The organism is Pseudomonas sp. GL_093, from assembly GCF_057837605.1.
Genome location: NZ_CM174448.1, coordinates 4286474 through 4401030, shown reverse-complemented (window position 1 = coordinate 4401030; position 114557 = coordinate 4286474). Strand labels below are relative to the sequence as shown.

General features: G+C 57.9%; 101 protein-coding genes and 4 pseudogenes (2 of these 105 running past the window's edge). 49 read left to right on the top strand and 56 right to left on the bottom strand.

Going from position 1 to position 114557, the window contains the following annotated elements; all coding sequences use genetic code 11:
• Positions 1-165, bottom strand: partial view of a cupin domain-containing protein gene (locus AC3IUE_RS20190; protein ID WP_489263483.1) — the start only. Its footprint begins 288 nt before the window's first position; only the first 165 of its 453 coding nucleotides appear in the window; it begins with the start codon at positions 163-165; its stop codon lies beyond the left edge, outside the window.
• A gap of 250 nt (positions 166-415) precedes the next feature.
• Between AC3IUE_RS20190 and AC3IUE_RS20185 the strand changes: the two genes are divergently transcribed.
• The 4 genes and pseudogenes from AC3IUE_RS20185 to AC3IUE_RS20170 all read left to right on the top strand — a co-directional run bounded on the left by AC3IUE_RS20185 (position 416) and on the right by AC3IUE_RS20170 (position 6091).
• On the top strand, positions 416-1408 hold the full coding sequence (locus AC3IUE_RS20185; protein ID WP_489263482.1) for a methyltransferase: 993 nt from the start codon (positions 416-418) through the stop codon (positions 1406-1408).
• Positions 1405-3996, top strand: a complete 2592-nt coding sequence (ligD, locus tag AC3IUE_RS20180; RefSeq protein ID WP_489263481.1) for a DNA ligase D — start codon at positions 1405-1407, stop codon at positions 3994-3996. The genes AC3IUE_RS20185 and ligD overlap by 4 nt, the downstream gene beginning before the upstream one ends.
• Positions 3997-4162: 166 nt before the next feature.
• Positions 4163-4549: pseudogene (locus AC3IUE_RS20175) on the top strand (helicase).
• Positions 4550-4702: 153 nt separating this feature from the next.
• Positions 4703-6091 carry a hypothetical protein gene (locus AC3IUE_RS20170; protein WP_489263480.1) on the top strand — a complete coding sequence of 463 codons (1389 nt, stop codon included), beginning with the start codon at positions 4703-4705 and terminating at the stop codon, positions 6089-6091.
• 94 nt (positions 6092-6185) lie between these two features.
• On the opposite strand, the pseudogene AC3IUE_RS20165 reads toward AC3IUE_RS20170, so the two are convergent.
• Positions 6186-6669 (bottom strand): annotated as a pseudogene (locus AC3IUE_RS20165) (HDOD domain-containing protein); the annotation flags it as partial.
• A 2-nt stretch (positions 6670-6671) separates the two neighbouring features.
• Here AC3IUE_RS20165 and AC3IUE_RS20160 point away from each other — a divergent pair.
• Positions 6672-6854 (top strand): hypothetical protein, encoded by a 183-nt coding sequence (locus tag AC3IUE_RS20160; protein ID WP_489263479.1) that lies wholly within the window; start codon positions 6672-6674, stop codon positions 6852-6854.
• A 25-nt stretch (positions 6855-6879) separates the two neighbouring features.
• On the opposite strand, the gene AC3IUE_RS20155 is transcribed toward AC3IUE_RS20160, so the two are convergent.
• The 5 genes from AC3IUE_RS20155 to AC3IUE_RS20135 form a co-directional block, all read right to left on the bottom strand.
• Entirely contained in the window at positions 6880-7554 is a 675-nt protein-coding gene (locus tag AC3IUE_RS20155; protein WP_489263478.1) for a DUF3313 domain-containing protein, read from the bottom strand.
• Positions 7555-7603: 49 nt separating this feature from the next.
• The gene (locus AC3IUE_RS20150; protein ID WP_489263477.1) at positions 7604-8872 is read right to left on the bottom strand and encodes an OmpP1/FadL family transporter; all 1269 of its coding nucleotides are present in this window, start codon (positions 8870-8872) and stop codon (positions 7604-7606) included.
• A 69-nt stretch (positions 8873-8941) separates the two neighbouring features.
• Positions 8942-10558, bottom strand: a complete 1617-nt coding sequence (locus AC3IUE_RS20145) for an arylsulfatase (protein WP_489263476.1) — start codon at positions 10556-10558, stop codon at positions 8942-8944.
• Between the two features lie 288 nt (positions 10559-10846).
• Entirely contained in the window at positions 10847-11128 is a 282-nt protein-coding gene (locus AC3IUE_RS20140; RefSeq protein WP_489263475.1) for a DUF3303 domain-containing protein, read from the bottom strand.
• A gap of 229 nt (positions 11129-11357) precedes the next feature.
• Positions 11358-11759, bottom strand: coding sequence for a hypothetical protein (locus tag AC3IUE_RS20135; protein ID WP_129436701.1), 402 nt, complete (start codon positions 11757-11759; stop codon positions 11358-11360).
• Between the two features lie 118 nt (positions 11760-11877).
• On the opposite strand from AC3IUE_RS20135, the gene AC3IUE_RS20130 reads away from it, so the two are divergent.
• From AC3IUE_RS20130 to AC3IUE_RS20110, 5 genes are all read left to right on the top strand, one after another.
• On the top strand, positions 11878-12648 hold the full coding sequence (locus AC3IUE_RS20130) for a DUF2092 domain-containing protein (RefSeq protein WP_489263474.1): 771 nt from the start codon (positions 11878-11880) through the stop codon (positions 12646-12648).
• 1 nt (position 12649) lies between these two features.
• Positions 12650-13315: a hypothetical protein gene (locus tag AC3IUE_RS20125; RefSeq protein ID WP_489263473.1), complete on the top strand. Its 666-nt coding sequence runs from the start codon at positions 12650-12652 to the stop codon at positions 13313-13315.
• Positions 13316-13362: 47 nt separating this feature from the next.
• Positions 13363-13755: a GFA family protein gene (locus AC3IUE_RS20120; protein WP_489263472.1), complete on the top strand. Its 393-nt coding sequence runs from the start codon at positions 13363-13365 to the stop codon at positions 13753-13755.
• 33 nt (positions 13756-13788) lie between these two features.
• On the top strand, positions 13789-14247 hold the full coding sequence (locus AC3IUE_RS20115) for a metallophosphoesterase family protein (RefSeq protein WP_489263471.1): 459 nt from the start codon (positions 13789-13791) through the stop codon (positions 14245-14247).
• Between the two features lie 84 nt (positions 14248-14331).
• Entirely contained in the window at positions 14332-14712 is a 381-nt protein-coding gene (locus AC3IUE_RS20110) for a RidA family protein (RefSeq protein WP_074877808.1), read from the top strand.
• Positions 14713-14827: 115 nt separating this feature from the next.
• Here AC3IUE_RS20110 and lipA read toward each other — a convergent pair whose 3' ends face one another.
• The 6 genes from lipA to AC3IUE_RS20080 all read right to left on the bottom strand — a co-directional run bounded on the left by lipA (position 14828) and on the right by AC3IUE_RS20080 (position 23605).
• Positions 14828-15844 (bottom strand): lipoyl synthase, encoded by a 1017-nt coding sequence (gene lipA / locus AC3IUE_RS20105; protein WP_489263470.1) that lies wholly within the window; start codon positions 15842-15844, stop codon positions 14828-14830.
• Between the two features lie 195 nt (positions 15845-16039).
• The gene (gene glyA / locus AC3IUE_RS20100; protein WP_489263469.1) at positions 16040-17296 is read right to left on the bottom strand and encodes a serine hydroxymethyltransferase; all 1257 of its coding nucleotides are present in this window, start codon (positions 17294-17296) and stop codon (positions 16040-16042) included.
• A 150-nt stretch (positions 17297-17446) separates the two neighbouring features.
• The gene (gcvP, locus tag AC3IUE_RS20095; protein WP_489263468.1) at positions 17447-20302 is read right to left on the bottom strand and encodes an aminomethyl-transferring glycine dehydrogenase; all 2856 of its coding nucleotides are present in this window, start codon (positions 20300-20302) and stop codon (positions 17447-17449) included.
• Between the two features lie 10 nt (positions 20303-20312).
• Positions 20313-20690 carry a glycine cleavage system protein GcvH gene (gene gcvH / locus AC3IUE_RS20090; RefSeq protein ID WP_489263467.1) on the bottom strand — a complete coding sequence of 126 codons (378 nt, stop codon included), beginning with the start codon at positions 20688-20690 and terminating at the stop codon, positions 20313-20315.
• 434 nt (positions 20691-21124) lie between these two features.
• Entirely contained in the window at positions 21125-22633 is a 1509-nt protein-coding gene (locus AC3IUE_RS20085) for a sigma-54-dependent transcriptional regulator (RefSeq protein ID WP_489263466.1), read from the bottom strand.
• A gap of 57 nt (positions 22634-22690) precedes the next feature.
• A complete protein-coding gene (locus AC3IUE_RS20080; protein WP_046049330.1) occupies positions 22691-23605 on the bottom strand; it encodes a LysR family transcriptional regulator in 915 nt (304 codons plus the stop codon).
• 151 nt (positions 23606-23756) lie between these two features.
• On the opposite strand from AC3IUE_RS20080, the gene speB reads away from it, so the two are divergent.
• From speB to betA, 4 genes are all read left to right on the top strand, one after another.
• Positions 23757-24761: an agmatinase gene (speB, locus tag AC3IUE_RS20075; RefSeq protein ID WP_150657588.1), complete on the top strand. Its 1005-nt coding sequence runs from the start codon at positions 23757-23759 to the stop codon at positions 24759-24761.
• Between the two features lie 27 nt (positions 24762-24788).
• A complete protein-coding gene (locus tag AC3IUE_RS20070) occupies positions 24789-26297 on the top strand; it encodes an aldehyde dehydrogenase family protein (RefSeq protein WP_489263465.1) in 1509 nt (502 codons plus the stop codon).
• Positions 26298-26398: 101 nt separating this feature from the next.
• A complete protein-coding gene (locus AC3IUE_RS20065; RefSeq protein WP_489263464.1) occupies positions 26399-27967 on the top strand; it encodes a purine-cytosine permease family protein in 1569 nt (522 codons plus the stop codon).
• A gap of 2 nt (positions 27968-27969) precedes the next feature.
• Positions 27970-29658 carry a choline dehydrogenase gene (gene betA / locus AC3IUE_RS20060; RefSeq protein WP_489263463.1) on the top strand — a complete coding sequence of 563 codons (1689 nt, stop codon included), beginning with the start codon at positions 27970-27972 and terminating at the stop codon, positions 29656-29658.
• Positions 29659-29747: 89 nt separating this feature from the next.
• Here the strand turns inward: betA and AC3IUE_RS20055 are convergent, their stop codons facing one another.
• Both AC3IUE_RS20055 and potE read right to left on the bottom strand, forming a co-directional pair.
• Entirely contained in the window at positions 29748-32033 is a 2286-nt protein-coding gene (locus tag AC3IUE_RS20055) for an Orn/Lys/Arg family decarboxylase (RefSeq protein ID WP_489263462.1), read from the bottom strand.
• 2 nt (positions 32034-32035) lie between these two features.
• Positions 32036-33439, bottom strand: coding sequence for a putrescine-ornithine antiporter (potE, locus tag AC3IUE_RS20050; protein WP_056743519.1), 1404 nt, complete (start codon positions 33437-33439; stop codon positions 32036-32038).
• Between the two features lie 184 nt (positions 33440-33623).
• Here potE and AC3IUE_RS20045 point away from each other — a divergent pair, with 184 nt between their 5' ends.
• Positions 33624-33953, top strand: a complete 330-nt coding sequence (locus AC3IUE_RS20045) for a hypothetical protein (protein ID WP_008146735.1) — start codon at positions 33624-33626, stop codon at positions 33951-33953.
• 101 nt (positions 33954-34054) lie between these two features.
• Here the strand turns inward: AC3IUE_RS20045 and AC3IUE_RS20040 are convergent, their stop codons facing one another.
• Positions 34055-34771, bottom strand: a complete 717-nt coding sequence (locus AC3IUE_RS20040) for a glycosyltransferase family 25 protein (protein ID WP_489263461.1) — start codon at positions 34769-34771, stop codon at positions 34055-34057.
• Between the two features lie 276 nt (positions 34772-35047).
• On the opposite strand from AC3IUE_RS20040, the gene AC3IUE_RS20035 reads away from it, so the two are divergent.
• Positions 35048-35701 (top strand): peroxiredoxin, encoded by a 654-nt coding sequence (locus tag AC3IUE_RS20035; RefSeq protein WP_489263460.1) that lies wholly within the window; start codon positions 35048-35050, stop codon positions 35699-35701.
• 3 nt (positions 35702-35704) lie between these two features.
• Here AC3IUE_RS20035 and AC3IUE_RS20030 read toward each other — a convergent pair.
• A pseudogene (locus AC3IUE_RS20030) lies at positions 35705-35994 on the bottom strand (cytochrome C); the annotation flags it as partial.
• 258 nt (positions 35995-36252) lie between these two features.
• Here AC3IUE_RS20030 and AC3IUE_RS20025 point away from each other — a divergent pair.
• The 5 genes from AC3IUE_RS20025 to AC3IUE_RS20005 all read left to right on the top strand — a co-directional run bounded on the left by AC3IUE_RS20025 (position 36253) and on the right by AC3IUE_RS20005 (position 41296).
• Positions 36253-36750 carry a hypothetical protein gene (locus AC3IUE_RS20025; protein ID WP_489263459.1) on the top strand — a complete coding sequence of 166 codons (498 nt, stop codon included), beginning with the start codon at positions 36253-36255 and terminating at the stop codon, positions 36748-36750.
• A 460-nt stretch (positions 36751-37210) separates the two neighbouring features.
• The gene (locus AC3IUE_RS20020) at positions 37211-37768 is read left to right on the top strand and encodes a polysaccharide biosynthesis/export family protein (RefSeq protein ID WP_461998904.1); all 558 of its coding nucleotides are present in this window, start codon (positions 37211-37213) and stop codon (positions 37766-37768) included.
• A gap of 86 nt (positions 37769-37854) precedes the next feature.
• A complete protein-coding gene (locus AC3IUE_RS20015; RefSeq protein ID WP_442965797.1) occupies positions 37855-38913 on the top strand; it encodes a hypothetical protein in 1059 nt (352 codons plus the stop codon).
• A 20-nt stretch (positions 38914-38933) separates the two neighbouring features.
• Positions 38934-40496, top strand: coding sequence for a GumC family protein (locus AC3IUE_RS20010; RefSeq protein ID WP_056743512.1), 1563 nt, complete (start codon positions 38934-38936; stop codon positions 40494-40496).
• A 68-nt stretch (positions 40497-40564) separates the two neighbouring features.
• Positions 40565-41296, top strand: coding sequence for a CpsD/CapB family tyrosine-protein kinase (locus tag AC3IUE_RS20005; RefSeq protein WP_489268894.1), 732 nt, complete (start codon positions 40565-40567; stop codon positions 41294-41296).
• 44 nt (positions 41297-41340) lie between these two features.
• Here AC3IUE_RS20005 and galE read toward each other — a convergent pair whose 3' ends face one another.
• On the bottom strand, positions 41341-42318 hold the full coding sequence (gene galE, locus AC3IUE_RS20000) for a UDP-glucose 4-epimerase GalE (protein ID WP_056743509.1): 978 nt from the start codon (positions 42316-42318) through the stop codon (positions 41341-41343).
• A gap of 244 nt (positions 42319-42562) precedes the next feature.
• On the opposite strand from galE, the gene AC3IUE_RS19995 reads away from it, so the two are divergent.
• Complete coding sequence (locus AC3IUE_RS19995; protein ID WP_489263458.1) at positions 42563-44209, top strand: phosphoethanolamine transferase; 1647 nt, start codon at positions 42563-42565, stop codon at positions 44207-44209.
• A gap of 64 nt (positions 44210-44273) precedes the next feature.
• Here AC3IUE_RS19995 and AC3IUE_RS19990 read toward each other — a convergent pair whose 3' ends face one another.
• Both AC3IUE_RS19990 and AC3IUE_RS19985 read right to left on the bottom strand, forming a co-directional pair.
• A complete protein-coding gene (locus tag AC3IUE_RS19990) occupies positions 44274-46895 on the bottom strand; it encodes a glycoside hydrolase 5 family protein (RefSeq protein ID WP_489263457.1) in 2622 nt (873 codons plus the stop codon).
• Between the two features lie 5 nt (positions 46896-46900).
• A complete protein-coding gene (locus tag AC3IUE_RS19985; protein ID WP_461998899.1) occupies positions 46901-48424 on the bottom strand; it encodes an O-antigen ligase family protein in 1524 nt (507 codons plus the stop codon).
• Positions 48425-48519: 95 nt separating this feature from the next.
• Here AC3IUE_RS19985 and AC3IUE_RS19980 point away from each other — a divergent pair, with 95 nt between their 5' ends.
• From AC3IUE_RS19980 to AC3IUE_RS19920, 13 genes are all read left to right on the top strand, one after another.
• Complete coding sequence (locus tag AC3IUE_RS19980) at positions 48520-49896, top strand: oligosaccharide flippase family protein (RefSeq protein ID WP_489263455.1); 1377 nt, start codon at positions 48520-48522, stop codon at positions 49894-49896.
• Positions 49897-50031: 135 nt separating this feature from the next.
• On the top strand, positions 50032-50226 hold the full coding sequence (locus tag AC3IUE_RS19975) for a hypothetical protein (protein WP_489263453.1): 195 nt from the start codon (positions 50032-50034) through the stop codon (positions 50224-50226).
• Positions 50223-51692 carry an FAD-dependent oxidoreductase gene (locus AC3IUE_RS19970; protein ID WP_056743497.1) on the top strand — a complete coding sequence of 490 codons (1470 nt, stop codon included), beginning with the start codon at positions 50223-50225 and terminating at the stop codon, positions 51690-51692. The genes AC3IUE_RS19975 and AC3IUE_RS19970 overlap by 4 nt, the downstream gene beginning before the upstream one ends.
• 133 nt (positions 51693-51825) lie before the next feature.
• On the top strand, positions 51826-52443 hold the full coding sequence (locus AC3IUE_RS19965) for an acyltransferase (RefSeq protein WP_056743495.1): 618 nt from the start codon (positions 51826-51828) through the stop codon (positions 52441-52443).
• Positions 52436-53392 carry a glycosyltransferase family 2 protein gene (locus AC3IUE_RS19960; protein ID WP_489263452.1) on the top strand — a complete coding sequence of 319 codons (957 nt, stop codon included), beginning with the start codon at positions 52436-52438 and terminating at the stop codon, positions 53390-53392. Before AC3IUE_RS19965 ends, AC3IUE_RS19960 begins: the two co-directional genes overlap by 8 nt.
• Before the next feature lie 8 nt (positions 53393-53400).
• A complete protein-coding gene (locus tag AC3IUE_RS19955) occupies positions 53401-53925 on the top strand; it encodes a serine O-acetyltransferase (protein ID WP_056743490.1) in 525 nt (174 codons plus the stop codon).
• A 43-nt stretch (positions 53926-53968) separates the two neighbouring features.
• Positions 53969-54946 (top strand): glycosyltransferase family 2 protein, encoded by a 978-nt coding sequence (locus AC3IUE_RS19950; RefSeq protein ID WP_489263451.1) that lies wholly within the window; start codon positions 53969-53971, stop codon positions 54944-54946.
• 7 nt (positions 54947-54953) lie between these two features.
• Positions 54954-55889, top strand: coding sequence for a DUF535 family protein (locus AC3IUE_RS19945; RefSeq protein ID WP_489263450.1), 936 nt, complete (start codon positions 54954-54956; stop codon positions 55887-55889).
• Between the two features lie 75 nt (positions 55890-55964).
• Positions 55965-57167 (top strand): glycosyltransferase, encoded by a 1203-nt coding sequence (locus tag AC3IUE_RS19940; RefSeq protein WP_056743483.1) that lies wholly within the window; start codon positions 55965-55967, stop codon positions 57165-57167.
• Entirely contained in the window at positions 57164-58351 is a 1188-nt protein-coding gene (locus tag AC3IUE_RS19935) for a glycosyltransferase family 2 protein (protein WP_489263449.1), read from the top strand. The genes AC3IUE_RS19940 and AC3IUE_RS19935 overlap by 4 nt, the downstream gene beginning before the upstream one ends.
• Entirely contained in the window at positions 58351-59085 is a 735-nt protein-coding gene (locus tag AC3IUE_RS19930; RefSeq protein ID WP_056743480.1) for a WecB/TagA/CpsF family glycosyltransferase, read from the top strand. Before AC3IUE_RS19935 ends, AC3IUE_RS19930 begins: the two co-directional genes overlap by 1 nt.
• A gap of 272 nt (positions 59086-59357) precedes the next feature.
• Positions 59358-60500, top strand: coding sequence for a hypothetical protein (locus AC3IUE_RS19925; RefSeq protein WP_489263448.1), 1143 nt, complete (start codon positions 59358-59360; stop codon positions 60498-60500).
• Between the two features lie 70 nt (positions 60501-60570).
• Positions 60571-61704: a glycosyltransferase 61 family protein gene (locus AC3IUE_RS19920; protein ID WP_489263447.1), complete on the top strand. Its 1134-nt coding sequence runs from the start codon at positions 60571-60573 to the stop codon at positions 61702-61704.
• A 76-nt stretch (positions 61705-61780) separates the two neighbouring features.
• Here the strand turns inward: AC3IUE_RS19920 and AC3IUE_RS19915 are convergent, their stop codons facing one another.
• The 7 genes from AC3IUE_RS19915 to AC3IUE_RS19885 form a co-directional block, all read right to left on the bottom strand.
• A complete protein-coding gene (locus tag AC3IUE_RS19915; RefSeq protein WP_056743474.1) occupies positions 61781-63205 on the bottom strand; it encodes an undecaprenyl-phosphate glucose phosphotransferase in 1425 nt (474 codons plus the stop codon).
• A gap of 405 nt (positions 63206-63610) precedes the next feature.
• Positions 63611-64795, bottom strand: a complete 1185-nt coding sequence (locus AC3IUE_RS19910; protein WP_489263446.1) for an acetyl-CoA C-acyltransferase family protein — start codon at positions 64793-64795, stop codon at positions 63611-63613.
• A gap of 853 nt (positions 64796-65648) precedes the next feature.
• Positions 65649-66089 (bottom strand): helix-turn-helix domain-containing protein, encoded by a 441-nt coding sequence (locus tag AC3IUE_RS19905; RefSeq protein ID WP_046049359.1) that lies wholly within the window; start codon positions 66087-66089, stop codon positions 65649-65651.
• Between the two features lie 206 nt (positions 66090-66295).
• A complete protein-coding gene (locus AC3IUE_RS19900) occupies positions 66296-67702 on the bottom strand; it encodes a heavy metal sensor histidine kinase (RefSeq protein ID WP_489263445.1) in 1407 nt (468 codons plus the stop codon).
• On the bottom strand, positions 67699-68370 hold the full coding sequence (locus AC3IUE_RS19895) for a heavy metal response regulator transcription factor (protein ID WP_056743466.1): 672 nt from the start codon (positions 68368-68370) through the stop codon (positions 67699-67701). Before AC3IUE_RS19895 ends, AC3IUE_RS19900 begins: the two co-directional genes overlap by 4 nt.
• A gap of 108 nt (positions 68371-68478) precedes the next feature.
• Positions 68479-68736, bottom strand: coding sequence for a DUF2790 domain-containing protein (locus tag AC3IUE_RS19890; RefSeq protein WP_056743465.1), 258 nt, complete (start codon positions 68734-68736; stop codon positions 68479-68481).
• Between the two features lie 129 nt (positions 68737-68865).
• On the bottom strand, positions 68866-69636 hold the full coding sequence (locus tag AC3IUE_RS19885) for an alpha/beta hydrolase (RefSeq protein WP_489263444.1): 771 nt from the start codon (positions 69634-69636) through the stop codon (positions 68866-68868).
• A 217-nt stretch (positions 69637-69853) separates the two neighbouring features.
• On the opposite strand from AC3IUE_RS19885, the gene AC3IUE_RS19880 reads away from it, so the two are divergent.
• Positions 69854-70075, top strand: coding sequence for a hypothetical protein (locus tag AC3IUE_RS19880; RefSeq protein ID WP_056743460.1), 222 nt, complete (start codon positions 69854-69856; stop codon positions 70073-70075).
• A 17-nt stretch (positions 70076-70092) separates the two neighbouring features.
• Here the strand turns inward: AC3IUE_RS19880 and AC3IUE_RS19875 are convergent, their stop codons facing one another.
• A complete protein-coding gene (locus AC3IUE_RS19875) occupies positions 70093-70995 on the bottom strand; it encodes a LysR substrate-binding domain-containing protein (protein WP_489263442.1) in 903 nt (300 codons plus the stop codon).
• Positions 70996-71144: 149 nt separating this feature from the next.
• Here AC3IUE_RS19875 and AC3IUE_RS19870 point away from each other — a divergent pair, with 149 nt between their 5' ends.
• Together AC3IUE_RS19870 and AC3IUE_RS19865 are read left to right on the top strand one after the other, a co-directional pair.
• The gene (locus tag AC3IUE_RS19870) at positions 71145-72446 is read left to right on the top strand and encodes an NAD(P)/FAD-dependent oxidoreductase (RefSeq protein WP_489263441.1); all 1302 of its coding nucleotides are present in this window, start codon (positions 71145-71147) and stop codon (positions 72444-72446) included.
• 54 nt (positions 72447-72500) lie between these two features.
• The gene (locus AC3IUE_RS19865; protein ID WP_489263440.1) at positions 72501-73589 is read left to right on the top strand and encodes a polyamine ABC transporter substrate-binding protein; all 1089 of its coding nucleotides are present in this window, start codon (positions 72501-72503) and stop codon (positions 73587-73589) included.
• 105 nt (positions 73590-73694) lie between these two features.
• On the opposite strand, the gene AC3IUE_RS19860 is transcribed toward AC3IUE_RS19865, so the two are convergent.
• Positions 73695-74240: a hypothetical protein gene (locus tag AC3IUE_RS19860; RefSeq protein WP_489263439.1), complete on the bottom strand. Its 546-nt coding sequence runs from the start codon at positions 74238-74240 to the stop codon at positions 73695-73697.
• Positions 74241-74737: 497 nt separating this feature from the next.
• On the opposite strand from AC3IUE_RS19860, the gene AC3IUE_RS19855 reads away from it, so the two are divergent.
• From AC3IUE_RS19855 to AC3IUE_RS19845, 3 genes are read left to right on the top strand one after another with little or no spacing between them, the layout of a single operon-like run.
• The gene (locus tag AC3IUE_RS19855; protein ID WP_489263438.1) at positions 74738-75709 is read left to right on the top strand and encodes a tripartite tricarboxylate transporter substrate binding protein; all 972 of its coding nucleotides are present in this window, start codon (positions 74738-74740) and stop codon (positions 75707-75709) included.
• Complete coding sequence (locus AC3IUE_RS19850) at positions 75706-76200, top strand: tripartite tricarboxylate transporter TctB family protein (RefSeq protein WP_056743450.1); 495 nt, start codon at positions 75706-75708, stop codon at positions 76198-76200. The genes AC3IUE_RS19855 and AC3IUE_RS19850 overlap by 4 nt, the downstream gene beginning before the upstream one ends.
• Before the next feature lie 24 nt (positions 76201-76224).
• Positions 76225-77733 carry a tripartite tricarboxylate transporter permease gene (locus AC3IUE_RS19845; protein ID WP_056743448.1) on the top strand — a complete coding sequence of 503 codons (1509 nt, stop codon included), beginning with the start codon at positions 76225-76227 and terminating at the stop codon, positions 77731-77733.
• An 851-nt stretch (positions 77734-78584) separates the two neighbouring features.
• Here AC3IUE_RS19845 and AC3IUE_RS19840 read toward each other — a convergent pair.
• From AC3IUE_RS19840 to AC3IUE_RS19815, 6 genes are all read right to left on the bottom strand, one after another.
• Positions 78585-79004 carry an organic hydroperoxide resistance protein gene (locus AC3IUE_RS19840; protein ID WP_489263437.1) on the bottom strand — a complete coding sequence of 140 codons (420 nt, stop codon included), beginning with the start codon at positions 79002-79004 and terminating at the stop codon, positions 78585-78587.
• A 299-nt stretch (positions 79005-79303) separates the two neighbouring features.
• Positions 79304-79810, bottom strand: coding sequence for a peptide-methionine (S)-S-oxide reductase MsrA (msrA, locus tag AC3IUE_RS19835; RefSeq protein WP_489263436.1), 507 nt, complete (start codon positions 79808-79810; stop codon positions 79304-79306).
• A 77-nt stretch (positions 79811-79887) separates the two neighbouring features.
• The gene (locus AC3IUE_RS19830) at positions 79888-80289 is read right to left on the bottom strand and encodes a GFA family protein (protein WP_489263435.1); all 402 of its coding nucleotides are present in this window, start codon (positions 80287-80289) and stop codon (positions 79888-79890) included.
• Between the two features lie 12 nt (positions 80290-80301).
• Positions 80302-80994 carry a helix-turn-helix transcriptional regulator gene (locus AC3IUE_RS19825; protein ID WP_489263433.1) on the bottom strand — a complete coding sequence of 231 codons (693 nt, stop codon included), beginning with the start codon at positions 80992-80994 and terminating at the stop codon, positions 80302-80304.
• A gap of 19 nt (positions 80995-81013) precedes the next feature.
• Positions 81014-81643, bottom strand: coding sequence for a hypothetical protein (locus AC3IUE_RS19820; RefSeq protein WP_033056644.1), 630 nt, complete (start codon positions 81641-81643; stop codon positions 81014-81016).
• A gap of 162 nt (positions 81644-81805) precedes the next feature.
• On the bottom strand, positions 81806-82237 hold the full coding sequence (locus AC3IUE_RS19815; RefSeq protein WP_134418515.1) for a nuclear transport factor 2 family protein: 432 nt from the start codon (positions 82235-82237) through the stop codon (positions 81806-81808).
• Positions 82238-82514: 277 nt separating this feature from the next.
• Here AC3IUE_RS19815 and AC3IUE_RS19810 point away from each other — a divergent pair, with 277 nt between their 5' ends.
• From AC3IUE_RS19810 to AC3IUE_RS19790, 5 genes and pseudogenes are all read left to right on the top strand, one after another.
• Entirely contained in the window at positions 82515-83147 is a 633-nt protein-coding gene (locus tag AC3IUE_RS19810) for a CDP-alcohol phosphatidyltransferase family protein (RefSeq protein ID WP_489263432.1), read from the top strand.
• A complete protein-coding gene (locus AC3IUE_RS19805) occupies positions 83134-83733 on the top strand; it encodes a lysophospholipid acyltransferase family protein (protein WP_150657299.1) in 600 nt (199 codons plus the stop codon). The genes AC3IUE_RS19810 and AC3IUE_RS19805 overlap by 14 nt, the downstream gene beginning before the upstream one ends.
• Complete coding sequence (locus tag AC3IUE_RS19800) at positions 83730-84677, top strand: phosphatidate cytidylyltransferase (RefSeq protein ID WP_489263431.1); 948 nt, start codon at positions 83730-83732, stop codon at positions 84675-84677. The genes AC3IUE_RS19805 and AC3IUE_RS19800 overlap by 4 nt, the downstream gene beginning before the upstream one ends.
• A gap of 164 nt (positions 84678-84841) precedes the next feature.
• Positions 84842-85597: pseudogene (locus tag AC3IUE_RS19795) on the top strand (MCP four helix bundle domain-containing protein); the annotation flags it as partial.
• A complete protein-coding gene (locus tag AC3IUE_RS19790; protein WP_489268892.1) occupies positions 85592-86455 on the top strand; it encodes a methyl-accepting chemotaxis protein in 864 nt (287 codons plus the stop codon). The pseudogene AC3IUE_RS19795 and the gene AC3IUE_RS19790, both read left to right, overlap by 6 nt.
• 225 nt (positions 86456-86680) lie before the next feature.
• Here the strand turns inward: AC3IUE_RS19790 and ilvD are convergent, their stop codons facing one another.
• The gene (gene ilvD / locus AC3IUE_RS19785; protein ID WP_489263430.1) at positions 86681-88363 is read right to left on the bottom strand and encodes a dihydroxy-acid dehydratase; all 1683 of its coding nucleotides are present in this window, start codon (positions 88361-88363) and stop codon (positions 86681-86683) included.
• A 377-nt stretch (positions 88364-88740) separates the two neighbouring features.
• Here ilvD and mqo point away from each other — a divergent pair, with 377 nt between their 5' ends.
• Positions 88741-90384 carry a malate dehydrogenase (quinone) gene (mqo, locus tag AC3IUE_RS19780; RefSeq protein ID WP_489263429.1) on the top strand — a complete coding sequence of 548 codons (1644 nt, stop codon included), beginning with the start codon at positions 88741-88743 and terminating at the stop codon, positions 90382-90384.
• 113 nt (positions 90385-90497) lie between these two features.
• On the opposite strand, the gene AC3IUE_RS19775 is transcribed toward mqo, so the two are convergent.
• Positions 90498-90728, bottom strand: coding sequence for a hypothetical protein (locus AC3IUE_RS19775; RefSeq protein WP_489268890.1), 231 nt, complete (start codon positions 90726-90728; stop codon positions 90498-90500).
• 67 nt (positions 90729-90795) lie between these two features.
• On the opposite strand from AC3IUE_RS19775, the gene AC3IUE_RS19770 reads away from it, so the two are divergent.
• Positions 90796-92324 (top strand): IS3 family transposase gene (locus AC3IUE_RS19770; RefSeq protein WP_185752810.1). Its coding sequence is split into 2 segments (ribosomal slippage): positions 90796-91237 and positions 91237-92324, totalling 1530 coding nucleotides; the frame shifts between segments, so codons are not numbered across the junction.
• A gap of 472 nt (positions 92325-92796) precedes the next feature.
• On the opposite strand, the gene AC3IUE_RS19765 is transcribed toward AC3IUE_RS19770, so the two are convergent.
• The 4 genes from AC3IUE_RS19765 to katG form a co-directional block, all read right to left on the bottom strand.
• Complete coding sequence (locus AC3IUE_RS19765) at positions 92797-95340, bottom strand: immunoglobulin-like domain-containing protein (protein WP_489263428.1); 2544 nt, start codon at positions 95338-95340, stop codon at positions 92797-92799.
• 143 nt (positions 95341-95483) lie between these two features.
• Positions 95484-96284 (bottom strand): diaminopimelate epimerase, encoded by an 801-nt coding sequence (gene dapF, locus AC3IUE_RS19760; RefSeq protein WP_489263427.1) that lies wholly within the window; start codon positions 96282-96284, stop codon positions 95484-95486.
• A 272-nt stretch (positions 96285-96556) separates the two neighbouring features.
• On the bottom strand, positions 96557-97576 hold the full coding sequence (locus AC3IUE_RS19755; RefSeq protein ID WP_489263426.1) for an AbrB family transcriptional regulator: 1020 nt from the start codon (positions 97574-97576) through the stop codon (positions 96557-96559).
• A gap of 152 nt (positions 97577-97728) precedes the next feature.
• Positions 97729-99984, bottom strand: a complete 2256-nt coding sequence (gene katG, locus AC3IUE_RS19750; RefSeq protein ID WP_489263425.1) for a catalase/peroxidase HPI — start codon at positions 99982-99984, stop codon at positions 97729-97731.
• 440 nt (positions 99985-100424) lie between these two features.
• Here katG and AC3IUE_RS19745 point away from each other — a divergent pair, with 440 nt between their 5' ends.
• A complete protein-coding gene (locus AC3IUE_RS19745; protein ID WP_489263423.1) occupies positions 100425-100931 on the top strand; it encodes a GNAT family N-acetyltransferase in 507 nt (168 codons plus the stop codon).
• Between the two features lie 159 nt (positions 100932-101090).
• Here AC3IUE_RS19745 and AC3IUE_RS19740 read toward each other — a convergent pair whose 3' ends face one another.
• The 15 genes from AC3IUE_RS19740 to AC3IUE_RS19670 all read right to left on the bottom strand — a co-directional run.
• Positions 101091-102320, bottom strand: a complete 1230-nt coding sequence (locus AC3IUE_RS19740) for a hypothetical protein (protein WP_489263422.1) — start codon at positions 102318-102320, stop codon at positions 101091-101093.
• 388 nt (positions 102321-102708) lie between these two features.
• On the bottom strand, positions 102709-103668 hold the full coding sequence (locus AC3IUE_RS19735; protein WP_489263421.1) for a PDR/VanB family oxidoreductase: 960 nt from the start codon (positions 103666-103668) through the stop codon (positions 102709-102711).
• 3 nt (positions 103669-103671) lie between these two features.
• Positions 103672-104109, bottom strand: coding sequence for a Rid family hydrolase (locus AC3IUE_RS19730; RefSeq protein WP_489263419.1), 438 nt, complete (start codon positions 104107-104109; stop codon positions 103672-103674).
• Positions 104106-105140 (bottom strand): Rieske 2Fe-2S domain-containing protein, encoded by a 1035-nt coding sequence (locus tag AC3IUE_RS19725; RefSeq protein WP_489263418.1) that lies wholly within the window; start codon positions 105138-105140, stop codon positions 104106-104108. The genes AC3IUE_RS19730 and AC3IUE_RS19725 overlap by 4 nt, the downstream gene beginning before the upstream one ends.
• Before the next feature lie 21 nt (positions 105141-105161).
• Complete coding sequence (locus AC3IUE_RS19720) at positions 105162-105389, bottom strand: recombinase-like helix-turn-helix domain-containing protein (RefSeq protein ID WP_027923567.1); 228 nt, start codon at positions 105387-105389, stop codon at positions 105162-105164.
• Between the two features lies 1 nt (position 105390).
• Positions 105391-105708 (bottom strand): hypothetical protein, encoded by a 318-nt coding sequence (locus tag AC3IUE_RS19715; RefSeq protein WP_461998852.1) that lies wholly within the window; start codon positions 105706-105708, stop codon positions 105391-105393.
• A 14-nt stretch (positions 105709-105722) separates the two neighbouring features.
• The gene (locus tag AC3IUE_RS19710; RefSeq protein WP_489263417.1) at positions 105723-106865 is read right to left on the bottom strand and encodes an FAD-dependent monooxygenase; all 1143 of its coding nucleotides are present in this window, start codon (positions 106863-106865) and stop codon (positions 105723-105725) included.
• A gap of 13 nt (positions 106866-106878) precedes the next feature.
• Complete coding sequence (locus AC3IUE_RS19705) at positions 106879-107844, bottom strand: VOC family protein (RefSeq protein ID WP_046049004.1); 966 nt, start codon at positions 107842-107844, stop codon at positions 106879-106881.
• A complete protein-coding gene (locus AC3IUE_RS19700; RefSeq protein WP_489263416.1) occupies positions 107841-109337 on the bottom strand; it encodes an aldehyde dehydrogenase in 1497 nt (498 codons plus the stop codon). Before AC3IUE_RS19700 ends, AC3IUE_RS19705 begins: the two co-directional genes overlap by 4 nt.
• Before the next feature lie 10 nt (positions 109338-109347).
• Complete coding sequence (locus AC3IUE_RS19695) at positions 109348-110151, bottom strand: aspartate dehydrogenase (RefSeq protein WP_489263415.1); 804 nt, start codon at positions 110149-110151, stop codon at positions 109348-109350.
• Positions 110152-110161: 10 nt separating this feature from the next.
• The gene (locus AC3IUE_RS19690) at positions 110162-111844 is read right to left on the bottom strand and encodes a thiamine pyrophosphate-binding protein (RefSeq protein WP_489263414.1); all 1683 of its coding nucleotides are present in this window, start codon (positions 111842-111844) and stop codon (positions 110162-110164) included.
• The gene (locus AC3IUE_RS19685) at positions 111837-112634 is read right to left on the bottom strand and encodes an SDR family oxidoreductase (RefSeq protein WP_046049000.1); all 798 of its coding nucleotides are present in this window, start codon (positions 112632-112634) and stop codon (positions 111837-111839) included. The genes AC3IUE_RS19690 and AC3IUE_RS19685 overlap by 8 nt, the downstream gene beginning before the upstream one ends.
• 1 nt (position 112635) lies before the next feature.
• Positions 112636-113472: an IclR family transcriptional regulator gene (locus AC3IUE_RS19680; protein WP_080932644.1), complete on the bottom strand. Its 837-nt coding sequence runs from the start codon at positions 113470-113472 to the stop codon at positions 112636-112638.
• The gene (locus AC3IUE_RS19675; protein WP_056745357.1) at positions 113469-114353 is read right to left on the bottom strand and encodes an alpha/beta fold hydrolase; all 885 of its coding nucleotides are present in this window, start codon (positions 114351-114353) and stop codon (positions 113469-113471) included. Before AC3IUE_RS19675 ends, AC3IUE_RS19680 begins: the two co-directional genes overlap by 4 nt.
• 4 nt (positions 114354-114357) lie before the next feature.
• Positions 114358-114557: the 3' portion of a cupin domain-containing protein gene (locus AC3IUE_RS19670; RefSeq protein ID WP_149418820.1), read on the bottom strand. 352 nt of this gene lie beyond the right edge of the window; 200 of the gene's 552 nt are visible here — the last part of the coding sequence; the start codon falls outside the window, past its right edge; its stop codon occupies positions 114358-114360.

The following is a 114557-nucleotide window of genomic DNA, read 5'->3' as shown; positions in this document are numbered from 1 at the left end:
CCAAGGGTGAAAGTGCGGAGGCGGCCCGCCGCCTTGCACGCCTTCCTGGATATGCATTTCAAACGGCTTGCTCAGATCCCCGCCCGCAAGAATGGTGATGGTCTCACCCACAACACTGACCGGGCCGGGGGTTTTTTCGGGCTCGATGACATGAACCGTTCGCATGATTGCTCTCCGAAGGATGAGTCCACACCCGCTGAGTATATTCACTTGTCTGGCGCCGGGTGCCGAGCCACAAGCCCGTCTGTCCGGGCGATCTCAACGCCGATGGAATTTTCTTCCGGGGGGGTCGCTCTGCTGATGTAGAGACGTGCTGATTGAGCCCCGCCAATGACCCGGATGTCCAATGCCTGCACGCTACACTTAAAGGGCTTGCCGCCGACGAGCAAATCCGGTTTTCGATAGGGAGCCCGTCATGAATCAGGAATCACAGCTTAGCGCCGCCGATCTGGCCTTGTTGCAACTGGGGCGCCGCTTGCAGGCTGACGGTTACCGTTTCATCACGCCAACGCCGCTGACCCATCAGCGGGTCAATGATCGCGTCTTCGGGCAAAGCGCCCGGACCCTGCGCGAAGTATTTGGCTGGTCGCGGTGGTTTGAGCCCGGTCTGTTGTCGGTGGATGAGCAGCGGCAGTTGCAACAGGCAGGCGTCCTCGAGGAATGCAATGGTCGACTGAAAAGTCATGTGCGCTGGTCAAGCCTCGATGACCTGTTGTTCGTGCATTCGGGTTACCCCACTGATGCCGCTGACGCGGTGTTCTTCGGTCCTGACACCTACCGTTTTGCTCAGCTGATTCACACCCATCTGCAACAGAGCTTCGCGCCGATCAGGCGCGCCGTGGACATCGGCTGCGGCGCTGGCGTCGGCGCGATTGTGATTGCCCGCGCCCGCCATGAGGCCGAAGTGCTGGCCGTCGACATCAACCCGTTGGCGTTGCGCATGACGGCGGTCAACGTCGCGCTCGCCGAGGTGGCTAACGTCAGCATCGAGGCCAGCGATGTGCTGCAAGACGTCGACGGCCACTTCGACCTGATCGTCGCCAATCCGCCCTACATGGCCGACCCGGCCGAGCGTGCTTACCGGCATGGCGGCGGCGCGCTGGGCGCGCAGTTGTCGTTGCGCATAGTCGAACAAACCCTGTATCGGTTGGCCCCCGGTGGCTCCCTGGTGTTGTACACGGGCGTGGCGATGATCGATGGTCTCGACCCGTTTCTGGATGCGGTGACTCCGTATCTGGAATCGCCGATGTTCGGCTGGACTTACCACGAACTCGACCCCGATGTGTTCGGTGAAGAACTGTTGACCCCCGGCTATCAGCGGGTGGAACGAATTGCCGTCGTCGCCCTGATTGTCACGCGTATCGGCCCGGGCATCGGGGGCACCGTTACGTCAGCCGGCGCGCCATGAGCAGGAGCCTGGACGATTACAATCGCATGCGCGATTTCTCGGCGACCTCTGAACCGGCCGCCGGTAAACGTTCGGGCAAAAAAACCGCGAAAGACCATGCCTTGCAGTTCTGCATCCAGAAGCACGATGCCTCGCGCCTGCATTACGACTTTCGCCTGGAGCTCGATGGCGCACTGAAAAGCTGGGCAGTGCCCAAAGGCCCGTCACTGGACCCCAAGGTCAAGCGCCTGGCGGTGCACGTCGAGGACCATCCGATGGATTACGCCACCTTCGAGGGCAGCATTCCCGAAGGGCATTACGGCGCCGGCGAGGTGATTGTCTGGGACCGTGGGGTATGGATTCCTCAGGACGATCCGGCCGAGGCGTACGCCAAGGGCAAGCTCAAATTCGAGCTGAAAGGCGAAAAGCTCGGCGGCCTGTGGAACCTGGTGCGCACGCACATGCCGGGCAAGCAGGAGCAATGGTTTCTGATCAAGCATCAGGACGGCGCGGCCAAACCCGAAAGCGATTACGACGTGGTCGCCGCCGAGCCCGACAGCGTGCTCAGTGACCGGACCATCGTGGCCAACAAGGCGAAGACCGCTGCCAAACCCAAACCCGTCAAAAAACCCGCCACCCCGGCGCGCAAGGAAAAGTCGGCGCCATTGACGGGCGCCCGCAAAGCCAAATTGCCTGACCTGCTCAAACCGGAACTGGCGACGCTGGTCGAAAAGGCCCCGGGCGGCGAGTGGAGCTATGAGATCAAGTTCGACGGCTATCGGATCATGGCGCGCATCGCCCACGACGAAGTCAAACTGTTCACCCGCAACGGCCACGACTGGACCCACAAACTGCCCGGACAAGCCGAGGCGTTGGCGGCGCTAGGCCTCGAATCCGCCTGGCTCGACGGGGAAATGGTGGTCGCCGACGAGCAGGGCGTGCCGGACTTCCAGGCCTTGCAAAACGCCTTCGACTCGGGCCGCAGCGGCAACATCGTCTACTACCTGTTCGACATGCCTTACCTCAATGGCGTGGACCTGCGCGAGGTGCCGGTCGAGGAGCGAAGGGTGGCGCTGTCGACCGTGCTTAACCCCAACAAAGACCCGCTGCTGCGCTTCTCCGATGCCTTTAGCGAAGAACCGGAAGCCTTGCTCAACAGCGCCTGCCAAATGCAGATGGAAGGGTTGATCGGCAAGCGTCTGGGCTCGCCTTACGTTTCTCGACGGAGCAGCGACTGGATCAAGCTCAAGTGCAAACATCGGCAGGAATTTGTGGTCGTCGGCTTCACCGACCCGAAAGGCTCGCGCAATGCCTTTGGTGCGCTGCTGCTCGGATTGCATGACCGCGACAGCGGTGAGTTGCGTTACGCGGGCAAGGTCGGCACCGGGTTCAATGAGACGACGCTCAAGCGTATCTACGAGCAACTGAAACCGCTGCAAAGCAAGAAGATTCCGGTGGTCAATCCGCCGAGCGGTTTTGACGCCAAGGGTGTGCACTGGCTCAAGCCCACGCTGCTGGCTGAGGTCGCTTATGCCGAAATGACCAAAGAAGGTTCCGTCCGTCATGCGGTGTTCCATGGCCTGCGTGACGACAAACCTGCCGAAGACATTACCGAGGAGCGTCCGAAAGCCGTGAAGACTTCAGCCGCGAAAAAAACCACTGCCGAAAAACCTTCCACCGCTGCCAAAAAGAAAGCCGCACCCGCGCCCTCACAAATCGGCCTGGGCGAGGGCAAGGTCCGCATCACTCACCCGGACCGGGTGATCGACGCCAGCAGCGGCACCACCAAAGTGCAACTGGCGGAGTATTACGCCAGCGTCGCCGAATGGATTTTGCCCGAGCTCAAGGACCGGCCCGTGGCGCTGGTACGCGCCCCGGACGGCATCGCCGGCGAACTGTTTTTCCAGAAGAACGCCGAGCGCCTGGCCATTCCGGGGATCACCACCCTGGACAAGGCACTCACCGGCCAACCCGTGATGATCATCAACAACGCCGAAGCCCTGATCGGCGCCGTGCAGATGAGCACCGTCGAGTTGCACACCTGGAACGCCACCTCGGACAACCTCGACAAACCCGACCGCTTCGTCCTCGACCTCGACCCGGACCCGGCGTTGCCCTGGAAAAGCATGGTCGAAGCCACCCAACTGACCCTGTCGGTGCTCGATGAACTGGGGCTCAAGGCGTTCCTCAAGACCAGCGGCGGCAAGGGTATTCACCTCGTGGTGCCACTGACCCGCAAGCTGGGTTGGGAGGAGGTGAAAGACTTCAGCCACGCGATCGTCAGCCACATGGCCAAGTTGCTGCCGGAGCGCTTTTCCGCGGTGTCGGGCCCGAAGAACCGGGTAGGGCGGATCTTCATCGACTACCTGCGCAATGGTCTCGGTGCCACGACCATTTGCGCCTACGCCGTGCGCACCCGCGAAGGGCTGCCGGTGTCGGTGCCGATCTTTCGCGAAGAGGTGGGCGAACTCAAGGGCGGCAATCAGTGGAACATCCACACTGTGCATGAGCGCTTGGCCGAGGTCAGTGATGAACCTTGGGCGGACCTGAAGAAAACCCGTCAGTCGATTACCGCAGAGATGCGGCGGCGGGTCGGGATGAAAAAATAGCGGTTGGGGTGAACACGGTCGGTGTAGGAGCTGGCGAAGGCTCGGGCCGCGTTTGGACGATCTTGGCGACGGTTGTTACACCGACAAAATCAAGATCAAAAGATCGCAGCCGGGAACGATCAGTAGGCGTGCGCCGGCCGTTCATTTTCCTTTTGAGGCTGTGCGTATGAAATTTCGTTTTCTTCTGTGGATGCTGGGTTTGTTGATGGGTAAGGCCAGTCGGACTAATCCTGCGTTTCAGCAACAGTTGGGTGACAAGGAATGGGTGTTTTAGCGATAGGCCCTAGACGGGAAAATGGCTCGGCATTTCCTTGTGAAGGATCAGCGCATTACCAGCAAGTCTGGCATGTATGCCGAGCCGGCGTTTGCGATTGCCTTTAAAGACGCGGCGTATGGCTTTGCCACGATGCAGGCGAAGAACAAGCAGTTGGCGTTTATGACGGGGATTCAGGACAAGTCGATTCAGATCAAGGGTAACCCGGCGCTGGTGATCTGGTTCCAGGGGTTGACCAAGTATTTGAAGCCGAAGAAAAGACCTGCTACTGGCAAGTAGTTACACCGACATACATGGCTCGGTACGCCAATCATGTGTCTCTTAAAGACAATAAGACTGGTACTTATGACAGGCGCTTTATGGTGCTCTTAAGTGCTCCACTGAAGGTCGAAGTCCATAACGGATTTTCAACCACTATGATGGAGCAAGCTCATGAGCCAAACACAAGGTGCAACCAAAGCGGGCACGCTTGATCCGACGTTTAATGGGAATGGCATTCGGAAGTTTCCGATTCCGGAGATTTCAGCACTCCAAACAAATGCCGTTCTTGCGTTACCCGAAGGCAAATTACTCGTCGGTATGCTAATGCAGGGACGTAGAGCCGGTTTTGCGCTGGCACGGCTCAACATGGCGGGTGAGTTGGATGCCGGAACCGGGTTTGGTGACAAACAACATGGATTTGTTGTGATTTCTTTCCCGGATACTCACATCGACCACCTGTTTGGACTCAGTCGGTTAAACGATGGTGGTTCGCTGGTCGTTGGTCAATATGACTCTTTAGAGGGGCTATCCTGGGGTGTGGTTATCGTCCGTCTGCGCGAAGACGGCCAGCTGAATAGCGGGTTCGGTACGGGCGGCGCAATCTTTCTGGATTCCTTTGATATTGGCAATCCTGAGCAGAAGATAAAGTTAACGCCGGGTGTTGTTTTTCGCGAGGATGAGAAAAACCCTGAGCAAGGCCCCCTTACTACTGGCAACTCGGGAATGTCTGCCATTGAACAGCCAGATGGCAAGATCGTTTTGGTCAGCACTGGTTTTGAAGATCTCGCGAAAACGAGAGGGGTCGTTATGCGCCTCAATTCAGATGGCTCATTCGACAAGGGCTTCAATGGTACCGGGGCAGCGTTTGTCCATCTGGAAGAAGATTATGAAATTGAATGCTCTGGAGAGGGCGTTGCAATCCAGCCGGATGGGAAGCTATTGGTGCATGGACATTTCTATAAGAGCGATGGCTCATCGGGCCCATTTGTCGTGCGTTTTGACCAGCAGGGAAGCCCTGATAAGGGCTTTAATCCGCCAACGTTTGTGGAATCACCCGGCAGAGAGGGTATTTCTATCAACGCTGTTGCTACGAGGAAACAAGATGGCTTGATCGTAGCGGTGGGGCAAGCTCGCCGGTTCAGCGGCATCACCGGCGGCTTGGGGTTGATTGTCGTATTAAATCGTGATGGATCTCCCAATCTGGTTTTCAATAATGGGGAGCCTTTGTATTCCTTGTTATTGGATTCGGGCGAGCTCTGGCAGCAGTGTGCCTTCGGGGGACCAGAAGACAGCAAGCTCATCGTCGCAGGAACGGGGGGGGATGGTTTTGTCACTAAGCATGCCGTTTCTATTACCGCTCGTTTTCTTCTTACTGGTGTGCCAGATCCAACGTTCAACGATCAAGGCTGGGCGGTCTTCGATGAAAGTGAGGAAATGGAAACGGTTCGGGATATGACAATCATGACGGGCGGGCGGATCGTTGTTAGCGGTGTTGCTTGGAAAGGCGAAGGTCTTGGCACACACATAAGCGGTGGATGGGTTTTGCGTTATTTGGTTTGAGTGGTCAGGTAGACCGAGGTGGATTTATCGCGGGCAAGCCCGCTCCCACAGGGATCACCTAAATCCTGTGGGAGCCGGGATTGCCCGCGATTTTTTATACCTGGGTGAACTGCGAAGCCAGTTCACGCAGCAGCGCTTCAGCCTCAAGCACTTTGCTTGCGACGTCGTTAGCCTTGTCGCGAGTCAGGCCGACGCCTTCCAGCAAGGCGTCCGGGATGTCTTCATCCGGCCCAGACCCAATCCCGCGGCTACGCAGCAAGCGCACCGCCAGACGCACCAGGTTTGGGTACTCGGCGTAATCGCCGTCGTAGCCCGGGTCGTGCTGGAAGCGCAGCGCGGTGGCCAGTTCTTTGGGCATGTCCCAGTAGCGCATCAGCCCACGAGCCGATCTGTTCACAACTGATGCCCGGCAAGTGTTGCTCGACGTAGCTGTGGCACAGGTGCGGGTTGACCTCCAGGTGGCGGCAAATCAGAGAGAAGTGCGGCGGGAATACGTGCGTGAGCAGCAAGTAGCCGAAGTTGTGCAGCAGGCCGGCTTCCGGGCGCTGGGCGCGCGGCATCGCGCGGGTCAGGCCTTTACATGCCTGGCTTGGTGGCGCTGCAGCATAACAAGGCGATCATGGCCATGAAGGATCGCTTGAAGGCCAACGGCAAGGCCCTCAAGCAGATCATCTGTGCAGCGATGCGCAAGCTGCTGCATTTCGTTTACGGTGTGCTCAAGTCGGGTCAACCCTATGACCCGAAACTTGTGCTTGCCCGGTGAGGTTCAAGACGGTATCTACGAGGGACTATTTGATAAACGCCTGTAGATCACTGGTCAGCTTGTCGATCGCCACTTTGAAATCCTTGGTGGTGATCTTCTGGCTGGCGTTTTCCAGTGTGGTGCCGAAGACTTTGCGCACGACTTTGGCCACGGTCTGGTTGTTGCTGGCGTCGATAAACTCGGCCTCGATGAACAGTGTGGTGTCCTGATCGCGGTGGCCACTGGCAGCGGAAACACCCCCCACGACGGCGGCCACCGGAACCACTTCATACCACTTCATGCCTTCGTTTTCGGCACTCACCCCGGTGATCGCCGCGCGCATGATCAAGGTTTTTGAACCGGCCGGCGCTGATTTTGCGCTCGACACCACCCGATACTTCTGGCCCAGCACGCCTTTGGCCTTGCTGGTCATGTAACTCTGCAACTCGTCCAGGGTTTGCTGGTTAACCCGCTCAGTGGGCTTGGGCGCCGGGTAGAGCTCCAGCTTGTTGAAGGCCACGGTGTTATAGGCATTTGAATTCCAGGACGGGCTCACCCAGCGCATGGCTGTTTCGCCGCTGGTGGTGGTGACCTGCTGCAAGTTGTTGTAGTTGGACAGGAAGCCGGAATACTGCTCACGCTCGGTGACTTTCGAGGTGCAACCGCCGAGCAGCAGGCTGGCCAGCGCAGCGCCAATAAACAGTTTTCGGGACACGTTCATAGTGGTGTTTGCTCCATGGATTAAATCGTTTTTTTTCAGTAGCAGGGCATCAGAAGCGCCAGGTCATGTTGCCGGTCAAGGCCTGAATCCAGGCATTGTCGAACTCGCCGGAAGTTCTAATGCCAGACGTGGATTTGGTCTGGTCCACCGGCATATCGCCCAACCAGACCATGGCCCAGCTGACATTAACGTCGGTGACCTTGTTCAGAGCATAGGTGGCTCCGGCCGCAATGCGCCAGGATTCGCCCATGGGCACAGTAAAAGTTCGGTTTCCGTCCGAAACGGCGCTGCTGTCGTACGCCACACCGACGTTCCACAGCAGTTGCGGCGTGGCCTGATACTGCGCGCCGAGCGCCAGTTGCCAGGTGTCTTTGAAATGGGCGTCGACCGTCGTCGATTGAGCGCCAAACGCGGTGGTGTCGACTTGCACCGCGATATCCCCAAACTCTGACCAGTCCTGCCAGTTGACCGAGGCCAGCAGGGCCCATTGCGGGTCGAGTTGCTGGAACAGACTCAGCGTTGCAGTTTGCGGCACGGTCATGTCGAGTTGGGTGTTCAGGCCATCCAGGCGATCCAGAGCGGGCCCGTCGCCTTTGACGTCCAGCCCGTCCTCGAACTCCAGATCGACCTTGCTGGTGTAGGCAAGGCCGATGCGGGTGCCGGGTTGCGGGGCATAGATGACACCTACATTCGCGCCGAAACCCCAATCCTGGTCCTTGTATTTGAATTGGCCGTCGCTACGGTTGGTGAAACCGAAAGGCGAGCGGTCGATCGCGGTTTGGGCTTGCAGCATGCCGTACATGGCTTTCACGCCGACGCCCACCGACCATTGCTCGTTAAAGCGATAAGCCACGCTGGGCACGAAAGACAAACCGGCGAGGCTGGCGTTTTGCGCGAAGTAGCGTCCGGACCATTCGTTGTCGTAATTGGCCGCCAGGCCAAAGTCAGCGTACTGGCCGAAGCCAACGCTCCAGTGGTCGTCGAATTGATGGCTGACGAAGAAGCTGCCGCCGGGAATCGGGTCGAGGGCGTTACCACTGCCAGTGCCGGTGCCATTGGTGTTTGAGTCGCGATCGAAGCTCAGGTCGCCGTAGAGAACCTGCAAACCACCGGTGATCTGTGTGCCGGGCAGATAACTCATGCCCGCCGGGTTACTGGCGATGGTCGAAGGGCCTTGAGCACGGGCCGCGGCACCGGCGTTGGCCAGGCCGGCGTTATCGGTGCCGATTTCATAGAGCATGATGCCGCCGGCGTAAGCGTGCTGACTGCACAGGGCACACAGGGTAATGGCGGGCAGGGCGGATGTTTTTATCTGCATGGGGTCACCTCAGCAAATGTCCGTCATGAACGCGGGTGGCGAGCGCTGACCACCCGCGAATTCAACTGCTTACTTGCCCATGGCCGCCCGGGCTGCTTCGATCTTGGCTTTGACGGCCTCGAGGTTGAAGCTCGCGCCTTTTTGCATGGGCGGGAACTCAACCGCTGATTCAGCCAGTTTGACCACCTGCTGCTGCACAAACACAAACCGCCAGAACTGGAATTTGAACCACTCGAAATACTCCAGCGAGCCATTGGCCGCCATGTTTTCCGGCCATCCGGCGCGTTCGAACGGGTCGAGGCGCAGGTTGGTCAGGATCGGCACGTCTAGCGTGGTTTTTGCCCCTAGCCAGCCACCAGGCTGGTCAATGAAGCGGTACTTGAAGTCATCGATACGGATCGCGCCTAGCGTGCTTTCGCCAAAATAGAAAATTTCATGGCGATTGGACGGACCTTTGCCGGTAATCATCGGTGTCTGGTCGTAGCCGTCGAGGTGCACTTTGTAAGTGGTATCGCCCAGTTGTTTACCCTTGAGCAGTTCGGCACTGATGTTCGGGTTGCCCGCCGCCGCGACCAGGGTCGGGAACCAGTCCATGCCTGACATGATGCCGTTGGCCACCTGGTTAGCAGGTACCTTGCCCGGCCAGCGAATGATCGCCGGAGCCCGGAAACCACCTTCCATCACCGTGCCTTTACCCATGGCAAACGGCGTGGTGCCGCCATCCGGCCAGGTAAAGGTTTCAGCGCCGTTGTCCGTAGTGAAAATCACGATGGTGTTGTCATCCATGCCGTCTTTTTTCAGCTTGGCCATTACGTCGCCGACGATGTCGTCGATCTGCGCCATGCCGGCTTCCTGTTCCGACCAGCCGTTTTGCGCATTGCGCATGGCTTGGTACTTGTCGGAGAGGTGAGTGACGATGTGCATACGGGTCGGGTTGAGCCAGAGAAAGAACGGTTTGTTGTCCTGCTTGGCCTTGTCGAGGAAGGTGAAGGCTTTGTCACGAATCTCGTCATCGACGGTTTTCATCCGCTCCGGATAGAGGGTGCCGGCGTCTTCGATTTTCTGTTTGCCGACCTTGCCCCAGCGCGGCATCACGGTCGTGTCGTCAGTCGTCGTGGCCCAGCTGTGAACCATGTTCCGTGGGCCTACGGTGGGCAGAAGATCTTGCGGATAGTTGGGGTGCGCCGGATCTTCCATGGCGTCGAGGTGGTAGAGATAACCGAAGAATTCGTCGAAACCATGCACGGTCGGCAGGAATTCGTTCAAGTCGCCCAAGTGGTTCTTGCCGAACTGGCCGGTGGCGTACCCCATGGACTTGAGTGTGGTGGCGATGGTGACGGCTTCGGCGGGAATACCAACGGGAGAACCGGCCTGCCCGACAGTCGTCATCCCGGTACGGATCGGCAGTTCGCCGGTAATGAAGTTGGCGCGCCCGGCGGTACAACTGGCCTCGGCGTAGTAGTCGGTGAAACGCATGCCTTCAGCCGCGAGCTGGTCGAGGTTGGGTGTTCGACCGGCCATCATGCCCTGGTTGTAGACACCGATATTGGACCAGCCAATATCGTCGCCCATGATCACCACAATGTTGGGGACTGTTTTGTCGGCAGCTTGAGTGATGCCGGGGAGAACCATTGCAGACAGAAATAAGGGGACGGCGAATACTGAGGATAGCTTTGTCCGGTTCATATCGAGCTCCTTCGCACTAGCGTTGGTACTCTGAGACGAGCCCCCGACCGCCCAGGAAATTTTGGATCCCCCGCGATGAGCGTAGGTAAGAATTGTGAAATTTCCAGTCATTTGTTTTTCGGCCGAAGGCCTTGTTTCATGGGCTTTACAGCTTGTCGTGGACTCGGATGATTACTGACATCTCAACCAGACGAAGTCCTCAATCCGTGCCTGGATCGACAAAATGGGATGTGTTATTCGACGTGCGGGAGGGCATGAGGCGGCGAGCCCGGCTCGCCGCCCCAACGACTATTGCTTGCCGACAGCGGCCGCCAGCAGCGGCGCTATCTGTTCATCGGTCAGTGCCGCCTGGACCTCCATGGTCATGAGGTCGCTCCATTCCAGCACCCACTTCTGAATCGCTGCCGGATCACTGGCCTCTGCCACGCCAAAACCGGATGCACCACCGACGGCGTGCCAGCGTCCCAGCATCTTGACGCCAGCGGGTGGAGCACCCCCGGTGTTGAGGAAACGCCCGATCGCGCTGTTACGATTTGCCGAGCTGATAGACCAACTGACTATGAATAACATTTGCCACCTCCTGCTACGGATTGGCACCTGTTGCTCTTCGCGCACCTGGCGGGTGCCGGGACCACGGTCACGCTTGAGTGTCCAGCTTCATCCCTGACTGGCTTGAAACCACTGCTCCCATGAGAAGGCATAGCAGCGGGCCAGACTCTGCGTATGACCGCTGATCCTGTTTCGTTGCATGGCAACGAATTTTGCAGGTGCTTCGAGGACGATGTTCATGGGGCTGATTTCACGCATCGCGTAACAGGTCGTTGGCGTTGAGCAGCTCGTAGGCAATCTCCGGGCGTTTCTCCAGTGCGCGACGAATCGCGGCCGGGATCGACTGACGGGTTTTGCGGCATAGCCCCGGTTGTTCGCCGAGGTTGATACCGATACCGCGCATGGTGCGTACTTCGTTGAAGCTGGGGACGATGTCCACGCGGATGCCCAACTGCTCATACATTCGCTGTTGCAGACGCTCGAGGTCACTCAGGCTCTGGAGGTTTTCCAGGCGTTCGACCAGGCGCTTTTCCTCTGAACGGGTCAGAAACAGGATGCGCACGTCCGCCCCCGGTGTTTCCAGCAACGGGTCACGCCCGCAGTCGCAGGCGCCGGGCGGGCAGGGTTGGCGGATCGGAGGCGTGGTGGTCATGGGGTTCAATCATAGAGTGCTGCAATCGGGTTTGCCCATAGGGTTTCTTGCCCTTCTGGCGAACGGATCACGCCGGGTCTAGGCTTAAGAGTCGTGCACAGGCCAAGGAGCGGGATCAATGAAAGTCAACGCGAGTGTTTTCTGCCTGTTGTTCACCCTTGCGCTGGCCCCGGGCGCTCGTGCCGACGACCCGCCAACACCGGACGCCACTACGACGATCAACCCGCAAGTGGTCGATAAACTCATCGATATGGGCACTTATCTACGCAGTCTGCCGACGTTTCAGGTCGACGCCGAAGTGTCCCGGGATACCGTTCTGGAGTCCGGCCAGAAGATCAAGACCGAGGCCTCTACGGTCTTGAAAGTGGTGGGTCGCGATCGGATGTATGCCAAGACGGAAGGCGATGTTCGAACGCGAGAGTTCTTCTACAACGGCAAGAAACTGACCCAGTATTCACCGTTTCTCAAGTACTACACCACCGTGGATGCGCCGCCTGAAGTCTCCGATACGCTGCACTTGATAGAAAACCATTACGGGATTCAGGTGCCCATGGAGGACCTGTTTCTGTTTGGCAGCGATCAGGCACAGATCGATGCGCTGAAAGAGGCGCTGTATGTCGGCCCGTCGACGATCAAGGGGCAACTGTGTGATCACCTGGCCTTTCGGCAGGAGGGCGTTGACTGGCAGTTGTGGATCACCCGATCCGAAAAGCCATTGCCGTGCAAACTGGTGATCACGACCACCGATGAGCCGGGTTTTCCGGAATACAGCGCGGTGTATCGCTGGAACCTGAAGCCGGGCATCAAGGACTCGATCTTCACCTTCGCACCGCGTAAGGGCGATGTGGCGATTCCTTTGAAGAAAGCCAGTGATCAGGGAGGGGAATGACATGAACAGGACGATGTCGTGGAGCCTGTTGTTATCGCTCGTAACCACCTCGGTACTGACGCTGAGCCTGGTCAGTTATGTGGATGCCCGACCCCAGCGCGCCCAAGGGCACGCCAGGGCATCGGTCAATCGTGCGCCACCGCCCTCGGCCCAAAGGGCTCAGCGCGTCAACACCGGCAATACCGCGCAACGCGCTAGCAACGTCAACGCGGGCAATCGGGCCAATACCGGCAACAGAGTCAATACCGGAGATCGGGCCAATACCGGCAACAGAGTCAATTCTGGAAATCGGGTCAATGCTGGCAACACAGTCAACTCTGGCAATCGGGCCAATACCGGAAACACGGTCGGCAACCGAACCAACGTCAACAACAGCAACCGTAACGTCAACATCGACAACAGCCGCGACGTGGACATCGACGTAGACGGGAATGGTCGCTATGGCTACGACGATCACTACCATCCGATCGCCGCGGCGGCGGTCGTCACCGCAACGGTCGCGGTGACAGCGGCGGTGGTCGGGTCGATCTTCACGCCAGCGCAATTGCCCCCCAGTTGCGTGCAAGTCATCCAGTACAACACGGCTTACATGCAGTGCGGTTCCACCTGGTATCAACCGCAGTATCAGGGCAGCGATGTGACCTATGTCGTGGTTAATGCGCCTTGAGTCGGGGGGATCACATTCCGACCGCTTGATTTTAGAGGAGACGCAGCATGGAGCGATTCACGGGTGGTTGCCTGTGCGGCAACGTCCGAATTGAGGCGTCGGGACTGCCATACCGGGTCGGCCTTTGTCACTGCCTCGACTGCCGCAAGCATCATGGGGCGCTGTTTCATGCTTCCGCGATATTCCCTCAGAGTGCGGTGACGATCGAAGGCGAAACACGCGACTACGCCGGGCGGTTTTTCTGTCCCCACTGCGGCTCGTCCGTTTTTGCGCGCACCGACGACGAAATCGAAGTGAACCTGGGGTCCCTGGATGCCCCTGACCAACTGATGCCAACCTACGAAAGCTGGATCGTGCGTCGCGAGTCCTGGTTGCCGCCGTTTCCACTCACCAGACGATACGAGCGCGACCGTGACGCCACGAGTCGCTTTGAGGAGTAGGTGCCGATACTTGAACCGGGTCTGGAGCGTTGTATGAAAGTGGGCGTGATTTCCGATACCCATGGCTTGCTCCGCGCCGAAGCCCTTGCTGCACTGCAGGGTTGTGAACGGATTATTCACGCGGGCGACATCGGCAAACCCGAAATCCTCGATCAACTGGCATCAATAGCCCCGCTGCACGTGATCCGCGGGAACAATGATCTGGACGCCCCTTGGGCAGAAAATCTCGCCGACTGCTTATGTTTCGACCTGAACGGATGGCAGACCTTGCTGGTACATGACAGTGCCGATGTCCCAGCCGTGCTTGATGCAGGCATAAAGCTGGTAATCACCGGCCACTCGCACAAGCCCCGCATAGAATGGCGCGGCGAACAGCTCTACCTCAATCCCGGCAGCGCGGGACACCGGCGCTTCAAGCTGCCGGTGACGCTGGCTCTGCTTGAGGTGCTTGAGACCTCAATTGAGCCGCGTCTGATCTCGCTAGTGGAATGAGCTACCAAACTGGGCGTTCCACACTGAGTTTTCCAGCCGCTATATACTCGACGGCCCCTTTACCCCCTCAAGCAAGAGACACCCATGGCAAACCACGACCTCACCTTTCTCCCCGATCCTGATCCGCAATCCATCTCCTCGGATGTCGCCGGTTTCGGCGGCCTGCTGGTCTCCACTCAGATCCCCACCCGCGCCGACGGCAGCCTGGAACTGGGCGACATCACCCTGCAAAGCGAATGCACCCTGCAGGCGCTCAAGGTTGCGCTGGAGCACGCCGGGAGTTCCATGGACCGGGTTCTGCATCTGACCATCTACCTTACCGACATGGCCGATCGCGCCGCCTTCAACGAGGTCTACCAGCGCTTCTTCGCCAAACCCTGGCCGGTTCGGGCCGCCGTTGGCGTGGCTTCCCTGGCGGTTGAAGGCATGCGCGTGGAAGTCACCGCGATGGCGGCCAAGGGCTGAGACCACGGACTTGTCCGGCGGCCCCGCTCAACGAGCGGGCGCCATCGGGCGGGTTGGCAAAGACTGGTTCAAGGATGGCTTTTATTGGCCGTCTACGACGCACGGCGTGAGGCTTTCAAGGGGAGTCGAATCCAGCAGTAAGGAGGGAATCCACAGTGCTCGTTGCCCGCTGAACTTGTTGGTCCGCATGGTAGGACGAGCGCACCAGAGGACCGGATGCAACGTTCTTGAAGCCCATCCGCGTACCTTCCTCGGCGAACCAGGCGAACACGTCCGGGTGCACGAAACGCTGGACCGGCAAGTGGCTGCGAGACGGTTGCAGGTACTGGCCGAGGGTGAGCATGTCGACATCGTGCTCACGCAGGCGCTGCATGACTTCGATGACTTCCTCGTCGGTCTCGCCAAGGCCCAGCATCAGGCCGGATTTGGTGGGTACACGCGGGACCATTAGCTTGAACTTCTGCAGCAGATCCAGTGACCACTCGAAATCCGAACCCGGCCGCGCGGCTTTGTACAGGCGCGGGACGGTCTCCAGATTATGGTTGAACACATCGGGTGGCTCAGTGGCGGTGATTGCCAGGGCGACGTCCATCCGGCCACGGTAATCCGGCACCAGGGTCTCCAGTTGCACGCCCGGCGACAGCTTGCGGATTTCGCGCAGGCAATCGACGAAATGCTGGGCGCCGCCGTCGCGCAAGTCGTCGCGGTCCACCGAGGTGATGACCACGTACTTCAGGCGCAGGTCGGCGATGGCCACGGCGAGGTTCATCGGCTCTTCGGCGTCCAGCGGTTTTGGCCGGCCGTGGCCGACGTCGCAGAACGGGCAACGGCGGGTACAGATGTCACCCATGATCATGAAGGTCGCCGTGCCACCGGAAAAACATTCGCCGAGGTTCGGGCAGGAGGCTTCTTCACAGACGCTGTGCAACTTGTGTTTGCGCAGCAACTGTTTGATCCGGTCGACCTCGGGGGAGATCGGAATGCGCACGCGAATCCAGTCGGGTTTGCGTGGGAACTCATCGGTCGGGATGATCTTCACCGGAATTCGCGCGACCTTTTCTGCACCGCGCAGTTTGACCCCGACTTGCATTTTTACCGGTGCTTTGCCGGTCGATTCCACAAGAGTGCTCATGTACTTTTTCCTTTTGCGCGAGCGGGAGGGCAGGCCCACAACGCGACCTGTAGCAGCTGGCGAAGCTTGCGTTCGGCTGCGCAGCAGTCGTAAAACCTGAGTGCGAGGTTTTTCTGAAACACCGCATTGCCTGATTTCACGACTGCTGCGCAGCCGAACGCAGGCTGCGCCAGCTGCTACGGATCGCGCTGCAGATCAGTCGCGGTAGACAGGGAAATCGCTGCACATCGCAGCAGCCAAGCTGGCGACTTGAGCCTCGACATCGGCATCGCCGAGGTGGTCGAGAATGTCGCAGATCCAGCCCGCCAGTTCGATGCTCTGGGCTTCCTTGAAACCTCGGCTGGTGATCGCCGGCGTGCCGATGCGCAGGCCCGAGGTCACGAACGGCGATTGCGGATCGTTCGGTACGGCGTTCTTGTTCACAGTGATACCGGCACGGCCAAGGGCGGCGTCGGCGTCTTTGCCGGTGAGGCCCTGACGAATCAGGCTGACCAGGAACAGGTGGTTGTCGGTACCGCCCGACACCACGTCGTAGCCACGGTCGATAAAGACTTTAGCCATCGCCTGGGCGTTGCGGATCACTTGCGCCTGATAGGTCTTGAACGCTGGTTCCAGCGCTTCTTTGAAGCACACAGCCTTGGCCGCGATGACATGCATCAGCGGGCCGCCCTGGCCGCCGGGGAACACCGCGGAGTTGAGTTTTTTCTCCAGTTCCGGATTGGCCTTGGCCAGGATCAGGCCGCCACGCGGACCGCGCAGGGTCTTGTGGGTCGTGGTGGTGACGACATCGGCAAAGGGAATCGGGTTCGGGTACAGACCGGTCGCCACCAGCCCGGCAACGTGGGCCATATCGACAAACAGATAAGCGCCGACCTTGTCGGCAATCGCCCGGAAGCGTGGGAAGTCCAGGGTCTTCGAATAGGCGGAGAAGCCGGCGATGATCATTTTCGGCTGGTGCTCGACGGCCAGGCGTTCGACTTCGTCGTAATCGATCAGCCCGGTCGCGGTGTCGATGCCGTACTGAACGGCGTTATACAACTTGCCGGAAAAGCTGACTTTGGCGCCGTGGGTCAGGTGACCGCCGTGGGCCAGGCTCATGCCCAGCACGGTGTCGCCGGCTTGCAGCAACGCCAGATAGACCGCTGCGTTCGCTTGGCTGCCGGAGTGCGGCTGGACGTTGGCGTAATCGGCGCCGAACAGTTGTTTGGCGCGGTCGATGGCCAATTGTTCGACCACATCGACGTGTTCGCAGCCGCCGTAATAGCGCTTGCCCGGATAGCCTTCGGCGTACTTGTTGGTCAGGCCGCTGCCTTGCGCTTCCATCACCCGTTGGCTGGTGTAGTTTTCCGAAGCGATCAGCTCGATGTGGTGCTCTTGCCGTGCGTCTTCGGCGTTCATCGCCGCCAGCAGTTCGTCGTCGTAGCCTTTGATCTGGTCGTGCTTGCTGAACATGGTGGAGTCCTCTTTTTGTTCTCTGAATTGGCTGATGTACCCCTGTGGGAGCGAGCTTGCTCGCGATAGCGGTCTTTCAGTCGACATTGATGGTGAATGTCAGTCAGCTATCGCGAGCAAGCTCGCTCCCACAGGGGTTATGTGTTGTTTTTAGGCGTCCTGATAGTCGGCAATCGACGGGCAGGCGCAGATCAGGTTGCGATCGCCAAACACGTTGTCAACGCGACCTACGGGCGGCCAGTATTTGGCATCGATCAAGGTTTCGAGTGGATACACCGCTTGCTCACGGCTGTACGGATGCGTCCACTCGCCGACGATTTCCGCCGCGGTGTGCGGGGCGTTTTTCAGCGGGTTGTCGTCCTTGTCCAGGGTGCCGTTTTCCACTGCGCGAATTTCTTCGCGGATGCGGATCATGGCGTCGCAGAAACGGTCCAGTTCTTCCTTGGATTCGCTTTCGGTCGGTTCGATCATCAGCGTGCCGGCGACCGGGAACGACATGGTCGGGGCGTGGAAACCGAAGTCGATCAGGCGCTTGGCAACGTCATCGACGCTGATGCCGCTGCTGTCTTTCAGCGGACGCAGATCGAGGATGCATTCGTGCGCCACCAGGCCGTTGCTGCCGGTGTACAGCACTGGGTAATGCTCTTCGAGGCGACGGGAAATGTAGTTGGCATTGAGGATCGCCAGTTGCGAAGCACGCTTGAGACCCGCGCCACCCATCATCCGAATGTACATCCAGGTGATCGGCAAAATGCTCGCGCTGCCGAACGGTGCCGCGCAGACCGCGCCTTCTTTACGCTCCATGGTCCCGTGACCCGGCAGGAACGGGGTCAGGTGCGACTTCACGCCAATCGGGCCGACGCCCGGGCCGCCACCGCCGTGGGGGATGCAGAAGGTTTTGTGCAGGTTCAAGTGGGACACGTCGCCGCCGAACTTGCCCGGGGCGCAGAGGCCGACCATCGCGTTCATGTTGGCGCCGTCGATGTACACCTGGCCGCCGTGGTCGTGAATGATGCCGCAGATTTCGCGGATGCCTTCTTCGAACACGCCGTGGGTCGACGGGTAGGTGATCATCAGCGCGGCGAGGTGTTCGCGGTGCTCGATGGCCTTGGCGCGCAGGTCTTCGATGTCGACGTTGCCGCGGGCATCGCAGGCGGTGACGACCACGCGCATGCCGGCCATGTTGGCGGTGGCCGGGTTGGTGCCGTGGGCGGACGAGGGGATCAGGCAGATGTCGCGACGGTCTTCGCCACGGCTCTGGTGATAGGCGCGGATGGCCAGCAGGCCGGCGTATTCCCCTTGCGAACCGGCGTTCGGTTGCAGCGAGATCGCGTCGTAACCGGTGGCGGCGCAGAGCATCGCTTCCAGTTCGTCGGTCAGCTGCTGGTAACCGGCGCTTTGTTCGGCTGGAGCGAACGGGTGCAGGGCGCCGAATTCGGCCCAGGTCACGGGGATCATTTCGCTGGCGGCGTTGAGTTTCATGGTGCAGGAACCGAGCGGGATCATGGTGCGATCCAGCGCCAGGTCCTTGTCGGCGAGCTTGCGCAGGTAGCGCATCAGCTCGGTTTCCGAGTGATAACGGTTGAACACCGGGTGGCTGAGGATCGGCGATTGACGCAGCAGGGCGGCCGGGATCGTGCTGACCACCGAAGCGGCGAGGGCGGCGAAGTCCGGCAGCGCTTTGCCGTCGGCCAGCAGGGCCCACAGGGTTTCCACGTCGGTTTGCGAGGTGGTTTCGTCGAGGGACAGGCCCAGACGCTCGGCATCGACGACACGCAGGTTAATCTGTTGCGCACGGGCCTTCTCGTGCAACGCGGCGGTTTGCGCGCCGGTCTTGAGGGTCAGCGAGTCGAAGAAGTTTTCTTGTTCGACGTTCAAGCCCAATGCGTTCAAGCCTTGAGCCAGAATCGCGGTCAGGTGATGCACGCGCTGGGCGATCTGCGTCAGGCCTTTCGGGCCGTGGTACACGGCGTACATGCTGGCGATGTTGGCCAACAAGACTTGCGCGGTGCAGATGTTGCTGGTGGCCTTCTCGCGGCGGATGTGTTGCTCGCGGGTCTGCATCGCCAGGCGCAGGGCCGGCTTGCCGAAACGGTCCACGGAGACGCCGACCAGACGGCCCGGCATGTCACGCTTGAACGCATCCTTGGTGGAGAAATACGCCGCGTGCGGGCCACCGAAGCCCAGCGGCACGCCGAAGCGTTGCGCGCTGCCGATGGCCACGTCGGCGCCGAACTCGCCCGGCGGGGTGAGCACGGTCAGGGCCAGCAGATCAGCCGCGACCGCCACCAAAGCGTTGGCGGCGTGGAAGCGTTCGGTCAAAGCGCGGTAGTCGAACACATCACCGTTGCTCGCCGGGTATTGCAGCAGGGCGCCGAAGAACGGCGTCACGTCGCTCAGTTCACGTTCGTCGCCCACCACCACGTCGATGCCCAACGGCTCGGCCCGGGTGCGCAGCACGTCGAGGGTTTGCGGGTGGCAATGCATGGAGGCGAAGAAGGCGTGGCTGCCTTTGTTCTTGCTCAGGCGTTTGCAGAAGGTCATCGCTTCGGCGGCGGCGGTGGCTTCATCCAGCAGCGAGGCGTTGGCGATCGGCAGGCCGGTGAGGTCGCTGATCAGGGTCTGGAAGTTCAGCAGCGCTTCGAGACGGCCCTGGGAAATTTCCGGTTGGTACGGGGTGTAGGCGGTGTACCAAGCCGGGTTTTCCAGCAGGTTGCGCAGGATCGGCGACGGCGTGTGGGTGCCGTAGTAGCCCTGGCCGATGTAGGTCTTGAACAGCTGGTTTTTGCCGGCGATGGACTTGATCAAGGCCAGGGCGTCGGCTTCGCTCAGGCCGTCTTCGAGGCCGAGGACGCTGGTGCCCTTGATGCTGTCAGGGATGACGCTGGCGCTCAGGGCTTCCAGCGAGTCGAAACCCAGGCTATTGAGCATGGCTTGCTCGTCGCCGGCACGCGGGCCGATGTGGCGGGCGATGAATTCATTGCGGGTGTCGAGGAAGTTAGTCATGCGGAAGTCCTCAAGCGTCGTCGTGGGTCAGGCGCTCGTAAGCGGCTTGGTCGAGCAGGGCGTCCATTGCACTCGTGTCGCTGGGGCGCATACGGAAGAACCAGCCCTCACCCAGTGCGTCTTCGTTGATCAATTCGGGAGAGTTTTCGAGTGTCGAATTCACCTCGACCACTTCGCCGTCCAATGGCATGTACACGCTGCTGGCGGCTTTCACCGACTCCAGCACCGCCACCTCATCGCCCGCGTCGAAGGTGCGCAATTCAGGCACCTGAACGAAGACCACGTCGCCCAGCGCTTGCTGGGCATACGCGGTGATACCCACGGTGATCAGGCCATCGCTCTCAAGACGCAGCCATTCGTGATCGACGGTAAAACGCAATTCGCTCATATCAACTCCTCATTGTTCAGACTCATCCACTGCTGGTGGTGGATGGCGATGGGCAGGCTCGTGCCGGGCAACGAGCGTGGCTTGAGGGTTGATAGCAAGGGCGATGCCAATGTTGTTTATTTGTTTTAAATCAATGGTTTGAGATATTTATAACAGGGTTGGTGTGCAGCTGCCGTATTGAAATCAATACAGGCATGTGCAGAGGAGGGAGCAAAGTCTGGGCCAGACGCGTCGAGAGGGATTTGTCTTGAAATCGATACGCTGTATCGATTTGCAGACATTTTTTGCCTGATGCATATCCCCTGTGGGAGCGAGCCTGCTCGCGATTGCGGTGTGACAGGCAACATAGGTGTCGCCTGAAACTACGCCATCGCGAGCAAGCTCGCTCCCACAGGGTTAAGTGTTGGTGATGGAATTGTGCTCCGGCAATGGCTTCATTGCTTGTTCGGAATGCCGTACTTACGCAAACGAATGGCTATCGCGCTGTGCGAGGTTTGCAGGCGTGCAGCCAGTAAACGGCTGGAGGGATAGCTGCTGTAGAGCTGTTCCAGCAGGTTCTTTTCAAAGCCTTCGACGGCATCCTCCAGGCTGCCAACCTCACCGTCGTTTTGTCGCTCCACGGCGGTTCTGGCGATGTCGAGATCGTCGATGTCCACCAGCGGATTTTCGCAAATGGCCGCGGCGCGAAAAATCACGTTCTGCAGCTGGCGCACGTTGCCCGGCCAGCGGTTACCGAGCAGCGCCGGATAGGTGCCGGGTGCCAGTCGACAGACCGGACGCTGGATCTGCGCGCAGGCCTGCTGCATGAATTGGTTGGCCATCAACAGGATGTCGTGGCCGCGCTCGCGCAACGGTGGTACTTGCAGATTAAGCACATTCAGGCGGTAAAACAGATCCTCGCGAAAACTGCCCTCGCTGACCATTTTTTCCAAGTCACGGTGGGTCGCGCTAAGGACCCTGACGTTGACCTTTACCTCCCGATCACCACCCACTCGACGGAAGCAGCCATCGCTTAAAAAGCGCAGCAATTTGGCTTGCAAGTACGGCGACATTTCACCGACTTCGTCGAGGAACACCGTGCCCTGGTCGGCCAGTTCCAGCAGGCCGAGTTTGCCACCCCGTTGTGCGCCGGTGAAGGCACCCGCGGCATAACCGAACAGCTCGCTTTCGGCGAGGCTCTCCGGCAGTGCCGCGCAGTTCAGGGCCAGGAAGGGCGAGTCATGCCGTGCGCTGATCGCGTGGCAGGCACGCGCCACCAACTCTTTGCCGGTGCCGGTTTCGCCCTGAATCAGCAGCGGTGCATCGAGCGTTGCAACACGCTGGGCGCGGGCCTTGAGCGTACGAATCGCCGGAGACTCGCCGAGCAGCGCATCGAATCCTTCGGCATGGTCATGATGCAGCGCCGAGAGCCGTTCACCGATGCGGTTCGGGTGATACAGGGTCAGCAGGGCGCCGGCATCGGTGATCGGCATGGCGTCCAGCAGCAGTGTCTGGCCTCCGAGGCTGACCTCGTGCATGGGCAGGCGATAACCGTGTTCGATCAACGTCTGTTGCAAGGAGGGATCATCGAAGAGTGCCGTCAGCGGTTCACCGGCAGGCTCCCGGCCGCACAGCGAAATCAGCGCCGGATTGGCCAGCAGCACATGACCGCGCTCATCCACCGCCAACACCGGGTCGGTGCTGGCCGCCAGCAAGGCATCGAGTTGCAAGCGTCGGCGCTGCCCCGGGAGGATGTCGACCATCGTCACCGCTTGCACGCCCTGGACGCCAAGAAAGGCCTCGCGCAACTCTTCCAGTACATCGGCGCCGAGGGTGGGCGCATCGATGTAAACGTTGGGCGGCACCATCTCGACGGCATCCAGATTGAAACGGCGCCCACCGAGCAGGGCCAGCACTTCCTGGGTGATGCCGACGCGGTCGATGAAGGTGACGTGGATGCGCATAGGTGGCCTGCAAGGGTTGCGAAACAGAATGAGTATGACCGGCACGCGCCGTGTCTGTCAGGTGTTGCCGGTGGTGCGCGAACAGGCGGCCAGATCCTCAAGGAACGCCTGAAGGATCGGCGGCGGGGCCGTGCCGCGTCGGGTGATCACGTCGAACGGCGACATCAGTTGCAGGCTCGTCGGTGCCAGTTGGTGCATCTCGCCGGTCTTGATCCACTGGGCTGCGAAGTGCATCGGCAGAAAGCCCAGATAGGCGCCGGAGATCAGCAGAATCGCCAGCGCTTCGATGTTGTCCACGGTCGCGGCGGCTTTGCTGACGCCCAGGTGTTCCAGGTCGTACTGCTGCATGTAGCCCCTGACGACAATCCGGCTCGCGGCAATCTCTTCGAGCAGTTCGTCGCCCTCGGCCTTGCTGCCATACAGCGGATGCCGCCGCCCGCAATACAACCCCAATGCTTCCTGATACAGCGGTGTGTGCAACAGGCCCGGAACGTGAATCGGGAAATGCCCGATGGCCAGGTGCAGTCGACCGTCGAGTACGCGTTCCTCCAGTTCAGCCGGGGTGCCGACGTACACGTTCAGATGGACGTCGTGCCCCCTCGACACGAAGCGCTGGGTGGTGCGCGGCAGCGGTGAATCGGGATCGGTAATGGTGGTGTCGATGATCCCCAGGTTGAGCTTGCCGCTGATGTGCTGCTTGAGCACGTCGGCGTCCATGCAGAAATTTTCGACCGCCGAGAGCAGGCGCTGGGTGGCTTCGTGGATCGCCACGCCTTGCTCGGTCAGGCGAAAGCCGCTGCGCCCGCGTTGACAGAGTTTGACCCCCAGCCGGGTTTCCAGATGAGTCATCTGTTCGCTGATGGTTGATTGGCCGGCATTCAACGCCGCCTGCGCGGCAGAGAACCCGCCGCACCTGACAATCGTGGCAAACACCCTGAGCAGTTTCAGATCGACATCGTGTAGCTGGATCACCTTGAACCTCCCGCGTGTGGATGCATCGGTAATGCCGATATGAGTATCTGATGTTTAGCATTTTTTCCACGAAAACCTGCGCTCATAGTCATTTCAACGGCGGTCGCCTTCCAAGTCCGCTAGCTGATAACAAGAATTGGAGATGCCTGAAATGTCGAACAACGGTTATGAATCCGGTCGCTTGAACCTGCCATTCGTGGGTCACTGCACCTTTGGCAAATCCCCGGTGTGCACCGATTGGGATGCACTGGATGCGGACGTGGCGGTCCTCGGCGTGCCCAACGACATGGGCACCCAGTGGCGTTCCGGCGCACGTTTCGGACCACGTGGCATTCGTGAGGCATCGACCCTGTTTTCCTTCGGCCATGCCGGCGCCTATGACCACGAAGATGACGTCATGTACCTGACCGCCGCCGACGTGCGCATGGTCGATGTGGGTGACGCCGATATTGTGCACACCGACATGGTCACCAGTAACGAGAACACCGAATACGCCGTGCGCAAGATTCTGGATGCCGGTGTCATGCCGGTTGTACTCGGTGGCGATCATTCGGTTCACGCTCCGGTGATCAAGGCATTCGAGGGCCGTGGCCCGATCCACATCATCCACTTCGATGCGCACCTGGACTTCGTCGACGAGCGTCATGGCGTTCGCTACGGCCATGGCAACCCGCTGCGCCGCGCGTCCGAAATGAACCACATCGTCGGCATGACCCAGATGGGCATCCGCAATGTGTCGTCGTCCAATCGCGATGACTATGAAGCCGCCCACGCGGCCGGCTCGAAGATCCTTTCGGTCCGTGATGTGCGCCGCCTCGGCGTCGAAGGTGTGCTGGCGTTGATCCCGCAGAACATCAACTACTACATCACCATCGACATCGACGGTTTCGACCCGTCCATCGCCCCCGGCACCGGCACCCCAAGTCACGGCGGCTTCCTTTATTACGAAGTGCTGGAAATCATCCAGGCCCTGGCCAAACGCAGCCAAGGCAACATCGTTGGCATGGATCTGGTCGAGGTTGCACCGGTCTATGACCCTTCCGGCATGACCTCGATTCTGGCGGCGCAACTGCTGCTCAACAGCATTGGTTTCATCTTCCATGAGCGGGCTCAAGCACGGCACGCCATGAGCGAAACCACCACGGCCACGGCGTGATCTGACCGCCGCACAGAGGGAATGAAAATGGACACGATCGTTAAGCAGTATCTCCAGAAATTTGGTGTATCCGAAGCCACCCAGACCTTCCTCAGCAAGGTTCAGAAAATGTTCATCGGTGGCGCCTTTGTCGAGGCCAGCGACGGGCAGACGTCCGATGTTATCGAGCCGTCGACCGAGGGCCTGATCACGCGTATTCCGATGGGCACCACCCAGGATCTGGACCGCGCCGTGCAAGCCGCCCGCGCACAGTTTGACGGTGGCGCCTGGAGTCAAGCCAAACCGGCGGAACGCGAGCGGCTGATGCAACGCCTGGCGGACCTGATTGAAAGCAACGCCGCCGAACTGGCGGAAATCGAATCGATCGACATGGGCAAGTCAGTCGCCTTCGCGCGGGATGTCGATATCCAGGGCACGGTCGATACGCTGCGTTACTTCGCCGGTTGGGCGACCAAGCTGCATGGTCGAACCGTTGAGCCGTCGCTGCCGGGCAACTACCTGGCCTATACCCGCAAGGAAGCGGTAGGAGTGGTCGGCGCCATCGTGCCCTGGAACTTCCCGCTGCAAACCATGGCCTGGAAGCTCGGCGCCGCGCTGGCAACCGGTTGCACCGTGGTGGTCAAACCCGCCGAACTAACCTCGCTGTCGGCCTTGCGCTTTGCCGAACTGGTTCAGGAAGCCGGCATACCGGACGGGGTGATCAACATCGTGACCGGACGCGGCAGCGTGGTCGGTGCGGCGATGGCCACGCACCCCGGTATCGACAAGCTCACCTTCACCGGCTCGACCCCGGTCGGCCGTACCGTCGGCCGCGCCGCGCTGGACGAAATGAAGCGACTAACCCTCGAACTCGGAGGAAAATCACCGGTAATCGTATTGGCCGATGCCGACGTGCCGGCCGCCGCCCAGGCCATTGCCAACGGCGTGTTTTTCAACTCCGGTCAGGTGTGTGACGCCGGTACTCGCGCCTATGTTCATCGCAGCGTCTACGACGAATTCCTGCGCGAACTGATCGCCTACACCCGCACGCTGAAAATCGCACCGGGTCTGGATCCAGACTGCTTCATCAGCCCGTTGGTCTCGGCGTTGCAGAAGGAGCGAGTGACCGACTACATCGAAACCGGCAAGCAAGAGGGCGCTGAACTGGTCTACGGCGGCCAGCCTGTCGAGGGCCCCGGTTTCTTCGTCGAACCGACCATTTTTGCCCATTGCCGCAACGACATGCGCATCGTCCAGGAAGAGATCTTTGGTCCGGTGCTGGTCACCGCACCGTTCGACGATGAAGAAGAGGCCTTGGCCCTGGCCAATGACTCGCCTTACGGCCTGGCCGCCGCACTGTATTCCAATGACCTTGGAAAGGTGCACAGCCTGATCCCACGGTTGAAAGCGGGTTCGGTCTACGTCAACGCCCACGGCACCCTCGACCCGTCGATGCCGTTCGGTGGCTACAAGCAGTCCGGGTTCGGCAAGGACCTGGGCGCAGAGCAGCTCGATTATCTGCTGGAGACCAAGGCGGTCTGGATCACGCTCCCCTGAGTCATGGCTGACTCAAACCCTGTGGGAGCTCGTTCCCACAGGGGTGTACACCAAAAGAATGCAGTTATCTCGTCATGATCTTCCAACAATAAGAGACCATCATGAACACTAACGCCAAGTCAGCCCTGAGCGTGTCGGTCCTGGACGACAAACCCGTCGTCGAAAGCCATTCAATCGATTTCATCCCGGAGAGCGAGCGCACCGATAAACTGTCGAGCCAGGGCCCGTTCTGGTTCCTCGGCAATTTCACCTTCTTCACCATGACCATCGGCTTCGTCGGCCCGAGCGTCGGCCTGACCGCGCTCTGGACCACACTCGCCGGCACGCTGGGCATCATGTTCGGCACATTGTTCATGGCGTTTCACGGCTCGCAAGGCCCGCACCTTGGCCTGCCACAGATGATCCAGTCGCGTGCGCAGTTTGGCTATCGCGGTGTGATCCTGGTGCTGCTGGCGACGCTGTTTGTGTTCGCCGGTTTCAACATCGTCAACCTGGTGTTGATGATGCAGGGGCTGCACACACTCTTCGGCTTCAACCCCGCGGTGATCGCGGTGGCGGTGACGATACCGGCGGCCGTATTGGCGATTCTCGGGCATGACTGGATGCACCGCAGTTTCAAATGGGCGTTGTACCTGTCGCTTCCTCTTTACGGCCTGGTGACGTTGGCGGTGCTGATGGGCTGGGTTCCCGATGCCGCGGTGCCGGTACTCGCGGCCGGTGAAGTGGCCCCGGCGCCGCTGGGCTTCAACTGGACCGGTTTCATTGCCCAGTTCGCGGCAGCGGCGAGTTACAACATCGCTTACGCCCCGTATGTGTCCGACTATTCGCGTTACCTGCCGAAGAACACCTCCAGCGGCAAACTGATCGCCGTGGTGTTCGTGGGTGCCTCGTTGTCCGGTGCATGGATGATCTCTGTCGGTGGCTGGCTGGCCGATCACTTGCACTCAACAGACGTGCTGGTGGCCCTTGGGCAAGTCGGCAACACCGTGTCGCCACTGATGGGGACGGTGGTGGTGGTCGTCACGATCCTGGCGTTCCTGCCGGTCATCGCCATGAACATCTACAGCGCGAAGTTGACCACGCTGACCTGCGTCGACTCGATCAAGCACATCGAACCGACCCGCAAGGCACGCATTCTGGCGATTGGTTTTGTGATCCTGCTGCAACTGGGCGTGGCCCTGAGCATCCAGAGTTCGGGCAAAGGCCTGTCGGTGTTGGGCATCTACCTGGTGGTGATGCTGTACTTCCTGGTGCCCTGGACCTCGGTCAACCTGACCGACTACTTCTTCGTCCGCAAGGGGCGCTACGCCATCCCGCACTTCTTCATGCCCCACGGCAACATCTACGGCAGCTGGGGCCTGCGCGGCATTGCGGCGTATGCCATCGGCTTCATCTCGATGATCCCGTTTTTCTACATCTACGACGGCGTCGAGCAGCGTGAGGTCTATGTCGGCCCGCTCGCCAAGGCACTCGGCAGCATCGATATCGCCTGGCTCGTCGGGCTGATCGTGTCGGGGCTGGTGTACTACTGGTTCAGCCGCTCGATCGACCTCAAGCGCGAAGAAATCGTCATCCAGCACATCGAAAAAACATCCCCGCAATACACCACCGGCGACACGTTGACCAAGCCGTCGTTGCACGTTTTCAACGAATCGGCGGTCCGGAGATAATCATGGCTACGCAAAAATACGACTACATCATCATCGGCGCCGGCTCGGCAGGTTGTGTGTTGGCCAACCGCTTGAGCGAAGACCCGGCCACCTCGGTCCTGGTGCTGGAATTCGGCGGCAGCGATCGCAGTGTGGTGATCCAGATGCCAAGTGCGTTCTCGATCCCGATGAACACCAAGAAGTACAACTGGCGCTACGAAACCGAGCCGGAGCCGTTCCTCAACGGACGTCGCATTCACTGCCCAAGGGGCAAGGTGTTGGGTGGCTCATCGTCGATCAATGGCCTGGTGTACATCCGTGGCCACGCCTATGACTTTGACGAATGGGAGTCCCTCGGTGCAGAGGGGTGGGGCTATCGCAATTGCCTGCCTTACTTCAAACGGGCCGAGCACTACGAAGAGGGCGGTGACGGCTATCGCGGCAGCACCGGCCCCTTGCACACCACCAACGGCAATCACATGAAAAACCCGTTGTACGGGGCCTGGGTCGAAGCCGGCGCAGAAGCAGGCTACATCAAGACCGAGGACTGCAACGGCTACATGCAGGAAGGTTTCGGCGCGATGCACATGACGGTGAAAAACGGCGTGCGCTGCTCCACAGCCAACGCTTACCTGCGCCCGGCCATGGGACGTCCGAACCTGACCGTGATCACCCATGCAATGACCCGTCAGATCATCCTTGAAGGCAAGCGAGCCGTCGGCGTTATGTACGACCACGAAGGGCAGACCCATCAGGTTTATTGCAACCGTGAGGTGCTGATTTCCTCGGGGCCCATCGGTTCGCCGCACCTGTTGCAACGCTCCGGTATCGGCCCGGCCGCGGTCCTGCGCAAAGCCGGGATCGGCGTGCGTCATGACCTGCCGGGAGTAGGGGAGAACCTGCAGGATCACGCCGAGGTTTACATCCAGTTCGGCTGCAAGGAGCCGGTGACGCTGAACAGCAAAATGGATCCTTTGAGCAAGTTGATGATTGGCCTGCGCTGGCTGTTGTTCAAGGACGGACTCGGCGCCACCAACCATTTCGAGGCCGGTGGCTTCATCCGCTCGGACAAGGGCCTGCGCTGGCCGGACATTCAGTTCCACTTTCTGCCCGCGGCCATGCGTTATGACGGCAACAAACCGATCAAGGGCCACGGCTTCATGGTGCTCACCGGGCCGAACAAACCGAAAAGTCGCGGCTACGTTCGGGTGCGTTCCGCTGACCCTTACGAGCATCCAGAGATTCAATTCAACTACCTGCAACGCGAAGAAGACCGCGAAGGTTTCCGCCGCTGCATCCGCCTGACTCGCGAGATCATCGGCCAGCCGGCGATGGACCGCTTCCGCGACGGCGAGATTGCGCCCGGGCCACAGGTGAACACCGACGAAGAAATCGACGCCTTCGTGCGTGCAAACCTCGAAAGCACCTACCATCCTTGCGGCTCATGCCGCATGGGCGAGGACGAGATGGCAGTGGTTGACTCCGAGCTGCGTGTGCGGGGCATCGCGGGTTTGCGGGTGATCGACTCATCGGTGTTCCCGACCGAGCCAAACGGCAACCTCAATGCACCGACCATCATGCTGGCCGAGCGGGCTTCCGATCTGGTTCGTGGGCGCACCATGCTGCCCGCGTCTGATGCGCCCGTCGGTCTGGTCCAGGATTGGGAAACCAGCCAGCGATCATCGTTGCCGGGGCGCAATGTGAGGGTTTGAACCCGACGGGTTAATCGCTTAGGAAACATGTAAAACGGGCGCCTTCAGGGCGCCCGTTTTTTTACTTCGCAGCCCGTACAGGCGCTAGCTCATTTCAACACCAGCAGGCGATAAACCCCGCCCTCGCTTTCGATCCCATGGGTGTCATGGGTGAAACCCGGGAAGGATTTGTCGAAGGCTTCCAGCGCCTTGAGATACGCCAGCAAAGGCCCGTCCGCAGGCCCGGCGTTTTCACCCGGCATCAGCAGTGGAATGCCCGGTGGATACGGCACGATCCCGGTGGCGGCGATGCGTCCGGCGGCTTCTTCGAGTGTCACCCGTTCGATGTCGTTTCTGACCAGTTTTTCGTAGGCCTCCACCGGGCTGAATTCGGCTTGCGGCAGTGTGCCGAACGCCTGGGCCATGTTGGCGGTGGTTTTGTGTTGCTTCATGGCAGCGAAGATTTCGTTGGCCAGGTCCTTGAGGCCCATGCCAGCGTAACGAGTCTGGTTGGCGGCCAGCAGATCCGGCAGGCACAGTTCCAGTTCGACGTTGTCGTCATAGTCGCGTTTGAAGTCGAGCAGGGCATTGAGCAAGGTGCCCCATTTGCCTTTGGTGATGCCGATGGAGAACAGGAACAGGATGGTGAAGTCGGTGGTTTTCTCGACCACGATGCCCTGACGTCCCAAGTACGCCGTGAGCACACAGGCCGGGATGCCCGAGTCGAGCAGGTTGCCGTCGTCGCCCATGCCGGGGCTGAGCACCGAGACCTTGATCGGGTCGAGCATGCAGTAGCCTTCTTCGATGTCACCGAAACCGTGCCATACCGCGTTGGGATGCAGTACCCAGCAGTTCGGCTCGGTTTTCAACAGCACCGGGTCGACTTCATGGAACGGCACGGTGGCCGCGCCAACCTGCACGGTCGGCGGCTGCCAGCAGGTAAAGAACCAGTCATCCTTGCTCAACATCTCGTTGTGCATGCGCGAGACGACCTGGCGGAAACTGATGGCTTCTTCAATCGATTCGGTGGTGAGGATTTGCCCGCTGGGCGCTTCCATCATCGCCGAGCTGACGTCGCAGGAGGCCATGATTGCGTAGTTCGGCGAAGTCGAGGCGTGCATCATGTACGACTCGTTGAAGCGCCCGTGTTCGATCGGGTTGCGGCCGTTACGCACGTGAATCATCGAGGCCTGGGACAGGGCGGCCAGCAACTTGTGGGTCGACTGGGTGGCGAACACGGTCGGCTTCGAGTCGTCGTGATCGTCCGGGCTGCCGTGCATGGCGTGGCGCTCGCGGTACAGCGGGTTGAAACGCGCATAACCGTACCAGGCTTCATCGAAATGCAGACGATCGACGCTTTGCCCCAGCAACTCTTCGACGCGGGTGACGTTGTAGGTCAGGCCGTCGTAGGTGGAGTTGGTGATGATCGCGTGGACAGGTGTCGGGTCGATGCCTTGCTTGACCAGCGGGTTGCTGGCGATAGCGGCTTTCACGCCGTCGCTGCTCAGGGTTTGCGGCAGGATCGGGCCGATGATGCCGTAGCGGTTGCGGGTCGGCACCAGATAGGTCGGAATGGCCCCGGACAGGGTCATCGCATGCTCGGCGGACTTGTGGCAGTTGCGGTCGCACAGGGCGATCTGATTGCGCGTGACGCTGGCCATGAGTATGACGCGGTTGGACATCGACGAGCCGTTGGTGACGTAGTAGGTGCGGTGGGCCCCGAACACTTTGGCGGCGTAACGCTCGCCCTGGCCGATGGGGCCGCTGTGATCGAGCAGCGAACCGAGTTCACCGACCGAAATCGACAGGTCGGAACGCAGCAGGTTCTCGCCAAAAAACTCGTAGAAGGCGCGGCCCGCGGTGCTCTTCAAAAACGCTGTGCCGCCGGCATGTCCAGGGGTGTGCCACGAGTATTCATAGGTTCTGGAAAACTTCACCAGCGCCCCGAACATGGGGGGCAGTGCGGCTTGGCGATATCGCTCGATGGCCGCCAGGATGCGCCCGCTGAGGAAACGGCTGGTGTCCTCGGGCAGCCAGATAAAGTCGTCGGCGTGCTGCATGACCACCAGCGGAATGCTCGACGCGGTGCTGCGGTCGCTGATCAAAAACACCGGCACCCGGGTGTTGCGCTCACGCAGGCTGACCAGCAGTTGGATGCATTCCTCGTGGTCTTCGCTTTTGTCCATTTCCCAGCTGAGCAGCACGCATTGAATGGCCGGGTCCGAACGCAGGATCGACGTGGCGTCGCTCAGGGTTTCCGAGGCCAGCACCCGGACGGCGCGTTCTTCCACATCGTTGATCAACTGATGCAGGGCGCGACCAAAGACGGTGCGTTTGTCCGGCGGGCTGCTGACCAACAGCGTGAGCATCCCGAGCGTCTGTCTATATTCCGTCATGATTAAGCCTCCACTCTTACTGCTTGCAAGTTATTGACCGGCACCGGCTCACCCGTGATGTGCTGAGCGCTGACGGTCTGTGTCGGTACGCTGTTATTGAGCGCTTCGAGACGGATCAGGCGGTTGTTGACGAAGCCAAACAGCGTGTAACCAAAGATTGTTGCCACGCCGCCGAGCATCAGTGCCTGTGCGCCCGAACTGTAGAGTGCCAGGTAGCTGTAAGCCGCTGCCACCCACGCAACGATGTTGCTCACCAGCGCCGTGCCAGCCGGAACGTTGGAGACCTTTTGAATGGTCATCAACGCGGCCATGGAGAGGATGTAGGGCACGAGGTTGGTGACCACCGCGAGGTTGACGAGTGTGTCGAACTGCTTGCTCAGGTCAGGGCTGATGGTGAGAAAAGCCAGCGCCGTCTGCACTGCCAGCAGCACCAGCATGCCGACAATCGGTGTTCCGGCCTTGTTGGACTTGGCAAAGATCGACAGGAAATAACCGGTGTCCGCGGAGCTTTTGTAGACCTGTGCGATGGTGAATTGCCAACCCAGCAGCGAACCGATGCAGGCGAGAACCATCGCGGCCATCACAATGTCGCCGACCATTGGGGTGAACATCTTGGCAAAGACCAGCCCGAACGGTGCGGTTGAGGAGGCCAGTTCCGGGTTGTCGACGATACCGGCGATGACGTTGGTGGAGACGATGTAGATCACCGCCGCGCCGAGGGTGCCGCCGAGTACCGCAATCGGTACGTTCCTCTCTGGATTTTCCACGGCATCGGTGTTGGCGCACGCCGACTCCAGGCCGAGGAACGCCCATAAGGTGATCGCCACCGATGCACCTGCAGCTTCGAACCAGCCCATGTTGTGCGGGTTCCAGCCTGCGGCGTAGACACTGCTGTCGAACCAGTACCAGCCAACGGTGGATACCAGCACCACCGGCGCAATCACCCCCCAGACCGTAATCGCACCGATCCGGCCGGTAATCCGCGCGCCGCCGAAGTTGGCGAACGTGGTGATCCACAACAGAGCGATGGTCGCCAGACCCACTTGCAGTGAATCAAGCTTGATGTGGAACAGCTCCTGGATATAGCCGACCGCCGTAATACTGATCGCCACGTTGGCAATCAACAGCGAGAGGCCATAGGTGTAGTTCGTGATGTAGTTGCCCGCCTTGCCGAAGGTGTATTCGGCATAGCCGCCCATGCCCCCGGTCTTTCGGCTGAGCATCCCGCAGCGCGCAAAGGCATAGGCCAGTGCCAGGGAACCGGTGGCCGTGATCAGCCAGGAAAGGATGGAAATACCGCCGACTTCGGCAAGTTTTGTGGGGAGCAGCACAATGCCGGAGCCCAACATGTTGACGGCTGTCAACATCGTCAGTTGCCCCACTGTCATTTTCTTTGCGACTGACATTCCGTTGCCTCATTCGTTGGCGGGAGAGAGTGTTAGCTATAGCAAAGGATTGAAATGCCGCAAGAAATGTCCGTAAGACACTGAGAAAACAAGCTATAGCGCACTTAAGGCATTTTGCTGGCCCCGAAGTCTGAAAGTTTTGATCAAAATCAATTTATTTTCAGATAGTTAGGATCGAATACAAATGCGGAATGTGATGGTTGCGCTGATTTCGTTAGGCCTGGCGAGCGTTGCCGCCTCTGTCCAGGCCAAAGAGCTGGCATCGAATGATCGTTACATTTGCAGCTGGGGCGCAGGTACTGCGGCGAGAGCCCAGGAACTCAAGCTGTCCGGGGTTTCACTGTATGCAGCGCGGCAAAAGTTACATACCTACAAGTTCAGCAAGCCGTGGATGCACATGATGGCGATGGGCATTACCGAGCAGACCTATGACAGTCATTCGCGGATGAAGCCCGCAGCCCTGCGCGAGAGCTTTTATGAGGAGTGCGTCCGGTACAAGTTGGCGCGCAAATGAGGAGGGTGGTCCGCCGCAATCACCCGGACACGGCTCCTGCGCCGTGCCGGGCTGGTTACGTCAGGCATTGGATGCTTCAGACCATTCCTAAAGAGAGACAACTATCGAGTTCTTCTCAGGTTTTTTGCCTTTAACCTCCTGAGCATACCCATTACCGGCCGCAGGAGAGGCACCCTGTCAAAGATGGAAAGCTCATGCAGGTCCGTCCGCGAGGGCCTTTGATAGCCACAATTCCAGGTGAAATAGTAAGCCAGAATCTCTTTATTCTTATGAATAAGCGTATTGAGAGCAGCGTCATAATGCATCGGACCTCCGTCAGGATGTCCCGGTGGCCGCTCCAGAATCTGGAATAAAAAATCCCTCAATTTCCCAAAGCATTTCCCGTTTACTGCATAAAAATGGGCCAAATGTATTGGCCGGTCGACTGCTTTCCAAGCGGGCAAGTTTGAATTTTCTTCAAACGGATGCCCAAAATAGACGATGTCCCACTCCATACCTTCCAGAGACTCGATCGCCTCTCTCCCATATTGAGAAATATGTCTGGAAAACTGTATGTCGTCCTCCATGATCAAGATATTTTTCAAATTCAGGCGCATTGCCTCTTCCAGCACCCCCAGATGACTCAAAAAGCAGCCTCTGACCCCGACGCTCGGGAAGCCATTTCCCTCACTGGGCGTAACAGCCTCAAAAAAGCCTATTTTTTCATCATCAATGTGAAAGCCGTTGCGAGTGAATTCTTCTACTGTTTCTAAACGGCGATCCTTTCTTGACGAGATATTGATGATTCTTACTCGATCAAAGTATTCGATCACATTCATCTGTCAGGTCCTTAGCGCAGACAATCAGGGCAGTTGGATTGGCCGGATTGCAGTATAGGCAGCATTTCCGGATGAAGTTTTAGTCTCGTAAATCGGCATGCGGCACCCGTCCGATAAGACCCGCCGGATAGGTGCGCAGTGAATGGGCACCGGGCGGAAAGCTTCTATAGATCCGGGCACGCCAGCGCTTCGGCGGGTGCAACGCGAAGTCTTCAAGGTCTCCTATACTGGATCGTTCCGAGAGTTTCCCTACCCTTCACAGCGAGGAGAACGCACATGACCATTCGAATTGGCGACGAAGCACCGGATTTCACCGCCGAAACCACCGAAGGCACGCTCCATTTCCACGAATGGATTGGCGACAAGTGGGCCATCCTGTTCTCACATCCGAAGGACTTCACCCCGGTCTGCACCACTGAACTCGGTTATATGGCCGGGCTCAAGCCGGAGTTCGACAAACGCAACACCAAGATTGTCGGCCTCAGCGTCGACCCGGTCGGTAACCATCAGACCTGGGCCAAAGACATCGAAGAAACCCAAGGCCATGCGGTCAACTACCCCATGATCGGCGACGAGAATCTGGTGGTGGCCAAGCTCTACGACATGATTCACCCGAACGCCAGTGGCGGCGCTCGTACTGCCGTGGACAACGCCACGGTGCGTTCAGTGTTCATTGTCGGCCCGGATAAAAAGATCAAGGCGATGCTGGTCTACCCGATGAGTGCCGGGCGCAACTTCGATGAAGTGCTACGGCTGCTCGATGCTATTCAGTTAAACGCCAAGCACACGGTTGCCACGCCGGTGAACTGGCGTCCGGGTGAGGACGTGATCATTCCTACGTCGGTATCCGACGACGACGCAAGGAAGAAGTACCCCCAAGGCTTCAAGACGGTGAAACCTTATTTGCGTACGGTGGCGCAACCGAAGTAATGGTCAGTCATTCATCCTGTCTTCAATCGCGATGCCTTTTACGCGCGTTGCATTGATCTGCTCGGCGCGGGTGCCAGGGAGGTTGAGCATGCTTCCCTGGCGCAGCGCCGAGACTTCTACAGTGTTCCAGGGCTGAGAATGCACGGGGAGCCTTTACCCGCCATGCCGTCTTCATGCGTCAAAAACTCTCGGCCGCCGGGTACTTTCAGAAAGTTGCCGACAAACCCGCCTTTACAGGCGTCGTCGGCGGTCGAGCCCATGCCATTGCCAAGCTGCTTCGTTGCCCGGCGCAAGGCGCTGCTCCGGGTCGCGTGCCAACGTCCTGATGCGGGCTAGCGCCCATGCGTAATGCTATTTCACATGGATAGAATTCATTGGACTGATGTGCTTGTTGTGGCGTTATTTTGACGCCACCCGCCCTAAAATTAAATTTCGATTTATTATGGTGACGAGCTATTGACGTAATGGCGATGTGCTTATAGGCTCAATCTAGCCGATAAAGATTCCTTCAACCGACAAAAGAATAACCCCCTACGCAAGGAGGCGGTGTTATGCGCTCAACACTTGTCTTTAAATTTGTGTTGTTGTCTGTGATCCTGAATGGTGCAGCCGTTGCTAGTGCTCAAGCGACCAGTTTGGCCTATGAAATTAGTCGCATAAGCAGCGCATGCGAGGAGTTAGGGCCTCAACTTTGTACTGCTCTCAAAGAGCACGCGGGTGGCGCACTGCTTACTTTTGGAAAGGGTCTTGGCTTGCCTTCATTGATCACTGATGTTTACGTCGATGATGCCCATTCTGCGAAAGTTAATAGTGTCATTCATCATGCTGACTCCGGCGTGGATGTAACCGTCAATTCTTCTTCGCGTGACAGATTAATGGCGGCGGTTGACAATAAGCAATTCAAGATTGATTCATCTCTCCAGGATAAAAGTCTGGTGGGGGTATCTGATATCAACCAACCCAATGCAGTACCGCTTTCTGCGGCAGCATGGTTATTTTCTTCCGCGTTGTTTGGTTTTATTGTGGTCGCCAACCGACGGAAGATATAGGTGGTGGTAGTTAGTATTTTCGGCAATAAGGTCTGTTAGACAGTCACTCTGGTGGCTGGCTAGACACACGACTTTATATATTGTTTTTGCGGATAATATCGGTCTTGCAATGATGTTGGTTTGTAATTGTTGATATCAGTTAGTTGCGCTGGCAAACGTAGCCATCGTCGGTTTGACAATGTCGCAGTTGAGCCAGCTCAAGCGGGCATGGTGTAGTTAATATTGGCGCGTAATACATCGGGGGCAGCTTGCTTGCTCCAAGTCATTGTTAAATAACGCCATTCTGTGGTTTTGCACTAACGTTCCGGTTTCGAGTGTGTTTCATTGGCGGAATTGACCGCCCAGACGCTCAAGGGGAATGCTGTTTAGGCATTTCTTTGGCGTGAAATAGGCTAGAGTGATTTGACTTGGTTTTTTTGCTCTAGACTCCTTGCATGGCTACTAAGACGGAGGGATCCCGATGTTCCGTTCAATGATACCTGTGCTCTGCGCGCTGGCCGTTTGGCCCAGCATTTCCAGTGCCGTCGAAAACGACCCGACTTACCGGCTGAGTCCGGGAGATAACCTTTCTGTTTCCGTGTGGGGCGAAGATAAGCTCAAACAGGATGTACGCGTACTCCCCGATGGCAGCATTACCTTCCCGCTGGCAGGGCAGGTCAATGTTGCGGGGCTTGATGCCACCGCTGTCGCGAAGCAAATCGCTGCCAAGCTTGAGGCTTTCATACCTGATCCGCAGGTGAGCGTTGTCGTCACCGGCACCGAAGGTAATCTCGTCTACGTTCAGGGCAAAGTGCTGAAACCCGGCACTGTGCATATGTCAGGTCAAACGTCAGTGCTGCAGGTAATAAGCATGGCGGGTGGGCTCGACAAATTCGCCGATAAAGACGACATTAAGGTCGTGCGGTCCAATGGGGCTAAACAAGAGATCCTGCGCGTCGACTACAGCGAGTTGATGTCAGGGAAAGACATGACCACCAATTTTCTACTTAAAGCCGGCGATACGCTGGTCGTGCCTTAGCCTTGCGCGAGGCACTAGGGATTACTTTGCTTGGATTTCGAACTACCGGGGTTGCGACGGCAATCCTGGCTTTGTCGTGTTCGGACATGGCCTATGCTGCCACTTGGCAATCAGCAATAGCAGTGCCTTCGACAGTCGAGTACGACAGCAACCCACTGCTGCTCACGAGTGATGAGAAGGGGGTGACCCGTACCATCATCGCCCCCGATTACAGCCTCGTGGGTACTTCCGGACGGGATGAGTTCCAGTTCGGTCTCGGATTAAATATCGTGCGTTCGTCGGATACGTCCGTCGTTTCGGACCGTGAAGATCCCAGATTGAAGTTAGGGTGGCAGCGCGAGACCGAAACGGGTGCTTTTGGACTCACGGCGAGATATGAAGAAAGCTCTACGCTTTCCTCGGCGGTTCAGGAGACCGGCGCAGTAATAACCACAGATGGCACGCAAAAGCTGTATTCGCTAGGCGGCAACTGGCGCACTGCTCTCAGTGAACGCGGCACCTTGGCTAACGAGACTGACTACAACCATGTCACCTACGATATTAATTCGCTGACCAGCTATGACGAGCTGTCGACCCGGTTGAGCTATACCTATGCATGGAGCGAACGTGTGGAGCTATTCACGCGTTTTGGAGCGAGGCGTTATGAGCCCGATCAAGGATCTGCGGTGGCCTCTTCAAACAGCTACACCCCCGATATTGGCATGAACTACCAAATCTCCGAGCGGCTCAGGGGCTCGGTATACGTGGGCGCCAATCAAGTCTCCGGCACGAACAGCGGTCCCACTGGCCAGGGCGGTTTTACCTTGAACTATACCGGTGAGCGTATTGATACCAGTATTGACGTCGGTCGTACCACTCTCGCCAGCGGGGATGGTGGTTTCGTCGAGGTTGATTCCGTGAGGGGTACATGGAGCTATGCCGTCGACGAGACCCGACGCACCGGTTTCGATGCCTCCTGGCAAGACTCCAAAGGCCAGAGGCCTAATACCCTGAAAAATTACAGTGCCTGGTTTAGCCAAGAACTCTCGCCTTTTTGGATTGCACGCCTATCCTACACATACAAACAACGCCAGCAAGATGGCTTGCCGGATGCCACTGCAAACGTCGTCGGGCTGATGCTGACTTATAGTTATCCCGGTCTCTGACATTCAGCTGTGTGAGAAATATGGCCTCTGATTACGAAATGTCGTTCAACGACTACCTAGCTATCATCAAGCACCACGCCCTGCTGTTGATCGTGAGTTTCGTGGTCATACTCGGCGTGTGCATAGCGGTAGCGATCTCTCTCCCGCCGACCTATGAGTCATCCGGCACGATTCTGGTGGAGTCTCAACAGATTTCGCCAGACCTGGTGGCGGCCAACAACAATACCTTTGCCGATGAGCGCATCGAAGTCATTCGCCAGCGCGTGATGACCCGTGAGCATCTGGAAGGGATCATCGACAAATACAATCTTTTTGCTTCGCAAAGTCGGCAGCTGAGCGTTAGCGAGAAGATCGAAGAAATGCGCAATGCGATTGTGGTTTCCCTGGTCAGTGCTGCCGTCAAGGGGCGCGGAGAGGTGACGATTGCTTTCCGTCTTTCCTTTGAACACAGGCAGCCAGAGATTGCGAACAAAGTTGCCAAGGAGCTGGTGACGCTGTTTCTGGATGAAAACATCAAGCAGCGCACCGAACGCGCCAGTGAAACGACAGAGTTCCTGACGCAGGAGGCGGACAAGCTCAGGGTAGAACTGGAAGCCCTGGAGAACCGGTTGGCGGACTTCAAGCAGGCACACAGCAACGCGCTGCCCGAGCATCAGGAGCTGCGCATGAATATGTTGTCGCGTGCCGAAACCGAGCTTAAAGAGGTCGACCGTGACTACAAAACTGCCCGTGAGGAGTTGCGCTTCAATGAGTTGGAGCTCTCCGCCGCGAATGCCGGGCTAGCGACCAAGCCTGGGGCACCCGGTGCGACAGCTGATAAACCACAGGATCTGGCTAGCCTCAAAGCGGAGTACACCCGGTTGCTGTCGCTGTATACGCAAGCCCACCCCGACGTGCGTGCCGTCAAACGCAAAATTGCTGCGCTTGAGGCTGGCAAAGGTGCTGATGGTGCAGCGGCCCCGGTCAATCTGGACGCGGCCAAGGCCCAGGCGCGGATCTCCGCAGCAGAAGCACGTATCAAGTCACTGGCCGATCAAAAGCAGCAAATACTCGGAAAAATTGCCGAATACGAGGCGGAAATTCTTGAGACGCCGCAAGTCGAGCGTGGCCTGGTCACGGTGATGCGTGACCATGATAATGCTCGTAAAAAATATGAGGAGATTCGCACGAAGGAAATGAGTGCGAAAATTTCCGAAAGCCTGGAGCAGGAAAACAAAGCCGAGCGTTTTGTTCTTCTGGAGTCACCGCTGATGCCCGAAAAGCCGGTACGGCCGAACCGTAAAAAAGTGGTTGCCATGGGTTTCTTGCTTGCCCCGGTGGGTGCTGGCGCACTGGTGATGCTTCTCGAGATGATGAGTCAGCGTGTGCGCGGTGCCCAGGCCTTGGCCAGCGTGCTGGGTAGACGCGTATTGGTTTCCATTCCCTACATTCACACCAAGGCTGAACTGGCACGCCGCAGGAAATGGCGAACGCTATTGATCGTCTGTGGAGTCGCGACAATCGCGATCTTTCTGGTGCTCCTGCACTTCCTCTACATGCCTCTGGATCTTCTGATGTTTAAAGCTCTGGGCCGGTTTGCATAAGGAATATAGCCATGGAAATATTCAATCCCGATACCGAAAATGCCGAGCAACAGACCTCGTCAAAAGCCATGACACCGACCGCGCAGTCCACAGGTCTGAACGCACTCAGTTATGTGCAAACCAAGGTTGTACCTTTGCGACCAGATCACCTTGAGCGCAACCGCATTGTGGCTTACAACAAAAATTCGAACATGGGCGGGGCATTCGATCTACTGCGTACACAAGTGCTGAAAATCATGGAAGAAAATGGCTGGCGCACGCTCGCCATCACTTCGCCGACTCCGGAGGCAGGCAAGACGGTGTTGGCTATAAACCTGGCAATGAGCATCGCGCATCACACGACCAAGACGGCGTTACTGGTGGACTTCGACTTGCGTCGTCCGAAGGTGGGTGAGTATCTGGGTCTGCCGATGGAAAAATCGCTGAATGAATTGTTGGCAGATGAAGCTGAACTGCAAGAAGTACTGGTCAATCCGACCTTGCCGCGCTTTGTGGTCCTGCCGACGCGTGAGCCGATTCCTCTTTCCACCGAGGTGTTGTCATCGCCTGCTGTGAGCCATTTGATTGCTGATCTGCGCGAGCGCTACAACTCACGCATCGTGATTTTCGACTTGCCGCCGTTGTTGAGTTCGGATGATGTGATTAACGTCCTGCCCAGGTTCGACTGCGTCCTGCTCGTTGTCGCTAATGGATTGAACAGCAGGAAAGAGATCGAGGAAAGCCTGCATCATCTTGGGACCGCCAATCTGATTGGCACGGTGTTGAACAAAGCCGAGCCCGAAAACCGCTCTTACTACTAGAGCATCACCCGCAGGAGATCGGCGCTATTGGCTAGCGCCGACGCTCAGTGCCAAGGGTACTTCTGCTCCCAGCTCCAGGCGTGCGCCACTATCTGTTCAAGTGAGCCAAATTGCGCTTGCCAGCCAAGTAATGTGTTGGCCCTGCGGGGATCGGCCACAAGGCGTGGTGGATCGCCCGCGCGACGTGGCGCTTCGCTGACAGAGATATCCTGGCCGGTCACGTAGCGCGCGGTATCTATTACTTGCTGTACTGAGAAACCTTGACCGTTGCCGAGGTTGAACGCCGTGCTTGCCCCCCCTGCCAGCAAATAATCCACGGCAAGTGCGTGAGCTGCAACGAGGTCGACAACGTGGACGTAGTCGCGAATGCAAGTGCCGTCAGGCGTGTCGTAATCACGGCCATAGACGGTGATGGTTGCGCGCCGTCCGGAGGCTGCTTGCAGGATCAGGGGCAGCAGGTGGGTTTCCGGTTCATGGCGTTCACCTAACTGGCCTTCAGGGTCTGCTCCGGCGGCGTTGAAGTAGCGCAGGCAGACCGATTTCAGCCCGTAGGCGCGGTCGAAATCTTCAAGCATCTGCTCCACCATCCACTTGCTGCGTCCATAAGGGTTGATCGCGGCCTTGGGATGCTCCTCGTCGATGGGTACATACACCGGGTCACCGTAGACGGCGGCGGTCGAGGAAAAAATGAAGTTTTTAACCCCGGCGCGAACCATCGCCTGGAGCAGCGTCAGGGTGGCGGCGAAATTGTTTTGATAGTACTTGGCAGGTTCAGCGACGGATTCGCCCACCTGTATAAAGGAGGCGAAGTGGAACACGGCATCAAAGTGGTGTCCCGCAAACAGGGCGTCCAGCGCCTGTTCGTCGGCTATGTCCAGTTCGACCAATGTCCCGCCCCTCAACGCGCTGCGATAACCGGTTGAGAAATTGTCTGCCACCACAAGATCGTGACCTGCACTCAGTAGCTGCTTCACCATGTGCGAGCCGATGTAACCCGCGCCACCCACCACCAAAAATTTCATCCTGATCTCCGATTTCCAGGGCACTATTGCTGTGCAAGCACCGATGGCAACGTCAGTGCGATCCGTCTGATCATTACATTAAAGGACAAGTTGGATTTTTCGCTACACGCTTGCTGGCAATAGCCGAGACTCGCTACGTTTGGAACGCCAAAGGAGAGAATATTTCGAACAAGACACAGCGAGCGGGCCAATTGGAGCTACCCTCTGAGGAGGCATTTGGGCATCCTGCGAGGATAATTATCAAATGAAAAATCCTGCCAGAATTATCGATTACTCATTAAAAATATTTAAAGCAGAATGGCCAAATTTAGTATTGTGGTCGTTTCTGCTATCACCGTTGATTGTTAGAACGCTAGCAAACTATCAATACTCTAAAATTGATTTATTGGTCGTTTACACCCTTGGCATGTCGGTGTTGTGGCTTTTGGCAATTAGATTTATTTCATCCAGTCAATTCAAGGTTCACCTTATTCTGCTGCCGTTCTATTTGGTAGCAGCTATTGATCTCTTTTTGGTTTTGAATTTCAACTCGAGATTAACCGCTGCCTATATATTTATTGGCTTGACAAACTATCAGGAGGCCCGCGAATTTCTACCGACCTATTGGCAGCCGATCAGTATCGTTTTGGTGATTTTCATATTTTGCTATGGGGCTGGATTAATAGGCCTGCATAAGCGCGAATTATATAAAAACAAAGGCATTTTTGTTTTGGTTGTTAGCGCCTTGCTAGTGGGGTATGGGGCGTATTTTTATAAAACCGCCAAACTTAATTCTTTCGGGAAATCTGCGGTCATGGATCTCCTTGCAAAAGATCAAAGCACGCCAGTAGGTTATTTGTCGCAAATTGCCTTGACTGCAAATTTGTATTTTGGGACGGAGGAGCTTATCAAGCGCCGTCGGGAATCTGATGTAAAAATAACCAGCCTGTCGAATCAATCAAATATAGAAACCATCGTTTTTGTAATCGGTGAGTCATCACGGCCGCAGAACTGGTCCCTCTACGGTTATAACAAGGAAACCACCCCGAATCTCGGTAAGCAGGCGGGGCTTTTCAAGTTTAATAAGATCTGCACGACAGCCCCCTATACCTCGTTTGCGGTTCCTTCAATGCTGAGCCTGGAGCCTATATCGGATTGGGACGCCATTGCGTCAACAAAATCGTTGGTGAGTATATATCGCTCAGCCGGGTACATGACCTATTGGTTGTCTGTGCAGGAGGTTGATAGTTTTGGCGGAATAATTCCACAAATAGCCGCAGAGGCACAACATCGTCAATATTTTGAGAGAAGCTATGATGGAGCATTGATTTCAGAATATGAAAAAATACTAAATAAAGGCGATACAGAAAAGAAAGCGATATTCATTCATGTCAAGGGTAGTCATTTCGAGTATTCACGCCGATACCCAGAACAATTCGATAAGTTCAAGCCGTCAACAGACAGCTTCAAAGACAAAATTACCGCGGAATATGACAATAGTATTTTGTATACGGACTGGCTGCTGAGCACAATTATTGATCAATTGAAGTCAAGCAAAAAACCATCTGTCTTGTTTTATTCATCGGATCATGGTGAGAACATGATGGATGACAGTCGAGGGCTCTTGGGTCATGGCATTGGCAATAAATATGACCTCCCGGTTTCGGCATTTATCTGGGCATCCGATAATGTTTCAAGCCAGCAATCGCTCAGGCTTTTAAAGCTGAAGGAAAGAGAAGGTCAGAAAATCAGCATCTCCTCCTTGCCACATACTCTTTTAAGTATCACAGGGATTTTAACGAGTAAGTACAAAAGTTCGGATGATTTATTAAGTGATGATTTTGTATCGTCGAAATGTCCACATCTGCTCGGCGCAGGCTATGTTCCATCGTTTGATTTTGACGCCCTTTAAATAGCCCTCACTGAACAACGCCGCAAGGCGTTGTTTCATCAAGTTGAGGTCGGCTGCGCATCGCCTAAGGTTGTGCTTGCGTGACGTCTTTTTTCAAAAACAACCAGTTCGACGCCTGCAAGCCGTCGAACTTGATTGTATAGCGGCCATCAACGTAGGTCGCGGGCAGCTTCTTCATTTGCCTCAGAATGCCGTGGGTGAACAGTGTCAAGCCTTGCGGCGCCTGGATGGTTAGTGTGCCTTCGAGGGGCTCAACGTAAAAAGGTATTTTGTCGCCGTCCTGGGGGACGGCACGGGTGCCTAACGAAATCAGTAAATCCTGCGATCGGCCCAAAGGCGCGTCGTCCAGACTTTGCACCACCACACTGGCGTTGGCGGTCTTCACTTGAACCTTAATGTTGCCAAGGCTGATCGACTCGCCGCCGATCCAGCCGGTAGCGGCCTGGGTACGCGGTGTATTGATGGTGTAGACGCCTTGTTTCCAGTTGCGCTTTAGCTCACCCGTGTCTGTCGTGGACTCGCTGGCATTGGCGTCCAGCAGCGACTGGTCAGGGTCATGAAATTCCTGTGCATTGCTTGGGATAACGCTCTGTTGCAACCAAGGCAATTCCGGCGTCTGTGGCATCGCGATTTCCAGCTTGCCTTTCTCCATGGCTGTGCGCAGGAGAGCAGAGTTGGCCGGTGTGATCATTTGGTTGAACAGGGTTGTTGATGTCGGCGCGAAGACGTAGGTCGTTGTTGCTTCGCGAACGTCTGCACGGCGATAAAGCAAGGCGGCGGCGGGCAGGGTGGCCAGCATTGCAGGGTCGTTATAGGCGTGCCAGTTGTTGGCACTCATCCCTTCGCCCCCCATGGGCTCCTGGCTGTAGGCATATTGCATCAGTGCATCCCAGCCTTGGTGGCTGGCGGTGCCGGCGATATAGAGTGGCAGCGAGTGACGGTCTGGTATCGGGAAGGGCTCATTGTTCCACTCGGTGACGGTCAAGGGTTTGCCGATGACCTGGCCGGCGGCAATCCAATTCACTATGCCGTCGCTGTAGAGCGGGTTTTTCTCGACCTGTCCCGAGCCCCCGTAGCTATGGACATCGATTACGTCGCCGGCAGTAAGGGCCGGCAGGGAGTTCAGGCCATTGCGGCCCCAGCTACTGGTCGTGGCGATGGGGACCTTCACGCCTATTCCACGCAGGTGTTGAATCATGTCGACGTTGAAACGTCGCTCCAGATCGTTAAGGAACATCTTGGAGGGGCCTGGCTCCCAGGAGCGCCAGGTCTGGTCTGCAGACAGATTGTGCTGTTTGGCAAAAGCCTCGGCCTCCGCCATGTAGACGCGGTTGTGCTTCGGCAAATTCTTGTCTGGCAACAGGGCGTTGCCAAAGTGGTTGGTGACGTCGTTTTCGTTGGTAATCAGTACGGCGGCAATCGCCGGGTCGTCTTTGTAGGCGAGACCGGTGTAGCTGTTTACATGGGTCAGGTAGGCTTCGGCAAAGCGCTTCATAGCTTTCTGAATGGTGAGATTCACATAGGAATAGCCCTTGAGATAGGTAAAATTCTGTTCTTCTTTTGGCAATTCATCGAAGCCAAAAATGTTGTCGTTTTCAGTAAAGACTCGCTGGACGTGCAGATCGAGCCACACATAAATGCCTTCGTCTTTCAGGCACTTGATCCACCAGTCGATTTTTTTCAGCGATTCCGGGCTCAGTTGCTGGGTGGTGCTGCGCGTGACCCTACCGTCGCCAAAGATGTTCGGGAAGACCCATGGCGAGTCATGGTGGTGCAGTCGTACAAGATTGAAGCCCAGTGCCGACAGGCGTTTGGCCTGCAGCTTGATTGCATCGTCTGACGTGAGGAACAGCGCGTAGGCTGAAAGGTTGGTGCCCCAGAAACGCGCCGTAGTGTTGTCGGCAAATTGCAATTGCTCGCCGGAGGCTTTGATGAAGCCGCGCTTGCCTGCAGGTTTTTCCTGAGCGTTGAGAAAGGACAGGTCGACCGGCGAGGTTTTCCAGTCGAGCTTGTCAGTCGGCCAGCTCTTTGGGTCCGACAACCCGAAGCGCTCGGTCGTGGTTGGGCCGACCGCCACATCGCCAGAAACGCTCAAAGTGGCTGTGAAATCCAGGCGGCCAGGTTTGATCGTGTTCTTGTAGAAAAAAGCACGCACCTCGGATTTACTGCCCGGTTCTAGGTACACACTCGCCAGTGCGGGCTCGAAGCGCATTTCGATGCGTCGCCCTTGTGCATTGCCCCAGGTCCAGCCGCGGTTGTCGGGCAGCAAAGTGGGCTCGCCCATTTCTCCAGCGAAAAGAGCGGGGTCGAATGTGAAGACCATGCCACCACCTGAAATGCCCGACTTCCCGCTGTGCGCATCCACGGCAAAATTCCAGGTCAGCTTTTGCTCGTCTTGCTTCTGAATCTGCGCAGTCAAGTCGAAATCCAGCGCTTTGTTTTTGCCTGCAAGGGAGTATCGATAAGGGGTATTTACCTTGAATTCGGTCTGCAAATACGTCCAGTCCCAGTTGCGCCCAAAGAACGAGAATGTCGTAGCAAAAACCGGACTGCCACCACGCTCCAGCATTGGCAGGCCGTTGCGCTCATCCACACTGACGACCCAGTCCGACGCCCAGGTACGAAACGGCCAAATAGCAAAAAACAGCAGGAGCAGTATCTGGGGGCGGCGAAACAACTGGATCATGGGTTCTACCTGAGTTGGAGATGGGCACTCGCCGTGACGGCCGTCGAGGTCTGCTTGAACCTGCGTGCCATCTGAGCGTAGGCCACGCACAGTCCAGCCACCGACCAATACACCACGGGGATGACCGTGATACTGCTAACGGTAACGATGGTGATCAGGATCCCGGCCAGTGTTGCCAGAAGTGCACGTCCGAGTCGGCGTGCCTCATCGTCTTGGTTGGGGAACGAACGCATCCCCTTGCGGATACCCAGCAGGACACTGGCGAAAAAAACCACGAAAAGCGTCAAACCAATCAAACCGAACGACAGCGCTATGCCGATATAGGTGTTCACGATATCGATGATCCCCTGGCCCTGAATCATGGACTGCATTTCCGGTGTGTTGCGGAAGTCGAAAGAACCCAGCCAAGGGTTGCGCTGGATAACGATCACGGCGTTATCAATCAAGCGCTGCCGGTAGGTGATATTTTCGACCTCCACCGTGCCGATAAACGGTAGCAGATCAAGCACTTTTTGCCCGCCCGGCACGATGGCCAGCAAGGGCAGGGCGATCGCCCCAGCGGCCGCCAGCAGCATCAGGCGTTTGATCGCTTTACGGCCGGTGCCGATGAACACGACGATCATGACGGCTGCACCGATCCAGGGGCCACGCGACAGCGGTGCGAACAGACCACCGGCGAGCAACAGTGCGCCGAGGCTGCGCTGCATTTTGCTACGTACCTCCTCCTGCAAGTACAGGTAAAAGCCGATGGCCACGCTGATGACTAAGCCCAGCGCAATGGCCTGGCCGGTAGTGGCGCTGGCGCGTAATGAACCACCACGGCTCAAGTAGCCGGGATCCCATTGCAGGCCCATGGCGTAGACAACCGCGCTGTACAGCTGCCAATGCTTGGCATATTCGAAGAGACCTATAAGCGACAGCACCATGGCGGCAAGTACAAAACCGAACAGAGCGTCCTTGAAGTCGCTGAGGTTCTTCAGCGCCCGGCTGGCAACGTAGTAAGGCAAAAAAACTTCGAGGAACAGGTAGAGCATTTGGCGCAAGGTGTCGGTGACGGTGGTTTCGCGCAGGAAAAGCAGACTCGTCAGCAGGAGGTAGGCGGCTAACAGTTTGTCAGGCCAGGTGCGCCCGAAAGAGATCGTGTCGGCGCGTTTGCGCAGAACCAAAAAAGCCGGAAGCAACACACACAGTGCCAGCAGACGAACATGGTTAAGGGCAAAAAAATAGTTGACCAGGCCGAAGCCAGGAATCTCCGCCGTGGCCGGCGGGATGAGAAACAGCAGAAGGAAAAATAGCGCCACGGGGTTGCGTTCGCGATTTCGTGCGAAGGTCAAAACGATCGCGGCAATGCCCGCGTACACCCAAAAGCTGTGCGACACAAAGGCCAGAAGCGTTAATACGAACCACAGATTGCGCCGACGAGTGAAATTACGGTCGGGAATCAGGTCTGCTGCTGGTCGATGTGCCATGGCAAATACGATGCCAGTAAGGACCAGAATGACGATTAACGCTCGGAAGTGCTCAGGCATGGATGATTGGACTTATTGATTGATGAGCGACGGCTAGTGGAATGGCCAAACGCGACTATAGTTCCTTTTGAGCCATTGAGTCCGGGGATGATGCTATGTCGTTAGTTGATTTGTCGCCAACGTTGGGCCTTCGTAAGCGAGCGATCTCTGCCGGGGCATGGAATCTGGGGGCGCTGGTTACGTCGCAAGCCTTTCGCTTGGGCGGCAACCTGATAATGGCCCGTCTGCTGATGCCGGAGATGTTCGGCATCATGATGATCGCCATCACCGTTTCTCTGGTTCTGCACATGCTTTCCGATGTTGGCTTGCGCCAGAACATCATCCAGAGCCCGCGTGGCGACGATCCGGTGTTTCTCAATACCATCTGGACCGTGCAGATCGTGCGCGGCTTTATCCTCTTTGCCTCGACACTTCTCCTTGCGGCTCTCGCCTGGTATGCACAGACCCTCAATCTGTGGTCGCCCAATTCCACCTACGCCGCACCCGAGTTGCCGCTGGTGTTGGCCGTGACCGGTTTCTCGGCAATCATCGTGGGTTTTCAGTCGACGAAAGTCGACCTGGCAGTGCGCGCTTTCCAGCAAAAGAAAGTGGTACTCACCGATTTTGCGTCTCAGATCGTCGGGCTGTTGGTCATGCTGGCCATCGGTTACTTCACCAGGTCCATCTGGTCGCTGGTGATTGCAGGTCTGGTCCAATCGATGGTCAACACGCTGCTGGGCCATTTCTGGTTTGAGGGCCCTTCTAACCGTCTACAGTGGGAGCGTTCTGCGCTCGATGAATTAGTCGGCTTCGGCCGTTGGATACTGTTGTCGTCGGCAGTGGGCGTATTGGCCATGTACGGTGATCGTGTCTGGTTCGGCGGCAGCATGACGGCCGGCGAACTGGGCGTTTACTCCATTGCCGTGCTGATTTTGGGAGCTGTTCAGCTTGCGTTGCAAAAGGTAGTCGGGGCCGTGGCCTTGCCGGCCTTCAGTGAGGCCTCAAGAACTAATGACACCGTACGGCTCCACGCTTTGTACTACCGCTTGAAATTGATGCTCGATCTTGCCTGTCTGTTTTTATGTGGACTGTTTTGGACTGGCAGTCCACTGCTCATCAGCATCTTGTACGATGAGCGTTACGCTCAAGCCGGCAATATGATGGCCATTCTTTCACTCTCCTTTTTCACCATGCGCTACATGCTGGCGAATCAGGTCTGGATTGCGTTGGGACTCACCAAGTACCAGGCCATTGATAACATTATTCGCGTGGTCTCGTTGTGGGTGCTGCTGCCACTGCTGCTGGCGATTGGTGGGGTCAAATATGCGATTTGGGGCGCTGCCCTGTACACGTTTCCTACGCTTATCCTGGTTTTTTATGTCAATTGTCGTCTGGGGATGTTCAGTCTCAAGCGTGAATTGGTGGTGCTGCCTATGCTGGCGGTGGGGGCATTGTGTGGGGAGTTGTTGACGGATTTTGTTAAATGGCTTTGATCTATTTCTCGTGATGTTTCCAAAGCTGTGGCACAGCGTCGCCATTGAGGTATTGATGGCCGTCGCATAAAAAATGTGGCCTTGACGTGTAGTTGACATTTCCAACGTAATCTCGGTGTCGTGGAGCTTTGAATCATGAGAGAAACTGATTTGAATACCTCTGTGATGGGGCGCAGAGGCTTCCTCCAGGCTTCTGCCGTGTTGAGTATTGGAGGGCTCATGTTCGGATTTTACAAAGCCGTTGCCCGGCCTTCTGCTGCTAAATCCGAGTTTGTTGTCATCAACGGATGGGTGCTGCCCGCCCAGCATTTTCGGCAAACACAAGCATGATCAAAGATTACCAATCGCAGAAAGAACTCCGCGACCACTATGACATCTGCATCATAGGTGGGGGGCCAGCCGGCATTACGCTGGCCTTGCGTTTAGCCGGTAATGGTCGGCGTGTGGTGCTTGTCGAGGGCGGCGGGCACGAGTATTCGCCGGCCTCGCAGAACCTCTACCAGGTCTCATCGTCAGGCCTCGAGGTCTACGCTCATGAAACACGCCTGCGTTATCTTGGCGGGACCTCCAATCACTGGGCCGGGCGATGCCGTCCATTCGAACAGTCGGACTTTACCGTAGGCCCTCCGGTGCCCGTGCCCGGTTGGCCCATCGCGTTTTCCGAGATCGAGCGCAATCTGTCGGCGGCCATGGATATTGTCGATCTTCCGCCGCACTCCGGATTCAAGGCTATCAATGCGACTTTGGACGGCACCGACTTTGAGGCTGATCGTTTCCTGCTGAGCCCGCCGACGCGATTTGCACAAAAATATGCCAAGGAACTTAATGAGACCGAGGGGCTGGATGTCTTCATCCATTGCAATTGTGTCGATCTTGAGTTCGACAGCAAGACTGGCCGCATAGCAACGATAGTCGTCTCGGACTACGAGTTGCATCGAGAGCGAGTCACGGCGAAACAATTCATTCTGGCGACAGGCGCGATCGAGAATGCCAGGCAACTGCTCAACAGTGAGTCCCTGGCAGCTGGCGGTATTGCTGGCAAGGATGGTTACGTCGGTAGATGCTTCATGGAGCACCTGAACGTCGATCTGGGTACCTTCATCCTGAAAGACGGGCAGGGTACAGATTCTCGGAAGGAGTACTTCACGACCGATGCCTTCGTGATGGAGCACAAGTCGGGTAAAGGGAATGTGACGGCCTCTCTAGTATCTGAAGTGAAAGCCTATGGGCGAACGGCGGCAATCAAGGACTTTTTCGAGAATCTCGTCTGTGACATCGGTGCGGAGCGCAAGGTTGAATTTATTGCCAAGTTCGATTGCCCTGGAGATGGGGTGCTCGGCACGCTGATCGAGCAGTTTCCCAACCCCAATAGCCGCGTCTCATTGCTCGACGAGCGAGATGCGTTAGGGATGAGGAAGACCAAGATTCATTGGGAGCTAACTCCTGCAGACAGGGAAACCGTCAAGTCCATAGGGCTCGAAGTGGCAAAGTGTTTTGCCGACACAGGGCTGGGCTTCGTCAAGTTGGAAGAGTGTGTGTATGACGTCGATTTGCCACTGAAGCTCAATCCCCATGCTCATCATATGGGGACCACGCGGATGGCGACGTCGCCTGAGTTTGGTGTGGTCGACGAGAACTGCAAAGTGTTTGGTGTTGAGAATCTTTACGTTGCGGGCAGCAGTGTTTTCGCTACAGGCGGCGCCTGTAACCCCACGATGCCTCTTTTGCAACTTGCTCTAAGGCTGGCAGATTATCTCAACCATCAGATGGGGCTCGTGGTGGGCAGGTATTCCTGAGTGGGAGCATGGGAGGATTATTTGAGTGTTGGATTTTAGGGGAGCGTCTACTCTTAGAGTAGTGGTAATGAAGAATCAGGGTGTATCTAACTCTGGCACAGATGTCTATCGCTGAATAATTGAGGCTGACAGGATGATTGGTCTACTAAAACGTACTATTGCTTACATTGCAAAAACAACGGGGCATGGGACCTCACTCTATAAAAAATTCTGTAAACCGGACGGGTATGACTGGGCTAAACATATGGTTCGGTGGGGTGGGCTGCACTCCATCGGTAAAGGCGTATGGATCAATCCTGCTGCCAACATAACTGACCCTTCGCTAGTACGACTCGGAAATAATGTAGGTTTGTCGTGTTGCACGCTATTCGGCCACGATGGAGTAGTTGGCATGCTCGAGGTGCGCTATGGTAAAAAACTTGATTCTGTCGGCGCTATCGACATACTTGATAATTGTTTTATCGGCTATGGCTCTATCATCATGCCGCGTGTGACTATTGGCCCGAATTCGATTGTCGCAGCCGGTGCTGTAGTCATAAAAGATGTTCCGCCTGGGGTAGTGGTTGGGGGTAATCCAGCCAAGGTTATCTGTACCCTGGATGAAGTGTTGGCGAAAGTCGAAGAGCGTAGCGCCACTTATCCGTGGATTGACCTTATCAGGCAGCGCGATGGTGTATACGACCCGGCATTTGAACCGAAGCTTATAAAAATGAGAGCGCAACACTTTTTTGGCGAGCAACCCAATGGTTAGTGCTCCCCTTGACGTGTTGGTAGTTAATTACAATACAGCGGCGCTGTTGCAACCGATGTTTAATGCGTTACGCCAGTCAAACAGTGTGGGTCGCACGCGCTATTTGGTGGTGGACAACGCCTCTGCCGATAATTCGCTGGAGTGTCTGGCAACTATTTGTCCAGAGGCGTTGCAACTGGCCAATGAAAACAATGTGGGATTTGGTCGTGCCAATAATCAATTGGTTGAGCACCTGCAGGGCAAGTATGCGTTGCTGCTCAATACCGATGCCTTCGTTTCTGCGGATACCCTGAGCAAGACCCTCGACTACATGGAGACTCATCCTGATTGCGGTGTCCTCGGCGTTCGGTTGGTTGGACGAGAGGGAGATTTACAGCCCTCCTGTCGCTATTTTCCGACGCCGTTGAATATCTTCCTTGCGCGTACAGGGCTTGAACGCTTTTTCCCTGTGGTGAAGAGGGTCGACGACATGGCCTGGGATCATGCTTCGGTGCGTGAGTGCGACTGGGTGCCCGGGTGCTATTACCTGATCCGCCGTGAAGTCATCGACCAGGTTGGCTTGTTCGATCCGCGCTACTTCCTTTACTTCGAGGAGATAGATCACTGCAAACGCGTTAAACAGGCAGGCTGGAAGGTGGTTTACTACCCGCATACCACGGTGGTGCATATCGGTGGTGAAAGTGCCAAGTCTGTTGACACACTCAATGCGGCTAGTCGCCAGCTACCCACGTTACAAATCGAAAGTGAGCTTTTGTACTTCCGCAAGCACCACGGTCTGCCTGGTTTGGCCTCACATATGCTACTGGTGAGTCTGGGTGATCTGATTTTGGCGCTCAAGGTGCTATTGAAAGGCCGTGGTCGGGCCGCTTTAGGGGCGTGTTGGCAGCATACTCGTGTGACCTGGGCGTTGCTGCGTGATACCAAATTCGCTAGCCAACCAACACGGTAGAGCCAGTTATGTTCGAAAACATACGTGCGGACTTGCGTGCATACGCCGGAGATTGGGGGGCTCAGGGGTTTTGGGTGATGGTGGTTTATCGCTTTGGGCGCTGGCGTTACGGTGTGCGACCGGCACTGTTACGCAAGTTGTTCTCCTTTATATACAAAGTGCTCTTCAAACTGGTGCAGATCGTCACGGGTATCGAGCTGCCGTGTGAGGTGGTGGTCGGGCGCAACTTCGTCATCGATCATTTCGGCGGAATCGTGATCAGTGGCTATGCGCAGTTCGGCGATGATTGCCGTATTCGCAATGGCGTCGTCGTGGGCCTCAAGAATGTGAGTGAGCCGATTGCTCCGGTGATGGGTAACAATGTTGATATCGGTGCAGGGGCCAAGGTGCTGGGCAATATCCGCATTGGTAACAATGTCGTGATTGGTGCCAATGCTGTGGTGCTGACCGATGTACCGGACGACTCGGTGGCAGTGGGCGTGCCTGCGACTATCAAGAAAAGGAAGTACGAAGAATCGAGGGAATTCTCATGAACCACCCGATGGATTACTTCAATTGCGTCGCTGAGTGAACGCCATGGCTATGGGTATGGGTGTCGTTGTTATCGGTCGCAACGAAGGCCTACGGCTTGAGCGTTGTCTGACTTCCCTCGTCGGTTCGGCGCAGAAGGTTGTTTATGTCGACTCTGGATCAACGGACGGGTCGGTGCAGATGGCACTGAGGCTTGGGGTCGAGGTGGTCGAGTTGGACATGACCATTCCCTTTACGGCTGCGCGTGCGCGCAATGAAGGATTTGCCTGCATACAACGCTTATTGCCGGCGATGCGTTATGTGCAGTTCGTCGATGGTGATTGTGAGGTTGTCGGCGGTTGGCTGCCCCGGGCGCAGGCCTTTCTTGATGCACATCCTGACGTCGCGGTGGTCTGTGGACGGCGCCGTGAACGTTTTCCGCAGCACTCTGTTTACAACTTACTGTGTGATTTCGAATGGGATACGCCGGTAGGTGAGGCCAAGGCATGTGGTGGCGATGCGCTGATGCGGGCTGACGCCTTCGTCGAAGCGTCCGGGTTTCTACCGGGTCTTATTGCCGGGGAAGAGCCTGAATTGTGCGTACGTCTGCGTGGGCATGGTTGGAAGATCTGGCGTCTGGGCGAGGAAATGACCTTGCACGATGCAACCATGACCCGGTTCGGCCAATGGTGGCAGCGTACCCTGCGCGGTGGTTATGCCTTTGCCGAGGGCGCATTTTTACATGGGGCCGCACCGGAGCAACATTGGTTGCGTGAGTCGCGCCGTGCCTGGTTCTGGGGATTGGGTGTCCCGCTGACGACTGTTATCGCGAGTTTGGTGTTTGGATGGTTTGGCCTGCTTGTGCTGCTGGTCTATCCATTGCAGGTCGTGCGCCTCGCCCGAGGGGGCGATAGATCCACGCGCGAAAACTGGCTGCGGGCTTTCTTTCTCGTGCTGGGGAAATTTCCCGAGATGCTCGGGCAAGTCAAGTTTCTACTGAACAGATTCGGCGCCGGCAAGACGGCGTTGATCGAATACAAGTGAGACTTATATGAATAATTGGGTGATATTAAAGAGCGTGTTTTTTTTACACGCTGGGTATTCCTTAAGGGCATTGAATAATAAATTTAAAATGTTGGTTCTGGTTGCAAAAAACTGGTCCGAGCTAAAGTTGTTTTGCGGGCGGATGTCGAACGCCCTGGGTAAGTCTGGTGTTGAGAAATTAGGCGGGGATTGTGTTGGCGTTGTTCATTGGCCATACATCAGTAAAAGCTGGAGCCCCAAGAATAAGCTTAGTGTTTTAGCCTCGCATTACGAAGTGGTTACCAAAAGCTGTCCGCAGCTATTGCTGTTGGGACGAAGTGACAGCTTGATGCTGAGTGATTTGTCGGAGTTTGGGGCTGGTTGTTCCCTGGTGCTGGATCGTCCCTTCTGGTTTATGCGTGAAGGGGAGTTGGTGCTGAACTTGTTTCAGGGGGATCTGCGCATTGCATCAATAGCCTTCACCTTGTGTCGCACGGACACAGAGTTATGTATTTTTATCGGCGCCGTTCAAGGGATACATAAAGGCGTCGAGAGTGAGTTGTCGTTGAGTATCTACAGGGACCTGACTAAAGACTTTGAAGGCCTTCGGCCAAGAAGCTTTCTGATCGAAGTTATTAAATACATTGCCATCAATATCGGAGTTGAGAAAATTTATGCGGTAGGGGATGGGTATCGCCACCATCGTCATCCGTATTTTGGCGCTCACAAAGCCCTGGAACTGGCGGCAAATTATGATGTGATCTGGTTAGAGCATGGAGCGACTCCGTCAGAGCGCGAAGATTTTTTTGAGATTCCCATGATGCTGTCCAGGAAGCCGCTCGACAGTATTGCTTCAAAAAAACGTGCCATGTACCGCAGGCGCTATGAGTTGCTGGATGACACCTTTAAAAAGATAGACAGCGTGTTGATAGGCAGTTATAGCAGTAGTCGTATGGCTAGTTGACGTTCCTGATACCTGTACTACTGTGGGATTACTTGCAGTAATAATCCACCGCAACGACAACTAAGTCTGGTTCCTATGCGCATCGCTTATTTCATCAATCAATACCCCAAAGTCAGCCATAGCTTCATTCGTCGCGAGATTTTGGCGTTGGAGCGTCAGGGGTTTGTGGTGCAGCGCATTGCCCTGCGTGGCTGGGATGCCGAATTGGTGGATGCCGAGGACGTGTCCGAACGCGATAAAACCCAGTATGTGCTGCAGGGCGGAGTCAAAGAGCTGTTAGTGCCTGTGCTTCAGGTGCTGCGCGCCCAGCCGCGACGCTTTTTTTCGGCGCTGTGGCTGGCGCTACGCATGGGCCGGCGTGCCGATCGCCCCTGGCCGTATCATTTGGTCTATTTGTCCGAGGCGTGCCGCGTGCTGACCTGGTTGCAGGCGTTTGGGGCCGAGCATGTGCATGCGCATTTCGGCACCAACTCAACCGAGGTGGTGATGCTGGCCAATGTACTCGGTGGGCCGGCGTACAGTTTTACCGTGCACGGGCCGGAAGAGTTCGACAAACCGCAGTTTATTCATTTGGGCGAGAAAGTCCGGCGCGCAGCTTTTGTCGCGGCGATCAGTTCTTATGGACGTAGCCAGCTGTTTCGCTGGGTGGCTCATGCGCACTGGGCGAGGGTAAAGGTGGTGCACTGTGGGCTGGAGCGGGCGTTTCACGATGTGCCGGCCGTTGCCGTGCCATCCGCGCCGCGGTTGGTTTGTGTAGGTCGTTTGTGTGAGCAGAAGGGACAACTGTTGTTGCTTGAGGCTGCCCGCATCCTGGCAGCGCAAAACGTGGAGTTCGAAATAGTACTGGCCGGCGATGGAGAAATGCGCGCGGAAATCGAAACCCTGATTGCACGGTATGGCTTGCAGGCGCGGGTGCGAATTACCGGCTGGATCAGCAGCGATCAGGTGCGGGCGGAGATTCTCGCGGCGCGGGCCTTGGTGTTGCCGAGTTTCGCCGAGGGATTGCCGGTGGTCATCATGGAGGCCATGGCGTTGCGCCGACCTGTACTGACGAGCTATGTGGCGGGCATTCCCGAGTTAGTGCGACAGGGTGAGAACGGTTGGTTGTTTCCCGCTGGAGCGGTGGATGAGTTGGCGGCGGCACTGGCGGACTGCCTCGCGCAACCTGTCGAGGTGTTGCAGCGGATGGGCGAGGCGGCTTATCAGAGAGTGCTGGAGCGACACGACATCGATATCGAAGCGACCAAGTTGGCTAATTTGTTTAGGGCGCAAGCATGATCACATTACTTAGTTGGCTGTTCAGCTTACTGCTGATACTCCTCCTCCTGCCGGTGTTGGTGCTGTTTGTACAGGTGCTGATGGCCTGTCTGCCTGCACGGTCGCGCTCGTCGGTGCAAGGATCGCGACCGCGGGTGGCGGTGTTGATACCGGCACACAATGAATCCTCGATCATCGTCGCGACATTAAATAGCATTCGGCCGCAGTTGCTTTCGGGTGATCGCCTATTGGTGGTGGCGGACAACTGTTCTGACGACACGGCGGCGCTGGCCCGCACGGCGGGCGCCGAGGTGGTGGAGCGCAGCAATGTTCAGCAGCGTGGCAAGGGTTATGCGCTGGACTGTGGGGTGCGTCATTTGGCGAGCGATGCGCCGGACGTCATGATTGTTATCGATGCGGATTGCCAGGTGGCCGAGGGTTCTATTGAGCGTTTGGCAATCTGTTGCATCGACTCAGGGCGGCCAGCGCAAGCCCTTAATTTAATGCTTGCTCCCGCAGGTTCCGGGCTGAAAGTGCGGCTTGCCGAGTTTGCCTGGTGTGTGAAGAATCGGGTACGGCCGCAGGGTTGGACCCGACTTGGTTTGCCCTGTCAGCTAATGGGCACGGGAATGGCTTTCGTCTGGCGGGATCTGACGTTGATCAATTTAGCCAGTGGCCACATCGTTGAAGATTTGAAGATGGGCCTGGATTTATGCCGAAGCGGCAAGCCGCCAGTGTTTTGCCCCGATGCGCGGGTGACCAGTTATTTTCCGCGCAGCGATGAAGGCTTAACTACCCAGCGTACGCGCTGGGAGCATGGTCATTTAGGGGTGATTCTCGGAGATACGCCAAAGTTGCTGGTGGAGTCGATTGGCCAGCGTAACGGGAGTCTGCTGGCGATGACGCTGGATTTGATGGTCCCTCCATTGGCCTTGTTGACGTTGGCCTTGGCGGCGGCATTTGGTCTGTCATGGTTGGTATTTATGCTGTCCGGAGCGTTGGCGCCAGCATTGATCGCTTCTTCCGGGGTGGCAATATTGGGTGTGACGATCTTGCTGGCATGGAGCCAATTTGGTCGCGGGATTATTTCTTTTTCAGCCTTGTTGTATGCGCCGTTCTACGCGCTGAAGAAAATCCCTCTGTATCTCGGATTTTTGCTTAAGCGCCAGGTTGAATGGGTGCGTTCGAAGCGAGATGACAGCTAATGCGTGCTTTATCCTGGCAGCACAGCTGGCAAACGATTACCCGGAAACTCAGGGTGGTCAGCGATGTTGATGACGAGCAAGCCTTGATTGATGCGTTATCCAGACCTGACGTGACGACAGTGCTCGGGTTCGCCAATGCCCATGCCATGAATCTGGTGGCGGCCAATACCGACTACTTTAACGCTCTGCTGGCTGCGGACGTGTTGTTACGAGACGGCTCCGGCATGGCCATCCTGTTTCGTCGACTCGGCCTGGAGCCGGGGCTAAACATGAATGGCACCGATTTCATTCCCAAGTTGCTGGCCGCGTTCAAGGGCCGGCGCGTGGCTTTCTGGGGGACTGAAGAGCCCTTTCTAGCCAATGCGGTGCAGCGTAGCGAAGCACTATTTGCGATCAATGTAGTGTCTGCTCACCATGGATTCGCGCCGGTGGATGCCTACATAAACCTTGCACGGCAGTTTCAGCCGGAACTGGTTGTGCTGGGTATGGGCATGCCCAAGCAAGAAGCCGTTGCTGCCAGGTTAGCCGTCAGTGGCGTGCCCTGTCTGGTCGTGTGCGGTGGGGCGATCCTGGATTTTCTCGGCGGCAAGGTGACGCGTGCTCCGCAATGGGTGCGTCGTCTCGGTTGTGAGTGGCTGTTCAGGCTAATAGGTGAGCCAAAGCGATTATTCAGTCGCTATGTGGTGGGTAATCCGATGTTCTTGTTACGCACGTTGATCTACAGGGATTCCTGACGTTACAAGAATTTGACGCCTGGCCGGCGCCATAAAAAACACGGCTGAAATATCTTGCAAAACCCCGACGTAGCACCTTTACTCAGGTTGGAATTATCGACTTGACGGGTATGTTCGGGGTCGTTTTCATCATTAAGATTGGCGTCAACAAAATGTTGTCAGACGCCGCATATTTTGAAAAAAGTGCTCGGCTGTCGAGCGCTCATTTCGAGTAGTTAGGTTATTGATTTGTAAACTCAAATGGCCATTCCTTGAAGTGTGCTAATAACCAAATGAAAAAATACATAGCCGAATTAATACGTAAGTTAATCTCTCCTTCAATGCGATTTGAGCTAAGGAAGGCGCTCGCCTGGCTGCAAGATATAGGGGGGAGGGCATGTTTTTGGCGCTGGGAAATTGCCAGATTCAAACTGCGCGAAGACAGCACCTATGACATTCTCTATGTGGGCAGGAAAACACAGCGGGAATTTGTAAAGGTTCTACTGGGCGCCGAATCTCAAACGGTTAATAGCCAATTGAAGTTGGATAATTCAGAGCGGACAGTGTGGGTCAGTGAAATGCCGACCTTGGGTGCATTATCTGTGCCTCAATATTTAAGTGCTGTCGTTCCGCTGAGCCGGTCAATTGAGGATATTACGGCCAGGTACAATACCGAATTGCGTCGAAATCTGCGCAAGAACCGGTTGCGCTATCGTATGAAACAGGCCTTGAACGATGACGAAATTGAAATCGCAGATCGGGAAATGCTGAAGCCCTATGCCAGCGCAAGGCATGGAGCAGCGGCCTCTCAAATTGAATCCCGTGAAGTTCAACGGGTGGCAAAAAGCGTCGGGCGGCTCGATCTAGTACTGCTGGAGGATGAAATTGTTGCATGCCATCTTGGGTGCGTGATTACCCGGGCAGGAAAACGCTACTGGAGCACCGTCCGTTTCGGCTACCCCGATGTTGTATTTTCAGATGCTAAGAAATTACGTGAAATTAACTCGATTACCACGTTCATGGCGCTTGAGTGGGCGATAGAAAATGGTTTTGACTATTATGATATCGGAACTTGCCTGGCACGCCCGGACGATGGACTTCTCGAATGGAAAAGACGGCGTGGTGGTGATGTCGATACGCTGGGTAACTACGGCTATTTATTTGTTCGACTGCCTAAGGTGGGCGCGGCGCAATTTCTTTGGGAGACGCCTCTATTTGCTGTCGAAAGCAAAAAGCTGACACTTCATCTTGGGTTGCCGGACGGACCAAGTGATGAGGAGGTCGCGGGTCGATATCGTGAAATGGGTTTTGGTGGACTGTTCAAAATATATCTTCATTGTTCTAGAAAACCGGAAGAGGCGCTTCTCGACACCTTGCGCGGCCGCTACGCTCATCTGGCATTACCCCCTATTCTGGAAACTATTGTATCCACCTGAATAGGTTGCTTTAAAGAAGTACGGTTTACCTGTTTGGCCATAAACGCTGTTTCGGTATAACCACATTACGATGGGGGAGCATATGTCGAAATTTAACGCATTGACGAGTGGTGGCCAATCAAAGTGGAGCCTTGCTGCGTATAAACACATTCTTAAAACGCGACTTTTACGGAAGCCGTCGTTAGCGCTGCAAAGCCTGGCCGTGAAAACGTGGGAAATTGCTCCAGGCGAAATCTCAATTGCTCCGCCCGCTTTTTTCCTTCCCGATCAACTCGAACGTGTGACGGGATGGGCAGGGGAACTTTTTTATCCTTACGAGCATCCCCGTCGCACAATGGAAGGAGTGGGCAGTGTTGAACATGGGTCAACACGAGGCTACCTGCTTAAAGATGTCTGGTTAATTGATGGCACTCTTTACAAAGGTAATGCCAAGTCTTCGTTGTCGCCTAGATCTGGATGGTTACCAAAGATTCGCGTAGAAAACGAAATTGATCGCGGTGCGATGTTTTGCACGGCGGGAGGGAATAAATGGTTTGGCTCGTGGTTAATGGATGATTGTATAACCTATCCAATAGCCTGCGAGGAAGGCGTTCCGGTGACCACGGCAGTGTCTGCCAACCTTGTGTCCACCGTTACGACCTGCATACTTCATGCCCCCGGCTATGAGGACTGGCTTGGTATGACGCCGGTTCGTTTACGCGATGCATTTTTTCGTGAGCTCGTTATCTTTGACGACCTAAGTCAAAATCGACATAAGCACCTGCGTTTTCGGGCGATGGGTGAAAAGTTACTCTCGCACGTAAAAGTTTGCGATCACCCAGGCGTGTTCGTTCTGCGAGGTGGCACGGGAGAATTGCGATTGTTACGCAATGAATTGGAACTTGCCGAGCGTCTGCGTGACCGCAGGGGGTTTCGGATTATCGATCCTGCCAAATCCGACGTTCCGACTATCGTAGCGGCCTGTGCCGGTGCAAGAACAGTGGTAGGGATTGAAGGGAGTCATCTAATACACGGCGTTAATGTACTCCAGCCGGGTGGTTCGCTGCTGGTATTGCAGCCCCCTAATCGCTTCCTCTGTTTTTTCAAATATCTAACGGATCGTGATCACCAAAACTTTGGCTTTGTGGTCGGTACGCAAGAGGGCAATGGCTTCAGGATCGATCCCGATGAGGTTGAGCGGACGCTGGATCTATTTCCGGCATAACAGCTTCTTCAGGTTTCTGGATATTTGAATTCATGCCGGGGCAGGAAGCCACCCCGGTATTCTGGGTAATGTCAGCTTAGTAGGCATGCTTACCGGAGAAGGCAAACACCGTTCGTACAAGGATGACGAAATCGAGCCATAGCGACCAGTTGTTGATGTATTCAATGTCCGAGTCAACACGCCGAATCATCTGATCTATATCCCTCGTTTCACCACGATAGCCACGCACCTGAGCCAGGCCTGTGATGCCCGGTTTAATGTTGTGGCGCGCAAAGTAGCCCGAGACGTCGGGCGAGTACTGCACATCGTGTTGAATAGCGTGCGGGCGAGGCCCCACCAGAGACATTTCCCCCATCAAAACATTGAACAACTGCGGTAGTTCATCGAGGCTGGTTCGTCGAATAAAGGCTCCCACTCTGGTCATGCGCGGGTCATTCTTTTGCGCCTGTTTGACGATGCCGTCTTCCGGCTGATGGACGACCATGCTTCTGAACTTCCAGATCCGAAAAGCTTCTCCACTCCACCCCATGCGCTGCTGACGAAAGAATATGGGGCCGGGGCTATCGAGCTTGATGGCAATGGCGACGGCTACCAGGACTGGCGCTGCAAGAACCAAAATGAGAAAGGCCAGGACTTTGTCCTCAAGGTTCTTCAGAAACAGACGCATCCCCATCAGCGGAGTTTCAGACAAGGTCAGCACGGGAATGCCGGCAATTTCGCGAACACTGTGGTTGATCAGGCGCAACGAGAAAATGTCAGGCACCCAGTTAACAGAGATGTGTTTATCGAACAGCCTTAAATAAACATCCTGGATGACCTCTGAGCCACCCAGAGGGGTCACGAAATAGACGGTACGAATGGCATGTTTAACAACTAACTCATCAAGGTCGGAGATATCGCCCAGTATCGACAGACGTTGCGCGCCTTCCAGACTTTCCTTTCCCCGATCATCGTCCGCGCCAATCAACACACAGCCGACTATGCGCTCACCGAGCCAGGGATTATTGCTGATTTTCTTGTGAAGATAGCTGGCCAGCTCGCCCGAGCCAATGATGAGCGAGTTTTCCAATTGAGTCGGGTGGGCCAAAAACTTTTTCTGCATCTCGCGTGTCGCGAGGTGCAAAAGCAACTGGGCAAAATATCCAACAACAAATAACTGCCCAACCAATAAACGTGAGTACTGTTCGCTTTGCTTGGTAAGAAAGGCCATGGCAACGAGAAAGCCAAACGTAGCAGTCCACGCTTTCAAAAGCTTGAAGGCTTTGACGGTAAAAACAACATTGCTGCGGTAAATGGCATAGTGGTCGTACACGACGGCCAACGCCCCCAGCAGCAACAGGAGCAGGATGACATAGGACTGCGTGATGAAGCCGATATGATAATTGATCAAAAACCACGCAACGCCGGTCACCGCAACACAATCGAGACCAGCCTGAATAACGATACTGGTACTGCTTCTTCGCTGGAGAACGGAACGGGTACTGTTGGGCTCAAATATCATATTTAGACCTCATGTCTGCTGCCCCTCGCGCTCGATGATGACGCGATTCAGTTCATGCTGCCCTCGCTTGAGAGCGTTGTCGTCACCGTGATTAGCCACCCACCTTCGAAAATTACAGGCTTTGGGAGCATGTGGTGACGCGTGCTATCACTTTAGCAGTACTGTGAAATCATTCACTGAATCTGCGTAGTCCTGAGTAGTTTAGTAGAACCTCAGGGCCTGAAAAAATGAAGCCCATCGAGATACCGACCGGCCCGCAGCGGGGCCGTCCGCTGTGTCAGCAGCAAGGTCGTGCCTGGTCAGCATTCGGGATTGTTCGCAGGGAGTCTGATTGCATTGCGCACTGATTCCATCGGGGGAAAACGAAACGGCGCCCACAATGGGCGCCGTCTTCGTTTGGGTCGATCAGACGCGTTCGAACAACACGGCGATGCCTTGGCCGCCGCCGATGCACATGGTTGCCAGGGCATAACGGCCCTGAACACGGTGCAGTTCGTGAATCGCCTTGGTGGCGATAATCGCACCGGTCGCGCCCACCGGGTGACCCAGAGAAATCCCGGAACCGTTCGGGTTGACCTTCTCCGGGTCGAAGCCCAGTTCCTGTGCCACGGCACACGCCTGGGCCGCGAATGCTTCGTTGGACTCGATGACATCCAGGTCGGCAACGGTCAGGCCGGCGCGTTTGAGGACCAGGCGGGTGGCGGGAATCGGTCCCAACCCCATCAGCTCTGGCTCCACACCGGCATGGGCATAACCGACCAGTCGGGCCATCGGTTTGAGACCTTGATCGAGAACCATCTGACCGGTGGCCAAGATCAGAGCTCCGGCACCATCATTGAGGCCCGACGCGTTGCCGGCGGTGACGCTGCCGTCTTTTTTGAAGGCTGGTTTCATCTTGCCCAATTGCTCGGCATTGACCTCGGCGCGGACATGCTCGTCCGTCGCAAACGTCACGGTACCTTTGCGGGACGCTAATTCGATCGGCACGATCTGGTCGGTAAACCGCCCTTCGGCAATCGCCCGAGCCGCCCGTTGCTGGCTGAGCAGCGCCAACTCATCCTGAGCCTGACGAGTGATGCCATAGCGCTCGGCGATGTTTTCCGCAGTAATGCCCATGTGGAAACCGCCAAACGGGTCTTGCAGAGCGCCGAGCACGTAGTCGATGGCTTGCATATCACCCATGCGTGCGCCCCAGCGCGCCTGCGGCAAGATATAGGCCCCGCGGCTCATGGACTCGACGCCCCCCGCCAGCGCAGCCCCGGCATCCCCCAACATCAAACTTTGAGCGGCACTGACAATGGCCTGCAAACCAGAACCGCAGAGGCGGTTGACGTTGAAGGCGGGCGTCTCTTTCGGCAGGCCGGCATTCATCGCCACGGCACGAGAGATGTAGGCATCACGTGCTTCCGTTGGGATCACATGCCCCATCACCACGTGACCGATGTGTTCAGGCGCCAGCCCCGAACGTTCAATGGCGGCACGGCAAACGTCAGTGGCCAGTTGGATAGGTGGCACATCTTTGAGCGAACCGCCAAAGCTGCCGATGGCGGAGCGGACGGCGCTGATAACAAAAATGTCGGATGGGTTCATGCGGGTTCCCCTGGAACAGCCCTGGATTCAAGTGTGCTTTCGCACTGTCATATGGGGGTGAGTCTAGACACAGCAATGATTTTGGCCTATGCCAAAACTGCTCAAGGGGGGTGGCGTTTTTGGCCATTTCAGTTGAAGTCGCTTTTTGATCCGTCTGATCCGGTAAAAAGCGCAGAAAAGAAAAAAGCCCGGTACACGTCCGTAATGCTGTTCACTTAAGGTTGGGGGACATATCCGTTTCTGTGGTGATGGCGACTTAGGGTTCCGCCCTTACGGCGGGTCACTTGGAAAAGCGCCAAGTAACCAAACGCTTTTGCCCCTGACGTACGGTGCCTCGCCCAGGCTCGGCATGCCCTCGCTCCGGTCCTGCTCCGTGGGCCCGCCGCCATCGGCCATCCATGGCCGGGGGCGGCTACCGCGGCATCCTTGCCGCGGTGCCCACTGCGCAGAACCTGCGCTCGGCCTTCCGACGGGGCAGATCAAGATCAGAAGCAAGATCAAAAGCCCGGCGTTGTACCTGTGGGAGCGAGCCTGCTCGCGAAAAACGTCCGGACACCGCGTTCATTCAGACAGCACGCGTCACCGTTGACGTCCTTCGTGAGCAGGCTCGCTCCCACAGGGGATTGCGTACGCTTGAAGAGAAAGGCCGGCCGGTAGGCCGCCTCGCTTTTGCTTTTGCGGTGCACGCGCCCCTCACGCCCTGAGCCTGTCCGTCAACCTGTAACGACCTCCATCGGCGCCTCTACCAACGTTGATCCACCGCCCCCTCGCTACGCATGTGTGTACCTGGAAACACCGAGCTTAAGCGAACAGCATTACGGTACACGTCCGGGCTTTGTAATTCAGGTCTTTGTCAGGCGCACGTTTGGTCTTGCTTGTGCCATCCATCTTCAAACTGAAGGTTGAGCTTATGAAGCTCATGATCCAGTTCGTTGATCGAGTTAATGGCGGCCATCAGATCCGCCTCGCCAGTCTTGGCTTCCAGGTAAAGCCCGCGCAGGTAGCGATCATTTACAGTCGGAATCTTGTCAGTCTTTTCCCAGATCGCCACCGCTTGGGAGGTCAGTCCGACAATGCTGGCCAGCCTTTCTTGAGACAAACCCAGCTCTTTACGCAGGAACCGAAACTCTGCACCGGTCAGAGCTGCCGGTTTTTGCGCAATCGTCTTGCCGATAAAGTCGTGAAGGCCCTCGACATCCGTGATAGCAACTGACTCGCCATAGGCAGTCTCTTTCACCCTGTAGCCGTTGCTAAGCCAGACGTTCGGTAGCCCGCTCTCAACGTAGTGGTACATCAAATTATCTCTCCCTTTGCATCGTGGTCACTATGACGAGATATCTCCCGTTTTCGTCGACATCGATTGCGCCCAGTTACCTATAATTTTTATAGGTTTTTACAGGCTAAAGCTCAAGCGCCGATTGTCAAAGCAGGGAAATAAAATGAGACATGTAGCGGAGCCGCGACGGGCAGATTCAGTTCATGCGACAGGCCGGTCCGACTTCATTCATCCAATTGCCGCGCCGGAAAGAACAGCTCAAAGCAGGTGATGCCCTCGCTGCTGCTAACGCTGTAAGCCCCATTGTGCAGCTGCATGATCGTCGCCACGATCGACAACCCCAGGCCGTTGGAGTGGGCCGAGCGTTCGCGGGATTCGTCGACTCGGTAGAAACGCTCGAACAGTCTGGGCAAGTGTTCGGCGGGGATGGTCTGGCCGTGGTTGCGCACGTGCAGGCGGATGCCGTCGGCCGCGGGTGTGGCTCGGATGAACAGCTCGGAGTCAGGCGCGCCGTATTTGATCGCGTTGGCGCAAAGGTTGGCCAGGGCGCGGCGTAGCAACATCGGTTCGGCCCAGATCATTCCGCTGCCCTGGGCATCGATGCTGATCCCGACATCCGCCGCCAGCCCTTCGAAATAGTCGGCCATGCGTTCCATTTCTTCGGCTGCATCCAGTTCCTGCCGTTGGCGCAAAGCACTGGCCGGGTCGGTGCGGGCCAGAAACAGCATGTTGTCGAGCATCCGCGCCAGGCGCTCCAGCTCTTCGACGTTGGAGGCGAGCAGTTGCTGATAGGCCTCAATGCTGCGGTTTTGCTGCAGGGCGACCTGGGTTTCGCCGAGCAGGTTGTTGATCGGCGTGCGCAGTTCATGGGCCATGTCGGTCGACACCTGACCCAGTTGCACGAAGCCCTTGCCGAGACGGTCGAGCATTGCGTTGAACGCCTCGATCATCGGCAGCAGTTCCCGCGGTGCGCCCTGGCTGTCGAGGCGCTCGGTGAGGTTGCCGACGCCGATGCCTTGGGCGTGTCGGGCCAGGCGTCGCACGGGCAAGAGCCCGCGATGCACCAGCAGATAGCCGGACAGCGCCAGCAGAATCGCCGCCACGCTGGCGAAGAGGTACACGTTGAGTCGGTAGCGGGCGAGGACCGCGGTGCGCTCGGTCATCAGGCGCCCGGTGACCACTTGCAGGCTGCCCAGATCGCCGGAGTCGATGGTCGCCGCCAGCGCTGCGAAGGGCACGCCGTCCACACTTGGGTAATGCTGCACGTCGGCCAGCGCCAACGGATGGTCCATGGCCACCGGCGCCAGTGACGGCACGGCGAGGTTTCCCGGGTTGACCACCAGCAAGGGTTTTTGTCCGGGGGCGCCGATGGTCAGCAGCGCCTCGCGATTGCCGAGCATGTTCTGGAACAGCGCCGGTTTGGTCTTGATCAGATCCAGCGTGTTGCTGTCGTTGAGGAAGGTGCGCAATTGATCGATGCGGTTCACCAGGGCGGCGTCGTCGCGACGAATCAGCTCGCGTTCCAGATCCCGGTACAACGCTACACCCAGGAGGGTCAGCGAGACAAAGGCGAGCAAGGCAAACACAAGGGCCAGGCGTAGCGTCAACGAGTGGCGAAGGCGTGAGGTCATGGTTGAGTATCGAAGCGGTAGCCGATACCGCGCACGCTGTGAATCAACTTGAGTTGGAACGGGTCGTCGATTTTCAGCCGCAGGCGCCGCACCGCGACATCCACGACGTTGGTGTCACTGTCGAAATTCATGTCCCAGACTCGCGAAGCGATCATCGAGCGCGACAGAACCTGGCCTTGGTGCGCGGCGAACAGATGCAGCAGGGCGAACTCCTTGTTGGTCAGGGTGATCCGCACGCCGGCACGGGTGATGCGGCGTTTGAGCACGTCGATTTGCAGGTCGGCGACTTGCAACTGTTCTTCTTCCCGGGTGGGACCGCGCCGGGTCAGGGTGCGCAGGCGCGCCACCAGTTCGGCGAAGGAAAACGGTTTGATCAGGTAATCGTCGGCGCCCAGTTCCAGGCCCTTGATGCGGTCGGCGATGTCATCGCGGGCCGTGAGAAACAGCACCGGGGTGTCGGCTTCCTTGCGCAAGCGGCGCAGGACTTCCCAGCCATCCATTTTCGGCATCATGACGTCCAGCACAATGACGTCGAAATCGTTCTCCAGCGCCAGGTGCAGGCCATCGGCGCCATCGCGGGCCAGGCTGACGGAGTAGCCGAGTTCCTGCAGGCCGTTGAGCAGGTAATTGCCTGCTTTGGGTTCGTCTTCGACTACGAGGATGTTCATGGGGTCTGCCTGGTTCGGTGTCGGCAACATACAGGTCGCGGCGGCGGGCTACAGAGGTCAGCCAGTGGCGCCAGTGTAGCCCGATCCTCCGTGAGTACAGGCGTCTGATCAATTGTCACCAATGCAACCCATGCCCTGGACCTGATAATCCAGCACGTGCTTGCGACCCTGATGGTCGAGGTAAATCAGCTGCTCGGGGACGATGCCGCATTCTTGCGAGATGATATTGCTGGACAGGTCTTTGGCGATGTCCAGGTGGACGAAGAAACCGGTCTTGTCGTGGATGACAGGTTCGGTGGTCTGGGTAGCGGCAAACGCCGAACCGGTGGCGAGGAGAGCAGCAACACCGAGGATTAACATTTTCATGATGATTCCCTCTATTCAGGGGCAGGTTGGCTGCCGATGGGTTGCCTGGCAGTGAACTCAGGTTAACCAGGCGATCCGCACAGCCGACCCACAGTTGAATGACAATTTTGTAATGAAACGGCGTCGACGTTACGGTTGGCGACCAGCGGCTTCGAGGATCAGGTCAGCGATTTCTTTGGAGTGGGAGACCAAAGACAGGTGACTCGACGGCAGCTCGATGGTGGTCGCGTTCATGCGTTTGGCGAGGAAGCGTTCCAGGTCCGGGTTGATGGTTTGATCGAGGCTGGAGACCGCGTACCACGACGGCTTGGTGTGCCAGGCCGCGGCGGTGGTGCGGTCGGTGAACAGGGTTTTGGCGATCGGTTGCTGGACGGCGAACAGTTCCATCGCCTTGTCGTGGGGCACGTCGCTGGCGAAGTATTTGAGGAAGGCGTCTTGCTTCAGGCTGATGAAACCATCGTGCTCCTCAGTGCCGGCGCGCACGGGCATGGTCGGGTACTTGGCCGACAGCGCGACGAAGTCCTCGCCGGCGTCCGGTGCCCGGGCCGCGACGTAAACCAGCGAGCTGACGTTCGGATTGACCCCAGCTTCACTGACCACGGTGCCGGCGTAGGAGTGGCCGACCAGCACGGTCGGGCCGTCTTGTTGATTGAGCACGCGTTGCGTGGCGGCAACGTCGTCGGCGACCGAGGTCAACGGGTTTTGCACCGCCGTGACGTGCAAGCCAGCGGCCTGCAACCGGGTGATCACGTCCGACCAGCTCGAGCCATCGGCCCAGGAACCGTGCACCAGCACGACGTTGTTGGCTTTGACCGGCGCGATGTTGCTGGCCATGGCGGAACCGGTGCCCAGCATCAACAGGCTGGTGGCGATCAGGCAGAATTTACTCATTGCTTTCATGGTGTCGACCCTTGTCATCAGTGGGAGGTGTGTCACCCGCGGCGGGTGACTGACGACGCCACTGTATGAAGCGAGGGTGCTGGCGACGCTGACAACTCAATGACAAGTTTGTAATGCACGGCGCAACTGTCTTTATGCCTGACTGCCGTATGTCGGGAGCGAGGAACGCCACCCATGAAAAAACTTCAAAACGAAGAGTGTCTTTGGGAGTTTGAGCATGAGTGATGATCAAAAGAGCGAAGCCTTGGCGGCCTGGTATCAGCTCCTGAAAGTGCCCGAAATCCGGATGGATGCCGAAGAGCAATATGACGCGTTGCTCAAGGCTGCCGATGAGATGGAGCGCACCGGCCTCATCAACAGCGCTGAATGGCGCAGGCTGGTCCAAGAGGCGAGCGCCGCTTTTGCCAATGCGACAGAAGGGTTAGGGCGCGGAACGTAGTGTTCAAACCCTGGTGGTCAAACTTCGCCTGCTGGCTGTTCGGCCTGTTGGGTGAACCACTGCATGATCAGCGAACAGGCTGGATGAGCGGCGGCGGAAGGTTGCAGGTTCAAGGCGTAAATGCCGCGGGTCTTCAATGGATGGCCGAACGGAACGACGAGTACGCCGCGTTCAAGTGATTCGCCTGCCAGGGTCAGGTCAGTCATGGCGACTCCCAGCCCTCGCGCCGCCGCATCGAGCGCCAACTCGTCGAGGTTGAAGGGAATGTGGCGGTAGTCCTCGAGTGACTGGCCGCCATTGGCTTGCAGCCACCGGAACCAGTCATGCTGGTCCGCCGAACGATGCAACAGCGGGAAACGCACGAGATCGGCCACCGACTCCAACGGCTGGGAGATGCTGCCCAGACCCGGAGCGCACACCGGCACCAGCGCCTCCTCGAACAACGTCAGGCAGTCAGGATCGCGGGACGGCTCTGGCAGATAGAGGATGTAGGCGTCGCTGTCGATGGCCGGTTCCACCACTTCTGTGGCCACGGTTTCGATCGACAGCGAAACCTGCGGATGACTTCGATAGAACTCGCTCAATTTTGGCAGCAACCATCGAACCGCCAGCGACACATGCATGCGTATGCGGAAGGGGCGTTTTTGCGGTGTCAGCCGATCTTCAAGGGTTTTCAGTTGCGCCAGGATACTTCGGGCGGTCGCAAGCACCTGTTCGCCTTCCGGTGTCAGTCGAACGCTGCGGCTATTCCTCACGAACATCGGCAAGTCGAAGTGGCTCTCCAACTGCTGGATTTTTCGGCTCACTGCGCTTTGGGTCAGGCACAGCTTTTGCGCCGCGTGCGTGAAGCTGCCTGAGCCTGCGACCTCGACCAGCGCCTGCAAGGCCTGGAGAGAAGGAACGTGGTGAATTTTATCCATGCGTTTTTTGAATAGCTCGATGATTTTATAACGTTGGTTGTATCACTACAGGCCTTATAGATTCTAGCTCTAGCCAGCGCCAGCCGGAAATACTCATGCGATGACGTCATGTGCGGTGCTTGCAGAACGACAGGCAGATGAGGTGATGCATGACCAATGTATGTGGCTGGATTGCGCAGGCGGGGAGTTCACCCGCTCGCGATGCTCTCAAAGGCACGCAAAAAGCCGATTGGCTGATTGTCGGTGCCGGTATCACCGGGCTGTGTGCCGCTCACACACTCGCTGAAATGCACCCTCAGGCGCGGATCGTGATTGTCGACAGACAACGGGCCGCGCAGGGCGCCTCGGCGCGCAATTCCGGTTTCGTGGTGGGACACGAACATCCTGCCAAAGATGAGTTGATCGGCAACCCCGGGTTCGCCGGTTTTGAAGTCGATACCTCGATTTCCCGTGCCGCCAGTGACGAAGTACGCCGGCGCATCGCTCGTCTGGGCATCGAATGTGAATTCAGGGAATCGGGCTACTACTTCGCCGTCAACGATCCCGGCAAGTTGACCGATGTGGCGGCCAAACTGGCAACGCTACGCGCTGTCGGCGCCTCTGCGCATTTTCTGGAAGGTGAACCGCTGAGCAAACAACTGGGCACCGCGCATTACCAGGCCGCGATCTGGTGCGGCAATGGCAACGCACTGCTGCAACCGGCGAAATACGTGAAGGGCCTGCTGGATACGCTGCCGGCCAACGTGACCCTGTTTGAGAACACCGATATCACCGGTCTGGAGCGTTTGGGCAAAGGGCGTATTCGCGCCAATGGCACCGAGGGAAGCATCGAGGCCAGGCAAGTCCTTGTGTGCCTGAACGCGTTCATCCCGCGCTCCGGAATAGACGACAGCGGGACGTTCCCGATGGAACTCAGCGCCAGCCTGACACGGCCGCTCAGCGACGCCGAGTTCAAGTCCATCGGCGCGGTTGAGCCTTGGGGCGTGCTGTCCACCCGGCCCTTGGGCGCCACGGTGCGACTGACCCCGGACCGCCGCGTGATGATCCGCAACACGGCGGAATACCGTTCTCGGGATTTATCCAACAGTGAGCTGCTGCACCGTCGCAAACACCATGTGCTCGGCTTGCAACGACGCTTCCCGTTCTTGAGCGAGCAGGACATTCAATACACCTGGACCGGACACTTGAGCGCTTCACGCACCGGGCAACCGTATTTCGCCAAGGTCGACGAAGGTGTGTTTGCGGTGGCCGGCTGCAATGGTTCGGGCGTCGCACGCGGCACCCTTTGGGGACGCTTGCTCGCCGAACTGGCATCAGGTGACAGCTCGCCGATCCTCGAATCGGTGATGCGCAGGGCCCAGCCGGGATGGCTGCCACCGCGGCCCTTGCTCGATATCGGTGCCATGCTTCGAATGCGCGTGGAGGCGGTCCGGGCCAAAACAGAAATCTAGAACACCCGGCGATCAAAAAAGAACAAAAATTCATCAAACACACGGTGATTGAACATGCGCGTCAATAACATTTCCCTGATGGTCGTGCTGGCGACGTTGTCGGCAGCCACTTACGCTGACGAAGTCGTCAATATTTCTAACTGGAACGGCTACATCGCCGACGACACCTTGACCACCTTCACCAAGGAAACGGGGATCAAGGCAACATACGATATTCACGACAGCAACGAAGTGCTGGAATCCAAACTGATGACCGGCAACACCGGCTATGACGTGGTGAGCCCTTCGAACCATTTTCTGTCCCGATTGATCAAAGCCGGGGCCGTTCAAAAGCTCGAAAAAAGCCAGCTACCCAACTGGAAAAACCTTGACCCGGCGTTGATGAAAAAACTCGAGGTCAATGATCCGGGCAACCAGTACGGTTATCCGTACATGTGGGGCACGGCGGGTATTGGCTACAACGTCGAGAAGATCAAGGCGATTTTTGGCAACACCGATGTCACCCATTCCTGGAAACTGTTTTTTGATGAAGACAACATCAAGAAGCTGAGTCAGTGCGGCGTGGCGATTATCGATAACCCTACGCAGATCCTGCCGATCACCCTGAATTACCTGGGGCTTCCACCGCATAGCCACGAGCCGGCGGACTACAAGAAAGCCGAGCAGGCGCTGCTCAAAATCAGACCTTACGTCCAGTATTTCCACGCCTCCAAATACATCAGCGACCTGGCGAACGGCAATGTCTGCGCGGTGATCGGTTTCAATGGCGACATCGTGCAGGCGGCCTCCAGCGCCAAGGAAGCCAACAACGGCATCGACATCGCCTATTCGATCCCTGACGAAGGTTCCACGCTGTGGTTCGACATGGTGGTCATGCCCAAGAGTGCGCCGCACGAGAAGAATGGCTACGCCTACATGAACTACCTGCTGACACCTCAGGTCATTGCCAACATCAGCAACAGCATCCATTACGCCAACCCCAACCTTGCGGCGGATCAGTATGTTGTTCCGGCGGTGAAGCAGGACCTGGCGATTTACCCGCCGACACGTGTGTTGGACAAGTTGTTTACCGTCGAGGAGTTGCCTGCGGCCATCGCACGGTTGACGACCCGCCTGTGGACCAAATTGAAAACCAACACATAACAACATCGGCACGATCCTTGGGGTGCGTCGCATCAGGCGCGCCCCCGGGAGCAGGCTTCCAGCCCCGAAGTAATGCACAGAGTCTAAAACTGCCCCTTGTCTACTTTAGGGATCTGCGCGATAGAGAAACCAGGCATAGACAGCCAGGCAACCCCACAATCCCGCAATGATCCATGACGTTCCTTGATGGGGTTCTGTGCCTGAAAAACTCCAGTTCAATAGGACTCCGAAGACGGCGAGCACCGTCGTGGCGACTATCAGGGCAGGGCGTACTACCTTGTATTTATCCGAATGTTTGTATAGCCCTTCATGTGCCGCGATGGCAGAGAGGGGCACAAGGATGGCGGCGCCGAACACCCAGACGAACTGATGAGCAGTTACAGCACTGCCCGAGAAGCCGAAACCACCAAACGCCACGAACAGGGCGAGGGAGTCGAGGATGTCTGATACAAGCGCGGGGAGGCCATATACCTCTTGCTTAAAAGCGTCCTCACGATATCTGGGGTTCTTGTGGTCCGAGCACCAGTTATCGTGCCGATCCATAAGACGCACAAATTGTAGGCTGTGGTAGACGGTGAACCAGAGAGCAAGAAGCAGGGCGGGTCCCGATGGCCAATTTGGGGAGCTGAGTCCGATCACGAACCACGTCATGGCGGCGCCAAGGGCACCGGGGTATAGAAGTCCGGAAACGAAGTAGTAGAGTCGAGGCCAGAGCATTGAACGTCTCCCCGCAGGATTGAATCAGGAGGCTAGACAACTCAGTGTGCAGATGCGGCAGCGACCTTCAGAATAGTCGACCGGCTCAATACCTGATGCCAGTCGGTTAAGCCGCACTGCAATCTATCGCAGCCGAACGCAGGCTCCGCCAGCTGCTACAAGGAAGTGCGGCGCAGCTGGCTTAACTGATTGGCATTAGGCCCAATGCCTGCTTTTCCTCGGTCTGCCGCACCGTGATTCAGCGTGCCTAGTGAGTTGTATTACAGTCGCGCGTATCACTTCAGGTCTTATTCCAAGAGATTCTTTGTTGTATGTCATGGCCCTAACCATGGCCTACGCTTATCCCGAGATGGATATTCATTGATCAGGGTTTGCTCCCTGATCAACGTTCAACGGGTGCCCATAAAAACAAAAGTCTCGGGAGACAACTTATGTCCGCTTTGTTCCGTCGATTCAGCCGCTGCATCGCAACGGCCGTTACCGCTGCTGCGCTCGCGACACCGGCCTTTGCGCTCGACACCGTCAAGTTCATGGCCCCGGGTTCTGTGGGTGGCGGTTATGACCAGACCGCCAGGGTCCTGGGCAAAGCTTTGATCGAGGCCAACACGGCCAAATCCACCACCTTCGAGAACAAGGGCGGAGCAGGGGGGACATTGGGGCTGGCGCAGTTCGCCAACAGCACCAAGGGCGATCCGAATGCGCTGCTGGTTGTCGGTGCGATCATGGTCACTGCCATTGAACAGAACAAGCCACAAATCACCTTGAAGGACGTAACACCGATTGCCCGGCTGTTTACCGAATACAACGTGATTGCCGTCCGCAAAGAATCCGAGTTCAAAACCCTGGAGGACTTGCTGAAAGTCTTCAAAGACAAGCCGACCAGTATTTCCTGGGGCGGTGGTTCCAAGGGGTCGATCGATCACATCGGCATTGCCGAGTTGGCCGCGAAAATGGGTGTCCCGGTCAACAAGGTGAATTACGTCGCCTTCGCGGGTGGGGGTGAAGTCGTTGCTCAGGCATTGGGCGGGCAGATCAAGGTGATCACCGGTGGCTATGCCGAGCTTGGCCAATACATCAGGAACGGCCAGTTCCGAGTACTTGCCATCGGCGCGCCAGAACGCATTGAAGGCATCGATGCACCGACCCTGAAAGAGAAAGGCTACGACGTGACCATCGGCAATTGGCGTGGTGTTTACGGTGCCGCGAACCTCACGCCCGAGCAGCGCAAAGAAGTGATCGACGCCGTCGTGGTCGCCACCAACAGCAAAGTCTGGAAAGAAAATATCGACACCAACAAATGGTCACCCAACGTCCTGACTGGCGATGAGTTCGGCAAATTCGTCGACGAAGAGCATGTGCGGCTGCGCGCAATGCTGGTCGAGGTCGGGCTGGTTTCGAAATGACCCAGCCTCGCGCAATCGTGCCGGTGCAACTGGCGATTGGCGTCGGAGTGATTGCCATCAGCGCCGTGTTGGCGGTGGGTGCATTCCGGTTTCCTCCCGAGATGGGCTTCGTCATCCTGGGAGCCCACGTCTATCCGTACGCTGTCTCGGTGTTCCTGGGCGTCGTCGGTCTGTTGCTGTGCTATCAGGCCGTCACCGGCGGTTTCCGCGAGCTGGCAGACCACAGCGACGAAGCTGCCCAAGCGCTGCCCGGCGGCAAATCCGGCGCAGCCTGGGTGACGGCGGGGCTTGTGGGGGTGGCCGTGCTGATTAACCTCATCGGGTTCGTATTGGCCGCCGGGCTGCTGTTTGCCTGTTCGGCGCGGGGGTTTGGCAGTCGGCGTCCGGTGCGCGATCTCGCCATCGGCATTGCCTTGACCCTGCCGATTTACTGGCTGTTCAACGCCGGGCTAGGGGTTTCCCTGCCGCCCCTGGTCAATGCCTGGATCTGACCCGGGCCGAAGGAGGTAAACAAGGTGGAAACTCTCGCAAACCTGGCCATTGGTTTTTCTGCTGCGCTGACACCGATCAATTTGATGTGGGGTTTTATCGGCTGTTTGCTCGGCACCGCCATTGGGGTCTTGCCGGGTATTGGGCCGGCGCTGACCGTTGCACTGCTGCTGCCGATCACCGCCAAGGTTGATCCTACGGGCGCCTTGATCATGTTCGCCGGTATCTATTACGGCGCGCAGTTTGGCGGCTCGACCACCTCCATCCTGCTCAATACGCCCGGTGAATCGTCCTCCATGGTCACGGCCCTGGAAGGCAATCTCATGGCGCGCAACGGCCGGGCAGGACCAGCCTTGGCAACGGCCGCGATAGGCTCATTTGTCGCCGGCACCATCGCGACGGTGTTGCTGACATTGTTTGCCCCTGTTGTTGCCACGCTGGCGCTCAAGTTTGGTCCTGCCGAGTATTTCGCGATTCTGGTGCTGTCCTTCACGACGGTGTCTGCGGTACTCGGCGCTTCAATGCTGCGCGGTTTTGCCTCGCTCGGGATTGGACTGACCATCGGCTTGATCGGCCTGGACTCGACCTCGGGCATTGCCCGCTACACCTTGGCGGTGCCGGAGTTGGTGGATGGCATCGAAGTCGTGCTCGTGGCGGTCGGTTTGTTTGCCGTGGGTGAGGCCTTGTACAGCCTGCTGTATCAAAAAGAAGAAGCGTCCGGTCGGCACCGCTTGACCTCGTTGTGGATGACGCGCGCTGACTGGAAACGCTCGGTACCCGCCTGGCTACGGGGCACGTTGATCGGCTTTCCATTCGGCTCGATTCCGGCCGGTGGCGCTGAAATTCCGACGTTCCTGTCCTATTCGGCGGAACGCAAACTGAGCAAGTACCCGAAAGAGTTTGCAGGCAGCAAGGGCGAGGGGGCGATCGAAGGGGTCGCCGGTCCCGAGGCGGCCAACAACGCGAGCGCGACGGGTTCTTTGGTGCCACTGCTGACGCTCGGCATACCGACGTCCGCCACCGCGGCGATTCTGTTGGCCGCGTTCCAGAACTACAACCTGCAACCGGGGCCGATGCTCTTCCAGACGTCGGGGGAACTGGTCTGGACCCTGGTGGCCTCGCTGTATGTCGGCAACGTGATCCTGTTGGTGTTGAATCTCCCGTTGGTGGGGCTGTGGGTCAAGCTCCTGCAGATTCCCCGGCCGTACCTGAACGCCGGCATTCTGGTGTTTGCCACCATCGGCGTGTACGGCATGCGTCACTCTTCCTTCGATCTTTTGCTGATGTTGGCGATCGGTTGGGGCGGGGTGCTGATGCGTCGTTTCGATTTCCCCGTCGCCCCGGTGATCGTCGGCATGCTGCTGGGGCCGATGGCTGAAAAACAGCTGCGCAATGCGTTGTCCATCAGCGAGGGGGACTGGCTGGTGTTTGTGACGCAACCGATATCGGCCGCGTTCCTCGCGCTGACGCTGCTGGTGCTGGTGGTTCCGCATCTGCTTCACGCTCGCGGTATCAAGTTGCATGAGGACGATTGAGCGGATTGGCCAGCGCAGCCTGCCGGGCTGTGTTTTGTTTTTTGTGTGTATATCCGTTTCTGCGGTCACGGCGGCTATCGGTTTCGCTTTTACAGCGAGTCACTTGGAAGAGCCCCAAGTAACCAAGGGCTCTTGCCCCTGACGTTCGGTGCCTCGCCTAGACTCGGCATGCCCTCGCTCCGGTCCTGCTCCGTGGGCCCGCCGCCATCGGCCATCCATGGCCGGGGGCGGCTAACCCGGCATCCATGCCGGGTTGCCCACTGCGCAGAACCTCCACTCGGCCTCTCGAGGGGGCGGTGCATCAAGATCAAAAGCTGCAGGCGAGCTAACGCTCGGCCTGTTGAGTGGTGAGAAGCGAAAGTTGTTGATCGTTCCCACGCTCCGCGTGGGAATGCCGCCGGGGACGCTCCGCGTTCCGCTGTCGACGCAAGACTTAAGTCCTACGCACTGGTGACGCGGAGCGTCACGGGATGCATTCCCACGCAGAGCGTGGGAACGATCAGTGGGTGCCGGGAGCTGTTGATCTTGTTTTGGCTTTGGATTTTGATCTTGATCTGCTTGCCCCTTTCCCAGAGGCCGAACGCAGGCGTTGCGCAGGGGGCACCGCGGCAAGGATGCCGCGGTAGCCGCCCCCGGCCATGGATGGCCGATGGCGGCGGGCCCCCGGAGCAATGCCGGAGTGAGGGTATGCCGAGCCTAGGCGAGGCACCGAATGGAGGGGCAAGAGCCCTTGGTTACTTGGAGCTTTTCCAAGTGACTCGCTGTAAAAGCGAAACCGTAATCAGCCATCACCGCAGAAACGGATATGTACCCCGATCTTAAGTGAACAGCGCCGCACGGAGTGCTTTGGGTTAAACCAGATTGATCGTGACGTCGATGTTGCCACGGGTCGCTTTGGAGTACGGGCACCGCTGGTGGGCGCCATCCACCACCGCCCGAGCGACAGCAGGGTCCAGACCCGGAAGACTGACATTGAGGCGCGCCTGGAGGAAAAAGGCGTCCTCGGTCTTGCCCAGGTCCACTTCGGCATCGACGGCGACGTCGCTCGGCAGGGTCACCTTCAACGCGACAGCCGCCTTACCCATTGCACCGATGAAACAGGCCGACCAACCTGCCGCCAGCAGCTGTTCGGGATTGGTGCCACTCCCTGACGAGCCAGGCGCGGAAAGTTTGATGTCCAAACGTCCATCGTCGCTTCGTGACTCGCCGTTACGGCCTCCGGTCGTGTGGATCTTGCCGGTGTAAAGCACGGTATCGATTTCATTGATCATGAGGTGGCTCCTGCTGGGGTGTTGGGCTCTTTAGCCTGGGTTCATCGGAGAACGCCAGGTGTTCGACGCCGCCCACTTTTTCACCTTCATGTACTGCGTATGTGTCCTGATCCAGTGGTTGTGTATCGCTGTGTAAGATCGCCAGGGAAAATACAGAGCGTTACAAATCTTCCGACCACCTGTATGTGGTGGCAGGGAAGGGCGGGGCTTTTCCGGCGGAGGAGCTTGGTTATTCGGCGTGAAGCACACGGACTCGGTCTCGCCGACAGCTGTCGGCGGGACCGCTTTAAACCTCACCATCACCCTCGTTTAGGCAGTTTCCAGTTTGGCCGAATGAAATGGCACGTGTAGCCGTTGGGATAGTGTTCGAGGTAGTCCTGATGTTCCGGCTCTGCCTCCCAGAACGGGCCAGCGGGCACGATTTCAGTGACGACCTTGTCGGGCCACAAGCCAGATGCATCAGCGTCGGCTACCGTGTCCTCGGCCACTTGCTTCTGTTCATCGTTGAGATAGAAGAGTGCAGAACGGTAGCTCATACCCACATCGTTGCCCTGACGATTCGTCGTCGTCGGGTCGTGGATCTGAAAGAAAAACTCGAGGATCTGGCGATAGCTGATCTGGTCCGGATCGAACACGATCTCGATCGCTTCCGCATGCGTGCCATGGTTGCGGTAAGTCGCATTGGGCACATCGCCGCCCGAGTATCCCACCCGCGTGGACAGCACGCCGGGGTAACGTCTCAGCAAGTCCTGCATGCCCCAGAAGCAGCCACCGGCCAGGATGGCAGTTTCAGTTCGCGTCGTCATATAGGTCCCTCCCATCAGTGAATTTGGGATCAGGTATCAATGTACCTCATGTGCTTTCGCTTTTTGGCCGAAAACGCTCACTCGGTCCGCGGCCACCGATCCTCGATTGCGTACCATGGCGCTTTCGATGCAACACACACGTGTTTCTGTTTTTCACTCAGAAACGGCGTATCCAGCGTGCCTATCGCCACTGACATCCAGTCCGAATACTCACCTTTGGAATCAGACCAGAACAGCGAAGAGCTGCAGTCGCCACAGAACTGTCGGACGACGCCTTCAGACGAGTGAAAGGTTTTGAGCGTCTCGACTTCCGCAATGATCGTAATCGCCGACCTGGGTGCGCTTGCATAGGTCGCGAACGCTGCCCCGTGGCTCTTGCGGCATTGGCTGCAATGGCAATGGGTAACCGCTTTCAGCTCAGCGGCCACTCGATATTTCACTGCGCCGCACAGGCAACTTCCTTGGTGAAGTGCATCCATGTTTATCGTTTCTCAGGTGTCGGTCGCGTCACTGTCGCGGTCTGGTGTGGGGTTTGGCGAATTGGGTGAAACACCAGGCTCGCTGGCCTTTTCTACGACTGGTCGCAGTTTGAATCGACAGACATTTCCGCCGCGGACCATGCACTCCGTGTGATCGACTTCACCACCGCCTAACGCTCCGATCAAGGCCAGGTCCAGTTCGCAGACCACCGGGTGGGCCGCGGCCAGGCGGTGGAAGACGCAATTATGCGCGACGATTTCCTTGTCGTCGGACGAGCGAAAAAACACCTCTGCTTCGTATCCCGCCTGGTTCATGTGCTGCACGATCCTGGCTTCGTCAACCACCTGAGGTTCACGGTCCTGGGCCAGTTTGCGGCCCATGCTGCGCATCAGCGAAGCCAGGGCATCGTGGCCGATGATGTCGGCCACTTCCTCGATCAGCACACTGGCCAGCATCTGGTATTGGCGAGGGAACTGCTCCCGCGCATGGTCGGTGAGCTGATACAGCTGCTCTGGCCGCCGGCCCGTTGGACGGGTTTCGCCGCGCAGCACCAAGGCGTCACGCTCCAGCGCCGCCAGATGCTGGCGAACCGCGGTGCGTGTCACCGAAAGATGGTCAGCCAACTCGTCAATGCTCATGCCGCCCGCATGGTGCAGCAACGCATTGAGCAGGTCCTGCTGTGTACGGCCCAGTCCTTCCAGCATGGTTTGCCCTCGCGCGGTATCAGAACTTGTCCGGGAACTGCTTGACCAGTGCGGCCGTCAGCGCGTCAGCCAGCGACACGATATGGGTGCGCATCATCTGCCAGGTGCGTGCTTCGCCTGCATAATCGTGCGCGGCGAGTTCATCGACCTGGGCAACGTGGTGGCCGCCGTGAGCTGACAACATGGCAACCAGCGTGTTTTCAGGCAGGTTGGGGTTGGCTTTGGCCAGAAACGCCGCAATCGCCTTGGCATTGCTGGTCAAATCCGTGACGGCTGCCTGCTTGCCTTTCGTATCTTTGGCGACCGTGGCGTCGCTGTAGTGTTTCACCGCGCCCCAGTGACCGGCAAGCAGCTTGAGCAGTTGATCGGCAGCGGGCTGACCGTAGAGCGGAGCGATGCTGTTGGCGATTTTGGTCGCGTTGTCGACGACCTGGTCAGCGGCGACTTTGGCTTGCTGTTTGTCCGCTGCCTGGTTGGCGATCGCGTAATTTCTGATCCAGAAAATATGCTCGACCCAAAGGTCGCGCAAGGCCAGGCGCGTGGTCAACGCAGCGCTATCGGCGGAGGCCGGTGCGGCGGGGGGATTTTGACTCCAGGCCGGTTGAGCACAGAACGCCAACAGCATTAAAGCCAGGACTTTGATATTCATGACGGCACCCTCGGGTGATGGGATTGTTCGACAATATCAATTTAAGCATACAAATATGTTTTTATTAGGCCCAGGCCAAACTCGCGGATCAACGGTAGGTAAAAGGGGAGAGTAGGGGACACCGTAGCCTGGCTGACCGGCGTCCCCTTCGTTACGCAAAAATCAGAACTTGAACGCTTGTCGACCTACCAGTAACCAGTGGCCTTTCTGTTTTTGCCAAATCTGGAAGTTCTCGATTTCGGTTGGAACCACTTCGGTGCCCTTCAGCGCTTGTGCCGAGAAGTGATGGCGGACCAACGCTACGTCACCCGACACGGTGATGGTCTGGTTCTGCATCTCCAGGGTTTTGAACGCGCTTTTGCCGGTTTCGATATCGTCGATGAATGCTTTCTTGTCCTGGATCTTCCCGCTGGAATGCCCGTAGGTCAGGTTCTCGGCGGTCAGCGCTTTCAGTTCGGCAATGTTCTTGTGCAACATGGCTTGCGTCAGATGATCGACGGCTTGCGCGACATCCTTGTCCGCGGAAGCAGGGGCGGCGGCTACGTAGCCACTGAAGAGGCACAAGAATCCAATCAGCAGTTTCACTTTTTTCATGGGTGTTTCCTTGTTGTTGTGGGTCGTCGGAGCGAGAGTGAAAATGTCACTTATCGGTCATCGTACAACCTAGCATGAGACCAAGGAAAAAACGAACTGGCGTTGAGGGCTTGTCTCGAGGTTTAAGGTCGGAACGACGTCCCGAAAAATGAAGGTGAAAACTTTTGGCCAGGAAGCAGAGTTCGTTAGCAAAGACTGCAATTGCTGGGTGTAGTCGGCGCAACTCGCCATTACAATGCAACACGTAGTAACTCATCATTTATAGGGATATTGGCTAGTGGATGACAACAGAAGGCCCATCAAGACGCGCTCTGCGGGCTGGGCAAGACGCATCACCGACATTCTGGTGAAAAGAGACATTTCCCCCAATCAGATATCCGTCGCCAGCATCGCCTTCGCGTTTGCCGGCGTCGTGGCGCTCAATATTGATAGCGGCGTCATTGGATCGATCTGCTGCGCGATCGGCATTCAGTTGCGCCTGCTGTGCAACCTCTTCGATGGGATGGTGGCGATAGAGGGCGGCAAGAAGTCCGATATCGGCAGTCTCTATAACGAATTCCCGGACCGGATTGCCGACAGCCTGCTGATCGTCGGGCTGGGGTATGCCATTGGGCAATCCGACCTCGGATGGTTCGCTGCCCTGGCCGCTGCACTGACGGCTTATGTGAGGGTGTTCGGCGGCTCGATCGGCCTCAAGCAGACCTTCATGGGCCCTATGGCCAAGCAGCATCGAATGGCCGTGATGACCGCAGGACTGTTGCTGAATGCCATCGAAGCAAACGTTTATGGCACTCACTATGTACTGTTGATCGCGCTGGCTGTCGTCGCCATCGGCTCAGTCGCCACCTGCGTCACACGAACGCTGGCGATCGCCAAGCAGCTGAAAGGGGCCGACCATGTGGATCAGTAATGCGCTGATTTCTGTTCTTCGACTGCTGATTGGCGTCACGGCCAGGTGGGAGAGTCCGCCGGATCTCTCGCGTCAGCGAATCTATTTCGCCAATCACACCAGTCACATGGACACCTTGGCCATCATTGCGGCCCTGCCGCCCGAGGCGAGGTTGAATGTGAAGCCGATCGCCGCTGCCGATTACTGGGGAAAGAACCGGTTTCTGTCGTACATCTCCCAGAAAGGCCTGAATGCCGTGCTGATTGACCGTAAACCGGCGCCCGGTAAAAACGCACTGGAGCCCATTTTCGATGTGGTGCAGGCGGGTCATTCGATCATCTTCTTTCCAGAAGGCACTCGCTCATCCGAGGCACTGCCCGGGGAATTCAAATCAGGTCTTTTCCGGCTGGCCGAGACCTTCCCCGATGTCGACCTGGTGCCGATCTACCTGGAAAACCTTCATCGCTCCATGCCCAAAGGCAAACACGTCCCTCTGCCGATCATCTGCACGATCCGTATCGGCAATCCGATGGAAAGGATTGCTGGCGAGGATAAACAGGTGTTTCTGGAACGCGCGCGTAACGCCATTGTGGGGTTGTCGAAATGAGTCTTGAAGCAAAGTTTTTGTGGTTCTTTTTTGGATTGGCATGCTTGCTGGCGATTGCTTCGCTGGCCGGTCGATTGCTGGCCCGGCGGGCCAAAACGGAAGGCGCTGTCTCGACCATCGAAAACCTCAATCAGCGCGTGAATGCCTGGTGGGGGATGGTCATCATCTTCTTCGTTTCCTACCTGCTGGGTGGTAATGCAACGGTCGTCCTGTTCGGTTTTATCTCACTGTTCGCGCTCAGGGAGTTCATCACCCTGACACCGACCCGACGAGGTGACCATAACGCCCTGTTTTCGGCATTTTTCATCCTGATCCCGCTGCAATACATTCTGATCGGTACGCACTGGTATTCGATGTTCACGCTGCTGATTCCGGTGTATTCATTCCTGCTGTTACCGGCGATTGCGGTGCTGAGTCAGGACACTGATGGCTTCCTGGAAAGGACAGCAAAAATCCAGTGGGGCGTGATGATCTGCATTTATTGCATCAGCCATGCGCCCGCGCTGTTGCTCCTGGATCTGGAGGGATTCAAGGGCCAAAACGCGCTGCTGCTGTTCTATCTGGTGTTCGTCGTTCAGTTGAGTGACGTGTTGCAGTACGTGTTCGGCAAGCTCTTCGGCAAGCACAAGGTAGCGCCGCTGGTGAGTCCGTCAAAAACCGTCGAAGGACTGGTCGGTGGCGGCCTGTCTGCAACGCTGATTGGCGGCTGCATGTTCTGGATGACCCCCTTCAGCTTCTGGCAGTCACTGATGATGTCGTTCGTCATCGTGGTGATGGGCTTCCTCGGTGGTCTGGTCATGTCGGCGATCAAACGCAGTCTGAGCGCCAAGGACTGGGGCACCATGATCAAAGGTCACGGCGGCATGCTCGACCGGATGGACTCGATTTGCTTCGCAGCGCCGATCTTCTTTCACCTGACGCGCTACTTCTTCTCTGCTGCCTGATTCGGGCGCCCTCAAAACCGAAAAACATACCGCATGTCGTAAAAGACATGCGCGTATGGACATTCGCTTCATTAACCACTCGTGCCAGTCGATAACCTTTTCAGCAAACCAATCCGCAGTTGGCTTTACGCCACTGACAAACGTGCTGAGAGAGGATCCACAGAGTGTCCATAAAATTACGTTTGATTCTGCTGATTGGCACCGGGCTGATTACCGCGTTGATCATGAGTCTGGTCAGCTACCTGGGAAACACCCAGATGGCGGAGGCGGTGAAAGACAACGAGGTCAGTATGGCCGTGCTGCGCAATCACCTCGAAGCCGACATGATGCACGACGCGTTACGCGCCGACGTGCTGTCCGCGATGCTGGTCGGGTTGGGTAAAAGCACCAGCAGCAAAGCCGAGGTGCGCAGTTCCATCGAGGAACATGCGGCGCATTTTCGTGAAATGCTCGGTGAAAACCTCAAGCTGCCGGTCAACGACACCATCAAGGGGGCCCTGAACAAGATCAAGCCCAGCCTCGATACCTACATCAGCGCAGCCGAACGCATCGTCGGGCTGGCGCTGGAAAATCCGGAGGCCGCGCAACAACAACTGGGCGGTTTCAGTAGCGTATTCAGCCAGCTGGAAGATCAGTTGGCCGCACTCAGCGAACTGATCGAAACCAACACCCAACAGACCAGTGCCGGCACTCAGAAAGTCATCAGTAACGCCAATTTCATCCTTGGCGGCGTCCTCATCGCCAGCCTGTTATTGCTGCTGGCCCTGGGGCGCGGAGTGATGCTGAGCATCATGGGGCCGTTGCAGACCGCCAGCCGCATCGCTGACAGCATCGCCCATGGCAACCTGAGTGAACCGATTGTCGAGCCCACTCACAACGACGAAGCGAGCGCCCTGATTCGCAGCCTCGCGACCATGCAGCGCGACCTGCGCGGCATGATCGAAGTCGTGCGCAGCAACGCCCACGGCGTGAGCGGCATGAGTGAACAATTGAGTAGCGGCTGCCATGAAGTGGCCGGTAGCAGCCAGCAGCAAAGCGTAGCCGCCAGCACCATGGCGGCTGCCGCCAGCGAAATGACCGCGAGCATTGAGGAAATCACCCGGCATGCCGAGCGGGCGCTGAACATGGCCAATCAAGCCGAGGCACTGGCCAAGGAGGGCGGTCGGGTGATCCATCAGGTGGTTAATGACATGGACGGTATTGCACGTTCGTCGCAGCAATCGGCCCAGGTGATCCGCACGCTGGACAAGGAGTCTGAAGGGATTTTCAGCATCATCCAGGTGATCAAGGGGATCGCCGATCAAACCAACCTGCTGGCGCTCAACGCCGCGATCGAAGCCGCCCGTGCCGGTGAGCAAGGGCGTGGATTTGCCGTGGTGGCCGACGAAGTGCGCAGCCTGGCGGGACGCACCAGCGCCTCCACCCAGGAAATTGCCACGATGGTCTCACGCATCCAGCAAAGCACCCGCGAGGCAGTGACCAGCATGGAGGCGGGCGTGGCTCAGGTCGACAAAGGCATGGCCGTGACCGCCGACGTCGAGCGCGCCATCCGCGAAATCCTCGACGCCACGTTGAACACCACGCAACTGGTCAACGACATCACCCGCACCATCGGTGAGCAGAGCCTGGCCAGCAACGAAATCGCCCATCAGGTTGAAATGATTGCCGGCATGTCCGAAGGCAACAGCAAAATCATCGGCCGGACTGCCTCGACCACCGATGAGCTGTCCACTTTGGCGGGCAAGCTGTCGCAGTCGGTGGATCGGTTCAGACTCTAAGCCATAACGCGATCCCTGTAGCAGCTGTCGAGCTTGCGAGGCAGCGTTCGGTTCGGGCCGCGTTCGGACGAAGCAGTCGTAAGGTCAGACAATGCGGTGTGTCAGATTCACCGCGCACTCAGGGTTTACGACTGCTTCGCAGCCGAACGCAGCCTCGCAAGCTCGACAGCTGCTACAACTGCTACAACTGCTACAGAGCCGGACGCAAGCTCGCGCATGAAACGCCTAGAGGTACTTATCCGTCACCGCGCCTTCCGAGGCGCTGGACACGGTCTTCGCGTATTTGGCCAACACCCCGCGTTTGTACTTGGATTCCGGGCGCACCCAGCGGGTCTTGCGCTCGGCCAGTTCGGCGTCGGAGACATCGACCGTAATCTGGCGTGTTTCGGCGTCGATGGTGATCTTGTCGCCGTCTTCAATCAGCGCAATCGGCCCGCCATCAAAGGCTTCGGGCGTGATATGGCCCACCACAAACCCGTGTGAACCGCCGGAGAAGCGGCCGTCGGTGATCAGCGCAACGTCCTTGCCCAGCCCCTTGCCCATGACCGCCGACGTCGGCGAAAGCATTTCGCGCATGCCCGGGCCACCTTTTGGGCCTTCATAGCGAATCACGATCACATCGCCGGCTTTGACTTCGCCGTTGAGGATGCCGGCCAACGCGCCTTCCTCGCCGTGATACACACGAGCCGTGCCTTCAAAGCGCAAGCCTTCCTTGCCGGTGATCTTGGCCACGGCCCCGGTGGGCGAAAGGTTGCCGCGCAGCACCACCAGATGCGAGTCCTTTTTGATCGGTTGGTCGAAGGGCAGGATCACGTCCTGACCTTCGGGATAGTCGGGCACGTTTTCCAGGTTTTCGGCCAGGGTTTTGCCGGTGACCGTCAGCGCATCGCCATGCAGCATCCCGGCGGCGAGCATGCGCTTCATCAGCGGCTGAATGCCTCCGATAGCGACCAGTTCACTCATCATGTATTGACCGCTGGGGCGCAGGTCGGCCACTACCGGGGACACCTTGCCCAGCTCGACAAAATCATCCAGCGTCAGCTCGACATCCACGGCATGCGCCATGGCCAGAAGATGCAGCACGGCATTGGTCGAGCCGGCGAGGGCGATCACCACCCGAATCGCATTTTCAAAGGCCTTGCGAGTCATGATGTCGCGCGGTTTGATGTCCAGCTTGAGCAACTCCATGACCTGCTGACCGGCGCGGAAACTGTCCGACGCCTTGTCGCTGCCGACGGCCTCTTGAGAGCTGGAACCGGGCAGGCTCATGCCCAGCGCCTCAATCGCAGAAGCCATGGTGTTGGCCGTGTACATGCCGCCGCAGGAGCCAGGGCCGGGAATCGCCACTTCCTCGATTTGTTTGACCTGAATCTCGCTGATATCACCCCGTGCGTGCTGACCCACGGCCTCGAATACGGAAATGATATCGGTGTGGCCGGCGCCCGGCCGGATGGTGCCGCCATAGACGAAGATGGAAGGGCGGTTCAGTCGCGCCATGCCGATCAGGCAGCCCGGCATGTTCTTGTCACAACCGCCCACGGTCACCAGACCGTCGAAGCCTTCGCAGCCGGCCACCACTTCAATGGAATCGGCGATCACTTCCCGCGACACCAGCGAATACTTCATGCCTTCGGTGCCGTTGGCGATGCCGTCGGAAATGGTGATCGTGTTGAAAATGACGCCCTTGGCGCCGGCGGCATTCGCGCCTTTTTCGGCTTCAATCGCCAGCTTGTCGATGTGCATGTTGCAGGGCGTGACCATCGCCCAGGTGGAGGCGATGCCAATCTGCGGTTTCTTGAAGTCCTCGTCCGTGAAACCCACTGCGCGCAGCATGGATCGTCCCGGCGCGCGCTCCACGCCGTCGACCACTTGGGAGGAATATTTGCGCAGATCAACTTTGTCGCTCATGACATCTCCTCACCGGCTCATCGAGAAAAGCACGATGAGTATAGTGGCCGAGGCGGACTATCAAGTCGGGAACAGACGCGCGGGTTTGCCGTGTCGTGATATTCTTCGCCCCAACTTGCTTTGACCTATTCAGTTTGCGCGTCCTTGAGACGCGCCAACAGAATCACTGTCGCTCAAGTAGCTGAAGCCAATAATGATAAAAAGTCAGTTCAGTAGGGACATATAAACTGAGGTCGATGGAGACACGTCGGCCTTGTGTGCCCACCCTCCAATCCTTATGCGTGCGCAACCCACAGCCTGCTGCCTGCATGCCGTGAACAAGGGGCCTCAAGCGTGGGGATGGAAGGGCGGATGGCGTTTTATCATAGGTGCTACACATGTTTAAAAAAATGAACACGGCCCTGCTGGGGCTGGCTTTGTCGATGGGGATCGCGTCCGCGCAAGCGGAAGAGGCAAAGAAAGTCGATGTGCTGCTGATTGGCGGCGGCATCATGAGCGCGACCCTCGGTGTTTGGCTCAACGAGCTGGAACCGGGTATGTCGATGGAAATGGTCGAGCGCCTCGACGGCGTCGCCCTGGAAAGCTCCAACGGCTGGAACAACGCCGGTACCGGTCACTCCGCCCTGGCCGAGTTGAACTACACCCCGGAAGACGATAAAGGCAACGTTCAGATCACGAAAGCCGTTGAAATCAACGAAGCCTTCCAGATCTCCCGTCAGTTCTGGGCCTGGCAGGTTCAGCAAGGCGTGCTGAAGAACCCGCGTTCGTTCATCAACTCCACGCCACACATGAGCTTTGTGTGGGGCGATGACAACATCAAGTTCCTGAAAAAGCGCTACGAAGCCCTGCAAGCGAGCCCGCTGTTCGCCGGCATGCAGTACTCCGAAGACCCGGCTGTGATCAAGAAGTGGGTTCCGCTGATGATGGAAGGGCGTGACCCGAACCAGAAAGTCGCGGCCACCTGGAGCCCGATCGGTACCGACATGAACTTTGGCGAGATCACCCGCCAGTTCGTTGCGCACCTGCAAACCACGCCAAAGTTCGACTTGAAACTGTCTAGCGAAGTGCAAGACATCACCAAGAACGAAGACGGCAGCTGGCGCGTCAGCTACAAAAACCTGAAAGACGGCACCAAAACCGAAACCGACGCCAAGTTCGTCTTCATCGGCGCGGGCGGCGGTGCACTGCACCTGCTGCAGAAGTCCGGCATTCCTGAAGCCAAGGAATACGCAGGCTTCCCGGTAGGCGGCTCGTTCCTCGTCACCGAAAACCCGACCATCGCCGAGCAACACCTGGCCAAGGCCTACGGCAAAGCCTCCGTTGGCGCACCGCCAATGTCGGTTCCGCACTTGGACACCCGTGTCCTGGACGGCAAGCGCGTCATCCTGTTTGGCCCATTCGCGACCTTCAGTACCAAGTTCCTGAAAGAAGGCTCGTACCTGGACCTGCTGACCACCACCACCACGCACAACGTGTGGCCAATGACCAAAGTCGGCATCAAGGAATACCCGCTGGTCGAGTACCTGGCTGGCCAACTGATGCTGTCTGACGAAGACCGCCTCAACGCCCTGAAAGAATACTTCCCGAACGCCAAAGCCGAAGACTGGCGCCTGTGGCAAGCCGGCCAACGCGTGCAGATCATCAAGCGTGATGAAGCCGCTGGTGGCGTGCTGAAGTTGGGTACTGAGATTGTTGCCTCGCAAGACGGCACCATTGCAGGTTTGCTGGGCGCTTCGCCGGGTGCATCGACTGCTGCACCGATCATGCTGACCGTGCTGCAGAAAGTGTTCAAGGACAAGGTTGCTTCGCCAGCCTGGCAGGAAAAGCTGCACCAGATCGTGCCTAGCTATGGCACTCAGTTGAATGGCAGTCCTGAGAAGGTTGCTGAGGAGTGGGCTTACACCGCCAAGGTGTTGCAGCTGACTCCGCCGCCGGCGATTGGTCAGATGGTAGCTCCGGCTGCTCCGGCTGCTCCGGCCAAGGCGCCGAAGGCTAATGCTGCGACTGATATGGCTCTGTAACTAGAGGCCTAATCAAAAGCCCACTGAACCGTGACGGTCAGTGGGCTTTTTTGTGGGCGCAATTCAGTTCTTGCAGGTTACGCAACACTAAGGCCGAAGCGGGCGGACCGCTCTCACTCCTGCATTGGTTTTTTCTCAACGTCCTTCGAACCGCTAGAGGTGGCCGCATCTTTGTCCGTCGCTTCCGAGTCGGCACCGGAGTTTGAACCCGCCGCTTCCTCACCTTTTTTGTCGGCCTTGTCCTCCTTGGATTCAGAGCCCTGAGCCTGGTTGATGCCGGGAAGTGCGGCCGGTGGCACAGCAGAGTCTTCAGTCACCTTTTCGGCAGCAACCCTCCGTGTCAGGCTACCTGTCGCCCTTGTTGATTGACTCAATCATTCAAGAGGGCGAAGGTGCATAACAATGTCCAAAATGGGCAAGCGATACGAAAGCGACTTCAAAGACTGGGTCGTTCTGCAAATGATGCCGCCCCTCAATCGATCAGTGGCAGAACTTGCCGTTGCGCTCAATCTCACGCCACAGTCACTGCGAAACTGGAGGCAAATGGCTAGAGATAAGGGCTTGATCGTTCCGGGAAACGGCAAGACCAGTGATCAATGGTCAAGCGCCGATAAATTCAATGCGGTCATGGAAACCGCGCCATTGAGCGAGGTGGAGATCTCTCAGTACTGCCGAATCAAGGGCATTTACCCTGAGCAAATCCAACAGTGGCGAGTGGCTTGCCAAAACGCCAATCCGGTTGTTGATCTCAACTCTCGAACCTCCAAGACAGCTGAGGAACGGCGCATCAAAGTACTTGAGCGTCAACTGATCCAGTCTGATGCCGGTCGTGCGGAGGCGGTGGCCTTGCTGGAGCTCAGAAAAAAAGCCAATGCGATCTGGGGCAAGGACAAGGAAGACTGATCAACGCCTCTGATCGTACGCACGCCATGAAGTTGATTGCAGACGCGGTGCTGAATGGTGCTCGTCGATATCGAGCCTGTAATGAGCTGGGGCTGAGCCTGCGAACAGTTCAACGCTGGCGACACGCTGACTGTGATGGGCGACTGCTGGCTCAGCGGGCAATGCCGACGAACAAGCTCAGTGAGGCAGAGCGCCAAGCGGTTCTTGATGCTGCCAATCAGGCTGGCTACGCCAGCCTCACCCCGCACCAAATCGTTCCTAAGCTGGCTGATAAAGGCATCTATCTGGCTTCGGAGTCGACGTTTTATCGTGTGTTAAAAGCCGCCAATCAAAACGTGCGTCGTGGCCGTACCAAAGCCCCAAAACGCAGGGTGCTGACGACGCATCGCGCTGACGCTCCCAATCAAGTGTGGTGTTGGGATATCACTTGGCTGCCCAGCACTGTCAAAGGTCGTTTTTTCTACTGGTACATGGTCAAGGATGTCTTCAGCCGCAAGCTGGTTGCCAATGAAGTGCATGAGGTTGAATGCGCTGAACACGCGTGTGAGCTGCTCAGAAAAGGATGCTTACGTGAACACACAGCAGGTCGTCCGTTGGTGCTGCACTCGGATAACGGCCACGTTATGAGAGGCTCTTTGTTACGTGAAAGCATGATCGCCCTGGGCGTCGAACCCTCTTTTAGCCGGCCAAGGGTGAGCAATGATAACGCCTATGCCGAGGCACTTTTTCGCACCGCAAAGTACTGCCCACTCTGGCCGGATCAACCATTTGATACGGTCACGGAAGCAAGGCTTTGGGTACAGAAATTTATCGAGTGGTACAACGAAGATCACCGCCACAGTGCTTTGAAATACGTGACACCAAACGAACGCCACGAAGGCAAAGCTACAGCTTTATTAAAAGCTAGAGCAGCGCTGTATGAAGATGCGAGGGAAGCTAATCCGAGCCGCTGGAGTACTCGGACACGGAACTGGAAGCTCGCAGATGCGGTGTATTTAAACCCGGAACGCCCTGAAATTAGGGGCGCAACGGGCTAACAACTGTAGGAGCAAGGCGACAGGTACCTTGACACGTACCGGCAAGTGCGAAAAGCGAGCAGGCGAACAGGCCCGCGATCGTGAGAGCAGCAATTGTCCTGTTCATCATTTAGGTCTGCCATTTGAGGGGGTGTACAGCGTTGGAAAAACCGGGAAGGGGAAGGTGCTGAGGAGCTGACAAGCGGCAAGGGGGAAAGGTTTTTCACGGGTTACACGATGACGAATTTTTTTGGGAGAAAAATCAGGAGAAAAAATGGGTGTCCCCTTTGATTTCTATGAAGCGGAGTTAGTGGGACCGTTTCACGTCGATTGCTCGGCGCTGAAAATGTGCAATGCGCTGGCGGAGCTGCCAAAGGCTGCTCCTACGGGACAGGATTTAGTAACGATAAACCAGGCTCTGATAGTCACTTTCAAGGGCTGGTTTATCGTGGTTGGTCCCAGGTTTCCCCTTAACCCTGTTAGCCACTGGCCTTCACGTGGGGATCATGAATAACACCCCGCCAGCATGTGCCCGCCATTCTGGCGGGTTGCTATCGGAAAACCAAAATTGAACATCAAAGAACCCCCTACCGCCGTTACTATCAAAAATGGTAGGGGCAACAAAACGAGTAGTATGGTTGCGATATTCGGGCGAACCTGTCCATCGCATATATCCATATCCACCAGTACCGATGGAGTATTTGGTGTGTAGAACTAATAACATCTCTGGTGTATCTAAGGGACGCCCGCCTGCGGCACGCATCTGTGCAACGGCTACGCCATAAGTAACGTTGTATGCATTAGTGCGTGTACCACGAGCGATGAAATTGTTCCGGCACTCTACGGGTATGCTCTTTTCTTGCCCACCACTATCCCTTACTACTACTGTGGTCGTTCCGTTCCGATGACTGGTAATCAACCCCTGATCGGTAACAGTGGCTATGTTGGGATGTAATGAGATGTAGGTGTAGGGTGAAGAGCCTCCTGACGCCCTACTTTGCTGGGTCGTTCCGGTGGGGTGCTGACCAGTCAGCACCCAATTCAAATCAGGCTCGGCCGTAATATTGAGCCCGCTCAACAAGACGGGTGTTGTGTCTACAATGAACTCCGTGACCGCTGCCACTGTATAAGTCCGCACCGGAAATCTCACCGCCGTCGTTGTATTGGCAGCCCCGTCATAGTTCACCCTGAAGCTGATGGTCAGCACACTGCCATCCTTGAGGGTCTTCAACCACTCAATTGGTGCAGGCCGGTTCAGGCCCGGCAGCGTGGTGTGCGGCTCACCTTTGCGGTCCTCGTAAGTCACCACTGTGCCGTTGGCATCGGTCCCTTTATAGAGCACCCAAACGGGTTGGTCCGCCACTTGCTGCGGCCATTCACCCACCCGTAGCTGATCGCTGGCCTGCATCTTGGTCACGTCCAGTTCGTTGCCAATCGCGCCATCCATTGCTGGCGTCGGCAGACTCGGATGGTTATCCGGGATCGTGCCGACGGACGCTGTCAAGACCGGCGACGGGAATGACTTGCCGCCGCGAATCAGCATAAAACTCAGTTCAATCGGCGGCTTACCCATATTCGCCGCGATAAAGGCCTTGCTCAGCGCAAAGTTGGCGCGGCTGTTGGCGTTGAGTGGCTTGGCCGCGAAGGTCGGCGAGCCAGCACCGGGGGCGCCCTTGACGATGAGCTGCACGGTGTCGCCCGGACGAAACCCCGGCACTGCCACTTGACCGTTGGCACCTTGCAGATTGGCCGGGTCCAGCGGGTCGAGCTCCCCGTTGACGGATTTAATCAAGCGCGGTGCTTGCAGGTTCGGCAGCCCCTCGCCAATCACCCGCGCCGTGGCGATCCGGGACGTGGCGAGTGTCACGCCGCCTCTGATCAGTTGATAGCTGACCCGCACCACGCTGTTGGCCAGCACCTTGTCGTTAGCCACCTGCAGGATGCAGGGCTTTTTCTGCCCAAACTCGTCAGCCTCGACGCTACCGACCACCGGCACTACCACATCCGCTTGCCCGGGCAATGTGGCGATGTAGGTCCCGCTGATGTTGTCGCCCACCTGAAAACGGGGATCACTGGTGAGGACGATCACCAGCAGCGGATTGCCGCCCAGTTTTTCCAGGTCGATGGTGTTCGGCTCGTCGGTCGGGTCGTTCTGGATTTCCCGCAGGATCGGTTCCGGCAACCGATTGCCCGCTAGGTCCACGTCGACGACCTCGGTGGCCGACCACGGCGAGTTAGGGTCGGGGTTGTTACCCACCTGGTCGGTGACCGTGTAGGAAAACTTGAACTGTGCATGGTCCCCGGCGCTTTCCAGGTCCGCGCGAGTGACGCGGAAACATACCGTGACCGGGGTCGCCGAGCCCGGCAGCGGGGCTTCGAGTGGGGTGACATCGTGGTACACCGGAAAGCCGTTGCAGTTCAGCCAAATCCGGTCGTAGGCCCGGCAATAGGGGTAGGACACGCACACGTCGGCACTGACGAAGTCGGGACGGACGCCTTTCTTGATGTCGTCGGGCAGGATTAACTCCAACTCGGAGTGGCCGTCGACCCCCGGATCACGGTCCACGTTGCCGGGCCGGATGGCGTTGTACAGCATCTCCAGCGGCGGCGTGGAGGTGCCCATGTTCTGGCTGCCGCGAGTCACGGTGTAAGTGAGGCGGTTGATGAAGTCCGGCTGCAGCATCTTCTTCGGCAGATACAGGGTGCTGATCGCATTCTCCTCGCCGGGCTGAATAATCTTGCCGCCAAGGTTCGGTTGCCCGTTTAGGTTGAGCGTGATGACGTCGCCAGGCAGTAGACCCCGCGGTGGATCAACGTGAACCTCCAGGCCCATGGGTTCCAGGTCATAAATGCGCAGCGGGACGCCAAGATGAGCCCCCACCACCGGTTCTGTTGCGGCGGGGATCCTGGGTGGAAACAGTGCCAGCACGGTGTTGTCGGCCAGTGAATTGTCGAGCGCACTGAAGTCCAGTGGTGTGATATCAAGTGCACGGATATCCACCGGGATGATGCCGGATGGGTTGGATTGATCATTCATCTGAAGCCGCTCCTTCGCTGTAAGTCCGCCATAGACAGCAGACTGATGGGGGCTATCAGACACCTGACAAGGACCGGCGGGCTACTGTCAAAACTATCAGGTCGACGGGGTTTTCAGACGAGCGGTCGGGGCTGCGGGTGGGTTCAGATCGTGATCATTCCCGAAAAAGTTGTCTCTACCGGTCCGATAAGAAAGACAGGTCCCACACCATCCCATTGAACCGTCACAGTTCCGCCATCACATTCAACCTCAACGGAATTGTCTAATAAACCCCGACGAATTCCGTTAACAGCGGCGCCACAAGAGCAGGAACCTGAGCCGAGCGGAATACCACCCCAGCGCTCCCAGATGCGCAACCGAATGTGCTTACGGTTAATGATCTGGACGAAATGCACGTTCGTCCTGAGGGGGAATAGGGGGTTGGTTTCTATTGTCGGTCCGATTGTCGCTATATCAATGGCCGTCAGATCATCCACAAAATAGGTGCAGTGCGGATTGCCCATGCTGCACGCTGTTGGGTCACCAGCAAGTGGCAAAACAGCAGTGTCCAGTTCCAGGGCCAGGGGAATATCCGACCAGCCGAAAAGCGGCTTTCCCATGTTGACGGAAATTGCGCCGGTCGAAGTTCGTTCGCAAGTGAGTAGGCCACGGTTGGTTCGGAGCGCTATCGAAGTGGTATTTGATTCGCGCATCAGCCTATCCGCAGCGCCCCGTGTTGCGCTGCCACAAACATCCAGCGTGGAGCCATCTGCATTCCAAAACATCAAACGCGCATCGGCATCATCGCAATCGAGCACCACCGCGAGTTGGTTGAATCCGACTCCTCGGTGCCGATCACCCATTCGCCGAGCCAGGGTACTTGTCATTGGATTGGCCGCGTTTCGCGAGTCGACAATAACGAAGTCATCGCCATTGGCGTGCATTTTATGAAACCTCAACGGCATAAATAGATCCTGGCGCAATTGACGTTTAAAGGCGATCTAGCCCCGATTCGGTGTTCTGATCCGTATTTTTCTGCGCTATCTGCATCTGTAATGCACACAGCCTCCGGCTCACAATAACGGCACGCTCCGCAGTCGCGGCAACCGCTGCACCGCAAACTCATAATGTAGGAGGCCCAATGGGCAAGATGGCGATTTTCCTGGGTGGATTTCTGGTGTTGACCATTTTGATTGGTGCCCTCGCCACGATCTCCCCCACTTAGTCCTTTCTGCGATCAAACATCTTCCCGCCAGCGCCGCGCCTGAACGACCAACGCCGGCGCAAAGTGCAGCACGACCATTCGCACCAGATGATGGGTCAGGATGAACACCACGTTCAGCCCGCCACTGAAGGCGACGAGGGCGATGGTCTCGATGGCGCCCGGCATGTACGCCAACCACAACGACAAGGGATCGCTGCCCAGGACCCGTCCGGCCACTGCGGCAAACGCCGCTGCGATCAGCAACATCAAGGCGACGGCCATCAGCCCGGCCCGTCCGTGGCGGACAAGTTCTGCGAGGCTGATGTCTTTGAATTTCGAGCCAATCAGCACGCCGAGGAGGACCACGGCGGTGTCGACACTCCATGACGGCAGGTGGAAGGTCTGGAGATAGCCCAGCTTGAGGTAGACGCCGGTGACGACGATCGCGGTGAGCATGAACGGCGCCGGAACGCCGACGCGCAACAGCAAGCGGCCGAGCAACAGGCACAAGGCGATCAGCGACAGCAGGGTCAGCGCGGTACTCATGAGCAGCGGGCTGCTTTCGGCAAGCGCCACGTCGGTGTGTCCGGGAATGCAGAAGCTGACCAGCACGGTGATCGACAGCAGTCGCACCAGGTGCACGACGATCACTTTGCCGGACGCGCGCTCGGACTCGAGCAAATCGAACACGGCGGCGAGTGCGCCCGGATACACGGCTAACAGGGAGTCCTTCGGGTTCCATCCCGAGACCTTGAGCAGCCACACACCGGCCACGGCGCTCTGGACCGTCAGGCCCAGCAGCATGAAGCCCAGGCTGGGCAACATGGCGGCCGCCGTTTGGCTGTTCCACGAGGTGAACATCAGGCCGGTCGCGATCCCCAATACGATTTGCACGTAGACAAGGCTGAAGGGCAGCGCAGGAGAAAAACGCAAGTTGCTGGCGATCAACGCGGTGGCGAGTATCGAACCCAGCAACAGGCCATGGGGGACACCGGCGTACTGCAACGCGGTGCCGACGCCGGTGGCGATCAGCAAACACAATAGGGTTTTCATGGTTGGATGAGTCTTCCTTGATTCTTTTATGAACCCAACACTTGCATCCGGGCCACGCACGTTTTCCCATCTAACGGCGTGAAGCGTCAAGTGACAAAAAGCACAACGCCTCCACAGTGGGAGGCGTTGCAGTTTCAGCGATAACGCTCGTGTTACTTAACGTCGAAGCGATCCAGGTCCATCACTTTGGCCCAGGCGGCTACGAAGTCTTTGACGAACTTCTCCTGCGCATCAGCGGTTGCATAGACTTCCGCCAACGCACGCAGCTGTGCATTTGAGCCGAAGACCAGATCGACGCGAGTGCCGGTCCACTTCACTTCGCCGGTTTTGCGATCGCGCCCTTCAAACTCCTCATTAGCCCCCGACAGCGGTTTCCATTCCACGCCCATGTCCAGCAGGTTTTTGAAGAAGTCGTTGGTCAACGCTTCCGGCTGCTTGGTGAACACTCCGTGTTTGGTTTGCCCGACGTTGGTGTTCAGCACACGCATGCCGCCAATGAGCGCGGTCATTTCTGGCGCGGTGAGTGTCAGCAGTTGCGCCTTGTCGATCAACAGCTGCTCGGCCGGGACGCGGTATCTGCCTTTGAGGTAGTTGCGGAAGCCATCGGCGATGGGTTCGAGGAAGCCGAAAGACTCCACGTCCGTTTGCTCTTGGGAGGCGTCCATCCGTCCTGGTGTGAACGGCACTGTCACGGTTTGGCCGGCATTTTTCGCCGCCTGTTCGACGCCGGCGTTACCGGCCAGCACGATCAGGTCCGCCAGCGAGATCTTCTTGCCGCTGTTGTTGAACTCGCTTTGGATACCCTCGAGTTTCGCCAGCACGTTCGCCAGTTGCTCAGGCTGGTTGGCCTGCCAGAACTTCTGCGGGGCCAGACGCAAACGCCCACCGTTGGCGCCGCCGCGTTTGTCGGAGCCACGGAAGGTCGAAGCCGCCGCCCAAGCCGTAGATACAAGCTGCGAGACGGTCAGGCCCGAGGCCAGGAGTTTGCTCTTGAGTGCGGCGACGTCACTGTCGTTGACCAGGGCATGGTCAACCGCAGGAATCGGGTCTTGCCACAGCAACACTTCGCTCGGCATTTCCGGGCCGAGGTAGCGGGAGAGGGGACCCATGTCGCGGTGGATCAGCTTGAACCAGGCGCGGGCGAACGCGTCGGCCAACTGGTCTGGATTGGCCAGGAAGCGCCGCGAAATCGGTTCATAGATCGGGTCGAATCGCAGCGACAGGTCGGTGGTCAGCATGGTCGGATTACGACGTTTGGACGGGTCGTGAGCATCCGGAATGATGCCGGCGCCGGCGTTGTTTTTCGGGATCCACTGGTTCGCACCGGCCGGGCTTTTGCTCAGTTCCCACTCGAAGCCGAACAAGTTTTCCAGGTAGTTGTTGCTCCATTTCGTGGGTGTTGTGGTCCAGGTCACTTCCAGGCCGCTGGTGATAGTGTCCGCGCCCTTGCCGGTGCCGAAGCTGTTCTTCCAGCCAAAGCCTTGGGCTTCGAGGCCAGCGGCTTCGGGCTCGGCGCCGACATTGTCGGCAGGTCCTGCGCCGTGGGTCTTGCCGAAGGCGTGGCCGCCGGCGATCAGTGCCACGGTTTCTTCGTCATTCATCGCCATGCGCGCGAAGGTTTCGCGGATGTCTATCCCGGCCGCGACCGGGTCGGGGTTACCTTCCGGGCCTTCCGGGTTGACGTAGATCAGGCCCATTTGCACGGCGGCGAGCGGGTTCTCCAGGAACCGCCCCTGGTCGGTGCGGCTCTCCTCATTTTCCCCCGGCTCAGCAACGAGTGGGCCTTCGCCGGGCTCTTGCATGGGCTCGTTTTTTTTGCCGTAGCGGGTGTCGCCGCCCAGCCACTTGTTTTCCGAGCCCCAGTAGACGTCCTCATCCGGCTCCCAAACGTCCGGACGACCGCCGGAAAAGCCGAAGGTCTTGAAGCCCATGGACTCCAGCGCGACGTTGCCGGTGAGGACGATCAGATCGGCCCAGGAAATTTTACGGCCGTACTTTTGCTTGATCGGCCAGAGCAGCCGGCGCGCCTTGTCGAGGCTGACGTTGTCCGGCCAACTGTTGAGCGGCGCGAAGCGTTGCTGACCGGAACCGGCGCCACCACGACCGTCACCGGTGCGGTACGTACCGGCGGCGTGCCAGGCCATGCGAATGAAGAGTGGCCCGTAGTGACCGAAGTCCGCCGGCCACCAGTCCTGGGAATCGGTCATCAACGCAGTCAGGTCTCTTTTGACCGCTTCAAAGTCCAGGCTTTTGAATGCTTCGGCGTAGTTGAAGTCCTCGTCCATGGGGTCGGACAGGGACGAGTGCTGATGGAGGATCTTCAGATTCAGTTGGTTCGGCCACCAGTCGCGGTTTGTCGTGCCACCGCCAGCGGCGCTAATGAACGGGCATTTCGATTCGTTTGCCATGTGTGAGCTACCTTTGGTCGTATTCATCCGGCTATCCGGCCCAACGCGGGCGTTAAATAGCAACGGGCGAAACCAATGACACAGGCTGCAGGGCCAGCAGTTTGATCAACTGATTGTTTTGATCACAGGGGAATTCTGAACAGCGGCAATCGAGTTGCCTGCACGGTGGCCCACGGCAGGTTTAGTCAGGCTTCTGACCCATTCCTATCTCCTTATCAGCTCTTGACCGGCCGGCTTATGGTGCCGGCGCTCGAGTAAGGTTAGACCCCAGTTGGGAAGTCAGCTAATAGGGGGAGTATTGGGTCGTGATAGGCAGAGTCTTTTACGGGTATCACGGGCAGGCCCCGCGTCTATTTGAAGCATAGACGCGTAAGTACACGCTTCTATCCCTCATCTGCAAAAAGTAATCTGTCACCCCGACACTTGGATGGATCCAAACCATGCACCTCACCTACCGTCCCGTCAGCGCTGAAGATGTCCTGACGATTTGCGACTTTCCTCAAAATCCCCCGGAGCTGTTTTTTATGTTCCCGAAGGCGCAGTACCCGCTGACGGAGGATCAACTGCAGGCATCGATTGCTCAACGTTCCGACTCAACGGTGGTTGAGGCGGACGGTTCTGTTTTGGGTTTTGCTAACTTTTACAGGTTTGAGCGCGATGGCGTTTGCGCGATCGGCAATGTGATCGTGTCGCCCAAGGCTCGGGGGAAAGGGATCGCGAAGTTTTTGGTGCAGACGATGGTGAGGCTGGCGTTTGAACGTCATCGGGCACGCGAGGTGCAGCTGTCGTGCTTCAACGAGAATACGGCGGGGCTGCTTCTGTATCCGCAGCTCGGGTTTGTGCCTTATGGAGTTGAGGAGCGGTTGGCGCCGGACGGGCGTCGTGTGGCGCTGATAAACATGCGGTTGCTCACCGAAGCCAAAAGCATGGAAATCCCACGCGCATAGATAAAGCTTGCCCCGTCGTGCTGCGGGGATTCGGCGATAACGGGGCACACGTGGGCGTTTCACGAGTGCCGCGTTATGCATCCTTCCGGATACCTGGAGCCATTTTGCGCCTGGCTTTGTGGCGCATCCCGAGCATCGATACGCCACGATTTCAAGGGGTCAGAAGTAATACCCGATATTGACGTTGGTCCGGTAATACCACTGATTGCTGCCAACTGAGCTGGTATTGGTAAAGCCCGTACCGTTTTCCGCACCGCCATAGGGGTTGGCGTTTTTCGCCCAGGTCAGGTCGACCCACGCCATGATCGGCATGGCCAGGAACTGCGCGCCGACGGTGTACATCTGCGAGTCGTCCCACCCGCTCTTGTCTTTCATCATGCGACTGTAGTCGTTGTACAGTTTGATCTTCTTCAACTGACCCAGTTTCGGCGTAGGAATGTCATAGCCGACGTTCAGCGAAGCGATGGTGGCCTTGGAGGCGATCAGGTACGCCGGGGTCAGGCCGTTGCCGCCCATCAGCACCGAGTCGTTGCTGACACCGGCAGGGTTTTTGGGGTCGTACTCGTAGCGAATGCCTTGGGTGGAGACGGTCCACGCGCCGGCGTTGATGATGGCGTGGATACCGCCGGCCCAGTAATCGCCGTCGTCTTTGGTGGTGGCGTTGTACAACTGGGCGGCGGCCACCGACGCACCGATCTCGGTTTTCCAGCCGTCATTGATAAAGGTCCGCGCGACCCGGGCGTTGATCTGGTTGTGTTTCTCGTTGTCCTGGCGCGACTGAGTGAAGGGGATGGCATTGTCCTTGAGGTCGGCAAAACGCCCGACTTCCGGCGAGTAGCGAATGTCGGAAGGCAACATGCGCGGGAAGTACCCGAGTTGCAGATCCCAGTCCTGATCCTTGTAGCTGTACTTCAAGCCCGTGCCGGCGCTGACGCCATAGCCCATGAAGAAGGGCAGGTGATAGCTCCAGCCAAATTGCGGATAGGGTTCCAGGCCAAACGGTTTGAGCGGCGCGCCCAGTTGCAGGTTTGAGTTGCTGTTCAGGCGGTAGCCGACGAAGCCGCGATCGATGGAGCGCTTGCCGTCATCCTGAAACCAGTAGCCGACATCGCTATAAAGATTTTTGTAAGTCGCCTGTACGTCGATGCGGAAGGTGTCGAAGAGAAAACGCCCGTTGTTTTCGGTGGTGTCCCAATGCTCGTCGCGGTAGTTGGTTCGCAGGGCACCACCGATGTCCAGGCTGCTTTCGCCATCGTCGCTGCGCCAGGCGATATGCGGAAACGGCTTTTTACCGGTAGTCGATGTCATGGGCGCAGCGGGACCGGGTTCACCGGCGAAGCTCACGCAACTGCTCATCATCAGTCCCATACATATAACGTAATGCTTCATGTTGACTCCGCTGCTCAATTGAACGCTACAAAGTGACCGGCAACACTGTTCCGTTCGCCTTGAAAGTGGCGATGGGCGGATAACGTCGGGTGTTGCTTTGATTAAGTGCGTTTCTGTTTTTATTGTTTCATGGGTAATACGGCGTATGGCCTATGAACTCAGGGTTACCTGAGCAGAAACTATGCCAACTGTCGAAAGCTGTCAGGTGCTTAAAAACTCAATAAAAACAATTGTTTATATGGGAAACATATTTGTTTGTATTGCCCATGAAACAGGCGCGTCGAGGGGTAACGAAACTGCACGTTCACTGTGCGTTTTTTATGTCACGCGCATAAAAAAGGCCGACATACCTGTCGGCCTGTTTAACCCTGGAAACTTGATACTCGCGTTATAGATCCAGTACCAAGCGCCGACTCTTGCAACCCGACACACATACCATCATGGATTTGTTCGTGGCACGTTCGGCTTTGGTCAGCACGCCGTCCCGGTGGTCGACATCACCTTCCAGCACGCGTGTTTCGCACGACCCGCAGACCCCTTCGCGACAGCTGTATTCGATGTCGCAACCCGCCTCGAGCAGCACATCGAGCAAACTCAAGCCGGGCTCGATCGACAGCGTCTTGCCGGTTTTTTTCAGCTCGACGCTGTAGCTGCTTTGCGCGTCTTCAGACGGCGGCAGTTCGGCCGCCGCGAAGCGCTCGATATGCGCATGAGGGTAACCGAGGCCTTCGCAGGTGCTTTCGAAAGCATCGAGCATCGGCGTCGGACCGCAGCAATAGAAGTGCGTATCGCTGGGCTGATCGGCCAGGTAGGCGCTCAGGTCTGGCGGCATGCCTTTTTCATCGTTGAAGTGATAGACGACTTTGGCACTCAAGCCGCTGAGTTCCTCAACCAGCGCGGCTTCCTGTCGCGAGCGGGCGCAGTAGATCAGCTCGGCGGATTTTCCCAGTGCCAGCAGTTGGCGGAACATGCAGTAAATCGGTGTGATGCCGATACCGCCGGCCACCAGCACGCTGTGTCTGGCACTCAGGTCGAGCTGGAAATTATTGCGCGGCGACGAGATCGGCAGTTGCATGCCGACCCGCAGTTGCGCGTGCACAAATTCCGAACCACCACGGCTGTTGCGATCACGCAGGATGCCGATCACGTAACGGCCTTGATCGCTTGGCGAGTTGAGCAATGAATAACTGCGCACCAGACCGTTGGGTAAATGCAGATCGATGTGCGAGCCGGCTTCAAACGGGGCGAACACCGTGTCGCCAAACGGCCGCAACTCGACGCTGATGATGCCTTCGGCTTCATAGCGCAGCGTGTGCACGCGAGCGGTGAGGGGGGAGGAATGGGACATCGGTCACCTCTTTTCGACAGTACGCAAATCGAGATCGAGACGCGCGCCGGCCTCGATCTCCACCCGCAGTTCGGGAAACACCAGCGCGCTCACTTCAACCAGCGTGGAGGTAGGAAAAACCGCCTGACCTTCGAAGAAGTCACGCCGTGCGCGACCCACTTCGTCCTTGTCGGCGATGTTGGTGACATACACCGTCAAACGGTAAATGTTGCCGACATGCCCACCCGCCGCTTCAACCAGCGCCCGGACTTTGTTCAACACGACAAGTGTCTGGGCGTAGGCATCGAGCGGCGCGTCAGCCACAACGGCCAGGCGTGTAGCGGGATGGCCGGTCATGCCGGACATCACCACTTCATTGCCGATCAACAAGGCATTCGACCAGGTGGCGCTGGCCGGCTCGATCAACGAGCCGGCCTGAACACGTTGCACGGCTGCGTTCATGGCAACTGCTTCGCGTCGATCAGCTCCAGTTGGGCCTTGGCCGCGTTTTTCAGGTAGCGACGCAGACGCACCACACCGAGGTCATGCTGGTAGAGGTTTTCCCGCTGGTTGGCGTCCGGTTCCATGAATTCGAGCAGCACCCGGTCCTGTTCCAGCACCGCCCAGTGGCGTGCTTCCAGACGATTTTTGTAGAGGAAACGCCAGGTGTCGCACTGCCAACCGGTCAGCGGACGGCAACGCCAGTGGAACACCGCCGACAAGGAACGGCTGCTCGGTGTGTAGCTGCCGATGATGGTGAAGTTGCCGCCCGGGCCGCCGGTTTTCGGATAGGGGATTTCCAGGCGCAGCCAGTGGCAGCCGTTGTCCATGAACTCGGTCCAGTCGAAATTCACCCCACGCTGGCCTTCTTTCTCGAAGAAGAAACCGTTGTCGGTGTCGCGGGTGACGAACTTGGCGGTGGCTTCGCCTTCGCTCATGGAGTGCGACATTTTGTGCAGGTAGGTGCCGTGCATCGGGTCCATGACGTTGTCGATGACGTAGCGGTAATCACCTTTCCACTCGGTGTAGCAGAGGAAGCTGCTCCATTCGGGGGAGGTCAGTTGCTCTGGCAGGACCAGCTCCGGCGGGGTGTCCACATGCGGATCTGCAGCGTTGTACAGAAAGATCGCGCCAGCGGCTTCACGGGTGTGGAACATGCGTGTCGGGCGGCTGCCTTCAAGCTTGCAACCAGGGCTGCCGGGGACTTTGGTGACCGTGCCGTCACAGCGCACTTCGACGCCGTGATAAGGGCATTGCAGACGGTCACCCAGCACCGGCCCCTGGGACAGCGGCGCGCCGCGATGAGGGCAGTGATCTTCCAGGGCGTGGACGCTGCCGTCATTGTCGCGCCACAGGGCGATCTTGTAGCCCAGGCGGCGAATCGATACCGGTTTTTCGCCCAATTGATCGGAGGGCAGGACCGGGAACCAAAGGTTTTTCAACCCGTTGGCCAAGAGGTTTTCAGCGGGATCGACGGTTGTATTCATGTTCATTTCTTATTGTCCTCCGGCGGGTCATTCGCCCAGCCGAGCCATCAGGGTTTTATAGGCGTCTGCTGTCCACTCTCCGGTGGTCAGCGGGCAGGGCGGCCCGGCCAGATTCAGATGCGCGAGCAGGTCGGGCAACTCGGTCACCCCGTTGCCAAAGGCGCGTTCGATGGAGTCGCCGAGCAACTCTTCGAATTGAGTGTTGGGACGTTTGCGGGCCTGATGGGGCTCCAGGTAGGGTTCGGTATTGCTCATCTCATTGACCTCCGTTACGTACCCGTTCGCGGATCATTTCGCGCACGGGAATAAAGTCATACGTCGGGAAAACTTCGGTGCTGAACACGCCCCAGGCCGAGCGTTCGAGCTCGACGTTGAGGGTCGGCAGCAGGCTCGGCGGCAACCGCAGGGTGACGATCTGGCCCAGGCCCATGGCCACGGTCCAGGACACCACCTCGACGCCTTGCGGGGGAAACCGTTCCCACCAGTCCTGCTGCTTCATGTGCCGCTGAATGTCTTCCAGGTTCTTTGATTGGTCGTGCTTGAGCAGCACGGTCACCAGCAAGGTTTCGCTCATGGCTACGATCCTGCTCAGGCCACGTTCGACATCGGCACGGCCCAGGCGTCATAGCCATAAACCCAGTCGGCGTTGCCGCCGTCCTTGAGCCATTGGTTGCCGCGCGAGCCGATCTGGATCTGACTGGTGCGTTGCAACCGCGCCTGCTGATACGCCTGCAGGGCATCGGCGATCTGCGCGGTGCTGGTCAGGTCTTGCAAATGGCGAGCGAGCACCACCGCGTCTTCGATCGCCTGGCCGGCGCCTTGCGCCATGAACGGCATCATCGGATGGCAGGCATCGCCCAGCAGGGTCATCGCACCTTTGGACCAGAACGGCAGCGGATCGCGTTCGTACAGCGCGGTCTTGAGCACCTCGTTGCACGCATCCAGCAGGGCGCGAGCATCCGGGTGGAAGTCCTGATAGTGGCTGCGCAACTCGTCGGCATCGCCGGCGCTGGTCCAGGACTCTTCATGCCAGCTGTCCTGAGCGGTGGTGGCGAAGATGAAAATGTCCCGGCCCTGGTTCAGCGGAAACGTCACGATCTGGCTTTGCGGGGTAGGGCCCCACCATTTAGTGAACGCCTGAATGTTCGGCAGATGGGTCACGCGTTCGGTAGGTACGACGGCGCGGTAAGCGACCACTCCGGTAAAGCGCGGTTGCTCATCACCGAACAGCGCATTACGCACCACCGAATGGATGCCATCGGCGCCGATCAACAGATCGGTGACGTGGCGGCTGCCATCCTTGAAGCGCAACTCGATACCGTCGGCGGTTTGCACGACGTGCTCGGCGCGTTTGCCAAACTGCACCTGTTCTTGCGGAAAGACGTCCGCCAGCGCGGCCAGCAGATCGGCGCGGTGAATGGTCAGTTGCGGTGCACCGTATTTCTGTTCGGCGGCATCGGACATTTCCAGGCGCGAGGTTTCCTCGCCGCTGTCCCACAGACGGCTGATCCGGTGCGTTGGACGAGCGGCCGGAATGCGCACGGCAGCGCCCACCCCAAGACCATCCAGAGCACGTACGGCATTAGGTGTCAGGTTGATATCGGCACCGACCCGCAAAAAGGCTTTCGACTGTTCGAATACGGTGACGTTATGGCCTGCGCGAAGCAGGGCAATGGCGGCGGTCAAGCCACCGATACCGGCCCCGGCGATAGCAATATTCAGCGAAGACATGGACGACTCCTGCTCAGGGTTTCGGTTTGTCGGTGAGGAACTTGCCTTGCGGCGCTTCGACATGTTGCTGGCGACGGGTATTGCCATCGATGCCGCCGGCAATCGCCCATTCAGCGAACATCGTCGGGCCCGGCTCGAAGTCCCGCGGCTGCCATTCGCCGGTCAGTTGGTCTTCGTCGGCGTAGTACTCGACCAGCGCGCCGGCCGGGTTTTTGAAGTACCAGAAGAACGCCGACGACACCGGGTGCCGACCCGGACCGATTTCCGTGGCCCAGCCGCGGCGGGAAATGTGCATGCCGCCACCGAACACTTCGTGCACATCGCGCACGGTGAAGGCGACGTGGTTCAGGCCGGCACGAGGGGCGGGCAGTTGCAGCATGAACAGGTCGTGGTGGCCGCCTTCTTCGGCAGTGCGCAGGAACGCCCCGCGATCCGGATAGCGGTCAGAGGCCTGGAAGCCAAAACGCTCGTGGTAGAAGGCTTCGCAGGCGTTGACGTCCTTGACGAAAAACACCACATGGCCGACTTCGATCGGCGTGGCGCGGTCGTAGATTGGCGCGGCTTTGTTGATCCGGCCTTTGGTCTGCCAGGTGTTATGGCCGCTGCACTCGATCTCCAGTTCACGCTTGCGGGTCACTTGCAGGCGGATCGCCAGGCCGTTGGGGTCGGTGCAACCGATGCGCCCATCCGCTTCGATGAAGCCCGGATCGTTGGCGATTCGTTCGCTATAAAGCTTCAAGTCAGCGTCGCTTTCGACGCCCCAGACTACTTCGCGCACGGTGGAGCCGGCTTCGATGGCGGGTGGCAAACCGGCCTTGTTGATGTCGGCGAGCACCACGCGGCAACCGTTGAGGGTTTCGAAGATCACTTCGTCAGGCTGCTCGCTGACTTTCGTCAGGCCCCAGTCGCTGAAAAAACGCACGCTGGTGTCGAGGTCCTCGACGCCGTAGGTGACTTCATCAATGCCTAAAACGCTCATAACCCAACCTCTCGTTGCACACCGGCCCAGGCCAGTGGCTGTTCATTCATGCCCCAATAAAGGCTTTTCTGTTCCATGTACTGCAGGATGCCGAGGCGACCTTTTTCACGGCCCAGACCGCTGTCGCGCCAGCCGCCGAACGGTGTGGAAATCGAGAACTGTTTGTAGGTGTTGATCCACACCGTACCGGCCTGAATTTTTCGGCCCAGTGCCCAGGCGCGTTTGTAGTCGCGCGTCCAGATGCCAGCGGCGAGCGCGTACAGGCTGTCGTTGGCCTGCTCGATCAATTGCGCTTCGTCATCGAAGGGCATCGCCACCAAAACGGGGCCGAAGATCTCTTCCTGACAGACCTGTTGGCTGTTGTTCAAACCTTCGAGGATGGTCGGCGGGTAGTAATAACCCTGGTCGTACACGCCGCCGCTCGGACGTTTGCCACCGAGCAGCAGGCGTCCACCTTCGGCCAGCCCTAGAGCAACATAACGCTCCACCGAGTCGCGGTGGCTGGCGCTGATCAACGGGCCCATTTGCGTGCGTTCATCGGCCGGATCACCGACGCGCAGTTCGGCCGCAGCGGCCACCAGGCGCGCCATGAACGGCTCATACAAGGCACGGGCGACGAACAGCCGCGAGCCGGCGATGCAGGCTTCGCCCGAAGAGCTGAAGATGCCGTACAGCACACCCGCCACCGCGTGGTCGAGGTCGGCATCATCGAGGACGATGGTCGGCGATTTGCCGCCCAGTTCCAGCGACACCGGCATCATCTTGTCAGCGGCGATGTGGGCAATGTGCTTGCCGGTTTTGGTGCCGCCGGTGAACGACACGCGCTTGACCAACGGGTGACGCGTCAGCGCATCACCGAGCAGCGAACCCTTGCCCGGCAGCACACTGAGCAATCCTTTCGGCAACCCGGCGTCTTCGCAGATACGCGCCAGTTGCAGGGCCATCAATGGAGTGATTTCGGCCGGTTTGATCACCACCGCGTTGCCCGCCGCCAGCGCCGGAGCGACCTTCTGCGCTTCGCTGGCAATCGGCGAGTTCCACGGGGTGATCGCAGCAATCACGCCCATCGGTTCGTACACACTCATGCTGACGAAATCACCACGCGATGGCGTGATGGTTTCTTCGAGGGTTTCGCAGGCCGAGGCGAAAAACTGGAACGTGCCGGCGGCGCTGGCCACCAGGGCACGGGTTTCGTTGATCGGTTTGCCATTGTCCTGGCGCTGCAATTGCGCCAGTTCTTCGCTGCGCTCACGGATCAGCTCGGCGATGCGGTACAGCACGCTGGCCCGCTCGTGAGGTTTGCGCTGCGCCCAGCCGCTGTGCAAAAACGCCTGATGGGCGCCTTGCACGGCGTCTTCAACGTCGTCGACACTGGCGGCATTCAGCCAGGCGACGGCTTCGCCCGTGGCGGGGTAGCACGTGGCATAACGCTCGCCGCGACCGAGGCGCCAGTCGCCGGCAATGCAGATCGGTAAAGTCTGTTCGAGAGTCATCGACGGTCCCCTAAATCGAAATCGCGTGGGCGTGGTTGCCCAAGGCGCGGACAACGCTGTAAACGGTCAGCGCCGAAGTCTTCGGGTTGGCCAGCAGCGGTTTGCCACGCAAGCTCAGTTCGAAACCGCCAAAAGCGCCGCGGGCTTCGAAGTGATGGACGTTCTCCTCGCTCAGCGGGTCGGCGATCAGTGTCACGTGGGTGCGGTCCAGGCCGAGCCCGGCCAGCGACAAGGTCGCCGCAACGTTGGCGTTTTTTGGATAGAGCCGTGCTGCTTCCCGGGCGCTGCCCTGAAAAATCACCGTGGCTTCGGTAATGCTGTCCAGGTCACAGGCCTGTTCAGCGGGGGTGTTTTTCCAGGCTTTAGCCGGTTTGCGGCCGGTGTAATTGACCGAATCCAGCCCGCCGACTTTGGCCGCCGACAAGGCGTCGATGCCGCCGATGGCGCCGGGCAGCAATTCGATGCGGGTCTGGCCGCGTTCGGCTGCCGCTTCCAGGCGTTCAACCAGGCCGACTTCGGACAGTGCGCCGACCGAGACGATCAGGCAGGCGATGCCACGTTCCAGCGCGGGTAACACATGTTCTTCGATGGCGCGGTGGCCGGCGCACTCGACCAACAGGTCCGGGCGGGCGTCGGCCGGTAAGGCGGTCAGCACCTGCGGTGGTTGCTTGAAACTGGCCAGCCGCTGGCGGACCAGTTCTTCAGACCCGGTCGAAGCGATGACGTAGTCAACGCACAGCTGCGGGTCCTTCTCCAACAGTTCGAGCACGCCGACGCCAATGGCGCCGCAGCCGATCATGGTGATATGCAACATGACGAAGTCCTCAGGCCGTGGCTTTTTGCGCTTTGGTTTCGCTGTTGGGCGGACCGGCGAACTGGGTGGCGAAGCTGCCGACGGCGAGCATGTCGACTTCCAGCAGGAACGGGCCGGGTTGGGCCAGTGCGCCATCGACCACGCGGCCGAAATCCTTCAGGTCGGTGACCAGGCCGTGGCGCAGGTTCAGCGATTCCGCCAGCTTGGAGTAATCCGGCGTGTGCAGGTCGACGTAGCAGTGACGGCTGCCGTAGACCGCGTCCTGAATATTGCGGATCACGCCGTAGCGCTGGTCGTTCATCAGCAGAATCACTACGTTGGCTTTTTCTTGCACCAGCGTCGCCAGTTCGCCGAGGTTGAGGATGAAACCGCCGTCACCGGCCAGGGCGAAGACCTTGCGCTCAGGCGCCGTTTCAGCCGCGGCCACGGCAGCGCCGATGCCCATCGACAGGCCCTGGCCAATGCCGCCGCCGAGGGCATGCACGCCGGCGCGCGGGTGGAACAGGGTCAGCAGGCGGTTACCCCAGATGCTGTTGGACAGCGTGACGTCGCGCACCCAGGAAAAATTGCGCCCGGTGATGGCTTGCAGCTGTTCGACCATGGCCGAGTACGGGCCGAGGTCGGCGATCAATTGGGTGCGGGATTTTTCGCGGACGTCCTTGAGTTCGGCGAGGAATGTCGGGTCGATCTGCAGGCGACCTTCGAGACGATCCGCCAGGCCTTCAAGGGCCAGCGCCGAGTCGCCACAGATGAACAGCTCGCTGTTATAGCTGCGACCTTCGATGGCCGGGTTGGCGTCGATGCGCAAAGTATTACGTGGCAATTTCAACGCGTACTTGAAGGTTTCGTTGCTGCGCAGACGGGAGCCGGCGATCAGCAAGGCATCGCAGCTTTGCAGGAACTGCTCGACCCGTTTGTTTTGCGAGAACGCGCCGAGGCAACGCTCGTCATCTTCGTTGACCACGCCGCGACCTTGAGTCGAGGTAATCACACCGACGCCCATGTCCAGCAGACGTTTGACTTGCGGCCCGGCATGCCGTGCGCCGCCGCCGAGCCACAGCAATGGACGGGTGGCTGTGGCCAGACGCTCGGCCACCAGGTCCAGCGCTTCGGGCGCGGGGACGGCCACTGGAACTGGCAGCGGTGAAAGGTCGGTCGGCATCGTGATAAAGGTCGACTGGATGTCGATCGGGATTTCCACGCTGACCGGTCCGGTAGGAGCGGTCAGGGCGGTTTGCACGGCCAGTTTCAGGGTGCTGATCGCGGTTTCGACGCTGCGTACACGGAATGCAGCCTTCGATACAGCCTTGAGCATGGTCAGTTGGTCGCGGGCTTCGTGGATGTAGGCGAATTCCTGGTCCAGGTACGGTGTTTCGATCTGCCCGGTGATGTGCAGCAGCGGCGTGCCGGCGGTCAACGCTTCGACCATGGCGCCTGCGGCGTTGCCGGCTGCGGTGCCGGTGGACGTCAGGCAGACACCGAGGCCGCCGGTGGTGCGGGCATAGGCGTCAGCCATGTTGGTGGCGCCGGCTTCACCGCGAGCCATGACGAAGCGGATGTTTCCGCGAACGGCGAAGGCATCGAGGATCGGCATGTTGTGGATCGAGATCACGCCGAACGCGGCCTTGACGTCGCATTGCTCGAGAAACGCGGTGATGGCAGCGCCAACGGTGACAGTATTTTCATTACGCATGGCGGGACAGGCCTCCAGAAACATCGATATGGCTGCCTGTGGTATAAGCCGACAGAGGCGAGGCCAGAAACAGGATCGCGCGGGCCGCTTCAATCGGCAGGCCCAGACGCCCTAAGGGAATGTGTTTTTGTTGCGCGAGCCGGGCGGTCCATTGGGTCCAGTCCAGATCCCGTTCTTCGCGGGCCTCGAAACGTCGGCGCCATTGCCCGGACTCAACCAGGCCAATGAGGATGCCGTTGACCCGAATGCCCTGACCGGCAAATTCGGTGGCCATCGAACGCACCAGGTTCATGACCCCGGCGCGAGCGGCCGAGGTGGCGACCATGTGCGGTTCCGGCTGGCTGGCCAGCAGCGAATTGACGCAGACGATGGCCGCGTTTGGCTGGCGTTGCAGCTGTGTCATGAAGGCGTGGACCGGGTTGATCACCGAGAAGAACTTCAGGTTCAACTCTTCGGTCCAGGCGCTGTCGGTGGTGTCGGCGAAGGTCGACACCCGACCTTGACCGGCGTTGTTGATCAGCACGCTGGCCGGGCCCAATGCGGCCAGACTAGCCGCGGCAAACGCCTTGACCGAGTCCGCATCGAGCACGTTGCAAACATGGGCGAGCAGCCGTGCTTCGGGGAAGCGTTGACGCAATTCGGCTTCGGCGCTGCGCAGCCGGTTTTCGTCCCGGCCGCAAAAGGCCACGGCCGCGCCGGCTTCGAGCAACAGCTCGACGCAGGCCAGGCCAATGCCCGAAGAGCCGCCGGTGACAATCGCGGTGCTGTCTTGCAGTTGATAAAGGCTCATTTCAATCCCTCATCAATGCAGTGACGCGGTTCTGACCGTCATGGGCAGCAGCGCTGTTGTAGTTGAGCAGCCGCGACAGTTCGTCGGCGCTACGACGCACTTGCAGCAGCAACTCGTTGAAGTTGACGTGAGCGATCTGTGCGGTCGGGATCGTGACGCCCAGCGCCGCGACGATCCTGCTCGTCTCATCGCGCACCGGGGCGGCGACGGTGGAGATCGTCGACTCGAAAAAACCTTCGCTGCTGACGAAACCGCGCTGGCGGTCGGCCTGAACCAGGTCGAACAGTTCCATCACGGTTTTCGGCGTGCACGGCGAGAACTGCTCCAGGTGTTCTTCCGGGTACAGCTCACGCAACTCGGCCAGCGACAGGTCTTCGAGCAGAATTCGCCCGAGGACAGTGGCATGGGCGGGCAGGCGAGTGCCGACGTTGACCGCACTTGAGAACACTGACGGCGGCGAGACCTTGGCCACGTAAACGATCGAACGACCATCGCGCACCACCAGGTTGCTCGGGTAGTTGAGGCGGTCGCACAAACGAGCCAGCAGCGGCTGGCCCAGTTCGGTCAGCTCCAGTGAAGCCAGGTATTCAAAGCCCAGGCGCAGCACCGACATGCCCAGGCGGTATTCATTGCCGCTGCGGGTGACGAAGCCCATGGTTTCCAGGGTCGTCAGCAGACGGAATATGGTCGAGCGTGGCAGTGCCAGACGCCGTGCCAATTCCGGCGCGGTCAGCGTGCGATTGCGCCGGCTGAATTCGCAGAGCAGCAGCAGGCCGCGTTCCAGGCCCGGCACGATGTATTTGTCCTGAGCGTCCTTCAGCAGATCTGAATCGTTCATAGAGATGCACCTGTCAGGGATTCTTTAATGGCAAAGGCCAGACGGCCCGCCACGACATAAGGTTGTTCGATAGGGCTGGCATGCCCGGCATCGGCAATCAGGTTGAACGTGGCGCCCAACGCCTTGGCCAGGGTCAGGCAGCTTTCGGGAGCTGTGATGCCGTCGGCTTCGCCGCAATGCACTTCGCAAGGCATCGACAGCGGTGGGTGCCGCAGCAGGTCATCGCTGCACAGCAGTTCAATGGCCTGGCGATAGCCATCGGGATTGAGCCGCGCCATGTTCCACTGCACCCAGGCCAGTGCTTTCGGGCTGGCGGCGGGTGACAGCATGTAGGCACTGCGTTGCTCGGCCATCTGCTGAATGCTCAGTTGTTCGAGGGCACGCAGGCGTTTGCTGCGCACTTCCTGACGCAGCAACGCGCGTGATGGATGGCCATAGCCTTGGGCAGGACTGATCAAGACCAGCCGGCTGATCCGTTGCTGCTGCACGCCGCTGGCGAACGCCGTGGCGGTAATCGCGCCCAGGGAATGACCCACCAGCACACAGCGCTGGATGCCCAGTGCGTCGAGCAGTTGCAGCAGTCGTTCGGCGTAGTCCGAAGCGTCGGGGGCCAGCGATCTCAGCGGCGTGGAATCACCGTAGCCGGGCGCGTCCCAGGCAATCACCCGGGCGCTCTGGCCAAGCTCCTGCGCCACCTCTAACCACGACGCCGAGCCCGAGCCGATCCCGTGCAACAACACAATGGCCGGCCCGGCCCCGCATTCGCGAAAGGCCTGGCGACCGCCGGCGATCTCCAGCGTGCGCACCGCAAAGTTCAGGGCCAGTTGTGCCTGGAGGTCAGCCGTGAGCGGCGGGACGAGATTATCGATGGCGTACGACATGGGTTTATCCGCGCTTGATCGAGGCCAGAGGGTGTTCTGGCGGGTAGGTCGGGGTCAGCGGTTTTTTCGCGCCGAGCATCACGCACATCAGCGCATCTTCATCGCCGATGTTGATCTCTTCGCGGTACACGCCGGGCGGCACGGAAATCACGTCGCGGTCGGTGAGGATGGTTTCGAAACGCTCACCGTCCTTCTCGATCACCA

Coding starts and splice junctions, on each gene's coding strand:
- AC3IUE_RS20185 (WP_489263482.1), top strand. CDS start 416: ATGAATCAGGAATCACAGCTTAGCGCCGCCGATCTGGCCTTGTTGCAA.
- ligD (WP_489263481.1), top strand. CDS start 1,405: ATGAGCAGGAGCCTGGACGATTACAATCGCATGCGCGATTTCTCGGCG.
- AC3IUE_RS20170 (WP_489263480.1), top strand. CDS start 4,703: ATGAGCCAAACACAAGGTGCAACCAAAGCGGGCACGCTTGATCCGACG.
- AC3IUE_RS20160 (WP_489263479.1), top strand. CDS start 6,672: ATGCCTGGCTTGGTGGCGCTGCAGCATAACAAGGCGATCATGGCCATG.
- AC3IUE_RS20155 (WP_489263478.1), bottom strand. CDS start 7,554: ATGAACGTGTCCCGAAAACTGTTTATTGGCGCTGCGCTGGCCAGCCTG.
- AC3IUE_RS20150 (WP_489263477.1), bottom strand. CDS start 8,872: ATGCAGATAAAAACATCCGCCCTGCCCGCCATTACCCTGTGTGCCCTG.
- AC3IUE_RS20145 (WP_489263476.1), bottom strand. CDS start 10,558: ATGAACCGGACAAAGCTATCCTCAGTATTCGCCGTCCCCTTATTTCTG.
- AC3IUE_RS20140 (WP_489263475.1), bottom strand. CDS start 11,128: ATGTTATTCATAGTCAGTTGGTCTATCAGCTCGGCAAATCGTAACAGC.
- AC3IUE_RS20135 (WP_129436701.1), bottom strand. CDS start 11,759: ATGACCACCACGCCTCCGATCCGCCAACCCTGCCCGCCCGGCGCCTGC.
- AC3IUE_RS20130 (WP_489263474.1), top strand. CDS start 11,878: ATGAAAGTCAACGCGAGTGTTTTCTGCCTGTTGTTCACCCTTGCGCTG.
- AC3IUE_RS20125 (WP_489263473.1), top strand. CDS start 12,650: ATGAACAGGACGATGTCGTGGAGCCTGTTGTTATCGCTCGTAACCACC.
- AC3IUE_RS20120 (WP_489263472.1), top strand. CDS start 13,363: ATGGAGCGATTCACGGGTGGTTGCCTGTGCGGCAACGTCCGAATTGAG.
- AC3IUE_RS20115 (WP_489263471.1), top strand. CDS start 13,789: ATGAAAGTGGGCGTGATTTCCGATACCCATGGCTTGCTCCGCGCCGAA.
- AC3IUE_RS20110 (WP_074877808.1), top strand. CDS start 14,332: ATGGCAAACCACGACCTCACCTTTCTCCCCGATCCTGATCCGCAATCC.
- lipA (WP_489263470.1), bottom strand. CDS start 15,844: ATGAGCACTCTTGTGGAATCGACCGGCAAAGCACCGGTAAAAATGCAA.
- glyA (WP_489263469.1), bottom strand. CDS start 17,296: ATGTTCAGCAAGCACGACCAGATCAAAGGCTACGACGACGAACTGCTG.
- gcvP (WP_489263468.1), bottom strand. CDS start 20,302: ATGACTAACTTCCTCGACACCCGCAATGAATTCATCGCCCGCCACATC.
- gcvH (WP_489263467.1), bottom strand. CDS start 20,690: ATGAGCGAATTGCGTTTTACCGTCGATCACGAATGGCTGCGTCTTGAG.
- AC3IUE_RS20085 (WP_489263466.1), bottom strand. CDS start 22,633: ATGCGCATCCACGTCACCTTCATCGACCGCGTCGGCATCACCCAGGAA.
- speB (WP_150657588.1), top strand. CDS start 23,757: ATGTCGAACAACGGTTATGAATCCGGTCGCTTGAACCTGCCATTCGTG.
- AC3IUE_RS20070 (WP_489263465.1), top strand. CDS start 24,789: ATGGACACGATCGTTAAGCAGTATCTCCAGAAATTTGGTGTATCCGAA.
- AC3IUE_RS20065 (WP_489263464.1), top strand. CDS start 26,399: ATGAACACTAACGCCAAGTCAGCCCTGAGCGTGTCGGTCCTGGACGAC.
- betA (WP_489263463.1), top strand. CDS start 27,970: ATGGCTACGCAAAAATACGACTACATCATCATCGGCGCCGGCTCGGCA.
- AC3IUE_RS20055 (WP_489263462.1), bottom strand. CDS start 32,033: ATGACGGAATATAGACAGACGCTCGGGATGCTCACGCTGTTGGTCAGC.
- potE (WP_056743519.1), bottom strand. CDS start 33,439: ATGTCAGTCGCAAAGAAAATGACAGTGGGGCAACTGACGATGTTGACA.
- AC3IUE_RS20045 (WP_008146735.1), top strand. CDS start 33,624: ATGCGGAATGTGATGGTTGCGCTGATTTCGTTAGGCCTGGCGAGCGTT.
- AC3IUE_RS20040 (WP_489263461.1), bottom strand. CDS start 34,771: ATGAATGTGATCGAATACTTTGATCGAGTAAGAATCATCAATATCTCG.
- AC3IUE_RS20035 (WP_489263460.1), top strand. CDS start 35,048: ATGACCATTCGAATTGGCGACGAAGCACCGGATTTCACCGCCGAAACC.
- AC3IUE_RS20025 (WP_489263459.1), top strand. CDS start 36,253: ATGCGCTCAACACTTGTCTTTAAATTTGTGTTGTTGTCTGTGATCCTG.
- AC3IUE_RS20020 (WP_461998904.1), top strand. CDS start 37,211: ATGTTCCGTTCAATGATACCTGTGCTCTGCGCGCTGGCCGTTTGGCCC.
- AC3IUE_RS20015 (WP_442965797.1), top strand. CDS start 37,855: ATGGCCTATGCTGCCACTTGGCAATCAGCAATAGCAGTGCCTTCGACA.
- AC3IUE_RS20010 (WP_056743512.1), top strand. CDS start 38,934: ATGGCCTCTGATTACGAAATGTCGTTCAACGACTACCTAGCTATCATC.
- AC3IUE_RS20005 (WP_489268894.1), top strand. CDS start 40,565: ATGACACCGACCGCGCAGTCCACAGGTCTGAACGCACTCAGTTATGTG.
- galE (WP_056743509.1), bottom strand. CDS start 42,318: ATGAAATTTTTGGTGGTGGGTGGCGCGGGTTACATCGGCTCGCACATG.
- AC3IUE_RS19995 (WP_489263458.1), top strand. CDS start 42,563: ATGAAAAATCCTGCCAGAATTATCGATTACTCATTAAAAATATTTAAA.
- AC3IUE_RS19990 (WP_489263457.1), bottom strand. CDS start 46,895: ATGATCCAGTTGTTTCGCCGCCCCCAGATACTGCTCCTGCTGTTTTTT.
- AC3IUE_RS19985 (WP_461998899.1), bottom strand. CDS start 48,424: ATGCCTGAGCACTTCCGAGCGTTAATCGTCATTCTGGTCCTTACTGGC.
- AC3IUE_RS19980 (WP_489263455.1), top strand. CDS start 48,520: ATGTCGTTAGTTGATTTGTCGCCAACGTTGGGCCTTCGTAAGCGAGCG.
- AC3IUE_RS19975 (WP_489263453.1), top strand. CDS start 50,032: ATGAGAGAAACTGATTTGAATACCTCTGTGATGGGGCGCAGAGGCTTC.
- AC3IUE_RS19970 (WP_056743497.1), top strand. CDS start 50,223: ATGATCAAAGATTACCAATCGCAGAAAGAACTCCGCGACCACTATGAC.
- AC3IUE_RS19965 (WP_056743495.1), top strand. CDS start 51,826: ATGATTGGTCTACTAAAACGTACTATTGCTTACATTGCAAAAACAACG.
- AC3IUE_RS19960 (WP_489263452.1), top strand. CDS start 52,436: ATGGTTAGTGCTCCCCTTGACGTGTTGGTAGTTAATTACAATACAGCG.
- AC3IUE_RS19955 (WP_056743490.1), top strand. CDS start 53,401: ATGTTCGAAAACATACGTGCGGACTTGCGTGCATACGCCGGAGATTGG.
- AC3IUE_RS19950 (WP_489263451.1), top strand. CDS start 53,969: ATGGCTATGGGTATGGGTGTCGTTGTTATCGGTCGCAACGAAGGCCTA.
- AC3IUE_RS19945 (WP_489263450.1), top strand. CDS start 54,954: ATGAATAATTGGGTGATATTAAAGAGCGTGTTTTTTTTACACGCTGGG.
- AC3IUE_RS19940 (WP_056743483.1), top strand. CDS start 55,965: ATGCGCATCGCTTATTTCATCAATCAATACCCCAAAGTCAGCCATAGC.
- AC3IUE_RS19935 (WP_489263449.1), top strand. CDS start 57,164: ATGATCACATTACTTAGTTGGCTGTTCAGCTTACTGCTGATACTCCTC.
- AC3IUE_RS19930 (WP_056743480.1), top strand. CDS start 58,351: ATGCGTGCTTTATCCTGGCAGCACAGCTGGCAAACGATTACCCGGAAA.
- AC3IUE_RS19925 (WP_489263448.1), top strand. CDS start 59,358: ATGAAAAAATACATAGCCGAATTAATACGTAAGTTAATCTCTCCTTCA.
- AC3IUE_RS19920 (WP_489263447.1), top strand. CDS start 60,571: ATGGGGGAGCATATGTCGAAATTTAACGCATTGACGAGTGGTGGCCAA.
- AC3IUE_RS19915 (WP_056743474.1), bottom strand. CDS start 63,205: ATGATATTTGAGCCCAACAGTACCCGTTCCGTTCTCCAGCGAAGAAGC.
- AC3IUE_RS19910 (WP_489263446.1), bottom strand. CDS start 64,795: ATGAACCCATCCGACATTTTTGTTATCAGCGCCGTCCGCTCCGCCATC.
- AC3IUE_RS19905 (WP_046049359.1), bottom strand. CDS start 66,089: ATGTACCACTACGTTGAGAGCGGGCTACCGAACGTCTGGCTTAGCAAC.
- AC3IUE_RS19900 (WP_489263445.1), bottom strand. CDS start 67,702: ATGACCTCACGCCTTCGCCACTCGTTGACGCTACGCCTGGCCCTTGTG.
- AC3IUE_RS19895 (WP_056743466.1), bottom strand. CDS start 68,370: ATGAACATCCTCGTAGTCGAAGACGAACCCAAAGCAGGCAATTACCTG.
- AC3IUE_RS19890 (WP_056743465.1), bottom strand. CDS start 68,736: ATGAAAATGTTAATCCTCGGTGTTGCTGCTCTCCTCGCCACCGGTTCG.
- AC3IUE_RS19885 (WP_489263444.1), bottom strand. CDS start 69,636: ATGAAAGCAATGAGTAAATTCTGCCTGATCGCCACCAGCCTGTTGATG.
- AC3IUE_RS19880 (WP_056743460.1), top strand. CDS start 69,854: ATGAGTGATGATCAAAAGAGCGAAGCCTTGGCGGCCTGGTATCAGCTC.
- AC3IUE_RS19875 (WP_489263442.1), bottom strand. CDS start 70,995: ATGGATAAAATTCACCACGTTCCTTCTCTCCAGGCCTTGCAGGCGCTG.
- AC3IUE_RS19870 (WP_489263441.1), top strand. CDS start 71,145: ATGACCAATGTATGTGGCTGGATTGCGCAGGCGGGGAGTTCACCCGCT.
- AC3IUE_RS19865 (WP_489263440.1), top strand. CDS start 72,501: ATGCGCGTCAATAACATTTCCCTGATGGTCGTGCTGGCGACGTTGTCG.
- AC3IUE_RS19860 (WP_489263439.1), bottom strand. CDS start 74,240: ATGACGTGGTTCGTGATCGGACTCAGCTCCCCAAATTGGCCATCGGGA.
- AC3IUE_RS19855 (WP_489263438.1), top strand. CDS start 74,738: ATGTCCGCTTTGTTCCGTCGATTCAGCCGCTGCATCGCAACGGCCGTT.
- AC3IUE_RS19850 (WP_056743450.1), top strand. CDS start 75,706: ATGACCCAGCCTCGCGCAATCGTGCCGGTGCAACTGGCGATTGGCGTC.
- AC3IUE_RS19840 (WP_489263437.1), bottom strand. CDS start 79,004: ATGATCAATGAAATCGATACCGTGCTTTACACCGGCAAGATCCACACG.
- msrA (WP_489263436.1), bottom strand. CDS start 79,810: ATGACGACGCGAACTGAAACTGCCATCCTGGCCGGTGGCTGCTTCTGG.
- AC3IUE_RS19830 (WP_489263435.1), bottom strand. CDS start 80,289: ATGGATGCACTTCACCAAGGAAGTTGCCTGTGCGGCGCAGTGAAATAT.
- AC3IUE_RS19825 (WP_489263433.1), bottom strand. CDS start 80,994: ATGCTGGAAGGACTGGGCCGTACACAGCAGGACCTGCTCAATGCGTTG.
- AC3IUE_RS19820 (WP_033056644.1), bottom strand. CDS start 81,643: ATGAATATCAAAGTCCTGGCTTTAATGCTGTTGGCGTTCTGTGCTCAA.
- AC3IUE_RS19815 (WP_134418515.1), bottom strand. CDS start 82,237: ATGAAAAAAGTGAAACTGCTGATTGGATTCTTGTGCCTCTTCAGTGGC.
- AC3IUE_RS19805 (WP_150657299.1), top strand. CDS start 83,134: ATGTGGATCAGTAATGCGCTGATTTCTGTTCTTCGACTGCTGATTGGC.
- AC3IUE_RS19800 (WP_489263431.1), top strand. CDS start 83,730: ATGAGTCTTGAAGCAAAGTTTTTGTGGTTCTTTTTTGGATTGGCATGC.
- AC3IUE_RS19790 (WP_489268892.1), top strand. CDS start 85,592: ATGCAGCGCGACCTGCGCGGCATGATCGAAGTCGTGCGCAGCAACGCC.
- ilvD (WP_489263430.1), bottom strand. CDS start 88,363: ATGAGCGACAAAGTTGATCTGCGCAAATATTCCTCCCAAGTGGTCGAC.
- mqo (WP_489263429.1), top strand. CDS start 88,741: ATGTTTAAAAAAATGAACACGGCCCTGCTGGGGCTGGCTTTGTCGATG.
- AC3IUE_RS19765 (WP_489263428.1), bottom strand. CDS start 95,340: ATGAATGATCAATCCAACCCATCCGGCATCATCCCGGTGGATATCCGT.
- dapF (WP_489263427.1), bottom strand. CDS start 96,284: ATGCCGTTGAGGTTTCATAAAATGCACGCCAATGGCGATGACTTCGTT.
- AC3IUE_RS19755 (WP_489263426.1), bottom strand. CDS start 97,576: ATGAAAACCCTATTGTGTTTGCTGATCGCCACCGGCGTCGGCACCGCG.
- katG (WP_489263425.1), bottom strand. CDS start 99,984: ATGGCAAACGAATCGAAATGCCCGTTCATTAGCGCCGCTGGCGGTGGC.
- AC3IUE_RS19745 (WP_489263423.1), top strand. CDS start 100,425: ATGCACCTCACCTACCGTCCCGTCAGCGCTGAAGATGTCCTGACGATT.
- AC3IUE_RS19740 (WP_489263422.1), bottom strand. CDS start 102,320: ATGAAGCATTACGTTATATGTATGGGACTGATGATGAGCAGTTGCGTG.
- AC3IUE_RS19735 (WP_489263421.1), bottom strand. CDS start 103,668: ATGTCCCATTCCTCCCCCCTCACCGCTCGCGTGCACACGCTGCGCTAT.
- AC3IUE_RS19730 (WP_489263419.1), bottom strand. CDS start 104,109: ATGAACGCAGCCGTGCAACGTGTTCAGGCCGGCTCGTTGATCGAGCCG.
- AC3IUE_RS19725 (WP_489263418.1), bottom strand. CDS start 105,140: ATGAACATGAATACAACCGTCGATCCCGCTGAAAACCTCTTGGCCAAC.
- AC3IUE_RS19720 (WP_027923567.1), bottom strand. CDS start 105,389: ATGAGCAATACCGAACCCTACCTGGAGCCCCATCAGGCCCGCAAACGT.
- AC3IUE_RS19715 (WP_461998852.1), bottom strand. CDS start 105,708: ATGAGCGAAACCTTGCTGGTGACCGTGCTGCTCAAGCACGACCAATCA.
- AC3IUE_RS19710 (WP_489263417.1), bottom strand. CDS start 106,865: ATGTCTTCGCTGAATATTGCTATCGCCGGGGCCGGTATCGGTGGCTTG.
- AC3IUE_RS19705 (WP_046049004.1), bottom strand. CDS start 107,844: ATGAGCGTTTTAGGCATTGATGAAGTCACCTACGGCGTCGAGGACCTC.
- AC3IUE_RS19700 (WP_489263416.1), bottom strand. CDS start 109,337: ATGACTCTCGAACAGACTTTACCGATCTGCATTGCCGGCGACTGGCGC.
- AC3IUE_RS19695 (WP_489263415.1), bottom strand. CDS start 110,151: ATGTTGCATATCACCATGATCGGCTGCGGCGCCATTGGCGTCGGCGTG.
- AC3IUE_RS19690 (WP_489263414.1), bottom strand. CDS start 111,844: ATGCGTAATGAAAATACTGTCACCGTTGGCGCTGCCATCACCGCGTTT.
- AC3IUE_RS19685 (WP_046049000.1), bottom strand. CDS start 112,634: ATGAGCCTTTATCAACTGCAAGACAGCACCGCGATTGTCACCGGCGGC.
- AC3IUE_RS19680 (WP_080932644.1), bottom strand. CDS start 113,472: ATGAACGATTCAGATCTGCTGAAGGACGCTCAGGACAAATACATCGTG.
- AC3IUE_RS19675 (WP_056745357.1), bottom strand. CDS start 114,353: ATGTCGTACGCCATCGATAATCTCGTCCCGCCGCTCACGGCTGACCTC.